General features: G+C 72.5%; 100 protein-coding genes (1 of these 100 only partly in view). 52 read left to right on the top strand and 48 right to left on the bottom strand.

Annotated features, from left to right (window positions below; genetic code table 11):
* The 4 genes in view from PX701_RS00775 to PX701_RS00790 are tightly spaced (at most 53 nt apart) and all read left to right on the top strand, a layout consistent with a single transcriptional unit that may run on beyond the window.
* Window positions 1–387, top strand: the end of a protein-coding gene (locus PX701_RS00775) for a TIGR03364 family FAD-dependent oxidoreductase (RefSeq protein ID WP_231429656.1). 912 nt of this gene lie to the left of the window's left edge; only the last 387 of its 1,299 coding nucleotides appear in the window; its start codon lies off the left edge, out of view; the stop codon is at window positions 385–387.
* Window positions 384–1,193, top strand: coding sequence for a phosphonatase-like hydrolase (locus PX701_RS00780; protein ID WP_231429657.1), 810 nt, complete (start codon window positions 384–386; stop codon window positions 1,191–1,193). The genes PX701_RS00775 and PX701_RS00780 overlap by 4 nt, the downstream gene beginning before the upstream one ends.
* Window positions 1,194–1,202: 9 nt before the next feature.
* A complete protein-coding gene (locus PX701_RS00785) occupies window positions 1,203–2,381 on the top strand; it encodes an alcohol dehydrogenase catalytic domain-containing protein (RefSeq protein WP_231429658.1) in 1,179 nt (392 codons plus the stop codon).
* A 53-nt stretch (window positions 2,382–2,434) separates the two neighbouring features.
* The gene (locus PX701_RS00790) at window positions 2,435–2,977 is read left to right on the top strand and encodes a hypothetical protein (RefSeq protein WP_231429659.1); all 543 of its coding nucleotides are present in this window, start codon (window positions 2,435–2,437) and stop codon (window positions 2,975–2,977) included.
* A 47-nt stretch (window positions 2,978–3,024) separates the two neighbouring features.
* Here PX701_RS00790 and PX701_RS00795 read toward each other — a convergent pair whose 3' ends face one another.
* A complete protein-coding gene (locus PX701_RS00795; RefSeq protein ID WP_231429660.1) occupies window positions 3,025–3,615 on the bottom strand; it encodes a dihydrofolate reductase family protein in 591 nt (196 codons plus the stop codon).
* Between the two features lie 298 nt (window positions 3,616–3,913).
* On the opposite strand from PX701_RS00795, the gene erm reads away from it, so the two are divergent.
* Complete coding sequence (gene erm / locus PX701_RS00800; protein WP_231429661.1) at window positions 3,914–4,696, top strand: 23S ribosomal RNA methyltransferase Erm; 783 nt, start codon at window positions 3,914–3,916, stop codon at window positions 4,694–4,696.
* 18 nt (window positions 4,697–4,714) lie between these two features.
* Here erm and PX701_RS00805 read toward each other — a convergent pair whose 3' ends face one another.
* The 4 genes from PX701_RS00805 to PX701_RS00820 form a co-directional block, all read right to left on the bottom strand.
* Window positions 4,715–5,083: a hypothetical protein gene (locus tag PX701_RS00805; protein WP_231429662.1), complete on the bottom strand. Its 369-nt coding sequence runs from the start codon at window positions 5,081–5,083 to the stop codon at window positions 4,715–4,717.
* Entirely contained in the window at window positions 5,070–5,588 is a 519-nt protein-coding gene (locus tag PX701_RS00810; protein ID WP_231429663.1) for an NUDIX hydrolase, read from the bottom strand. The genes PX701_RS00805 and PX701_RS00810 overlap by 14 nt, the downstream gene beginning before the upstream one ends.
* A gap of 35 nt (window positions 5,589–5,623) precedes the next feature.
* The gene (gene purL / locus PX701_RS00815) at window positions 5,624–7,957 is read right to left on the bottom strand and encodes a phosphoribosylformylglycinamidine synthase subunit PurL (RefSeq protein WP_275505200.1); all 2,334 of its coding nucleotides are present in this window, start codon (window positions 7,955–7,957) and stop codon (window positions 5,624–5,626) included.
* Between the two features lie 178 nt (window positions 7,958–8,135).
* Complete coding sequence (locus tag PX701_RS00820) at window positions 8,136–9,440, bottom strand: HNH endonuclease signature motif containing protein (RefSeq protein WP_231429665.1); 1,305 nt, start codon at window positions 9,438–9,440, stop codon at window positions 8,136–8,138.
* Here PX701_RS00820 and PX701_RS00825 point away from each other — a divergent pair.
* On the top strand, window positions 9,440–9,751 hold the full coding sequence (locus PX701_RS00825; RefSeq protein WP_275505201.1) for a hypothetical protein: 312 nt from the start codon (window positions 9,440–9,442) through the stop codon (window positions 9,749–9,751). The genes PX701_RS00820 and PX701_RS00825 overlap by 1 nt on opposite strands.
* A 61-nt stretch (window positions 9,752–9,812) precedes the next feature.
* On the opposite strand, the gene PX701_RS00830 is transcribed toward PX701_RS00825, so the two are convergent.
* Window positions 9,813–19,016, bottom strand: a complete 9,204-nt coding sequence (locus tag PX701_RS00830) for a SpvB/TcaC N-terminal domain-containing protein (protein WP_275505202.1) — start codon at window positions 19,014–19,016, stop codon at window positions 9,813–9,815.
* 182 nt (window positions 19,017–19,198) lie between these two features.
* Between PX701_RS00830 and PX701_RS00835 the strand changes: the two genes are divergently transcribed.
* On the top strand, window positions 19,199–22,246 hold the full coding sequence (locus tag PX701_RS00835; RefSeq protein ID WP_275505203.1) for an ATP-binding protein: 3,048 nt from the start codon (window positions 19,199–19,201) through the stop codon (window positions 22,244–22,246).
* A 235-nt stretch (window positions 22,247–22,481) separates the two neighbouring features.
* Window positions 22,482–23,684: an MFS transporter gene (locus PX701_RS00840; protein ID WP_231429669.1), complete on the top strand. Its 1,203-nt coding sequence runs from the start codon at window positions 22,482–22,484 to the stop codon at window positions 23,682–23,684.
* A gap of 54 nt (window positions 23,685–23,738) precedes the next feature.
* Here PX701_RS00840 and PX701_RS00845 read toward each other — a convergent pair whose 3' ends face one another.
* Together PX701_RS00845 and PX701_RS00850 are read right to left on the bottom strand one after the other, a co-directional pair.
* On the bottom strand, window positions 23,739–24,557 hold the full coding sequence (locus PX701_RS00845; protein ID WP_231429670.1) for a shikimate 5-dehydrogenase: 819 nt from the start codon (window positions 24,555–24,557) through the stop codon (window positions 23,739–23,741).
* Window positions 24,558–24,670: 113 nt separating this feature from the next.
* Complete coding sequence (locus PX701_RS00850; RefSeq protein WP_275505204.1) at window positions 24,671–25,183, bottom strand: DUF3817 domain-containing protein; 513 nt, start codon at window positions 25,181–25,183, stop codon at window positions 24,671–24,673.
* A gap of 118 nt (window positions 25,184–25,301) precedes the next feature.
* On the opposite strand from PX701_RS00850, the gene PX701_RS00855 reads away from it, so the two are divergent.
* A complete protein-coding gene (locus PX701_RS00855; protein ID WP_231429672.1) occupies window positions 25,302–25,835 on the top strand; it encodes an adenine phosphoribosyltransferase in 534 nt (177 codons plus the stop codon).
* Between the two features lie 6 nt (window positions 25,836–25,841).
* Here PX701_RS00855 and PX701_RS00860 read toward each other — a convergent pair whose 3' ends face one another.
* Window positions 25,842–27,443 carry an AMP-binding protein gene (locus PX701_RS00860; RefSeq protein ID WP_231429673.1) on the bottom strand — a complete coding sequence of 534 codons (1,602 nt, stop codon included), beginning with the start codon at window positions 27,441–27,443 and terminating at the stop codon, window positions 25,842–25,844.
* Window positions 27,444–27,573: 130 nt separating this feature from the next.
* Between PX701_RS00860 and PX701_RS00865 the strand changes: the two genes are divergently transcribed.
* The 3 genes from PX701_RS00865 to PX701_RS00875 all read left to right on the top strand — a co-directional run bounded on the left by PX701_RS00865 (window position 27,574) and on the right by PX701_RS00875 (window position 35,061).
* Window positions 27,574–28,002, top strand: coding sequence for a Fur family transcriptional regulator (locus PX701_RS00865; protein WP_231429674.1), 429 nt, complete (start codon window positions 27,574–27,576; stop codon window positions 28,000–28,002).
* Window positions 28,003–28,134: 132 nt separating this feature from the next.
* The gene (locus PX701_RS00870) at window positions 28,135–29,604 is read left to right on the top strand and encodes a catalase (protein WP_231429675.1); all 1,470 of its coding nucleotides are present in this window, start codon (window positions 28,135–28,137) and stop codon (window positions 29,602–29,604) included.
* Between the two features lie 267 nt (window positions 29,605–29,871).
* Complete coding sequence (locus PX701_RS00875) at window positions 29,872–35,061, top strand: family 78 glycoside hydrolase catalytic domain (RefSeq protein ID WP_275505205.1); 5,190 nt, start codon at window positions 29,872–29,874, stop codon at window positions 35,059–35,061.
* Between the two features lie 68 nt (window positions 35,062–35,129).
* Here the strand turns inward: PX701_RS00875 and PX701_RS00880 are convergent, their stop codons facing one another.
* Window positions 35,130–36,767, bottom strand: a complete 1,638-nt coding sequence (locus PX701_RS00880; RefSeq protein WP_275505206.1) for a glycerol-3-phosphate dehydrogenase/oxidase — start codon at window positions 36,765–36,767, stop codon at window positions 35,130–35,132.
* A complete protein-coding gene (locus PX701_RS00885) occupies window positions 36,734–37,330 on the bottom strand; it encodes a TetR/AcrR family transcriptional regulator (protein ID WP_275505207.1) in 597 nt (198 codons plus the stop codon). The genes PX701_RS00880 and PX701_RS00885 overlap by 34 nt, the downstream gene beginning before the upstream one ends.
* 20 nt (window positions 37,331–37,350) lie before the next feature.
* Here PX701_RS00885 and PX701_RS00890 point away from each other — a divergent pair, with 20 nt between their 5' ends.
* The 5 genes from PX701_RS00890 (at window position 37,351) to PX701_RS00910 (ending at window position 43,802) form a co-directional block, all read left to right on the top strand.
* Window positions 37,351–39,090: an FAD-binding oxidoreductase gene (locus PX701_RS00890; RefSeq protein WP_275505208.1), complete on the top strand. Its 1,740-nt coding sequence runs from the start codon at window positions 37,351–37,353 to the stop codon at window positions 39,088–39,090.
* A 1-nt stretch (window position 39,091) separates the two neighbouring features.
* Window positions 39,092–40,018, top strand: coding sequence for a diacylglycerol kinase (locus tag PX701_RS00895; protein WP_231429680.1), 927 nt, complete (start codon window positions 39,092–39,094; stop codon window positions 40,016–40,018).
* Window positions 40,015–41,658 carry a GMC oxidoreductase gene (locus tag PX701_RS00900; protein ID WP_275505209.1) on the top strand — a complete coding sequence of 548 codons (1,644 nt, stop codon included), beginning with the start codon at window positions 40,015–40,017 and terminating at the stop codon, window positions 41,656–41,658. The genes PX701_RS00895 and PX701_RS00900 overlap by 4 nt, the downstream gene beginning before the upstream one ends.
* A 91-nt stretch (window positions 41,659–41,749) precedes the next feature.
* Window positions 41,750–42,484 carry a flavodoxin family protein gene (locus PX701_RS00905; RefSeq protein ID WP_231429682.1) on the top strand — a complete coding sequence of 245 codons (735 nt, stop codon included), beginning with the start codon at window positions 41,750–41,752 and terminating at the stop codon, window positions 42,482–42,484.
* 169 nt (window positions 42,485–42,653) lie between these two features.
* Entirely contained in the window at window positions 42,654–43,802 is a 1,149-nt protein-coding gene (locus PX701_RS00910) for a M14 family zinc carboxypeptidase (RefSeq protein ID WP_275505210.1), read from the top strand.
* A gap of 107 nt (window positions 43,803–43,909) precedes the next feature.
* Here PX701_RS00910 and PX701_RS00915 read toward each other — a convergent pair whose 3' ends face one another.
* The 4 genes from PX701_RS00915 to purS all read right to left on the bottom strand — a co-directional run bounded on the left by PX701_RS00915 (window position 43,910) and on the right by purS (window position 46,870).
* Complete coding sequence (locus PX701_RS00915; RefSeq protein ID WP_275505211.1) at window positions 43,910–44,425, bottom strand: tetratricopeptide repeat protein; 516 nt, start codon at window positions 44,423–44,425, stop codon at window positions 43,910–43,912.
* A gap of 171 nt (window positions 44,426–44,596) precedes the next feature.
* Window positions 44,597–45,514: a hypothetical protein gene (locus PX701_RS00920; protein ID WP_275505212.1), complete on the bottom strand. Its 918-nt coding sequence runs from the start codon at window positions 45,512–45,514 to the stop codon at window positions 44,597–44,599.
* Between the two features lie 310 nt (window positions 45,515–45,824).
* Window positions 45,825–46,523: a phosphoribosylformylglycinamidine synthase subunit PurQ gene (purQ, locus tag PX701_RS00925; protein ID WP_231429686.1), complete on the bottom strand. Its 699-nt coding sequence runs from the start codon at window positions 46,521–46,523 to the stop codon at window positions 45,825–45,827.
* Between the two features lie 14 nt (window positions 46,524–46,537).
* Complete coding sequence (purS, locus tag PX701_RS00930; protein ID WP_231429687.1) at window positions 46,538–46,870, bottom strand: phosphoribosylformylglycinamidine synthase subunit PurS; 333 nt, start codon at window positions 46,868–46,870, stop codon at window positions 46,538–46,540.
* Between the two features lie 144 nt (window positions 46,871–47,014).
* On the opposite strand from purS, the gene PX701_RS00935 reads away from it, so the two are divergent.
* Window positions 47,015–47,428, top strand: a complete 414-nt coding sequence (locus tag PX701_RS00935; protein WP_231429688.1) for a DUF1304 family protein — start codon at window positions 47,015–47,017, stop codon at window positions 47,426–47,428.
* Between the two features lie 88 nt (window positions 47,429–47,516).
* Here the strand turns inward: PX701_RS00935 and PX701_RS00940 are convergent, their stop codons facing one another.
* Window positions 47,517–47,900 carry a hypothetical protein gene (locus tag PX701_RS00940; RefSeq protein ID WP_231429689.1) on the bottom strand — a complete coding sequence of 128 codons (384 nt, stop codon included), beginning with the start codon at window positions 47,898–47,900 and terminating at the stop codon, window positions 47,517–47,519.
* Window positions 47,901–48,100: 200 nt separating this feature from the next.
* Here PX701_RS00940 and PX701_RS00945 point away from each other — a divergent pair, with 200 nt between their 5' ends.
* Both PX701_RS00945 and PX701_RS00950 read left to right on the top strand, forming a co-directional pair.
* Window positions 48,101–48,709: a PadR family transcriptional regulator gene (locus PX701_RS00945; protein ID WP_275505213.1), complete on the top strand. Its 609-nt coding sequence runs from the start codon at window positions 48,101–48,103 to the stop codon at window positions 48,707–48,709.
* A gap of 38 nt (window positions 48,710–48,747) precedes the next feature.
* Complete coding sequence (locus tag PX701_RS00950; RefSeq protein ID WP_275505214.1) at window positions 48,748–50,289, top strand: DHA2 family efflux MFS transporter permease subunit; 1,542 nt, start codon at window positions 48,748–48,750, stop codon at window positions 50,287–50,289.
* Window positions 50,290–50,415: 126 nt separating this feature from the next.
* On the opposite strand, the gene PX701_RS00955 is transcribed toward PX701_RS00950, so the two are convergent.
* From PX701_RS00955 to kynA, 3 genes are read right to left on the bottom strand one after another with little or no spacing between them, the layout of a single operon-like run.
* The gene (locus PX701_RS00955) at window positions 50,416–51,639 is read right to left on the bottom strand and encodes a kynureninase (RefSeq protein WP_275505565.1); all 1,224 of its coding nucleotides are present in this window, start codon (window positions 51,637–51,639) and stop codon (window positions 50,416–50,418) included.
* Window positions 51,640–51,671: 32 nt separating this feature from the next.
* The gene (locus PX701_RS00960) at window positions 51,672–52,682 is read right to left on the bottom strand and encodes an amidohydrolase family protein (protein ID WP_275505215.1); all 1,011 of its coding nucleotides are present in this window, start codon (window positions 52,680–52,682) and stop codon (window positions 51,672–51,674) included.
* An 11-nt stretch (window positions 52,683–52,693) separates the two neighbouring features.
* A complete protein-coding gene (kynA, locus tag PX701_RS00965) occupies window positions 52,694–53,587 on the bottom strand; it encodes a tryptophan 2,3-dioxygenase (RefSeq protein WP_374201082.1) in 894 nt (297 codons plus the stop codon).
* Between the two features lie 251 nt (window positions 53,588–53,838).
* On the opposite strand from kynA, the gene PX701_RS00970 reads away from it, so the two are divergent.
* Window positions 53,839–54,495: a TetR/AcrR family transcriptional regulator gene (locus tag PX701_RS00970; RefSeq protein WP_231429694.1), complete on the top strand. Its 657-nt coding sequence runs from the start codon at window positions 53,839–53,841 to the stop codon at window positions 54,493–54,495.
* Between the two features lie 109 nt (window positions 54,496–54,604).
* Here the strand turns inward: PX701_RS00970 and PX701_RS00975 are convergent, their stop codons facing one another.
* On the bottom strand, window positions 54,605–55,300 hold the full coding sequence (locus tag PX701_RS00975; protein WP_231429695.1) for an MOSC domain-containing protein: 696 nt from the start codon (window positions 55,298–55,300) through the stop codon (window positions 54,605–54,607).
* A gap of 26 nt (window positions 55,301–55,326) precedes the next feature.
* Window positions 55,327–56,169: a VOC family protein gene (locus tag PX701_RS00980; RefSeq protein ID WP_275505567.1), complete on the bottom strand. Its 843-nt coding sequence runs from the start codon at window positions 56,167–56,169 to the stop codon at window positions 55,327–55,329.
* A gap of 155 nt (window positions 56,170–56,324) precedes the next feature.
* Between PX701_RS00980 and PX701_RS00985 the strand changes: the two genes are divergently transcribed.
* From PX701_RS00985 to PX701_RS01010, 6 genes are all read left to right on the top strand, one after another.
* On the top strand, window positions 56,325–56,528 hold the full coding sequence (locus tag PX701_RS00985) for a ribbon-helix-helix protein, CopG family (RefSeq protein ID WP_231429696.1): 204 nt from the start codon (window positions 56,325–56,327) through the stop codon (window positions 56,526–56,528).
* Window positions 56,525–56,896 (top strand): type II toxin-antitoxin system death-on-curing family toxin, encoded by a 372-nt coding sequence (locus PX701_RS00990; RefSeq protein WP_231429697.1) that lies wholly within the window; start codon window positions 56,525–56,527, stop codon window positions 56,894–56,896. Before PX701_RS00985 ends, PX701_RS00990 begins: the two co-directional genes overlap by 4 nt.
* A gap of 68 nt (window positions 56,897–56,964) precedes the next feature.
* Window positions 56,965–57,570 carry a helix-turn-helix domain-containing protein gene (locus tag PX701_RS00995; RefSeq protein WP_275505216.1) on the top strand — a complete coding sequence of 202 codons (606 nt, stop codon included), beginning with the start codon at window positions 56,965–56,967 and terminating at the stop codon, window positions 57,568–57,570.
* Window positions 57,571–57,602: 32 nt separating this feature from the next.
* Window positions 57,603–58,457: an EamA family transporter gene (locus PX701_RS01000; RefSeq protein ID WP_275505568.1), complete on the top strand. Its 855-nt coding sequence runs from the start codon at window positions 57,603–57,605 to the stop codon at window positions 58,455–58,457.
* Window positions 58,454–58,795, top strand: coding sequence for an antibiotic biosynthesis monooxygenase family protein (locus PX701_RS01005; RefSeq protein ID WP_275505217.1), 342 nt, complete (start codon window positions 58,454–58,456; stop codon window positions 58,793–58,795). The genes PX701_RS01000 and PX701_RS01005 overlap by 4 nt, the downstream gene beginning before the upstream one ends.
* Window positions 58,796–58,799: 4 nt before the next feature.
* Window positions 58,800–59,738 carry a dihydrodipicolinate synthase family protein gene (locus PX701_RS01010; protein ID WP_275505218.1) on the top strand — a complete coding sequence of 313 codons (939 nt, stop codon included), beginning with the start codon at window positions 58,800–58,802 and terminating at the stop codon, window positions 59,736–59,738.
* 122 nt (window positions 59,739–59,860) lie between these two features.
* On the opposite strand, the gene PX701_RS01015 is transcribed toward PX701_RS01010, so the two are convergent.
* From PX701_RS01015 to purD, 4 genes are all read right to left on the bottom strand, one after another.
* Window positions 59,861–60,277 carry a VOC family protein gene (locus PX701_RS01015; RefSeq protein ID WP_231429701.1) on the bottom strand — a complete coding sequence of 139 codons (417 nt, stop codon included), beginning with the start codon at window positions 60,275–60,277 and terminating at the stop codon, window positions 59,861–59,863.
* 10 nt (window positions 60,278–60,287) lie between these two features.
* Entirely contained in the window at window positions 60,288–60,707 is a 420-nt protein-coding gene (locus PX701_RS01020) for a helix-turn-helix transcriptional regulator (protein WP_231429702.1), read from the bottom strand.
* A gap of 84 nt (window positions 60,708–60,791) precedes the next feature.
* On the bottom strand, window positions 60,792–61,742 hold the full coding sequence (locus PX701_RS01025; RefSeq protein ID WP_231429703.1) for a phosphoribosylaminoimidazolesuccinocarboxamide synthase: 951 nt from the start codon (window positions 61,740–61,742) through the stop codon (window positions 60,792–60,794).
* Window positions 61,743–61,774: 32 nt separating this feature from the next.
* A complete protein-coding gene (gene purD / locus PX701_RS01030; RefSeq protein ID WP_275505219.1) occupies window positions 61,775–63,118 on the bottom strand; it encodes a phosphoribosylamine--glycine ligase in 1,344 nt (447 codons plus the stop codon).
* Window positions 63,119–63,200: 82 nt separating this feature from the next.
* Between purD and lspA the strand changes: the two genes are divergently transcribed.
* The 3 genes from lspA to PX701_RS01045 are packed head-to-tail and all read left to right on the top strand — an operon-like array spanning window position 63,201 to window position 64,605.
* Window positions 63,201–63,767: a signal peptidase II gene (gene lspA, locus PX701_RS01035; RefSeq protein ID WP_231429705.1), complete on the top strand. Its 567-nt coding sequence runs from the start codon at window positions 63,201–63,203 to the stop codon at window positions 63,765–63,767.
* A gap of 41 nt (window positions 63,768–63,808) precedes the next feature.
* The gene (locus tag PX701_RS01040) at window positions 63,809–64,201 is read left to right on the top strand and encodes a sterol carrier family protein (RefSeq protein ID WP_231429706.1); all 393 of its coding nucleotides are present in this window, start codon (window positions 63,809–63,811) and stop codon (window positions 64,199–64,201) included.
* A 44-nt stretch (window positions 64,202–64,245) separates the two neighbouring features.
* A complete protein-coding gene (locus PX701_RS01045) occupies window positions 64,246–64,605 on the top strand; it encodes a potassium transporter Trk (protein ID WP_275505220.1) in 360 nt (119 codons plus the stop codon).
* Between the two features lie 194 nt (window positions 64,606–64,799).
* Here PX701_RS01045 and purF read toward each other — a convergent pair whose 3' ends face one another.
* Together purF and PX701_RS01055 are read right to left on the bottom strand one after the other, a co-directional pair.
* Entirely contained in the window at window positions 64,800–66,257 is a 1,458-nt protein-coding gene (gene purF / locus PX701_RS01050; RefSeq protein ID WP_231429708.1) for an amidophosphoribosyltransferase, read from the bottom strand.
* A 100-nt stretch (window positions 66,258–66,357) separates the two neighbouring features.
* Entirely contained in the window at window positions 66,358–66,867 is a 510-nt protein-coding gene (locus PX701_RS01055) for a carboxymuconolactone decarboxylase family protein (protein ID WP_231429709.1), read from the bottom strand.
* A gap of 74 nt (window positions 66,868–66,941) precedes the next feature.
* Here PX701_RS01055 and pdxR point away from each other — a divergent pair, with 74 nt between their 5' ends.
* The gene (pdxR, locus tag PX701_RS01060) at window positions 66,942–68,333 is read left to right on the top strand and encodes a MocR-like pyridoxine biosynthesis transcription factor PdxR (RefSeq protein ID WP_275505221.1); all 1,392 of its coding nucleotides are present in this window, start codon (window positions 66,942–66,944) and stop codon (window positions 68,331–68,333) included.
* A gap of 55 nt (window positions 68,334–68,388) precedes the next feature.
* Here pdxR and PX701_RS01065 read toward each other — a convergent pair whose 3' ends face one another.
* Both PX701_RS01065 and PX701_RS01070 read right to left on the bottom strand, forming a co-directional pair.
* On the bottom strand, window positions 68,389–68,823 hold the full coding sequence (locus PX701_RS01065; RefSeq protein WP_231429711.1) for a PaaI family thioesterase: 435 nt from the start codon (window positions 68,821–68,823) through the stop codon (window positions 68,389–68,391).
* 23 nt (window positions 68,824–68,846) lie between these two features.
* Window positions 68,847–69,458: a zinc-binding alcohol dehydrogenase gene (locus tag PX701_RS01070; RefSeq protein WP_231429712.1), complete on the bottom strand. Its 612-nt coding sequence runs from the start codon at window positions 69,456–69,458 to the stop codon at window positions 68,847–68,849.
* Window positions 69,459–69,522: 64 nt separating this feature from the next.
* On the opposite strand from PX701_RS01070, the gene purM reads away from it, so the two are divergent.
* Together purM and PX701_RS01080 are read left to right on the top strand one after the other, a co-directional pair.
* Entirely contained in the window at window positions 69,523–70,638 is a 1,116-nt protein-coding gene (gene purM / locus PX701_RS01075; protein WP_275505222.1) for a phosphoribosylformylglycinamidine cyclo-ligase, read from the top strand.
* Window positions 70,639–70,658: 20 nt separating this feature from the next.
* A complete protein-coding gene (locus PX701_RS01080) occupies window positions 70,659–71,417 on the top strand; it encodes an LLM class flavin-dependent oxidoreductase (protein WP_231429714.1) in 759 nt (252 codons plus the stop codon).
* Between the two features lie 31 nt (window positions 71,418–71,448).
* Here PX701_RS01080 and PX701_RS01085 read toward each other — a convergent pair whose 3' ends face one another.
* The gene (locus PX701_RS01085; RefSeq protein WP_275505223.1) at window positions 71,449–72,387 is read right to left on the bottom strand and encodes a capsular polysaccharide synthesis protein; all 939 of its coding nucleotides are present in this window, start codon (window positions 72,385–72,387) and stop codon (window positions 71,449–71,451) included.
* Between the two features lie 126 nt (window positions 72,388–72,513).
* Window positions 72,514–72,741 (bottom strand): DUF3073 domain-containing protein, encoded by a 228-nt coding sequence (locus PX701_RS01090; protein ID WP_231429716.1) that lies wholly within the window; start codon window positions 72,739–72,741, stop codon window positions 72,514–72,516.
* Between the two features lie 180 nt (window positions 72,742–72,921).
* Between PX701_RS01090 and PX701_RS01095 the strand changes: the two genes are divergently transcribed.
* Window positions 72,922–74,097 carry an FAD-dependent oxidoreductase gene (locus tag PX701_RS01095; protein WP_231429717.1) on the top strand — a complete coding sequence of 392 codons (1,176 nt, stop codon included), beginning with the start codon at window positions 72,922–72,924 and terminating at the stop codon, window positions 74,095–74,097.
* Between the two features lie 21 nt (window positions 74,098–74,118).
* Here PX701_RS01095 and PX701_RS01100 read toward each other — a convergent pair whose 3' ends face one another.
* Window positions 74,119–74,526, bottom strand: coding sequence for a DUF1801 domain-containing protein (locus PX701_RS01100; protein ID WP_275505225.1), 408 nt, complete (start codon window positions 74,524–74,526; stop codon window positions 74,119–74,121).
* Window positions 74,527–74,535: 9 nt separating this feature from the next.
* Complete coding sequence (locus PX701_RS01105) at window positions 74,536–76,671, bottom strand: APC family permease (protein ID WP_231429719.1); 2,136 nt, start codon at window positions 76,669–76,671, stop codon at window positions 74,536–74,538.
* Window positions 76,672–76,762: 91 nt separating this feature from the next.
* Between PX701_RS01105 and PX701_RS01110 the strand changes: the two genes are divergently transcribed.
* From PX701_RS01110 to PX701_RS01125, 4 genes are all read left to right on the top strand, one after another.
* The gene (locus PX701_RS01110) at window positions 76,763–77,377 is read left to right on the top strand and encodes a hypothetical protein (RefSeq protein ID WP_231429720.1); all 615 of its coding nucleotides are present in this window, start codon (window positions 76,763–76,765) and stop codon (window positions 77,375–77,377) included.
* A gap of 108 nt (window positions 77,378–77,485) precedes the next feature.
* Complete coding sequence (locus PX701_RS01115; protein ID WP_275505226.1) at window positions 77,486–78,166, top strand: copper resistance CopC family protein; 681 nt, start codon at window positions 77,486–77,488, stop codon at window positions 78,164–78,166.
* A gap of 19 nt (window positions 78,167–78,185) precedes the next feature.
* Window positions 78,186–78,719 (top strand): copper chaperone PCu(A)C, encoded by a 534-nt coding sequence (locus PX701_RS01120; RefSeq protein WP_231429722.1) that lies wholly within the window; start codon window positions 78,186–78,188, stop codon window positions 78,717–78,719.
* The gene (locus tag PX701_RS01125; protein ID WP_231429723.1) at window positions 78,719–79,960 is read left to right on the top strand and encodes a Dyp-type peroxidase; all 1,242 of its coding nucleotides are present in this window, start codon (window positions 78,719–78,721) and stop codon (window positions 79,958–79,960) included. The genes PX701_RS01120 and PX701_RS01125 overlap by 1 nt, the downstream gene beginning before the upstream one ends.
* Window positions 79,961–80,009: 49 nt before the next feature.
* On the opposite strand, the gene crcB is transcribed toward PX701_RS01125, so the two are convergent.
* Genes crcB through PX701_RS01150 form a run of 5 tightly spaced genes read right to left on the bottom strand, consistent with a single transcriptional unit; the run spans window position 80,010 to window position 82,934 of the window.
* Window positions 80,010–80,390: a fluoride efflux transporter CrcB gene (gene crcB, locus PX701_RS01130; RefSeq protein WP_231429724.1), complete on the bottom strand. Its 381-nt coding sequence runs from the start codon at window positions 80,388–80,390 to the stop codon at window positions 80,010–80,012.
* The gene (locus PX701_RS01135) at window positions 80,387–80,806 is read right to left on the bottom strand and encodes a FluC/FEX family fluoride channel (protein WP_231429725.1); all 420 of its coding nucleotides are present in this window, start codon (window positions 80,804–80,806) and stop codon (window positions 80,387–80,389) included. The genes crcB and PX701_RS01135 overlap by 4 nt, the downstream gene beginning before the upstream one ends.
* 9 nt (window positions 80,807–80,815) lie before the next feature.
* Entirely contained in the window at window positions 80,816–81,328 is a 513-nt protein-coding gene (locus tag PX701_RS01140) for a GNAT family N-acetyltransferase (protein ID WP_231429726.1), read from the bottom strand.
* Window positions 81,329–81,378: 50 nt separating this feature from the next.
* Window positions 81,379–82,014 carry a PadR family transcriptional regulator gene (locus PX701_RS01145; RefSeq protein ID WP_275505227.1) on the bottom strand — a complete coding sequence of 212 codons (636 nt, stop codon included), beginning with the start codon at window positions 82,012–82,014 and terminating at the stop codon, window positions 81,379–81,381.
* Entirely contained in the window at window positions 82,011–82,934 is a 924-nt protein-coding gene (locus PX701_RS01150) for a DUF4097 family beta strand repeat-containing protein (RefSeq protein ID WP_231429728.1), read from the bottom strand. Before PX701_RS01150 ends, PX701_RS01145 begins: the two co-directional genes overlap by 4 nt.
* Window positions 82,935–83,153: 219 nt before the next feature.
* On the opposite strand from PX701_RS01150, the gene PX701_RS01155 reads away from it, so the two are divergent.
* Window positions 83,154–83,912, top strand: a complete 759-nt coding sequence (locus PX701_RS01155) for a MerR family transcriptional regulator (protein ID WP_275505228.1) — start codon at window positions 83,154–83,156, stop codon at window positions 83,910–83,912.
* A 130-nt stretch (window positions 83,913–84,042) separates the two neighbouring features.
* Here PX701_RS01155 and yczE read toward each other — a convergent pair whose 3' ends face one another.
* Entirely contained in the window at window positions 84,043–84,690 is a 648-nt protein-coding gene (yczE, locus tag PX701_RS01160) for a membrane protein YczE (RefSeq protein WP_275505569.1), read from the bottom strand.
* Window positions 84,691–84,752: 62 nt separating this feature from the next.
* On the opposite strand from yczE, the gene yczR reads away from it, so the two are divergent.
* Together yczR and PX701_RS01170 are read left to right on the top strand one after the other, a co-directional pair.
* Window positions 84,753–86,216, top strand: a complete 1,464-nt coding sequence (gene yczR, locus PX701_RS01165) for a MocR-like transcription factor YczR (protein WP_275505229.1) — start codon at window positions 84,753–84,755, stop codon at window positions 86,214–86,216.
* 121 nt (window positions 86,217–86,337) lie between these two features.
* Window positions 86,338–88,707 (top strand): esterase-like activity of phytase family protein, encoded by a 2,370-nt coding sequence (locus PX701_RS01170; protein WP_275505230.1) that lies wholly within the window; start codon window positions 86,338–86,340, stop codon window positions 88,705–88,707.
* Window positions 88,708–88,973: 266 nt separating this feature from the next.
* On the opposite strand, the gene PX701_RS01175 is transcribed toward PX701_RS01170, so the two are convergent.
* Together PX701_RS01175 and PX701_RS01180 are read right to left on the bottom strand one after the other, a co-directional pair.
* Window positions 88,974–90,530 (bottom strand): chaplin family protein, encoded by a 1,557-nt coding sequence (locus PX701_RS01175; RefSeq protein WP_275505232.1) that lies wholly within the window; start codon window positions 90,528–90,530, stop codon window positions 88,974–88,976.
* Between the two features lie 101 nt (window positions 90,531–90,631).
* Window positions 90,632–91,765 (bottom strand): hypothetical protein, encoded by a 1,134-nt coding sequence (locus tag PX701_RS01180; RefSeq protein WP_275505233.1) that lies wholly within the window; start codon window positions 91,763–91,765, stop codon window positions 90,632–90,634.
* A 143-nt stretch (window positions 91,766–91,908) separates the two neighbouring features.
* Between PX701_RS01180 and PX701_RS01185 the strand changes: the two genes are divergently transcribed.
* The gene (locus PX701_RS01185) at window positions 91,909–95,331 is read left to right on the top strand and encodes an efflux RND transporter permease subunit (RefSeq protein ID WP_275505234.1); all 3,423 of its coding nucleotides are present in this window, start codon (window positions 91,909–91,911) and stop codon (window positions 95,329–95,331) included.
* 49 nt (window positions 95,332–95,380) lie between these two features.
* Here PX701_RS01185 and PX701_RS01190 read toward each other — a convergent pair whose 3' ends face one another.
* Together PX701_RS01190 and PX701_RS01195 are read right to left on the bottom strand one after the other, a co-directional pair.
* Entirely contained in the window at window positions 95,381–96,757 is a 1,377-nt protein-coding gene (locus PX701_RS01190) for an RNA polymerase sigma factor (RefSeq protein WP_275505235.1), read from the bottom strand.
* Window positions 96,758–96,764: 7 nt separating this feature from the next.
* Window positions 96,765–97,199, bottom strand: coding sequence for a YciI family protein (locus PX701_RS01195; protein WP_231429737.1), 435 nt, complete (start codon window positions 97,197–97,199; stop codon window positions 96,765–96,767).
* 201 nt (window positions 97,200–97,400) lie between these two features.
* Between PX701_RS01195 and PX701_RS01200 the strand changes: the two genes are divergently transcribed.
* Window positions 97,401–97,769: a heavy-metal-associated domain-containing protein gene (locus PX701_RS01200; RefSeq protein WP_231429738.1), complete on the top strand. Its 369-nt coding sequence runs from the start codon at window positions 97,401–97,403 to the stop codon at window positions 97,767–97,769.
* A 13-nt stretch (window positions 97,770–97,782) separates the two neighbouring features.
* On the opposite strand, the gene PX701_RS01205 is transcribed toward PX701_RS01200, so the two are convergent.
* On the bottom strand, window positions 97,783–100,110 hold the full coding sequence (locus PX701_RS01205; protein WP_275505236.1) for an FdhF/YdeP family oxidoreductase: 2,328 nt from the start codon (window positions 100,108–100,110) through the stop codon (window positions 97,783–97,785).
* The gene (gene fdhD / locus PX701_RS01210) at window positions 100,107–101,072 is read right to left on the bottom strand and encodes a formate dehydrogenase accessory sulfurtransferase FdhD (RefSeq protein WP_275505237.1); all 966 of its coding nucleotides are present in this window, start codon (window positions 101,070–101,072) and stop codon (window positions 100,107–100,109) included. The genes PX701_RS01205 and fdhD overlap by 4 nt, the downstream gene beginning before the upstream one ends.
* 138 nt (window positions 101,073–101,210) lie before the next feature.
* Here fdhD and mobA point away from each other — a divergent pair, with 138 nt between their 5' ends.
* The 3 genes from mobA to PX701_RS01225 are packed head-to-tail and all read left to right on the top strand — an operon-like array spanning window position 101,211 to window position 103,338.
* The gene (gene mobA / locus PX701_RS01215) at window positions 101,211–101,894 is read left to right on the top strand and encodes a molybdenum cofactor guanylyltransferase (RefSeq protein WP_275505238.1); all 684 of its coding nucleotides are present in this window, start codon (window positions 101,211–101,213) and stop codon (window positions 101,892–101,894) included.
* Complete coding sequence (locus PX701_RS01220) at window positions 101,891–102,157, top strand: DUF6457 domain-containing protein (protein ID WP_275505239.1); 267 nt, start codon at window positions 101,891–101,893, stop codon at window positions 102,155–102,157. Before mobA ends, PX701_RS01220 begins: the two co-directional genes overlap by 4 nt.
* Window positions 102,154–103,338, top strand: a complete 1,185-nt coding sequence (locus PX701_RS01225) for a molybdopterin-binding protein (RefSeq protein WP_275505240.1) — start codon at window positions 102,154–102,156, stop codon at window positions 103,336–103,338. Before PX701_RS01220 ends, PX701_RS01225 begins: the two co-directional genes overlap by 4 nt.
* A 221-nt stretch (window positions 103,339–103,559) precedes the next feature.
* Here the strand turns inward: PX701_RS01225 and PX701_RS01230 are convergent, their stop codons facing one another.
* On the bottom strand, window positions 103,560–105,926 hold the full coding sequence (locus PX701_RS01230; RefSeq protein WP_420831035.1) for a copper-translocating P-type ATPase: 2,367 nt from the start codon (window positions 105,924–105,926) through the stop codon (window positions 103,560–103,562).
* A gap of 154 nt (window positions 105,927–106,080) precedes the next feature.
* On the opposite strand from PX701_RS01230, the gene PX701_RS01235 reads away from it, so the two are divergent.
* The 6 genes from PX701_RS01235 (at window position 106,081) to PX701_RS01260 (ending at window position 110,480) form a co-directional block, all read left to right on the top strand.
* Complete coding sequence (locus PX701_RS01235) at window positions 106,081–107,094, top strand: NAD-dependent epimerase/dehydratase family protein (RefSeq protein WP_275505241.1); 1,014 nt, start codon at window positions 106,081–106,083, stop codon at window positions 107,092–107,094.
* Between the two features lie 225 nt (window positions 107,095–107,319).
* The gene (locus PX701_RS01240) at window positions 107,320–108,252 is read left to right on the top strand and encodes an arginase family protein (protein ID WP_275505242.1); all 933 of its coding nucleotides are present in this window, start codon (window positions 107,320–107,322) and stop codon (window positions 108,250–108,252) included.
* Between the two features lie 110 nt (window positions 108,253–108,362).
* On the top strand, window positions 108,363–108,953 hold the full coding sequence (locus tag PX701_RS01245) for a sulfite oxidase-like oxidoreductase (RefSeq protein WP_231429747.1): 591 nt from the start codon (window positions 108,363–108,365) through the stop codon (window positions 108,951–108,953).
* Complete coding sequence (locus PX701_RS01250; protein ID WP_231429748.1) at window positions 108,950–109,717, top strand: ferredoxin reductase; 768 nt, start codon at window positions 108,950–108,952, stop codon at window positions 109,715–109,717. Before PX701_RS01245 ends, PX701_RS01250 begins: the two co-directional genes overlap by 4 nt.
* Entirely contained in the window at window positions 109,717–109,989 is a 273-nt protein-coding gene (locus PX701_RS01255; RefSeq protein WP_231429749.1) for a DUF6510 family protein, read from the top strand. The genes PX701_RS01250 and PX701_RS01255 overlap by 1 nt, the downstream gene beginning before the upstream one ends.
* Window positions 109,986–110,480 carry a SixA phosphatase family protein gene (locus tag PX701_RS01260; RefSeq protein WP_231429750.1) on the top strand — a complete coding sequence of 165 codons (495 nt, stop codon included), beginning with the start codon at window positions 109,986–109,988 and terminating at the stop codon, window positions 110,478–110,480. The genes PX701_RS01255 and PX701_RS01260 overlap by 4 nt, the downstream gene beginning before the upstream one ends.
* Before the next feature lie 80 nt (window positions 110,481–110,560).
* Here the strand turns inward: PX701_RS01260 and hutI are convergent, their stop codons facing one another.
* Both hutI and PX701_RS01270 read right to left on the bottom strand, forming a co-directional pair.
* Complete coding sequence (gene hutI, locus PX701_RS01265; protein ID WP_231429751.1) at window positions 110,561–111,784, bottom strand: imidazolonepropionase; 1,224 nt, start codon at window positions 111,782–111,784, stop codon at window positions 110,561–110,563.
* A 130-nt stretch (window positions 111,785–111,914) separates the two neighbouring features.
* Window positions 111,915–113,642, bottom strand: a complete 1,728-nt coding sequence (locus PX701_RS01270) for a urocanate hydratase (RefSeq protein WP_231429752.1) — start codon at window positions 113,640–113,642, stop codon at window positions 111,915–111,917.
* Window positions 113,643–113,672: the final 30 nt, after the last annotated feature.

Genomic DNA, 113,672 nt, shown 5'->3' on the forward strand with positions numbered 1-113,672 from the left:
TCGCTCATCGTCGGCGACACGCACTACCGCGGCGAGTCGATCGAGCCGTTCCAGGGCGAGGCGGCGTTCGAGGCGCTGCTCGAGGTGACGGCCGAGCTCTTCGGCACGGGTCGGCCGCGCGTCATCGAGCGCTGGCAGGGTGTCTACGCATCGGCACCGGACGAGTTCCTCGTCGAGCGCGTCGAGCCGGGCGTGCACCTCGTCGCCGCGACGACCGGCATCGGCATGACGTGCGGGCTCGGTCTCGCCGAGCACGTCGTCAGCCGTGCGCTCGACGGCGAGCCGGACGATGCCGGTGCACCGCTCGCCGCCGCGGCGACCCTGCCGAGCGCGCCGGCGCCGAGGCATCCCGCGACCCAGACCACCTCCCAGGAAGGCCGACCATGACCATCGAGACCCGTATCGAGACCGACGACGTCCGCGATCTCCGCGACGAGACCGACGACGGGCTCGCCGAGCTCGACGAGGCGGCGGAGCTCGCCGATCCCGACGACCTCGACGACGAGGACGGCGAGATCGAGCTCATCGTGCTCGACATGGCCGGCACGACCGTCGTCGACGACGGCATCGTCGAGCGGGCGTTCGTGCTCGCCGCCGAGCGCAGCGGCATCATCGCCGCGGGCGACGATCTCGACGAGGCGCTGCAGTACGTGCGCGACACGATGGGCCAGTCGAAGATCGAGGTCTTCCGCGTGCTCTCGGGCGGCGACGAGGACGCCGCCCAGCATGCGAACGCCGAGTTCGAGGGCGCCTACGCCGAACTCGTCGCGAGCGAGGGCGTCGCCGAGATCCCCGGCGCCGCGCGCGTGATCGAGCGGTTGCGGGACGCGGGCGCCTCCGTCGTGCTCACCACCGGGTTCTCGCCGGCGACCCGCGACGCCCTCCTCGACGCACTCGACTGGAACGGGCTCGCCGACCTCGCGCTCTCGCCCGTCGACGCGGGCCGCGGGCGCCCGCACCCCGACCTGCCGCTCACCGCGCTGCTGCGCACCGCGACGAGCGCGGTCGACGCGATGGTCGTCGTCGGTGACACCGTGAGCGACATCGAGTCGGGTGTCGCCGCAGGGGCCGGGCTCGTCGTCGGGGTGCTGAGCGGGGCGCACGACCGGAACTCGCTCGAAGCAGCCGGCGCCGACGCGGTCATCGCCAGCGTCGCCGAACTGCCGGCGCTGCTCGGCCTGCACGGCGAGTAGGGCGGACGGGTGCACACCGTCGTGCGGGCCGCGGGGCCCGACCTGCTGCTACGACCCGCTCCGGTCGCGATGGTCTGGTACGAACCGGGCCGACCGCACGAGGCGCTCGCGGCCCCCGGCGTACGGCTCTCGCAGGGCGAGGCGCTCGTCGAGGTCGAACTCGCGACCGTCTGCGGCTCCGACGTGCACACGGTGCGCGGCGACCGGCCCGCACCCGCGCCGCTCGTGCTCGGACACGAGCAGGTCGGCCGGGTCGTCGCGGTCGGCGACGGCGCCGTGCGCGCCGACGGCTCGGCGCTCGAGCTCGGCGACCGGGTCGTCTGGTCGGTCGCGGTGAGCTGCGGCGACTGCGACCGCTGCCGGCGCGGACTCGAGCAGAAGTGCCGATCGCTCGCCAAGTACGGGCATGAGAAGGTGCATCGCGGATGGGAGCTCTCGGGCGGCTTCGCGACCCACGTGCAGCTCAGGGCGGGCACCGCCGTCGTGCGGGTGGGCGAGCAGGTGCCGGCACTCGTCGCCGCACCGGCCTCGTGCGCGACCGCGACCGCGGTCGCGGCGCTCGACGCGGCCGCCGAGCGCGTGCCGCTCGCGGGAGCGGCCGTGCTCGTCACGGGCGGCGGCATGATCGGGCTCAGCGTCGCGGCGATCGCACGCGAGGCGGGCGCCGAGGTCGTCGTCTCCGAACCGGATGCCTCGCGGCGGGCGCTCGCGCGACGGCTCGGGGCGATCGCGGTCGACCCGGGAGCCGCCCGCGGCGCGGAGGAGCACCTCGATTCCGTGCTCGAGCGGCTCGCCGCCCGAGGCATCCCCGAGTTGCTCGTCGCGATCGAAGCCTCCGGGGCGCCGCCCGCCGTGCTGGGCGCCATCGGCGCCGTGGGCGTCGGCGGTGTCGTGGTGCTCGTCGGCAGCGTGTCGCCCGGTACCGAGCTGCGGCTCGACCCGGAGCGGCTGGTGCGCGGGCTCGTCACGATCACGGGGGTGCACAACTACACGGGCGCGCAGCTCGAGCGGGCCGTGGCCTTTCTCGAGCGGTCGTGGATGTCGCTGCCGCTCGACGAGCTCGTGGGCATCACCCACGGGCTCGAGGAGCTCGACGTGGCGCTCGCCGAGGCGTCGACGGGGGAGTACGTGCGGGTCGGCGTCGCACCCGGACGTCGCGTCGTGCCCCACCCCGCCGAGCGCGCCTGAGCGGCGGGCGCGGCCGACTACCGTTCGCGGCGCGGGCGCGGCAGCATTGAGCCATGACGGATGCCACGGAGCGGGAGCTCGCCGGCGCCGCGGTCGCACGACTGCGCCGCGACCTCGAGGCCGCGTCGGCCCGGCTCGCCGAGGCGGGGGCGCGGACCGAGGTGCTCGCGGAGCTCGTCGAGCCGCGGCGGGTGCTCGGGGTCGCGCGGGCACCGCGGATGGCGCAGCTCGGCCGCGTGTGGCGGCTCGGAGTGCTGCTCGTCGCGCCCGACGGATCGGCGTACGCCACTGGGCACGTCGTGCGGGCCGAGCTGCCCGCGCGGCGCAGCGTCCTCGCCGACAGTGTCGCCGAGCACCGTGGATGGCAGGCCGCGGCGGTCAAGGGCGGCATCACCCCGGGGGAGACCGTCGACTTCGATGCCGCAGCCGTCGACCTCGACGCGCTCGCGCGCGAGGGGGCGGCCGGGCCGCTGGTGCTGCGGGGCGACACCGCCTTCGTGCGCTGGAACCCGACGCAGCCCGACGCGCTCGCCGACGCCGCGAGCTACCTCGCCGATCGTGTGGAGCTGCTGGCGTCGCCGCCGACGGGTACCTGAGCGATCGGCGGAAGAAATCACGCCGGAGCGAGACCGAAGGGGTGCGCTCAGATCGAACGACGTCGCACCGGAAAGCGCAGGTGCAGCACCCGGTCGCCCTGGATCACCGCATCCGGATCCTCCAACAGCTGCTGCGCGTCGACCGACCCGAAGTACCGCTTGCCTGATCCGAACACGACGGGTGCGACGTCCATTCGCACCTCGTCGACCAGGCCTGCGGCGAGCGCCTGGCCGCCGACGTCGCCGGCGGCGACCTCGACGATGCGGTCACCCGCGAGCCGCTGGGCCTCGGCGACGGCGGCCTCGACGCCGTCGACGAAGTGGAACGGCGCCTCGGCGTCCCAGCCCTCGGGCGCCGGCCGGTGGGTCACGACGACCACGTGTTCGATTCCACTCGGGGGCTGCCCGCCCCAGCCGTCGGTCAGGTCGAAGACGCGGCGGCCGGCGACCGTCGTGCCGACCTGGTCCCAGTACGGCCGGGTGTAGTCGAAGGAGATCTGCGACACCTTCAGCACGCCGCTCTCGTCCAACGGGACGTCGCCGTTGGTCAACCAGTCGAACAGGGGACCCGGCTGGTCGTCGTCGTCCGCGATGAAGCCGTCGACCGAGACCGAGCCGTACATGACCACCTTGCCCATTGGGCGCTCCTCTGCGACGCACCGTGACGAGGTCGTCGGGTTCACGGTAGTCCGCGCCGCCCGCTCCCCGCCAGCCCCGCGTCGTCGGCGCGCTCGGGCATTGGCCGTGGGGCGCGAGCCGCTGCTAGGCTGCTCGACCGTGTCCTGCATGTTCTCCACGATGGTGATTCGGCCCCGCACCGCCTGAGGCGGAGCGTCGACCGATTTCCGAGACCCTTCGCCTCAGCCAGCCAAGTGACCCTGGCCGGCGCACCTTCGTCGTGCCCGGCCGCTCGGATCTCTCGCCAGCGGAGCTGCAGTGCACACCCCTCGATCGTCGTCTCATTCATCACGTCGTTCGTCGGGCGGGACACCGTCTCGTCCGTCGCGCCGTCCATCCGGCGACACCGCGCCGGTCGGCGGCCGGCACGAACTCGGCCAGAACTTCCTCGTCGACCGGCAGGTCGTCGGCCGGATCGTCGCGCTCGTCGCGGCGACTCACGGACCCATCGTCGAACTCGGCGCCGGCGGCGGTGCGCTCACGCACCGGCTCGCAGCGCTCGATCGCCCGCTGACGGCGATCGAGATCGATCCCGCGCGGGCCGAGGCGCTGCGGGTGCGCCTCGGCCGCCGCGCCCGCATCGTCACCGCCGACGCCCTCGACTGGCGCTACCCCGCCGAGCCGCACGTCGTCGTCGGCAACATCCCATTCCACGTCACGACGGCGATGCTGCGGATGCTGCTCGCCCGGCATCGCTGGACCGAGGCCGTGCTGCTGACGCAGTGGGAGGCAGCCCGTCGCCGGTGCGGCGTCGGCGGTACGAGCCAGCTGACCGTGCAGTGGGCGCCGTGGTACGAGTTCGACCTCGACGGGCGAGTGCCGCGCGCGGCGTTCCGGCCGGCGCCCTCGGTCGACGGCGGCCTGTTCACGATCCGCCGGCGCCGGCGGCCGCTCGTGCCGGTCGCCCGCCGGCGTGACTACCAGGCGTGGGTCGCCGACGTCTTCGGCGGCCGGACCCGCGCGCTCGGACGCCGACGGCCGAGGGATCTGGGGCCGGAAGAGTGGGTCGGCATGTGGGCGGGGCCACGTGGTGGACGATGAGCCGCCGAGGTCGGGGTGCTAGGCCCTGGGGGCGTCGGATGGACGATCGGGATCCCCGGCCGCGCCGGAGGCATCCTCATCGTTCGCCGTGGGGCTGCTGCCGGTGCCGGTGCCGGTGCCGGGGTCGCCCGAGTCGCCGCGCTCGCCGCCCTGCTGGCTCTGCTCCTGGATCGTGCGCATCATCGAGTCGCGCAGGCCCTCCTGGCCGGTGTGCAGCTCCTGGTACTTCTCGCCGGCGCCTGCGAACGGGCCGAAGGCCTCGCGCATCCGCTGCCCGCGCGGCGCCTTCACGGCGCGCATGATCACGCCGACGAGGATGATGACCGCGAAGAGCGCGATCGCGCCGCCTGCCACGATGCCCATGAAGGCGAGGTCACTGCCCTGCATTCGAGGCCTCCGTGAAGCCGAAGAGGCTGACCGGCGCGAGCCGTCCGTCGCGCAGCGCCTCGAGCACCTGGCGCTCGTGCGGCACGACGGGCTCGGGCAGCGCGTCGAGCGCGAACCACTCGAGGGCGGCGGCCTTCTGCGCCTCGATGATGCGGGCCTCGCCCGACCACTCGCGCACCTGGAAGAACACGTCGAAGCGCTGCTCGATCGGTCGCCCGGAGCCGTCGGTGCGGTGCATGAGCGTCAGCAGTTCGAGCGCGTCGGGCGCGACCTCGACGCCGAGCTCCTCGAGCGCCTCGCGGGCGGCGCCCGCGGGCAGCGACTCGCCCGCCTCGACGTGGCCGGCCGCGCCGAACGCCCAGTGCTCGTCGTAGTAGCCCGTGCCGCGGCGCAGCTGCAGCAGCACCTCGTCGCCGCGGCGGAGCAGCACGTACGCGGCGGGCACGACCGTGAACCTGCCGTGGGTCGACGCGTACGCGTCGGTGTAGTGCTCGGTCTCGGTCATGGGGTCTCGATTCGCATCGCCGCTCGACGACCGGCTCAGTAGCCGACGACCGGCCCGAACGCGTCGGCGAGCGGGGCGCGGTTGACGCCGCGCAGCTCGTCGATCGACACGGTGAACGCGTCCTGCACCTCGAGCGACTGCGATGCGGCGTCGGTCACGCCGATGCGGCGCACCGGATAGCCGCGACCCTCGCAGAGCCCGCGGAACTTCACGTCGTCCTCCCGGGGGACGGTCACGATGACACGGCCCGCCGACTCGCTGAACAGCGCGGTCGCGAGATCGATGCCGGCGTCGCCCGTGACCTCGCCGAGGAACACGCGGGCGCCGACGCCGAAGCGCGAGACCGCCTCGGCGAGGGCGATCACGAGGCCGCCGTCGGAGAGGTCGTGCGCCGAGTCGATGAGGCCCTCGATCGTGGCCGCCGAGAGCAGCTCGGCGAGCGCCTTCTCACCGGCGAGGTCGACCGCCGGCGGGCGGCCGCCGAGGTGGCCGTGCACGACGTCGGCCCAGGCCGAACCGTCGAGCTCGGCCGTCGTGTCGCCGAGGAGGTAGATGTTGTGGCCGTCGTCCTGCCAGCCCGACGGGATGCGCCGGGCGACGTCATCGATCACGCCGAGCACGGCGATCACGGGCGTCGGGTGGATCGGCACGTCGCCGGTCTGGTTGTAGAAGCTCACGTTGCCGCCGGTGACGGGGATGCCGAGCTCGAGGCAGGCGTCGCTCAGGCCCTCGACGGTCTCGGAGAACTGCCACATGACCTCGGGGTTCTCGGGCGAGCCGAAGTTCAGGCAGTCGCTCACGCCCATCGGCTTCGCGCCGGTCACGGCGACGTTGCGGTAGGCCTCGGCCAGGGCGAGCTTCGCGCCCTGGCGCGGGTCGAGCTGCGAGTAGCGGCCGTTCGCGTCGGTCGCGACCGAGACGCCGAGGCCCGACTCCTCGTCGACGCGCACCATGCCGGCGTCGTCGGGGTGGCTGAGCGCGGTGTTGCCGAGCACGTACTTGTCGTACTGGTTGGTCACCCACGCGGCATCCGCCTGGTTGGCCGAGCCGACGAGCTTCAGGAACTGCTCGCGGATCTCGTCGGGAGTGGCCGGGCGGTCGAGCTTCGCGGCGGTGTCGGCCTGCAGGGCGTCGATCCACGACGGGTAGGCGACGGGGCGCTCGTAGACGGGGCCGTCGACGGCGACGGTGCGCGGGTCGACGTTCACGATCTCCTGGCCGTGCCACATGATGCTGAGGCGCCCGGTGTCGGTGACCTCGCCGAGCACGCTCGTCTCGACGTCCCACTTCTCGACGACCTTCAGGAAGCCCTCGAGCTTCTCGGGCTTCACGATCGCCATCATGCGCTCCTGGCTCTCGCTCATGAGGATCTCTTCAGGCGTGAGCGTGGGGTCGCGCAGCAGCACGTCGTCGAGCACGATCGCCATGCCGCCGTCGCCGTTGGAGGCGAGCTCGCTCGTCGCGCACGAGATGCCGGCCGCGCCCAGGTCTTGAATACCCTCGACGAGGTCGTTCTGGAACAACTCGAGGCAGCACTCGATGAGCACCTTCTCGGCGAACGGGTCGCCGACCTGCACGGCCGGACGCTTGGTGGGGCCGCCCTCGGCGAAGGTGTCGGAGGCGAGGATCGACGCGCCGCCGATGCCGTCGCCGCCGGTGCGGGCGCCGAAGAGCACGACCTTGTTGCCCGCGCCCTTCGCGTTGGCGAGGTGCAGGTCTTCGTGGCGCAGCACGCCGACCGCGAGTGCGTTGACGAGCGGGTTCGCCTGGTAGGTCGAGTCGAACCAGGTCTCGCCGCCGATGTTCGGCAGGCCGAGGCAGTTGCCGTAGAAGCTGATGCCGCTCACCACGCCGTGCACCACGCGCGCGGTGTCGGGGTGCGAGATGTCGCCGAAGCGCAGCGCGTCCATGACGGCCACCGGGCGGGCGCCCATCGAGATGATGTCGCGCACGATGCCGCCGACGCCGGTCGCGGCGCCCTGGAACGGCTCGATGTAGCTCGGGTGGTTGTGCGACTCGATCTTGAAGGTGACGGCCCAGCCCTCGCCGATGTCGAGCACGCCGGCGTTCTCGCCCATGCCCACCATCAGGTGCTGCTTCATCTCGGGCGTGACCTTCTTGCCGAACTGGCGCAGGTAGATCTTCGACGACTTGTACGAGCAGTGCTCGCTCCACATGACCGAGTACATCGCGAGCTCGGCGCTCGTCGGGCGGCGGCCGAGGATGTTGCGGATGCGCTCGTACTCGTCGGGCTTCAGGCCCAGGGCGGCGTACGGCTGCTCCTTCTCGGGCGTCGCGGTCGCGACCTCGACGGTGTCGAGCACCGGCGTCGAGGGTGCAGCGATGGTGGTGGGGGTTTCGGTGGTCACGAGTGGCGAGCTCCAGAGAACGGCGGCGTGGCGGATGCCGCGGGGCGGATGCCTGACCCCAGCAGTCTACCGGCCGTGCTCAGGTGAGCAGGCCGCTCGCGGGCGGGGGTTCGGACCGTGCGACGTGGCGCGCCCGGGTGGCGCTACGCGCTGCGCCCGGCTGGACCGGGGGAGCGTTTCAGGCGGCGTCGGCGAGCGGTTCGGGCCCGATGCGACCCCGCCCCGGGTCGGGTGGCCGGTTCGCGGGATGCCCCGGGCCGACATCGCCGGGTCGCGGTCGCTGCTCGGGGTCGAGGTGCACGGGCGGCACGAACCAGGTGCGGTGATCGCGGATGACGACGAGCCATCCGTCGTCGTGCACGCGGTGGTGGTGGAACGCGCACAGCATGACGCCGTTGTCGAGGTCGGTCGGGCCGGCGTCGCGCTTCCACCAGGCGATGTGGTGGGCGTCGGCGTGCGATGGCGGGCGGGTGCAGCCGGGCCAGGCGCAGCCGCCGTCGCGCTCGACGAGGGCGATCTTCTGCGCGGCCGAGAACAGGCGGGCGGATCGGCCGAACTCGAGCACCTGGTGGCCGTCGCCGATGAGCATCGGGGCGATGCCGGCCGATGCGGCGAGTTCGTGCAGCGTCGCGATCGACACCGGCTGGTCGATGCCGTCGATCGTCGCGAACCCGTGGCCGGCGGCGAGGTCGGTCGCGTTCACCCGGGCGACGATCGTGACCGCTCGCAGCGCGGGCGGTGCCGACGTCGCGGTGAGCGAGAGCCGCGCGATGTCGGCGAGGGCGTCGGCGTTCAGCTGCTGGATCGTGCGCTCTTCGGCCGTGATCGGGTCGACGCCCTCGCCGCCGCCGCACTCGTCTGCGGCGGCGCCGAACGGACGCTTCGCGTCGCGCGCTCGCCGCAGTTCGGCCTTCACGAGGGTCTCGATCGCGAGCTTGATCGGGGCGCCGGTGGCGGGGTCGAACGCACCCTTGAGGTTGATCATGCCCGCGGCGTCCTCCCAGACGGAGAGGCCTCGACGGGCTCGCAACTCGTCTTCTCGGGGCTTCACGCCGTCGGGGTCGAGGTGCGCCTCGAGCTGCTTGACCAGCCGCGCGAGGCCGTCGACGCCGACCGCGGGGGCCCGATCGACGAGGAATCGCTCGGCGTCGTCGAGCTCGGCCCGGTCGGCGCGCGGACCGACCCCGTCGAGGAACCGGCGGATCACCTCGGCCGCGGCCACCGCGAGCACGCCGGCGTGGAGCGCGGCGGCCACGTGCGGGTGCCGAGGCGGCAGTGCCTCACCCGTGAACGACGCACGCTCACCGGTCGCCCGGCCGACCGCGACGAGGCGTGTGGCATCGGCGTATCGGCCGCCGGTCGCCTGGGCGATCAGCCGCGACCCACTCGATGAGACGGCCGGGTGCGGGGTGCTGCGCCGGGGTGGCAGGGTCGAGACCGACCTGCCAGAGTGAGGGCACGAAACGCGGCAGAGGAGGCGCAATGGGCGACGGCGACGATCGGATGCCTCGGGCGACGATGTGGTGGGGCATCGCCCTGCTGTTCGGCGGAGGAGCGCTCATCGTGCTCGCCCCCACGATCGTGAACGTGCTCGTGACGCCGAACACCGAGTCGTGGGCGGCGGTCTACGAGCTCATCGTCACGATCGTCTCGGTCCTCCAGGCGACGATCCCCCCGCTCGGCGCCTCGCTCATCGCGGCCGCACTCGTCATGCGCCACCTCGACCGACGGCTCGGCCGAGGCACGCGCGACGAGCGCCCGAAGCGCTGGTACTTCCCTCCCTCGGCGGAGTGACGATCCGCGCGGCGCCGGCCGGAGGCATCCCACCCGGCCGACGCCTCGCCGCGGCCCGTGCTCAGCTGCCCGTCGTCTTCGGCGGTGTCGGCAGCGGCTTCTTCGCCTGACCGCTCGACTTCGCCTTCGTCGGCGTCGCAGGCAGCGGCTTCGTCGTCGGCGCGACCGTCGCCTGGGCGCCGCCGCCGGCGCCGCCGGCGGTCGCCGTCGACGTCGACAGCTGGCTGCTGTTCACCGACGGCGTGCCGCCCGCCGTCGCGTTGCCGGCTCCGCCGCCCGGCGCGTTCGCCGTCGCCGCGGTCTTGTCGCCGCCGAACTTCGCCCGCTTGCCGTACGGGGCGCCGAGCTTCACGGTGCCCTCGTCGAGGTCGATGTCGATCAGCGGGTTCGGCTCGGCGATCTCGGCCGTGTCCTGCCACTTCTTCGCGGCATCCCGGTCCATGCCCACGCCGAGCCGCACGAACGCCTTCGGCAGATGGTTCGCCTTGCCGGCGTCCATCGCCTGACCGACCGCCCCGAGCGCTGCGAAGCCCGACATCTTGCCCGCGGCGTCGCTCTTGTCCCACGCCGCCCTGACGACGTCGTTGGCCTTCGCGATCGTGAAGAGCGCGCCGCTCGGGTCGTTGTACCTGATGGCGTTCGAGCCCGCGTACGCGTACGAGGCCTGCAGCTCAGGAGAGCCGATGAGGCTGAACGGGTCGCTGAGCGCCGGATCGACGGTCAGGAACAGCTCGCGCCGCGCGTCGTACCAGCGCTCGCCGAAGTCCATCAGGCTGCGCCGCTCGTCGGTGTACGCGCCCGCGTACTGGTACGGCGTGCGGTACACCGTCGAGTGCTCGTCGATCCACACCTCGCCGGTCGGGAAGTACTCCTGGTGCTGGAACGTCTGGCCCGTCGCGTCGGTGACGACGTTGGTGCTGCCCTGCAGGTCCTTGTGCAGGAAGTAGCGCTGACCCTCGGCGGCGTACGGATCGTCGCCCGGGTCGCGCTGCTGCGCGATCAGCTCGTCGTCGACCCAGACCTGCTTCGTGAGCTCGTTGCCGTTGCGCACCGTGACCCACGGGTTGATGAACGCCGTCTCGCCGTTCGGACCGCGCTCGATGACCCTGCGGCCCTCGTCGTCGTAGGCGTACTCGGTCGTCTCGCCGTACTCGTCGACGAGCACCATGTGGCCGGCCCAGTCCCAGCTGATCTCCCGTGCGATCTTCGCCTTCTTGCCGGTGCCGTTGACGATCTGCGTGAGCTCGCCGTCGGCGTCGTAGTGGAACGTGTCCTGCCCCTGCGTGCTCACCTGGTGCGGGCCGTCGGCCGCGAACGTGCGGTTGAACGAGTACGAGGTGCCGGACTGCACCTTGCTGCCGAGCTTGTCGACCTGCGCCTTCTTCACGACGTTGCCGGCGTCGTCGAAGTCGAGGTCGAACGTGTAGCTGCGGGTGTTCTTCCACACCTTCGCCGAACCCGAGGCGTCGACGAGCCGGTCGTACGGGTCGTAGCCGTACGTCATCGACACGGGGCTGCCGAACAGGTTCGTCACGGTCGACGGCACGTCGTTCGAGTACTTCGTCGGGTTGCCCACCTTGTCGTACTGGTACGTCTGGTCCTGCACCTCGGCGTAGTGCGCCGGGTTGCCCTTGAGCGGCCGGTCCGCCGAGACGGTGCGCACGTTGTCCATCCACCTCGTCAGCTCGTCGTAGCTCCAGGTCGTCGTCGCGCCGTTGCCGTAGTCGATCGCGGCGGGCACGAGGAACTCGTCGTAGCGCCGGTCGTTCACGTAGTCGTAGTGCCACGTGGTCGGCTCGTCGGTGTACGTCGGGTTGCCGTCGGCGTCGAGCACGGGGTTGCCGTCGGCGTCGAGCACGGGCACCTTCACGAGCCCGGGTTCGTCGCCCACGACCGACCTGGTGAGCCCGCCCGCGTCGTAGTCGTAGGTCAGCACCTCCCCGTCGGGATAGGTCATCGTCTCGACGCGGCTGAGCCCGTCGTACTCCCACTCGGTGGTCCACTGGAACCGCGGGTCGCCGGGCACCCAGTTGTGCAGCTTGATCTCGCTGAGCTGGCTCGTCGTGTTGCCGAGCGGGTCGTAGCCCAGCGTGACCACGCGAGCGGCGTCGTCGATCTGCACGATCCGGCCGGCGCCGTTGTCGGGCGCGCCCGCCTCGCCGTACGTGTACGTCACGTCGGGGGTGTCCTCGGGATAGTCGATCTTCACGAGGTTCTGCAGCTCGTAGTGGTAGGTCGTCTCGACGTCCTCCTCGCGGAGCGTTCCCGAGACCTCCTTGATGACCTTGCCCTCGGCGTCGTACCACGTCTCCACGAGGCCGCCGTCGGGGGTGTCGGTGCTGGTCTTGTTGCCGACCCCGTCGTAGGTGTGGGTGGTCTCGTTGCCGGCGACGTCGACGACCCGCAGCAGCTGGCCGAGGGGGTCGTACCCGTAGCGCGCGGTCTTCGGGGCCAGCAGGTCGGTCGGGTCGGGGGTCGCCGGGTTCAGCGGCTGGTCGTCCATCTGCAGCTCGTTGCCGCGGATGTCGGTGAACGTCGTCGTCACCCGGCCGCGCGGGTCGGTGCTGACGGCTCGCATCACGGATGCCTCGTGACCGGCGACCTCGGCGTCGCCGAAGCCGTACGTCGTCGTCGTGGTCCGCGCCCCCGGCTCGGTCTGCAGCGTCTCCTGATCGAGCAGGTTGACCTCGCGGACCGTCTTCGTCGCGACATCCGAGGTCGCCGTCTCGTAGGTCGTCTGCGCGACCGTGTCGAACGTCGGCCGGTAGGTCTCGACCTCGTGGCCGAAGACGTCGTAGACGACGGCGCCGCTGACGACGCGCCCGTCGGCCGGGACGCCCTGTGCGTCGACGACCCGCGCATCGCGCTTCTGCTGCGTGATGCGGCCGGTGCCGTCGGCGAACTGGACCGTCTCGATCGGGTCGTCGTTGAACCGGTCGGCGTGCCGCGCGATCGCGTAGCCGTATGCGGGTGCGTTCGGGTGGTACTCGAACGTCACGGCGTCGGCCTGCAGCGGGTTGCTGATCGAGGCGGGCCGACCGAGGCCGTCGTAGGTGTACGACGTCGTGTTGCCGTTCGCGTCGGTGCGACTCGCGACCGCCCCCGACGCCCAGTCGAAGGTCGCGGTCGAGGTCATGCCGGTGCGCAGCGGCACCGGATCGGTGTCGGCCTCGTAGTCGAGGAAGACGTCGACCTCGTCCTGGCTGTCGAAGTCGTACTCCGTCACCTCCGCGATGTTCGCGTGGCCCACGTTCGTGTCGTAGACGTACTCGACCGCGTAGCGCACGCCGCCCTCGCCCTCGGGATAGACGATGCGGTTGTAGCTGCCCCACGAGTCGTACTGCAGCTCGGTGACGGCGGTCTCGGTGTCGCTGATGCGCTCCTCGAGGTGGGTCACCGACTGGTTGTCGCAGACCGCGTCGCGCCCGTCGCGCTGCCGCATCACGTTGCCGTCCGAGTCGAAGACGGTGATGACCGCCGGCACGCTCACCCACGTGGGGCACACGTCGGGCGAGAAGATCGGCGAGGCCTGCTCGTCGCTCGGCATCGGGTAGTACGGGGTGTCGCCGAAGCAGCCGAGGCCGGCCGAGTAGTCGCCCCCGTCGTCGAGCTCGACCTCGGAGGACGAGATGCGGCAGTCGGCGTAGTCGGTGACGGTCAGCACGTCGTCGGCATCGGTCTCGAGCTCGCCCTCGTCGAACTGCTCGAGCACGTTGCCGAGGCCGTCGTAGGTGAAGCTCACGCTCGTCTCGTTGCCGACCGTCGTGCCGTCGGCGGCGAAGTAGCGCTCCTCGCTGTCGACGACGAGCGGCGCGTACGACCACGTGAGCGACTCGGTTCCGGTCAGGGTCGGGATGGCCGTGTCGATGTCGACGAGGTCGGCCTCGGCGAGCGGGTCGAAGCCGTCGGCGACGCCCTGCACGTCGCGGATGCCCCAGTCGAGCGTCGCGGCGCGCAGCTTCTTGCCGCTCTGCGCGTCGCTCACGACCATCGAGGTCTGCAGCCCGGCGACGAACACGTCGTCGTTGAGGTACTCCGTCTCGGTGGTGCGCTTGGCGACGCCCTGCTCGTCGAGCTCCTGCTCGGTGACCTTGCCGAATCCGAGCGGCTGGCGGAACAGCCGGTCGAAGCGCAGGTCGTCGTACGCGAACGTCGACACCGAGACATCCGCACCGTCGCCGGGCCGGCCGTCGTCGACCGCGACGCGGCTGAGCGCCCACGTCGAGCCGGGGTGCGCGACCGTGTTGCCGTACCGCTCGTAGTCGAGGCTGACCGTGCCGCCGAGCGGGTTCGTGTACGACGAGAGCAGGTTGGTGCGCCCGGTCGTGTTGCGCTGCACGGCCACCTGGTGGTCGTCGGTCGACGCGAGCGAGTCGACGAAGCCGTCGCCGTCGATGTCCTCGAGCGTGACCTCGGAGAAGCTCACCGAGTTCTGGTACGAGGCGCCGGGGTTGATGACGAGGTAGCACGCGACGAGGCACAGCGGGCCGGCGTACACGGTGAAGTCGACGCCGCCGCCCATGCCCTGCGAACGGTCGTACGACACCTGCGGCGACGCGCCGAGGTCGGCGACGCCGACACCGGCGGCGCGGGCGAAGTCGCCGAAGTCGACCGCGGGCGCGAGGCCCGACCCCGTGCCGAACTCGACCGTCGGCTGCTCACCGGCGGACGGCTTGTGCAGGCGGTCGGGGATGCCGTCGCCGTTCACGTCGAGCCACGCGAAGCGGGCCATGTCGTAGTTCCAGTTGAACGAGACGCCGCCCGAGAACTCGCCCCACGGCGTCGCGAAACCGGCGGACGCATGGGCGCCGATCGACTCCTGGGTGTTGAAGCCCCCGGTCGCGAGCGGCAGCACCGCGTCGGCGAACGAGTAGCCGAGGTTGTAGCGCACGAACACGCCGCTCGGGTTCGTGTAGACGACGTCGGGCAGGCCGTCGCCGTTGACGTCGGCGAGCTCCTGCGACATCTGCGCCGTGTCGCCGCCGCCGGTCGGGATGTCGGAGAGCGCATCGGGCGGGCCGTAGTCGGCCGAGAGCGGGCCGCCGGAGGGGCCCGACTCGTTCGGGTTCGTGAACGACACGTCGAACCCGCCGCCGACGCTCACGCCGAAGCCTGCGCCGAGGCCCGGATCGCTGTCGGAGGCCTTGCTGCCCTTCGACGCCGCATTGCCCTGCGTCGTGTTCGTCTTGCCCTTGTTGTTGGCCGAGATGTCGACGAGGCCCGCGTCGAGGCCGCCCGATGCGTTCACCGTGAAGTCCTGGTTGACGAGCCCCTTCCTCGGGGTGGGATCCGCGACGGTCTTCTGGAAGATGCCGCGCTGGCTCGTGTACTGCACGTTGCCGGGCGTGATGACGTCGGGGTAGCCGTCGCCGTTGAGGTCCTCGTAGTCGACGAGGCTCCAGCTCGGGCCGATGCCGACCGACCCGCCGAGCGGGCCGAAGCCGAAGCCGAGCGAGAGGCTCGGACCGGTGACCGAGATGCGCGTCACACCGCTCTTCGAGGCCCCGTCGTCGACGCCCAGCGAGACCGTGTCGCTCGACAGGCGCGAGGAGCGCATGCGCTCGGCCGACGCGGCGAGGTTGTCGCGGGTGCCGCGCCACTGCGGGGCGTCGAGCGGCGATGCCCCCTCACCGAGCGAGTCGGGATCGAGCAGCGGCAGGTACGCGTAGGCGGGGTCGATGTCGGGCTCCGCCTCGCACTCGGTCACCGGGCCCGTGCACAGGTCTTCGAAGCCGTCGGCGGGCTCCGCGGACTGCGCGGCGGCCTCGTCGATCACGAACGCGTCCTCGTCGACGGGTTGGGTGGCCTTGCCGGCGCTCGCCGTGTAGCCGGCGACGCCCCACCCGCGGTAGGCGAGGGGGAAGATGCCCTGCCGGCCGGTCCACGTCATCACGACGGGCGGCGTCACCTCCTCGGGGACGGCCTCGTCGGTGCGCAGCGTCACCGCGAACCCGTCGGCCGACAGCGCGTCGGCGAGCGCGGGCTCGCGCACGCTGAGCTCGAACCAGTACTCCTCGCCGTCGACGAGCCCGAACGACTGGTCGGGCGGCGTCGCCGTCGGGTCCGTGAGATCCACCGAGGTCTGGTCGACCGAGGCGCCGAGCGTGACCTGCTTCTTCCAGACGAGGCCGTCGCGGCTCTTGATGCTGAGCACGACGTCGCGGTTCGGCAGCTCGTCGGCGATCGGCGAGAGCACGGCGTGCTCGATCTTCAGCTCGCCGTAGTCCTCGGTGTCGTCGGCCGTCCACGGCGCGAGCACCTCGGCGGTCGACCGGTTCGGGTACTGCTCGATCTCGGGCGCGAGGTCGACGCGCTTCGTGTCGGTGAGCACGCCGTCGATCTCCTGCTGCACCTCGATCGGGTCGCCGTTCTCGTCGGTCGCCGCGGTGTAGTGGATCGACGGGTTCCACGAGATGGCGGTGAGGTCGATCGACGAGTCGACCCCGAGGTGCGCGTGCACCGTGTCGGTCTCGGGCTCGGAGGCGGCGTCGGCGGGGTCGGCGGCCACCGGACCCGACACCGGCGTGTCCGCCGTGAACGCGATCGTGCCCACGAAGTCGCCGGGGATCACGCCGTCGGTGATCGTGACGTCTGCCGAGCCGTCGTCGGGCGTGCCGACCGCGTCGGGGATGGCGACCGGCAGCACCGTCGTGGGATCGGCGTCCGTGCGGTCGACCACGAGCCGCACGTCGTCGCTCGTCGCCTTCGACTTCACGACGGTCGCCGTGAAGCGCACGGTGCCGTCGTACGGCATGACGACGCGCGTGTTCGGGCGCCCGGCGAGCGTGAAGTCGTCGGCGATCGAGTAGACGGTCTGCGACAGTCCGTTGACGTCGAGCGGCACCTCGACGGTGTCGTCGGGCACCGGGTCGACCGAGCCCTCGTCGACGACCGCGTCGCCGCCGATCGCCGTGTAGGTCACCGTCGGTGCCCACGCGACCTCGTCATGAGCGCCGTCGTCGATCGAGCCGACCCGGAAGTAGACGCGGTCGCCCGCCTGCACCTCGAGCGGGGTGGCCGCGTCGAACGCGACCGATTCGTCTCCGGGGGTGGCGGGATCGTCGGCGACGAGCGTCTCGACGACCTCGCTCGCCTCGTTCAGCTGGATCGCGACGCGAACGCCGTCGTCGCTCGCGGCCGCCTCGGGGGAGTCGAGGTCCGCTGCGCCGGTGATCGAGACGGTGCCGTCGAAGGGGGCGACCCAGCGCCGGACCGTGTCGATCGGCGGCGATGCGGACTGCAGTCGCTGCTGCAGCGCGTCGAGCTCGGTGCTGTCGACCTGCGGCGTCTGCCCGCCGGTCGCGAGCGGCACCGGCGTGCCCGTGCTGCCGGCCTCGAACGACGGGACCCCGTTCTTCAGCCGGTTGAAGTAGACCGATCCCTCGTGCACCAGGTCGGGCAGCCCGTCGGCGTTGACGTCGGTGAAGTACACGTCGCCCCAGGCGACCGCGCCACCGACGCCGAACGAGGCGGTGACGACGATGTGCGCCTCGACCGCGACCTGCAGCTGGAACTCGTGGTCGCGCGAGAGCCCCTTGCCGGTGAGCGTCGTGAGCGGCACCGGCGCGCTGAACTCGGGTTCGCCGTCGGGTCCGCCGAGGTTCAGCCGGTACCAGACCTCGTGCTTGTCGCCGTTCGCGTCCGTCTTGCCGGCGTTCTTGAACACCTTGTCGGGAAGTCCGTCGCCGTTGAGGTCGATGAACTCCTCGAGGCCGTCGGTCTGGCCGCCGCCGACCTGGATCGATGCCCCGAAGGAGCCGACCTTCTGCGGGATGGCGGGGTTGAACCCGATGTAGGCGTGGCCCTCGGCCGAGTTCGACTCGGAGCCACCGAGCGCGCCGGCCGTGACGTTCTCGTCGAGGAACAGCCGGTCGCCGAGGTCGTCGTTCGCGCCCGTCTCGCCCGTGTTCCACGTCGGATCGGTCGCGAACCCGGCGTAGCCGGCCTGCGAGTACCCGACGTCGTTGAAGTACTGGAAGGTGTGCGTGACGGCGGCGGGGGTGCCCGCGCCCTGCGTCACCGTCGACAGCAGGGTCTTGCCGAACGGCCCGGTCTTGTAGCCGAGGTCGTAGCGCGTGGCGAGCTGGTCGTAGTCCCGACCGCCGTCGACCTGGAGGTCGCCGTACCAGACCTCGACGCTCGCGAGCCGCTCGGCGAGCAGGTCGAGGTAGCGGCCGGTGCCGTCGAGCGTCGAGTCGGGGCGCAGCGGGTACTTCGCGTTCGTCTCCGACGCGGGGTCGACGAGTTCGGTCTGCCGGATGAAGCGGATCTCGTACGGCGGCTGCTCGTGGTAGCCCTCGACCGGATGGTTCTCGTCGGAGGCCTCGGCGGCCTCGGTGTAGAAGATGCTGCGCAGGAACGTGTGGCGAGCGCACAACGTGTCGGCGTCGTCGTCGCACGAGGCATCCGCGACCCAGCCGCCGTCGACCGAGGCGTCGTAGCGGTACCGCAGCGTGTCGTACGCGTACCGGAACATGTTGACGCCGACGTCGCGCTGCGCCGAGAGCAGCCACTTGACGATGTTGCCGTCGTCGTCCTTCACGATGGAGTCGGGGTCGAGCGCCCCCGTGTTCGGGCCGGGCTCGACGAACCCGCGGGTCACGCCGAGCGGTCCGCCCATCGGCCCGCCGGCGTCGGGCTTGGCGCCGTACCAGCGGATGCCGCCCATCTTGTCGCGGACCTCCCACCAGTAGTTCTTCGGGCTGTCGCCGTGGCGGATGATCTGCTCGTACTCGGTCTCGACCTGGCGCGTGAAGTCCTGCCGGTCGGCGATGCGGTCCTCCCACGCGTCGCCGAGGGCGTTCGGCACGAGCATCGCACCGTCGAGCGAGTACGACTCCGACTCCTTGTCGGCGTCGAAGTACGGCACGCCGTAGCTCGTGTCGACCTCGACCGTCCCGACGCCGAGGTCCCAGCCGATGCCGGCCCAGCTCGACTCCGTGGCGGAGGCGTAGTCGAGCGAGAGCTCGGGCGTCATGCCGCGTCCCTGCGGGACGATGAGCGGGTACGACAGCTGGGCGCTGCCGTCGCTGGATGCCTCGGGCGCATCGATGAGCGCGAGGCCCTCCGCCGGATCGGCGTACTGCAGGCCGTCGAACGACCCGTCGCCGAGGTCGTCGGGCGTGAGCAGCGACTCGCGTGCGAGGGTCTCGCCGGGGTCGGCGGCACCGCCGAACCCGCCCGTCGCCGCGAATGCCCCGGTCGCCAGCAATCCGAGTACTGCGACGACCGCCGCCGTCTTCACCGCCGTGCGCTTTGCAGACATCGTCGTCCTCCGTCGGCCGATCCCGTCCCGCGCGCGGAGTGCGCGGGTCGAAGCCCAGTCGACCCCAGAACTGGTGCCGTGTCATGAAGAAAGCCTTCAAGTAGCCTTCAACCGGGGGGACGGCGTCGTCGACGCGTGCGGCGACGCCGATGGGATTCCGAGTGGATGAACAAGGGTGTCGCATGACCGGGCGATCGGGTGGTTCGGCCGCCTTCGTCGCGCCCGACGCGTACTTCTTCGACGGTCATCGCTTCGAGCCCGCCACCGGGACGCTCGTGCTCGACGGCGGCAGGGCGCGCACCGCCCGTCTCGCGGGCGGGGAGCTGCACCTCCGTCCGAAGACGGCGGCGGTGCTCACCGCCCTGCTCGAGCGCGCCGGCGGACTCGTCACGAAGGCGGAGCTCATCGACGAGGTGTGGGACGGCGCCACGGGCGACGAGTCGATCGCCGTCTGCGTCGCCGAGCTCCGGAGACTGCTCGGGGAGCGCGCCGACGACCCGCACTACGTGGCGACCGTGCACCGGCGCGGGTACCGGTTCGGGGCGCCGGTGACGACCGCGCCGCGGCGCGAGGGGCGCGGCGGGCCGGGGCCGGTCGGACGGGAGCCGGAACTGGGCGAGCTCGCCGCGTGGCGGTCGGCCGCGACCGCGGGCGACCGGGTCGTCGGCTTCGTGGCGGGCGAGGCGGGTGCGGGCAAGACGACGCTCGTCCGCGAGTTCGTCGCGAGGCTCCTCCCGGAGCGACAGGTGCTCGGCGAGGGGCGCTGCGCGACGCCGTCGTCGGAGGCGTCCGGGCCGGCGCTGCCGTTCCAGCCGTTCCTCGACGCCATCTCGGCGATCTGCCGCGGACCGGGCGGCGCGAGCTTCCGCGAGATCCTGTGGCGGACCGCCCCGACCTGGCTGCTGCAGCTGCCGGAGCTCATCGAGCCGGCCGCCGTCGAACGCCTGCGCCGTCGCGCCGTGGACCGGTCGATCGGCCGCATGATGCGCGAGGCGGCGGCGGCGTTCGACGCGATGTCGGCCGTCGCCCCCGTCGTCATCGTCATCGAAGACCTGCACGCCGGCGACGACGCGACCGTCGAGCTCGTCGCCCACCTCGCCGACCGGGCGTCCCGCGCGCGACTGCTCCTGATCGCCACCTATCGGGGTGAGGAGGTGCCGGGAGGTGGCGAACTGGCCGACGTCATCGGCCGCCTCGTGGCACTCAGGCGTGCCGAGCACCTCGAGCTCGGACCGCTCGACGCCTCGGCCGTGGCGAGCCTGCTGGCCCGGTCGGAGCGCCGTCGTCCGCCCGGGCCCGAGGTCGTCGCGGCGGTGCTCGACCGCTCCGAGGGGAATGCGATGTTCGTGTCGGCACTCGTCGCCCGGCTCGTCGAGACCGACGGCGTCGATGCGAGCGGAGGCTCGCCGATGACGACGGCCCAGCTCGCCACGGCCGAGGTGCCGGTCGCGGTCGAACGCCTCATCGCCGATCGCCTCGATCGCCTGCCCGCCGGGGATCGCCGCGTGCTGCTGGCGGCCGCGGTCGTGGGCGTGGAGTGCTCGGTCACCGAGGCCGCGGCCGCGCTCGCCGTGCTCGCCGACGGCGACGGCGCGGATGACGACGGGGTCGACGCGGCCGGCGTGGCCGGCGAAACCGACGTCGGGCGCGCGCTGGCACGGACCGCCGCGAACACCGGGGTCATCGTCGAGACCGAGCCGATCGTCTGGCCCGACGGATCGGTCGACGCGTGCTACCGGTTCGCCCATCGCCTCGCCCGTGAAGTACTCGACGCCCGGCTGGGCGCGGCGGCGCGCATCGCGGTGCACCGGGCGATCGCGGAGCGGCTGACGGCGCGCGCGACGCCGGGATCGCTGGCCGGCACCGCGGCCGAGCACTACGAGCTCGGCCGCCAGCCCGACCGGGCCGCCGAGCAGTACGCGCGCGCCGCCGAAGCGGCGCATCGTGCACTCGACACGCGACGCGCCCGCGAGTACGCCGGCCGAGGCATCCGACTCGCCGCGGGTGCCGGTGCCGGCGTACCGGCCGCCGTCAGGCTCCGGCTGCACCTGCAGCTCATCGCCGCGCTGCTCGGCGAGCACGGGCCGTCGGCCGAGGACCTGGGGGATTCGCTCGCCGAGGTCGAGGTGCTCTGCGGGTCGGCCGACGATCCGATGCTCGTCGCCCGCGCCCGGCACGTGTTGTGGAGCCTCGCGTTCATGCGCGGCGACCTGGTGGCGGCCGGCGCCCTGTTCGTCGACTTCGAGGTCGCCGTCGCCGACGTCGACGACGCGGTGCTCGCGACTCAGCTCGCCGATGCGCGGGCACTCACGTTGCTCGCCGAAGGGTCGCCGGCGCTCGCGCTCGCCGTCGTCTCGCGGCCCGAAGCGGCGGGCGCAGGGTTCCCCGGTGGCTCCGACCGCCCGGAGGCGGTCGTCGTCGATCGGTCCACGGCCGCGCTCGCGAGCTGGCTGGTCGGCCGAGCCGACGACGCCAGGGCGCTGGCCCTCGACGGGTTGCGCGTCGCCCGGGAGTCGGGCGCACCAGGAATCGTATGCCGGAGCCTCTGGCCCGTCATCGCGGTGCACCAGTTGCGCGGCGAGCGAGCCCGGGTGCGCCAGTACGCGGCCCAGCTCGCCGCGGTGGCCGAGCTCGACGAGCATTCGCGATGGCGCTCGGTCGCCGCGCTCTTCGACGGGTGGGCGCGCCCTCCGGGCCCGGGCGCGCGGTCGGGCGCGCGCGAGACGGCGCATCCCGCCGAACACCTGATGGCCGGCGGCATGGGATTCGGGCGGCCGTACCATCTCGCGGTCGCGGCCGAGACCGCGGCGCTCGCGGGCGACCACGAGCGCGCCGACGCCACGATCGACGAGGCGCTCAGCGCGGTCGCCTCGACCGGGGATCGCTGGTACCACGCGGAACTGCTGCGCGCCCGCGCCGAGATCCTGGTCGCGTCCGCTCGGGGCCACCCGGAGCGGGGCGTCGTGGCCGAGATCGACGAACTGCTCGAGGAGGCGGTCGCGGTCGCTCGCGCCCAGGGCGCTTCGGCGATCGAGGTGCGAGCGCTCACGGGTCTCGTGCGGCGCGGCGATCGGACGACCGACGGCGCCGTCCATGCGGGGGAACGGCTCGCACAACTGCTCGACGAGCTCGGTGAGGGCATCGCCCGCGTCGACCGCGCCGCTGCCGTCTCGGCACTGCGCGCGTCGGGTGCGGCGCGCCACGTCGGTTCCCCGGCCCTCCGCAACTGACCCGCGCGACGAGCGCCGCCACGTCAGGCGGCGAGCGCCGCCACGCAAGGTGGTCCTGGTCGTCGGTTCCCGACGGCCGCTCGAACGCTGCCGCGCACCCGCCACGTAAGATGGTCCTGGTCGTCGGTTCCCGACGGCCCTGGGCGCGCCCATCAGCGCGCAGTCGACCCGCCGCCGGCATTCGCGGAGCCCCGCCCGCCGCCCTCGGGACGCCATCCGCTTCAGGACTCCTCCAATGACGTCGTCAACCCCCGTCAGCCGTACCCCCGCGCCGCCGTTCCCGTGGCTCGGGCTCATCGTGCTCGCCGCGGCCGTGTTCCTCTCGGTCACGATCGAGATGCTCCCGACCGGTCTCCTGCCCGACATGAGCAGCGGCCTGCAGGTCGGCGAGCCGCTCATCGGCGTACTGGTCACGGTGTTCGCCGCGACCGTCGTCGTGCTCACCGTGCCGCTCGCCGCGCTCACGAGGCGCGTGCCCCGCCGCACGCTCATCGTGCTCACGCTCGGCGTGCTGGCGCTCAGCTGCCTGCTCACCGCGGTCGCGCCGAACTACCCGACGGTCGTCGCGACCCGCGTGCTCGGCGGTGCCGCGCACGGCCTGTTCTGGTCGGTCGTCGGCGCCTACGCCGGCCATCTCGTGCCCAAGGAGCAGCTGGCCCGCGCGGTGTCGATCAGCGTCGCCGGCGGTTCGGCGGCGTTCGTGCTCGGCGTGCCGCTCGGCACCGCACTCGGCCAGGCCTTCGGCTGGCGGCTCGCGTTCGCGTGCGTCGGTGTGCTCACCCTCGTCGGCGCCCTGCTCGTGCAGCGGTTCCTGCCGCCGGTGCGGCATCATGCGGGCGAGGCGGATGCCGCGCCCGTGCGCATCCGCAAGGACCCGACGTTCGTGCCCGTCATCGTGGTGTGCCTCATCACGGCGGTCGCGATGGTCGGCATGTACACGTTCTACACGTACATCGCGCCCTACATGACCGACGTCATGGGGCTGCCGTCGAGCGCGATCAGCCCCATGCTCCTGGCGTACGGCATCGCGGGCGCGGTCGGCCTCGTGCTCGCGGGCGCGGTGCTCGGGCGTCGCCCGACGCTCGGTCTCGTGGTCGCCATGGTCGCGACGGGGCTCGGTGCGGCGGGGCTCGCGGCGTTCCCCGACGTGCCCGGGGTCGGCATCGCGAGCTTCCTGCTGTGGGGCACGGCGTTCGGCGCCCTGCCGACGATGCTGAACACGCGACTGCTGCACTCGGCGTCGGCCAAGATCCGCGACGCCGCGGCCTCGTTCTACACGACGGCGTTCAACACCGGCATCGGCGGCGGTGCGCTGCTCGGCGCCGCCCTGTTCGGCGTGATCGGCCTCGCGGCGCTGCCGTGGGTCTTCGTCGCCCTGCTCTCGTGCTCGACGATCGCGCTCATCTGGACGGCGCTCGTCAATCGCGTCCACCGCTGAGCAGCTTCCGGTCGTCGAGGAGCGGTGGCGGGGTGCCGGCCCCGAGGTCGGCGACTACTCCGCGCGCGAGAACGCCGCGGCGCGGGCGATCTGCTCGCGGGTGATCGGCACGCCCGTGTAGCGCTCGAACTGGCGCGCCGCCTGCAGTGCGTGCACCTCGGCGCCCGAGATGACGGTCCTGCCAGCCGCGCGGGCGGCGACGATGAGCGGCGTCTCGGCCGGGAACGCCACGACGTCGAACACGACGGATGCCGCGGCGATATGGGCCTCCGAGAACGCGAGCGTCGAGGCATCCGCCCCCTGCATGCCCAGTGGCGTGACGTTCACGATGACGTCGAACGCGCCCGGCCCCGGGTCGGTCGCGACCCACTCGTAGCCGTACTGCGCGGCGAGCACCGGGCCGAGCTCCGCGTTGCGGGCGAGTACCGTGAGCTGCTCGAACCCGGCCTCGCGGAACGCCGCGACGACCGCCTTGGCCATGCCGCCCGATCCGCGCACGAGCACGCGCAGCGAAGGGTCGAGCCCGTGGTCGGCGATCAGCTGGGCGATCGCCTCGAAGTCGGTGTTCGACCCCGTGAGCACCCCGCCGTCGTTGACGATCGTGTTCACCGACTCGATCGCCGCCGCCGACGGCTCGACGACGTCGATGAGCGGGATGACGGCCTCCTTGAACGGCATCGAGATGCTCGCGCCGCGGAGTCCGAGCGCCCGGATGCCCCGCACCGCGCCCTCGATGTCGTCGGTCGTGAACGCCTTGTAGATGAAGTTCAGGCCGAGCTCGTCGTAGAGGAAGTTGTGGAAGCGCGTGCCGAGGTTCGACGGGCGGCCGGCGAGCGAGATGCAGACCTGCATGTCCTTGTTGAGGATGGGCATGCGTCCATCATCCTCCGGTCGACACGACGCGAGTCGCCGAAAAGTGCTCCTCGTCGCTCGACGAAGCGCACTTCCTGGCGACTCGCGAGCCGACCGACCAGAGCGGTACGGAGTCAGCCGACCTTGGGCGGACCGATCATGAGCAGCGCGGCGAAGAGCGCGGCGATGCCGACGACCGCGACGACCGTGAGCAGCAGCGGCCGGGCGAGGAACCAGCGCAGCAGCCGGTTCACCCAGTTGCCGTCGGCGGGGTGATCGGTCGCCTCGAACCGCCAGTCGCCCTCGAGGTAGCCCTTGCGCACGAGCCACAGGTCGAACGGCACGGTCGCGTAGGGCACGATCGCGGTCAGCACGGCGAAGGCGATGCGACCGACGTTCCACCGCTGGTTGACGCCGACGAGCACCGACTGGAACGCGTAGGCGAGGAACACGAAGCCGTGGATCGACCCGCCGACGAGCACCGCCCACTCGAGGCCCGCCGCGTACTTCAGGATCATCGCGACGATCAGGATCGTCCAGGTGACGACCTCGGCGAAGGCGAGCAGGCGGTACAGGCGCTTCGGCGTGAGCCGGCTCGTCGGTGCGGTGACGGCGGCGGTCGCGCTCGTGGCGGGGGAGGTGGTCATGCGGTCGTGGCTCCAGAGGTCGGGATGCTTCCATGTTCGCAAGCGCGCGGGCCCCGCGGCATCCGTCGAAGGTTTGACGTCGGGCGGGCGCGCAGCCCGGCCGGAGTAGGCTGCCACGGTGAACGAGCCCGAAACCCGTGCCCTCGTCGAGTCGCGTCTCGCCGTGATCCCCGACTTCCCCGAGCCGGGCGTGCTGTTCCGCGACCTCACCCCCGTCTTCGCCGACGGCGAGGCGTTCCATGCGCTCGCCGAGGCGCTGACGGCGCCGTTCGCCGGCACGTTCGACGTGCTCGCCGGGGTCGAGGCGCGCGGGTTCCTGCTCGCGGCGGCCGCGTCGGTGGCCGCGGGCGTCGGCGTGCTGCCGGTGCGCAAGGCCGGCAAGCTGCCGCGCGCGGTGCTCACCGAGGAGTACGCGCTCGAGTACGGCACCGCCGCGCTCGAGGTGCACGTCGGCGAGCTGCCGCCCGGCACCCGGGTGCTCGTCGTCGACGACGTGCTCGCGACGGGCGGCACGGTGGGCGCGGCGGCGCGCCTCGTCGAACGGGCGGGATGGCGCGTGGCCGGCGTCTCCGTCGCGATCGAGCTCGCCGACCTGGGCGGCCGCGCGGCGCTTCCGTCCGGCCTCGAGGTGTTCAGCCTGCTGCAGTACTGAGCGCCGTCACCCTGCTGCCGCGGCCGCCTCGCGGGCCCGCAGGTCCTTGCGGAGGATCTTGCCCGACGCCGACTTCGGGACCTGCTCGATGAACTCGACGACGCGCACCTTCTCGTGCGGGGCGACGTGCGCGGCGACGTGCTCCATCACTCCCGAGGCGTCGAGCGAGGCGCCCTGCTGCAGCACGACGAACGCCTTCGGCACCTCCTGCCCGTCGTCGTCGAGCACGCCGATGACGGCGGCGTCGGCGATGGCCGGGTGCTCGAGCAGCACGGCCTCGAGCACGGCCGGGGCGACCTGGTAGCCCTTGTACTTGATGAGCTCCTTGAGCCGGTCGACGATGCGGTAGACGCCGTCGACGGTGACGGTCGCGATGTCGCCGGTGTGCAGCCAGCCGTCGGCGTCGAGCATCTCGGCGGTCGCGTCGGGCTTTCCGAGGTAGCCCGCCATCACCTGCGGACCCCTGATCCAGATCTCGCCCGGCTCGCTCGCCTCGTCGGGGGACGCCGGCACCGCGACATCCTCGCCGGTCTCGACGTCGACGATGCGGGCCTCGGTGTTCGCGAGCAGCACGCCGATCGTCGAGCGGTCGAGGTCGGGGCGGTCGACGGGGATGACGTGCGTCACGGGGCTCGTCTCGGTCATGCCGTAGCCCTGGCACACGATGCAGTCGAGGCGCTGGGCGACGAGCTCGGCGAGGGCGCCGTCGAGCGGCGCGGCTCCGGAGAACACGACCTTCACGCTCGAGAGGTCGTACTGGTCGACGAGGGGATGCTTCGCGAGGGCCACAGCGATCGGCGGGGCGATGAAGACCCAGGTGGTGCGGTGCTCGCTCACCACGCGCAGGAACTCGGCGAGGTCGAACTTCGGCATCGTGACGAGGCTCGCCCGCTGCCGGAGCGCGAAGTTGAGCAGCACGGTCATGCCGTAGATGTGGAAGAACGGCAGCACCGCGAGCACCCGGTCGCCGTCGGTGAGTGCGATCGTGGCGCTGCACTGCGCGACGTTCGCGACGAGGTTGCGATGCGTCAGCATGACGCCCTTCGGGCGACCGGTCGTGCCCGACGAGTACGGCAGCACGGCGAGGTGCGTGGCGGGGTCGAAGCTCACGTCGGGCGCGGGGCGCCCCTCGCCCAGGAGCTCGGCGAGCGAGGGATGCCCCGGTGCGCCCTCGAGCACGATGACCTGCTCGTCGGGGATGACGAGCCGCTCTGCGGCGGCGAGCACCCCCGGCAGCAGCGGGCCGACGGTCACGATCCAGCGGGCGCCGGCGTCGCGCAGCTGGTTCTCGATCTCGGCGGGCGTGTAGAGGGAGTTGATCGTGGTCGCCGTGGCGCCCGCCCGCAGGATGCCGTGGAACACGGTCGCGAACGCGGGCACGTTCGGGCAGAGCACGCCGACGGTGTCGCCGACCCCGATGCCGCGCTCCGCGAGGGCGCCGGCGAACAGCTCGATCTGGCGCACGAGCTGCCGGTAGCTCGTGGTCTGCCCGCTCGTGCCGTCGATGAGGGCCACCGCGTCGAGCCGCGCCTCGTCGAGATCGCCGAACAGGAAGTCGAACACGGAGACATCGGGGATGTCGACGTCGGGGTGGGCGCTCCGGGTCATGCGATCTCCTTCGATCCTGCGCGCCGGTCGCCGTCGACCGCGCGTGGCATTCATCCTGCTTCACTGCGCGTCCCGAGGGAAGTGCCGCGAGTTGTCTTGATTCATTCAAGACAACTGCTAGCCTGATGGCATGGACACGGCGGCGGCACCCGAGCGACTCCGCGCCGCGGGCCTCAAGGTGACGGCGCCGCGCACCGCGGTGCTCGAGACGCTCTCGAGCCCCGGGCACCTCGACGCCGAGTCCGTCTACGAGCGGGTGCGGCAGACGCTGCCGACGACCTCGCTGCAGGCCGTCTACGGCGTGCTCGCCGCGCTCGCCGGCGCCGGGCTCGTGCGCCGCATCGAGCCAGCCGGCTCGCCCGCGCTCTACGAGGGGCGCACGGGCGACAACCACCACCACCTCGTGTGCACGAAGTGCCACACCGTCGCCGACGTCGACTGCGTCGTCGGCGAACCGCCCTGCCTCGAGCCGGGCGACGCGCGCGGCTTCGCGATCCACACCGCCGAGGTCACCTTCTGGGGCCTCTGCGCCGACTGCCGATCGGAGCCGGCGGCCTAGCCCGCGGCATCCGACCCCTGCTTCCGCCGGCCCTGCCCGGCGGAGGACGAGCGCGCCCCCGCGGGGCGCTCGTCGCCGTGCCCCGGCGCGGCTCGTCACCGAACGAAACCGAACGAAGTGAAGGACGAACGCATGACGAACCACACCACCACCCAGACCGGCACCCCGGTCGCGAGCGACGCGCACTCGCTCACCGTCGGCGCCGACGGCGCGACGGTGCTGCACGACCGCTACCTCGTCGAGAAGCTCGCGCAGTTCAACCGCGAGCGCATCCCCGAGCGCATCGTGCACGCGAAGGGCGGCGGCGCGTTCGGCCGGTTCGAGGTGACGGCGGATGTCTCGCGGTACACCCGTGCGGCGCTGTTCCAGCCCGGGGCGAGCGTCGAGACGCTGCTGCGCTTCTCGTCGGTCGCGGGGGAGCAGGGCTCGCCCGACACCTGGCGCGACGTGCGCGGCTTCTCGGTGAAGTTCTACACGCCCGAGGGCAACTACGACATCGTGGGCAACAACACGCCCGTGTTCTTCATCCGCGACGCGATCAAGTTCCCCGACTTCATCCACTCGCAGAAGCGGCTGCCCGGCTCGGGGCTGCGCAACTCCGACATGCAGTGGGACTTCTGGACCCTCTCGCCCGAGTCGGCCCACCAGGTCACATACCTCATGGGCGACCGCGGGCTGCCGAAGTCGTGGCGCGAGATGCACGGCTTCGGATCGCACACGTACCAGTGGATCAACGCCGAGGGCGAGCGGTTCTGGGTGAAGTACCACTTCCGTTCGCGGCAGGGCGACCTGCACCTCGATGCCGCACAGGCCGAGGCCATCGCCGGTGCCGACGCCGACTACTACCGCCGCGACCTGCACGAGGCGATCGAGGCCGGCAACCACCCGAAGTGGGACCTGCACGTGCAGGTCATGCCCTACGAGGACGCGAAGACGTACCGGTTCAACCCGTTCGACCTCACGAAGGTCTGGCCGCACGCCGACTACCCGCTCATCGAGGTCGGCACGCTCACGCTCGATCGCAACCCGCAGAACTTCTTCGCCGAGATCGAGCAGGCGGCGTTCTCGCCGGCCAACACGGTGCCGGGCATCGGCATCAGCCCCGACAAGATGCTGATGGCGCGCGTGTTCAGCTACCCCGACGCGCAGCGCTACCGGGTCGGCACGAACTACAACCAGCTGCCGGTGAACGCGCCGCATGCCGCGCCCGTCGCGAACTACTCGCAGGACGGCGCGCAGCGTCACCACTACAACGCGCCGAACGTGCCGGTGTACGCGCCGAACTCGTTCGGCGGGCCGACCGCCGACGCGTCGGCCGCGGGCGAGGGTTCGTGGGAGGGCGACGGCGAGCTCGTGCGCACCGCGTACACGCTGCGCGCCGACGACGGCGACTTCGGCCAGGCCGGCACGCTCTACCGCGACGTGTACTCGGCCGAGGCGAAGGAGCGCCTGCACGTGACCCTGCTCGGCCAGGCGCAGGCGATCACGGTCGACGAGATCCGCGAGCGCTTCTTCCAGTACTGGACGAGCGTCGACGCGGGCCTCGGCCAGGTGCTGCGCGCGGCCTACGCGGTCGCGGCCGAGGAAGGCGCGGCGGCGTAGCGAGGTCGACGGGCCGGATGCCTCCGCGGAGGGGTCCGGCCCGTCGCCGCGCCCGCTCGCTTCCGGCCCCGGGGCGTCCGTGGCGTGCCGCGGCCCGGGCCGGTGTCGCGCCCCCCTTCGCGGCGGCGCTCGACGACCGAGGGGTTGACCGCTCGACGACCGAGGGCTGACCGCTCATCGGCCGAGGGGTTGACCGCTCGTCGGCGCGGTGGATAGGCTCCGACTGTCAGCAATCGATTGAAACGTTTCATCAATGAGGAGAAACGCGTGCGATCCAAACTCCGCAATGCAGCGACGGGCGTACTCGTCGCCGGCACCGTGTTCGCGTCAGTCATCTCGGCCGCACCGACGGCCGCCTTCGCGGCGGCGTCGCAGGCGCCGTCCGTGACCGTCGGCGGCCTCGAGACCAACTCGGCGAAATCCCCACTGGGCATCCCGCTCGCGGCCCCGAAGCTGAGCTGGCAGCTCGCCTCGGCCGGCCGCGGCGTCACCCAGTCGGCGTACCAGGTGCGCGTCGCCACCAGCAAGGCCGCGCTCGACTCGCCCGACGTGTGGGACAGCGGCCGCGTCGAATCGGGCGCCTCGGTCGAGGTGCCCTACGGCGGCCCCGACCTCGAGGGCACCACCCGCTACGCCTGGCAGGTCCGGGTGTGGGACGGCGCGGGACACGCCACCGACTGGAGCGAGCCCGCCCGCTTCGAGACCGCGCTCGCCTCGCTCGACGAGTGGCAGGGCGCCGACTGGATCGGGGCCGACACCTCGATCCCCGCCGGGTGGACCGACTCGACGATGACGTTCACCGCCTCGAAGGTCTCGGGCGCGCTCGGCGTCTACTTCCGCGGCCGCGACGGCTCGAACGCGTACATGTGGCAGCTCAGCGAGAGCTCGAAGTCGCTCCGCCCGCACGTGAAGTCGAACGGCGGCTACACGGTGCTCTCGGCGACGCCGTTCCCCGCGGGCTTCGACTTCGCGGCGAAGCACGACTACGCGATCACCGTCGACGGCACGACGATCACGACGAAGGTCGACGGCGCGGTGCTCGACACCCGCACCGTCCCGACCCACACCGCCGCCGGGCTCGTCGGCTTCCGCACGAGCGGCGCCGAGACCGGCACCGTCTCGGCCGTGAAGGTCACCTCGAAGACGGGCGACGTGCTGCTCGAGACCGACTTCCCGGCGAACGACCGCACCTTCACGGGCGGCACGCTCAAGGGCGGCGACCTCGTCGTCTCGGGCGACACCGACGCCTGGTACGCGTACGGGGCCGACGTTCCGCTGCTGCGCACCGAGTTCGACGTCGACAAGGAGGTCGCCTCGGCCCGCGTCTACGCCGCCGCCCGCGGCCTCTACGAGCTCCAGCTCAACGGCGAGCCCGTGGGCGACCAGGAGCTCGCGCCCGGCTGGACCGACTACAACACGCGCATCCAGTACCAGAGCTACGACGTCACCGATCTCGTGGCCGAGGGCGACAACGCCTTCGGGGCCGAGGTCGCGAACGGCTGGTACGCCGGCCGGGTCGCGATGTTCGGCGACTCGATCTACGGCAGCGACACGTCGCTCATCGCCCAGCTCCGCGTCCGCTACACCGACGGCTCGGAGGAGGTGATCGCGACCGGCGACGACTGGCGCACCACGAACGGCCCGACGACCTCGGCCGACCTCCTCGACGGCGAGGCCTACGACGCGCGTCGCGCGGCCGAGGTCGGCGACTGGGCCGAGGCGGGCTACGACGACGGCGACTGGTCCGACGCGGTCGTGCGCCCGTCGGCCACGGCGAAGCTCGAGCCCCAGACGGCGCCGCCGGTGCGGGTCGTCGACGAGCTCGACGCGAAGGCCCTGCCGAGCCCCGCCGACGGCGTGCACGTCTACGACCTCGAGCAGAACATGGTCGGCCACGTGCGGGCGAAGCTCACGGGCGAGGCCGGACAGACGGTGCGCATCCGCGTCGCCGAGGTGCTGAACCCCGACGGCTCGCTCTACACCGCGAACTTCCGCAGCGCGAAGGCGACCGACTACTACACCTTCGCCGAGGACGGCACGGCGACGTGGGAGCCGAAGTTCACCTTCCACGGCTTCCGCTACGTCGAGATCACCGGCGTCGACGAGGCGCCGCCCGCCGACGGCATCACCGGCGTGGTCGTCGGCAGCGACAACGCTCCGACCGCCTCGCTCGAGACGTCGTCGCCGCTCGTGAACCAGCTGCAGAGCAACATCCTGTGGGGCCAGCGCGGCAACTTCCTCTCGATCCCGACCGACACGCCCGCACGCGACGAGCGCATGGGCTGGACCGGTGACATCAACGTGTTCGCGAACACCGCGAACTACAACATGGACTCGCAGCTGTTCCTGACGAAGTGGCTGCAGGACCTGCGCGACACCCAGAACGCCGAGGGCTCCTTCCCCGGCGTCGCCCCGATCATCCCCGGCCGCTTCGACGGCGGGTACGGCCGGGCCGGCTGGGCCGACGCGGGCGTGCACGTGCCGTACTCGATCTGGAAGGCCTACGGCGACACCCAGGTGCTCGCCGACAGCTACGACTCGATGAAGCGCTACGTCGACTACCTCGACGCGAGCGCGGTCGGTCACATCCGCAACGTGGGCGGGTACAACGACTGGCTGAACCTCGACGACGACACCCCGGCCACGGTGATCGACACCGCCTTCCTCGCCAAGGGCACTCGCGAGTTCGCCGAGATGGCGCAGGCGCTCGGGCACGACGACGTCGCGCAGGCGTACTTCGACCGCTACGAGGCGATCAAGGCGGCCTACGGCACGGCGTTCGTGTCGGCCGACGGCACGGTGCGCGGCGACTCGCAGACCGCGTACATCCTGACGATCATGAACGACCTGATCCCCGACGGGCTCGACGAGGCCGTCGCGACCCAGTTCGAGGAGACGCTCGCGCGTCGCGGCAACCACCTCTCGACGGGCTTCCTCGGCGTCGACGGGCTGCTGCCGGCGCTCACGAAGATCGGCCGCACCGACATCGCCTACACCCTGCTGCAGAACACCGACTACCCGTCGTGGGGCTACGAGATCGGCAAGGGCGCGACCACCATCTGGGAGCGCTGGAACTCGATCATGCCCGACGGCTCGTTCGGCCCGGTGGAGATGAACTCGTTCAACCACTACGCCTACGGCGCGGTCGGCGAGTGGATGTACCGCACCATGGCCGGTGTCTCGGCACTCGAGCCCGGGTATCGCAAGGTGCTCGTCGCGCCGCAGCCGGGCGAGGGCATCGACCGGGTCGACTACTCGCTCGAGACGCCGTACGGCACGGTCGTCTCCGACTGGCGAACGGATGCCTCGGGCACGATGCGCCTCGACGTCACGGTGCCGGCGAACACGACGGCCGAGATCCGCATCCCGACGACGAGCCGCTGGGCGGTCACGGAGGGCGGCGTCCCCGCGGCGTCGGCGCGGGGCGTCGAGTTCTCGCGGTACGCCGACGGGGTCGCCGTGTTCACCGTCGGATCGGGCGAGTACGAGTTCGCGCAGGACGCGACGCTCGGCCGCCTCGGCGACACGCGCGACGCGGCGACGGCGTTCGGCGACCAGGTCTCTGCCCTCGACGAGGCCGGCTCGCTCTCGGCCGAGCAGGCCGAGGCGCTCGGCGAGTTCGCGGCGACCTTCGCCGAGCGCGCCGGCAAGGCGTGGGACTCGTACGTCGGCGACGAGCGGGGCCGCGACCGCGACCTCCGCACCGCGGCCGCGGCGCACAAGACGCTGAGCACGATCCAGACGATCTCGGCGTACCTCGACCGCGAGGTCGACCACGGGGCGCTGCCGGCGGAGACCGCCGACGCGCTTCGGGCCGTCCTCGATCCCGCCGCGGCGAAGCTGACGCAGGCGTGCGCCGCGCTCGCCGGCGCCGAGGTCTCGCTGACGGTGCCCGCCGACGGCGTGTTCCCCGGCGACGAGGCGACGGCGAGCATCGCCGTCGAGGTCGCGGGCGGCAAGAAGCTCGGCCGGGTCGCGGCAGAACTCGTCTCCGACGACGGCTTCACCGTCACCGCCGACGGCGGACGGACCCTCCCGCAGCTCTCGCCCGGTGCCGACGCCACGTTCGACTTCGTCGTGGCGGTGCCCGCCGACACCGCTCCCGGCCGCTACGGCCTCACGGGATCGCTGAACTACCGGTACGAGGGCACCGACGTCGAGATCCCCGTCGACGCCGAGCTCGTGGTCGCTGCGCCGGTCCTCGTGCAGGACGTCACGATCGAGCCCGCAACGGCGCACCCCGGTGACGTCGTCGCGGTGACGGTCGACCTCGCCAACCTGAGCGACGACGACCGCACGGGCACGGTCCGGATCGAAGGCCCCGACGGGTGGAGCGACGCGACCGCGGCGTTCGACCTGCCCGCCGAGGCATCCGCCGCGTCGAACGTCGAGGTGACCGTGCCGTACACGGTCACCGCGGGCGACGTCGCGCTCACCGCATCGGTCGGGCAGACCGCGGAGGAGCGTCGCGCGGCGACGCTCGCCGTCGGGCTCTCGAACGCCCCCGCGGTCGTCGTCGATCACGTCGACCTCGGCCTCGCCCAGTCGGAGCGCTCGCACGGCCTCACCGCCTCGGAGCACTCGGGCACCTCGAGCGAGGCGGGCCTCACCCGTCGCTACACGCACACCTCGTACCCGGGCGGATGGTTCGAGTTCGACGTCGCCGTGCCGGCCGGCGAGCCGTTCGTCGTGCGGGCGGTCGAGACGTTCGACGGCGCGCGCCAGAAGACGTACGACGTGTCCGCCGACGGGGCGACCGTCTTCGAGCAGCGCTACGCCCGCACCGCGGGCGGGGCCGGCACGATGACCTTCCAGTTCCTGGTCGAGCCCTCCGACGCGACCGCCGACGGCACGGTGCGGCTCCGCTTCCAGGACGTCGACGGCGGCTACGACCCGTCGATCGCCGACGTCTGGGTGCTGCCCGCGACGCCCGGCCTCGACGCCGCCGAGAACGTGCTCGCGGGCGCCGCCGCGACGGCGCGCACGAGCCTGCAGTCGGCACCCGCGTGGAGCACGGCGAACCTCGTCGACGGCAAGCGCGAGAGCCTCGCGGGCGGCGCGAAGGGCTACACCTCGAACGGCCCCGACCGGTCGCCGACGGGCGTCGACCAGTGGGTCGCGTTCGACCTCGGCGAGGCGACGGCCCTGAACACCGTGGTCGTCTACCCGCGCACCGCCACGGCCGACGACCCCGCGGCCGACGGCACCGACGGGGCGCACTTCCCGAAGGCGTTCGCGCTGCAGGTGAGCGACGACGGCCAGGCCTGGACCACGGTGAAGGAGGTCACCGGCCAGGCCGACCCCGGCCCGCGGCCCCAGACCTACCGGTTCGACACCGTGCAGGCGCGCCACGTGCGGATCGCCGTGACCGAGCTCGGCCGGCCGACGACCGACGAGGGACGCCTCGGGTACTACCGGCTGCAGCTCGCGGAAGTGCAGGCGTTCGACCTCGGTTGACGCGAGGGGCGCCGAACAGGGCGACGGGCCGGATGCCTCGTGGTGGGGCATCCGGGCCCGTCTGCGTCTCAGGCGAGCCGTGCAGCGGCCTCGGCGACGAGCTCCGCGACCGCGTCGTGCGCGCGGTCGCGGTCGGCGGCGACGAGGCCGATGCGGGTGCGGCGGTCGAGCACGTCGTCGACGTCGAGAGCGCCCTCGGCGCGCACGGCGAACTCGATCTCCGCGCGGGTGACATCGAGGCCCGGTGCGATGCGGTCGGCGGGTCGGTCGCAACGGGCCATGGCGAGCACGGTGAAGGCCTCGGCGCCGAAGCGGGCCGTGAGCGATGCCGGGAGTTCGTGACCGCTCGCCGATGAGCCCCCGCCGTCGGCCGGGCTCGCGAACGGCGCCGCCGATCCGCGCGCACCGACGAGCGCGAGCCCCGCGGTGCGGCAACCGGGGTCGACGAGGCCGGCGTGCCGGCAGGCGAGGTCGACCGCGTCGCGCGCCATCGCCCGGTAGGTCGTGAGCTTGCCGCCGAGCACGTTCACGAGTCCCGTGCCCGACACGGCCACGTGGTGACGGCGCGAGATGTCGGCGGTGCCGCCGTCGGCTCCGGTGTCGATGAGCGGGCGCAGCCCCGCGAAGGCGCCGAGCACGTCGTCCCGGCCGAGCGGGCGCTCGAGCGCGGACGAGAGCGTGCGCAGCAGGAAGTCGATCTCGTCGTCATGCGGCTGCGGCACGTCGGGGATCGGTCCCGGCGCCTCCTCATCGGTGAGGCCGACGACGACCCGACCCAACTGCTGCGGCAGCGCGAACACGAATCGGCTGACCGACCCGGGGTGCGGCACGGTGAGCGCCGCCGTGGGGTCGCCGAGCGCGGCCGCATCGAGCACGAGGTGCGTGCCGCGGCTCGGCCGCATGCGGATGCCGGGGTCGAGCTCTCCCGCCCAGACGCCCGCGGCGTTGACGACGGCCCGGGCACGCACCCGCACCGACTCGCCCGTCACCGCGTCGACGAGCGTCGCCCCGTCGGCCGCGGCATCCGAGACCCGCACCCGCGTCAGCACCGTCGCGCCGTACGCGGCCGAGGTGCGCGCGAGTGCGACGACGAGCCGGGCGTCGTCGACGAGCTGTCCGTCGTGCGAGAGCATGCCGCCCCGCAGACCCTCGCGTCGCAACGCCGGCGCGAGTCGCAGCGCCTCGTCGCGATCGATGCGACGCGGGTGCGCCAGCACGCTCGCGGGCGTGTGCGCGAGCATGCGCAGGCCGTCGCCGAGGCCGAGCCCGACGCGTCCCGTCATCCGCTGCCTCGACGAGACCGAAGGGGTGAACGGCAGCAGCTGGGGGAGGCTCCGCACGAGGTGCGGGGCGACGCGCGTCATGAGCAGGTGGCGTTCGACGGCGCTCTCACGAGCGACGGCGACGTCGCCCGTCGCGAGGTAGCGCAGTCCGCCGTGGACGAGCTTCGAGCTCCACCGGCTCGTGCCGAACGCGAGGTCGTGCGCCTCTGCGAGCACGACGGAGAGGCCGCGGCTGGCGGCGTCGAGTGCGACGCCCGCACCGGTGACCCCGCCGCCGATGACGAGCACGTCGACCGGTGCGGCGCGGTCGGCGAGCGCCGAGAGGTCGCGGGCGCGTCGTGCGGCATCGAGTGCTGAGGAGTGCGTCGGCGCCGCGTCGGGGGAGGAGGTCAGGGACGCAGATGTCCGTCGAGTGCGTGCCAAAGTTCGTTGCTCCAATGCGGCTCGTCGATGAGGGCGGAGACGGTGTCGTGCGAGAGGATCGCCGACTGGGCGATGAGCAGCAGCATGACCGCGATGTCGCCGGGGGCTCCCGGGCGCACGGTGCCGGCCTGCTGGGCGAGGGCGATCGACTCGGCGATCCACCGCAGGATCACGCGCTGGCTCTGGCCGAGGCGCTGCAGCGTGTACCGGGTGAACACCTCGGGCTCGCGCTCGAGGAGGCGGCCGTACAGCGGGTCGGCGCGGAACAGCTCGGCGAAGCGGAGCACGTCGCGCACGATCTCGTCACGGGACGTCGCGGGCACGGGGAACCGCTCGATGAGCGTCACGGTCGCGCGGAGCAGGGTCGCGCGGACGATCTCGTCGGCGCTCGCCCAGCGCCGGTAGACCGTCGGCCGGCTGACGCCGGCGTTGCGCGCGACCTCGGCGACGGTGACCCCGCCGACGCCGCGTGCGGAGATCAGCTCGGCGGCGGCGTCGAGCATGCGCGACTCGGCCTCGTCCCACACGGGACGGTCGAGCTCGAGTGCTTGACGATCTTCCATGATGTGTCACACTGTAACGCATGGTCGATGACGACGACAGCACCCTCGCCGCAGCCCTCGACGCGGCATCCGCCCCGATGCGGTGGAACGGCCAAGGGGCCGACGCTGTGGGATCCGACGCGGCATCCGCCCCGATGCGGTGGAACGGGTGGGGCGATCCTGCCAAGGCGAAGGAGCTGCCGCTCGCGGTGCGGGCCCTCCTGCCGATGGTGCTCGGGCGGGTGCGGAAGCCCGAACCGGCGACGGCGCTGGCCGACGTCGAGATCGCCCCGACGCGGCTCGGCGACGACGACCGGGCCGTGCTCGCGGCCGTGGTCGGCGACCGGCACGTCTCGATCGACGACGAGGCGCGCATCCGGCACTCGGGCGGACGCTCGACGCCAGACCTGCTGCGCCGCCGCGCACGACACCAGGACACGCCCGACGCGGTCGTCGCCCCCGCCGATCACGCGCAGGTCGCCGCCGTGCTGAACGTCGCGGGCGAGCGCGGCATCGCCGTCGTGCCCTTCGGCGGCGGCACGAGCGTCGTCGGGGGCCTCGACCCAGAACGCGGCGCGCACCGTGCGGTCGTCGCCCTCGACCTGCGGCGCCTGACCGGGCTCGTCTCCCTCGACGAGACGAGCGGCGAAGCGGTGCTCCTCGCCGGCACGACCGGTCCCGAGGCCGAGGCGTTGCTGGGCGCGAGGGGCTTCGAGCTGGGCCACTTCCCGCAGAGCTTCAGGTACGCGACGCTCGGCGGCTTCGCCGCCGCCCGATCGTCGGGCCAGAACTCCGCCGGCAACGGCCGCTTCGACACGATGGTGACGGGGCTCCGCGTCGCGACCCCGACCGGCGAGCTCGAGCTCGGCCGCGCGCCCGGATCGGCCGCCGGACCCGACCTGCTGCGACTCTTCCTGGGCTCCGAGGGCGCGTTCGGCGTCATCACCGAGGTGCGGCTGCGCGTGCACCCGGTGCCCGCGGTGCGACTCGCCGAGGCGTGGACCTTCCCCGACTTCGCGACCGGCGTCGACGCCCTGCGCCGAGTCGCGCAGCTCGGCACCGGCCCCACCGTCATCCGGCTCTCCGACGAGGCCGAGACGGGGATCGCGCTCGCCCAGGTGGGACGCATCGGCAAGGCGCTCGCGAAGGGCGCGAGCGCGGTCACCGTCTTCGAGGGCGATGCCGAGCTCGCCGCCGACCGACGGGCGCGCACGGCGACGGTGCTGCGCGAGGCCGGCGGTACGTCGACCGGCCCGGATGCGGCGGAGGAATGGGTGCACGGGCGCTTCAACGCCCCGTACCTGCGCGACGCGCTGCTCGACCACGGCGTCTTCTGCGAGACACTCGAGACGGCGACGACCTGGTCGAACCTCGCGCGGCTGAAGCGCGAGGTCACCGCCGCCATCACCGACGGCTTCACCGCCGCCGGCGCGAAGTCGCTCGTGCTCTGCCACGTCTCGCACGTCTACCCGACGGGCGCCGCGCTCTACTTCACGATCATCGCGGGCCTGAAGGGCGACCAGCTCGCGGCCTGGCAGCCCGTGAAGGCCGCGGTCAACGATGCGATCATGGCCGGCGGCGGCACGATCAGCCATCATCACGGCGTGGGTCGCGATCACGCGCCGTGGCTCGAACGCGAGGTCGGCGCAGTCGGAATGCGCATCCTGCGGGCGGTGAAGGCGGAGCTCGACCCCGCCGGCATCATGAACCCCGGGGCGCTCGTCGAGCGTGCGTCGACGGATGCCGCATCCGCCGCCCGCCCGTCGACCGGGATCGCCTGACGTGGCCGACCACATCTCGGTGCTCGTGAACCCGACCTCCGGCCGGGGCCGAGGGGCCGATGCCGCCGCTCGGGCCGTCGAGCGCCTCGAACAGCTCGCCACGGAGGTCCGAGTGCACCGAGGCCGCTCGGTCGACGACACCCGCCGGCTCGCGCACGAGGCGGTGGCGAGCCGCCCCCGGGCGCTCGTCATCGTCGGCGGCGACGGCACGCTCTCGTCGGTGCTCGACGCGGTCGTGGGCTCGGGCGTGCCGATCGCGCTCGTGCCGGCCGGCACCGGCAACGATCTCGCCCGCGCGCTCGGGCTGCCCTTCGAGGCATCCGACGCGGCGGCCGACGCCGCCGAACTCGCAGTGCACGGCCGTCCGCGCACGATCGACGTCGGCGAGATCGAGTCGACGGCGGGCATCCGCCGGTTCCTCACGGTCGCGGCGATCGGCTTCGACGCGCACGTCGCCGAACGCACCAATCGGTTGCGCTGGCCGCGCGGTCGCGCGAGGTACTACCTCGCCCTGCTCATCGAGCTCGCCCGCCTGCGGCCGACCGCCTTCGAGCTCGGCCTCGACGGCGCCGCGCCACGACCGGCGCCCGGCACGCTCATCGCCGTCGGCAGCACGCGCAGCTACGGCGGGGGCATGCCCGTGTGCCCCGACGCCGACCCGGCCGACGGCCTGCTCGACGTCACCCACGTCGGACCGCTCGGCCGGGCGAAGCTCGTGCGCCTGTTCCCGCTGCTGCTGCGCGGCGTGCACGTCGACCGGCCCGAGGTGACGACCTCGCGCGTCGCGACCGTCGACGTCGACGCCCCCGGGCTCGTCGTCTACGCCGACGGCGAGCGGGTCGGAACCGGCCGCGCGCGCATCCGGGTGGTGCCCGGCGCGCTCACGGTGCTCGTACCGTCGGACGACGCGCCCGAGGCCTCCGCATGACCGCCTTCGACCACGACGTCGTCGTCATCGGATCGGGCTTCGGCGGCTCGGTCGCGGCGCTGCGCCTCTCGGCGAAGGGCTATCGCGTGCACGTCTACGAAGCAGGCCGCCGCTTCGCCGACACCGACTTCGCGAAGACCTCGTGGAACGTTCGCCGCTACCTCTGGGCGCCCGCGATCGGATGCTTCGGGGTGCAGCGCATCCACCGGCTGCCCCACGTCATGATCCTCGCCGGTGCGGGCGTCGGCGGCGGATCGCTCAACTACGCGAACACGCTCTACGAGCCCGGCCCGGCGTTCTTCGCCGATCCGCAGTGGGCGGCCCTCGGCGACTGGCACGACGAGCTCGCCCCCCACTACGCCACCGCGAAGCGCATGCTCGGCGTCGTCGAGCAGTACCCGCACTCGGGCCCCGTCGAGCGGATCATGGAGGGTGCGGCGAACGACCTCGGCGTCGGCGACACCTTCCGCCGGGCACCCGTCGGGGTGTTCTTCGGCGCGCCCGGCGAGACGGTGCCCGATCCGTTCTTCGGCGGCGACGGCCCCGACCGCACGGGCTGCACGCTGTGCGGCAACTGCATGGTCGGCTGCCGGGTCGGCGCGAAGAACACCCTCGCGAAGAACTACCTCGCGCTCGCCGAGCGGCTCGGGGCGACGATCGAGCCGCTCCGCACGGTCGTCGAGGTGCGGCCGCGCGCGGGCGGCGGCTACGAGGTGACGACCGTGCGCAGCGGAGCGTGGCTCGCCCGCGACCGTCGCACGGTCAGCGCCGAGCAGGTCGTGTTCGCGGCCGGCACCTGGGGCACGCAGCAGCTGCTGCACCGGATGAAGGACTCGGGCGCCCTGCCCGCACTCCCCGATGCGCTGGGCCGGCTCACGCGCACGAACTCCGAGGCGCTCGACGGCGCCGTCGCGGTCGCGGTGCCGGAGGAGCTCGAGCTCGCCCGCGGCGTCGCCATCACGACGTCGTTCCACGTCGACGAGCGCACCCATGTCGAGAACGTGCGCTACGGACCCGGCTCGAATCTCATGGGCATGCTCGCGACCGGGCTCGTTCCGGGTGACCGATCGCTCCTCGCCCGACTCGGCTCGCTCGTCGGCGGGATGCTCCGGCATCCCGTCACCGCGCTGCGGCTCGGCTCGCTGCGCCGGTGGAGCGAACGCGGCATCATCGCCCTCGTCATGCAGACCGCCGACAACTCGCTCACCCTGTCGCTGCGGCGACGCTTCGGGCGACGGGTGCTCACGAGCGCCCAGGGCGAGGGCGACCCCAACCCGAGCCACCTGCCCGGCGCGCATCTCGCCGCACAGGCCATCGCGGCGCGGGTCGCGTCGGCGAGCGGTGTGCACGCCGAGGCGCGCGGCTCCTGGCCCGAGGTGTTCGGCATCCCGCTGACGGCGCACTTCCTGGGCGGAGCCGTCGTGTCGGGCTCGCCAGACCAGGGGGTCGTCGACCGGTACCACCGGGTCTGGGGCTACCCGGGGCTGCACGTCGTCGACGGCGCCGCGGTGCCCGCGAACCCGGGCGTGAACCCCTCCCTCACGATCACCGCCATGGCCGAGCGGGCCGTCTCGCTCTGGCCGCGGCGCAGCGGCGCCGACGAGCGGCCGACGCAGGAGGAGCTGCTCGCGCGGCACTGAACCGTTCGGGCGGCGCCGTCGAGGCGGGCGGCGTCGCCACGAGGCATCCGCCCCCTGTCGGCACCCGCCGCGCCCGAGTACCATCTCGCGCATGGCCGAGCTGCCGGATTTCAGCGACCTGCGAGCCCTCTTCGTGAACTGCACGCTCAAGCGAAGTCCCGAGGTGAGCAACACCCAGGGGCTCATGGACGCGAGCATCGCGCTCATGCGCGAGCACGGCGTGCGCGTCGACGCCCTGCGATTCGTCGACCTGGATGTCGCGACCGGGGTCTACCCCGACATGCGCGAGCACGGCTGGGCGACCGACGCGTGGCCCGACGAGGTCTGGCCGCTCGTCGACGCCGCCGACATCCTCGTGGTGGGCGGGCCGATCTGGCTCGGCGACAACTCGTCGATCACGAAGAAGTTCATCGAGCGCATCTACTCGATGAGCGGGCTCTTCAACGATCGCGGCCAGTACGTGTACTACGGCAAGGTCGGCGGGGCGGTCATCACCGGCAACGAAGACGGCATCAAGCACTGCGCGATGGACATCCTCTACAGCCTGCAGCACGTGGGCTACGCGATCCCGCCGGGCGCCGACGCGGGCTGGATCGGCGAGGCCGGGCCCGGCCCGAGCTACCTCGACCCCGGGTCGGGCGGCCCCGAGAACGACTTCACGAACCGCAACACCACGTTCATGACCTACAACCTGCTGCACCTCGCGCGGCTGCTGAAGGACGCCGGCGGGTTCCCGGTCGGCGGCAACCTGCGCTCGGAGTGGGACGGGGGCGACCACTACGGGTTCGAGGTCGACCCGTACGACGAGAACCCCGAGTACCGCTGAGCGCGGGGGACGAACGGGCCGGAATCGTTGAACAATCTGGACGCCCGGCTCTTGAGCCGTGCCACGTCCCCTCCGTAGGCTGCCCATACGTCTGGGGGGACGGTCGTGACGGATCCATCCTCGGATCCGTGTCGCATTCGCGCCATGCCATCTCGACGAGGAGAAGCACATGACCAACGACCCGAAGACTCAGCACCGTCGCCCGAGGGGGGTCGCGCTCGCCGCAGCAGCCGCCCTCGCACTCGCCGCCCCGCTCACGGCCGGCGCACCCGCCCTCGCCGACGCGAACTTCCCGTCGCCCGAGGGCAACACCAACATCTCGAGCATCGTCGACTACGCCGACCTCGTCGCCGAGCTCGAGAAGCTCGAGGCCACCTCGCGCTTCGGGCTCGACGCCTTCACCCTGGCCGAGGCCGGCACCGCGGTGAACACCTCCGAGACGGGGCGCGCCCTCTACGTCGCGACCGTCGGCGACGGCCCCGAGAACGTGTGGCTGCAGGGCCGCATCCACGGCAACGAGCCCTACGGCACCGAGTCGCTGCTCGCGGTGCTCAAGGAGCTCGGCACCAACGGCTCGCCCCAGTGGGAACTGCTGCGCGACGCGTACACGTTCCACGTCATCCCGATGTACAACCCCGACGGATCGGAGCTGAACATCCGCCACACGGTGCTGCAGGACGGCACGAACAAGCGGATCGACCTCAACCGCGACTGGGGCGTCGGCAAGTTCGAGGCCGCCGAGTCGGAGGCCTATTACGAGTACTGGACGATGGTCGACCCGGCCTTCGCCGTCGACGTCCACCACCAGGGACTCAAGACCGAGCGCGGCGACGGCGACGAGGTCACCCTGTCGCTCGGCGTCTCGCTCGCACCCGGCGGGCCCACGCTGCCCGGCATCCAGGGCGGCGCCTACGACGTGCTCACCCGTCAGATGCAGGTGCACGTCTTCGACGAGCTCTCGAAGTACGGGTACATCAACATCGACCGCTACGACGTCGGACGCGGTGTCGAGATCGACATCAAGGGCGGCGTGGTCTCGGCGATGATGCTCGGGCTGAACCACGACGGGCTGAACCCCGAGGGGCACAGCAACCCGGCGATCTTCTTCGAGACGAGCGGCAACACCTCCGACGGCAGCCTCGGCCAGAAGGCGCGCGGCAAGTCGATCCAGCAGAACGTGCTCGCGCTGCGGGAGCTGCTGACGGGCATGGCGACCGGCGAGGTGCAGCAGGAGGACCCGGCCCGATGGGACGAGATCCCGCACGCGCCGGTGACCGCGTACCAGACCGACACCGGAGTCATCCCCGCGTCGTTCTGAGGTACTGCGTGCTCGACGTGCGATCCGGCGGCGGCCGGTCCCGAACCCGGGGCCGGCCGCCGCCGCCGTCGTCAGCCGTCCCGGCGTCGGGCGGCCCGTCGGCCCGCTCAGTGCTGCTCGTCGCGCTCGGCGAGGTAGGCCGCGTTGCCGCGGAGGGAGGCCTCGTAGCGCAGGAGCTCATCGGTGCGCACGCGGTCGGCGACGAGCTCGAGCATGATCGCGAAGGCGGCGTCGTGCCGGCCGGCCGCGTGCAGGCTCGTCGCGTGCCACACCTTCAGCGAGTCGGACTCGGGGAACGCGTCGCGTGCCCGCTCGAGCACTGCGAGTGACTCGTCGAGCCGGCCGAGGTTTCGCAGCGTGCTGCCGTACTGCAGCAGGCAGCGGCGCAGCGCGTCGCCGTCGAGCCCGGCGGCCATCGCCTGCTCGTAGTAGCCGGCCGCGGTCTGCTCTTCGCCGGCCGTGTCGTAGGCGCCGCCCACCTCGTAGAGCACCTCGGGTTCATCGGGATGCTCCACGAGGACGGCGAGGAACGCGTCGATCGTGGGCTGCATGTGGGCCCGGTCGCGCGCCGCGAAGATCTCGGCGAGGCGGGCATGGAGTTCGGGCGGCGTCGGCTGCGGCATCCGCCCAGTGTGCCGCACCCTTCGCTCGCGCGCGCTCAGGCGACTCGAGCGCGGGTGGGTGCGCCCGGCCCGCTTTGGGGAGGCGAGTCGCCGGAAAATGCTGCTTGCAGCGCGTTCGGCCGCACTTCCTGGCGACTCGCGTGTCTGGGCGTGGCGTCGGATCGGTCGAGTTCAGCGCGAGCGTGCGGCGAGTGCACGCGCGACCCGCGCGACCGTATCGGCCGGGTCGCGGAACAGCCCGTGCGATCGGACGCGCACCACGAGCGCCTCGTGCAGTCGGTCGAACCGAGCGATGTCGTGCTCGTACTGCTGGGTGCTGGTGCGATGCTGGTCGCCGTCGTACTCGATGGCGATACGCAGGTCGGGGTACGCGAGGTCCACACGGGCGATGAAGCGGCCGTCGACGGCCGTGACGACATGGTTCACGACCGGTTCGGGCAGTCCGGAACGTGCGAGCAGGAGTCGCACCAGTGTCTCGGGCCGCGACTCGGCGCCGACTCTCACGAGCGGTGCGGCTTCGGTCGCGAGGCGGCTCCCGCGCCCGCGGAACTCTCGCGCGGCTTCGACCAGTTCGTCGAGCGACAGGAACGGGCGCAGATCGAGTGGATCGAGGACGGCCGGGTCGAGCACGAGGTGATCGCCGGCGGCGACGAGGTCGTCGAGTGCGAGGACCCCGGCGAGCTGCAGCCAGGTCGAGGCCGCGTCGGTCACGGGAAGGCCACCGCGGACGACGATCGTCGCGCGGTCGGGCCCGAGCTCGTGGCCGATCACGCCGCGCGTACGCGGGGGTCGCCGCGGAGCGAACGTGGAGACGTGCAGCGGCGCGGTCGGGTCGAACCGCGTCGGCAGCGGGACGCCCCAGAGCCGAGCGGCCGTGTCGTGGCTGAAGAACTGACCTGGCCTCAGCCGGGGCAGGTAGGTGCGGCAGCGAGCCACCGTATCGGATGCCTCGGCGACCGTCCGGACTCCGTGGAAGGGTCGCAGCAGGTCGGGCCCGCGAAGGCGTCCGGTGCCGAGCCCCGAGCGAACGCCTTCCGCCGTCGTGAACGCGCGACGACCCAGCTCGTCGGGGAGCGGCACGCGAGGCATTCCGACACTCTGACGCACCTGGACCACGGACGTCGCCCGTCATCCACAGGGCGAGTCACCGCCTCCGGTCTCAGGGGTCGAGTCGCCGAGGAGTGCCCTTCGCGAATCGCTCAGCCGCACCTTCCGGCGACTCGTCGCACCGGGCGAGCGGGAACCCGGAGCGGCGCGCGCTCGTGCGCCCTGAGGCCGGACGACTCGCCGAAAAGTGCGGTTCGATGCACGCTGAGCAGCACTTTTTGGCGACTCGGCGAGGGGGGAGACGTGGCACGCTGCGCGGACGGGAGGCGAGGCGAGGCGAGGCGGCGCGGGCCTACGCCTCGACGAGCGCCCGCTTGACGACGCTCGTGAAGAAGCCGAGCCCGTCGACGCCCGAGCGCATCGCCGCAGCGGTGTCGGGGCCGAAGCCCGGCTCGACGGCGTGCTCGGGGTGCGGCATCAGGCCGACGACGTTGCCGCGCGCGTTCGTGATGCCCGCGATGTCGCGCAGCGACCCGTTCGGGTTCACGTCGACGTAGCGGAAGACCACGCGGCCCTCGCCCTCGAGCCGGTCGAGCGTCTCGTCGGACGCGATGAAGCCGCCTTCGCCGTTCTTCAGCGGGATGGTGATCTGCTGGCCGGCGTCGAACTCGGCGGTCCACGCGGTCGACGCGTTCTCGACGGTGAGCACCTGGTCGCGGCAGATGAACGAGCCGTGGTCGTTGCGGATGAGCCCGCCCTCGAGCAGGCCCGCCTCGGTCAGCATCTGGAAGCCGTTGCAGATGCCGAGCACGGGCATGCCCGCGTTCGCCGCGGCGACGACCTCGGTCATGATCGGCGAGAGCGAGGCGATCGCGCCGCAGCGCAGGTAGTCGCCGTAGCTGAATCCGCCGGGCAGGATGAGCGCGTCGACGCCCTCGAGGTCGTGCGAGCCGTGCCAGAGCGCGACGGGCTCGCCGCCCGCGAGTCGCACCGCGCGCTGCGCGTCGCGGTCGTCGAGCGAGCCGGGGAAGGTGATGACGCCGATACGCATGCGAACCCCGCCGCTCAGTGGGTCTCGCCTGCGGGGGCGCCGAAGCCGTCGCCCGCGACCGCACCGGCCTCGGCCGCCTCTTCGGCGAGCTCGGCGTTGGTGACCTCGTAGTGGATGCCCACGACGTCCTCGATGACCTGGTTGGAGAGGATCTCCTCCGCGATCTGCTGCACGTTCGCGCGCAGCGCGTCGTCGACCGGACCGTCGACGGTGAGTTCGAAGCGCTTGCCGATGCGCACGCCGCTGAACCCGGTGTGACCGGTGCGGGCGAGGGCGCCGGCGACGGCCTTCCCCTGAGGATCGAGCAGTTCGGCCTTGGGCATCACGTCGACGACGATGGTGGGCACCGCGGTTCTCCGTCCGGTGTCGAGGGTGTGGATGCCTCGATTCTAACCTGCGGTCGACCGCCTCCCGTGGTCGGGCTGTCCGCACCCCGCAGGGCGGGGCAGGCCCCGATGCGGCGGCTGCGGCGGGCGACGAGAATCCATCGCATGAATCCCGTCGCGCAGGTGCTCGCCGCCCTCGAGGCGCTGACGCTCGTCACCGTCGGCGTGCTCGAGTCGTTCTTCTTTCGCAGCCCAGAGCTGTACCCGATCTTCCTCATCGACCCCGACGAGTACGACGCCGTGGCGCTGTGGACCCGCAACGTGGGCGTCTACAACATGCTCATGGGCGCGGCGATCGTCGCGGCGCTCGTGCTCGTGCACCGGGCGAACGAGGTGGCGGGCCGCGCGATCATCCTGACGATCTGCGCGATGCACGTCGTGCTCGGCGTCTCGCTCGTGATCTCGGCCCCCGAGCTGTGGCTCTCGGCCGTGTTCGAGTTCGGGCTCGCGCTCGCGGTCGTCCTCGCGATCGTGATCGGCGACCGACGCCGAGCGCCCGCGCCCGCCGCCGCGATGTGACGGCGGGGCGCGCCTCGCGCTCCCCGACCGAGTCGATCGGGGATGCCTCGGCCGGAGGCAGCCGGACGAGGCATCCGTCGTTCGGTGCTCAGCGCCGCGTGAGCGCCTTGACGACCAGGCAGACGCCGACGACCACGGCCGCTCCGACCGCGATGACCGCTGCGGGGTGCTCGCGGTACCGTGCCTTGACGTACGCGACGCCGTCGTCGAGCACCTCCCGCGCCTCCCCGGCGACGACGCTCGCCTGGGTGCCGATCGTCTCGACGGCTTCGGTCGCGCTGCGGCGCACGTCGCTCATCACGTCGCCGACGGCGTCGGCGACGTTCTCGACGCGGTCGCCCAGGTCGTCGAGCCGGTCGCCCGCTTCGTCGACCAGGTCTTCGGTCACGTCGCCTGCGCGGTCGGCGGCGCGTTCGGCCGCGTGACGGGCGGCGGCGACGGTCTCGTCGAGGTCTCTCTCGGTGCCGGACATGGGGGGCTCCCTTCACGAGATGATCGGCAATCGTACGCTCGCGAACCCCGAGCGGCCCGATTCGGGCGAGGGGGTTGCCGTGGTGGCCGCACCTTGGTAACGCGGAGGCGGGAGGGCCGCCGGTCGGTTGCGCATCGATTGTTCCGGACGTATTATTCCGTGCGGAATAGTTGTGAGCGGATGCCTCGGAGGGGACCGGAATGACCACGCTCTCGCCGCTCGGCGTCACGGTGCTGGCGCTGCTCGCCGAACGCGACATGCACGCCTACGAGATGTACCAGCTCATGCTCGAACGATCCGAGGACAAGGTCGTCAAGGTCTCGCCCGGATCGCTCTACCGGGCCGTCGAGCGCTTCGCCGCCGACGGCCTGATCGCCGAGGTTGCGGTCGAGCGCCAGGGCAACCGCCCCGAGCGCACGGTCTACGCGATCACCGACGAGGGGCGCGAGCGGCTGCGTGCCACGATCGCCGAGATGCTCGGCCGCCACGTCAACGAGTACCCCGAGTTCCCCGTCGCGATCGGCGAGGCGCACCACCTGCCCGCGGCCGAGGTCGCCGAGCTGCTCGGCGTCAGGCTCGCGTCGATCCGCGAGCTGCTCGGCTTCATCGACGCCTCGCTCGCGAGGATCGAAGCCCGCGGGCTGCCGACCGCGTACATCCTCAACGTGCACTACACCCGAACGCTCCTCGTCGCCGAGGCGACGTGGCTCGAACAGACCATCGGCGATCTCGAGTCGGGCGAGCTCGCCTGGCCCGAGGCCGCCGGATCGAGTGGCGCGAAGCGCGTCTCGAGATCATCCGCCCATTGACCGGGGGCGACCGCCCCACCGACCGGAAGGTTCCACGCATGGAACGCACCCTCAAGCCCTGGCCAGCGCTGTGGGCGCTCGTCATCGGGTTCTTCATGATCCTCGTCGACTCGACGATCGTGTCGATCGCGAACCCGGCGATCCTCGAGGACCTCGACACCGACCTCACTGCCGTCATCTGGGTGACGAGCGCCTACCTGCTCGCGTACGCGGTGCCGCTGCTCATCACCGGGCGCCTCGGCGACCGCTTCGGGCCGAAGCGCGTCTACATGATCGGCCTCGTCGTGTTCACGTTCGCCTCGCTGTGGTGCGGACTGTCGGGCGACATCACGACGCTGATCGTCGCCCGCGCGGTGCAGGGCCTCGGCGCGGCACTCATGACCCCGCAGACGATGGCCGTGATCACCCGCATCTTCCCGCCCGACCAGCGCGGCAAGGCCATGGGCCTCTGGGGTGCCGTCGCGGGCGTCGCGACGCTCGTCGGGCCGATCCTCGGCGGCGTGCTCGTCGACTCCCTCGGCTGGGAGTGGATCTTCTTCGTCAACGTGCCCGTCGGCATCGTCGCGTTCATCGCGGCCTGGCGGCTCGTGCCGAACCTCGAGACGCATTCGCACCGCTTCGACTGGCTCGGCGTCGTGCTGAGCGCCGTCGGCATGTTCCTCGTCGTCTTCGGCATCCAGGAGGGCGAGACGTACGACTGGGGCACGATCACCGGGCCGATCACGGTGTGGGGCGTCATCATCACGGGCGTCGTGGTGCTCGCCGGGTTCGTCGTCTGGCAGGCGTTCAACCGGGCCGAGCCGCTGCTGCCGCTCGGGCTCTTCCGCGACCGCAACTTCTCGCTCTCGAACGTCGCGATCACCTTCGTGGGCCTCGCGATCGTGTCGATGCCGCTGCCCCTCGCGTTCTACTACCAGGTGGCGCGCGGGCTGACCCCGACGCAGGCGGCGCTCATGCTCATCCCGATGGCGGTCGTCACGGGTGCGATGGCGCCGGTCGTCGGCAGGCTCGTCGACCGTGTCGACCCCAAGTGGATCGCCGTCGCCGGCTTCGCGATCACCGCGGCCGCGCTCGCGTGGACGGCGACGCTGCTCGAGCCCGACACCGAGCTCTGGGTGCTGCTCATCCCCTCGGGGCTGCTCGGCCTCGGGCTCTCGGGCGTCTGGGCACCGCTCGCCTCGTCGGCGACGCGCAACCTGCCGCAGTCGCAGGCCGGCGCCGGATCGGGCGTCTACAACATGACCCGTCAGGTCGGCTCGGTGCTCGGCTCGGCCGCGATCGCGGCCCTCATGAACGCGCGACTGACGGCCGAGCTGCCCGGGTTCGACACGAACGCGGCCGAGCAGGCCGGCGGTGGGGCGGGCGGCATGCCGCCGCAGGTCCTCGACGGCTTCACCGCGGCGATGTCGCAGTCGATGCTCCTGCCGATCCTCGGCTTCGCAGCCGGCGCGATCGTCGTGCTCTTCTTCGCGAAGCCGAAGGTCACGGTCGCGTGGGGGGCGAGCGGCAGCGCCCCGGCCGGGGCGACCGCCGGGCCCGTCGACGCGGATGCCTCGCCGGAGGCCGCTCGCACCGAGTGAGCCCAGCGCGGCCTTGAAGGGCGGGCGAACGCGACTCCGACGCTGCGTCGCCATGCGACTCAGTGTCGGAGCACACGCGGGAGAACGGTCACCGGCTGTCGGCGCTCGACATCGGCGAGCCGGCCGCTACGCCAGCCCCGCTCGCTCGGTGAGCACCTCGCGGAGCACCTCGCGCGTGAGGTCGAGCCCGCGGTGCACCTCCTCGAAGCTCGTCGACAGCGGCGAGAGGCCGATGCGCAGGCCGCCCGGGTCGCGGTAGTCGGGAATGACGTCGCGCTGCCACAGCCGCGCCGTGACCTCGCGCATCGCATCGTGGTGCAGCGTGACGTGGCCGCCGCGCTCCTCGGCGTCGGCGGGGGAGGCGAGCGTCACGCCGAGCGGCGCGAGCCACTCGTCGGCGAGGGCGATCGCGAACTCGGTGAGCGCGATCGACTTCGCGCGCAGCGCAGGCATCCCCGCCTCTTCGATCATCGCGAGGGTCTCCTCCATGGCGAGCATTCCCACGATCGGGGCGGTGCCGCTCGTGAAGCGTCGGATGTCGGGCACGGGCTCGTACGACGGCCCCATCATGAACATGTCGGTGTTGCCCCACCAACCCTGGATCGGCTGCTCGAGCACGCCCTGCAGGTCGTCGCGCACGTAGGCGAACGCGGGCGAGCCGGGCCCCCCGTTGAGGTACTTGTACGTGCACCCGACGGCGAGGTCGAAGCCCCACGCATCGGCCTTCACGGGCACCGATCCGGCCGAGTGGCAGAGGTCCCAGAGGATGAGCGCACCCGCGTCGTGCGCGATGCGGGTGAGTTCGGGGGCGTCGGCGAGATAGGCCGAGCGGTACGCGACGTGCGACACGACGACGAGCGCCGTCTCAGGCCCGACGGCCTCGGCGAGCTGCTCGGGGGTGACGCCCGACGACGTGTCGACGTCGATCCAGCGCAGTCGCATGCCACGCTCGCGGGCGATGCCGTCGACGATGTAGCGGTCGGTCGGGAAGTTGTCGGTGTCGATCACGATCTCGCGCCGGTGGGGGTCGCGAGCGAGCTGCGCGTCGACGGCGGCGCGCGCGAGCTTGTAGAGCAGCACCGTCGTCGAGTCGCCGATGACGGTCTGGCCGGCCTTCGCTTCGATGACGGCGCGGCCGATGCGGTCGCCGATCTCGGTCGGCAGCTGCAGCCACGCCTCGTCCCATCCGCGGATGAGGCGTCCGCCCCAGTCCTCGCGGAGGAACCGCTCGACCCGCTCGACCGCCGACACGGGCGGACGGCCGAGCGAGTTGCCGTCGAAGTAGACGAGGTCCGTGTCGGCTCCGACGAATCGCTTGCGGTAGTGGGCGAGCCCGTCGGCGCGGTCCATGCGGCGGGCGAAGGCGAGGTTCGGGTCGAGGGTCACAACAACTCCAGGTCGTCGGCGGGCACGACGCGCGCGGTCGCGAGCCGGTCGGGCAGGGGGGTGGGGGAGGTGCCGGGCACGGCCGGATCGGCGCCCGCGACGAACGTCGCGATGCCGCCGAGGCCCCAGTCGCCGCGTTCGGCGCGCGGCCAGGGGTCGGCGAGCGCCTGCACGAGATCGGATGCCTCGAGCCCGGCCCGCTCGAGCAGTGCGAGCTCGACGGCGTTCACCCCCACGGGCAGCTCGCCGTTGCCGAGATCGGTGCCGTAGAGCACTCGGCCTCCGGCCGCATGGAAGCGGGCCAGGTTGTCGATCGCGCAGGCGAGTTCGGGGGAGTCGCCGAAGTCGCGCGCGTGGATGGCGAGCGTCGAGATCCACGCCTGCCGGGCGGCGGCGCGCGCGATGAGCTCGTCGTCGAGCCGCTCGGTCCACGGCGTGTGCACGAGGGCGTCGACGCCCGCCTCGATCGCGAGGCTCGCAGTTCCGGCGCCCTCGGCGTGCACGGCGACCGGCAGGCTCCGCGCGTGCGCGGCGGTCACGACCGCTTCGAGCGTGGCTCGGTCGAACACCGGGCCCGCATCGGCGTTGAGCACGACCTTGACCACGGATGCCCCGAACGCGTGCTGCTCGTCGACGGCGGCCTCGATCGAGTCGGGCAGTGCCGTGTGGTCGCGGCGGTCGCCGTCGCCGCCCGCGACCGCGGCGAGCTCTCGCACGCTGCCCTCGGGCCGCCACGGCCGATCGGAGGGGTACCCGCCGACGGCGGTCAGGAAGGCGCCGGCGAACGCCACGGCCGGCAGCCCGTCGCGCGCGGCGCGCGCTGCGACGACCGAGGGACTCGCGCCGAGGTCCACGACAGCCGCGATGCCGAGGGCGACGATCGGGTCGGGGTCGACGAGCTCGACGTGCACGTGGTGGTCGATGAACGGCGGCAGCACGACGCCGACCTCTCCCGCGTGCGCCCCGTTGAGCGAGCGCCGGGCGGCCCGCCCGAGCGGTTCGTGCACGTCGCCCATGATCAACCCGGGATCTCGGTTCGCACCGCGTAGAGCTCGGGGAAGAACGTGAGCTCGAGCGCGCGCTTGAGGAACGGGGCGCCGCTCGAACCGCCCGTGCCGGTCTTCGAGCCGATGATGCGCTCGACGGTCTTGAGGTGACGGAACCGCCAGAGCTGGAAGTTGTCCTCAAGGTCGACGAGCTCCTCGCAGGTCTCGTAGGCCGACCAGTGCTCGTCGGTGTCGCCGTAGATCTGCGCGAACACGGGGACGAGCTCGGGGGTGAAGGTCCAGGCGAGGGTCACGTCGCGCTCGAGCACCTCGGTCGGGATCGGGTAGCCGGCCCGGGCGAGCAGGCGGAGGAACTCGTCGTACAGGCTCGGCGACTCGAGCGCATGGCGCAGCAGGGCGGTGGCCGAGGCATCCGACTCGAAGATCTGCAGCATCTTCGCGTTCTTGTTGCCGAGCACGAACTCGACCGCGCGGTACTGGTACGACTGGAACCCGCTCGCGTTGCCGAGCACGCCGCGGAACTGCGCGTACTCGGTCGGGGTGAGCGTCGCGAGCACCGACCACTGCTCGGTGAGGGTCTTCTGGATGTGCTTGACGCGGGCGATGCACTTGAGCGCCCGGCCGAGCTCGTCGGCGCGCAGCAGGTCGCGCGCGGTCTCGAGCTCGTGCAGCACGAGCTTCAGCCACAGCTCGGTGGTCTGGTGCTGGATGATGAACAGCAGCTCGTCGTGGTGCTCGGGACGCGAGATCGGGCGCTGCGCGCTGAGCAGCGTCGGCAGGTCGAGGTAGCCGCCGTAGCTCATGCGGTCGCTGAAGTCGGTGACGACCGTCGCCTCGATGGTTCGGGTGTTCGCCGCGACGCCGTCGCTCACGCCTTCGCCCGCGCTGGCTGACTCAGTACTCACCCGTCAAGCCTAAGCGCGACGGTCGGTCGAGTAGCGCTGAGCCGCCACCAGGTCGGTCGAGGAGCGACGAAGGAGCGTATCGAGACCACCGCTCCGACCCCGAACCGACGCGACGGGCGCTCGCCGTAATCTCCCGGCTCGCCCGCCGCGCGGTCGTCCTCCACTCCCCCGTGAAGGTCGGTCGTCTCGTTCTTCGGGTAAACGGAGACGGCTCTCCGAATCATACGTGAAGAACCGCGTACAGTGAAGCGATGACCTCCTCGGCTTCGTCGCGCCGGGACGCACGGCGCAATCACGAACGTCTGCTCGCCGAAGCACGGCGGCTCTTCGCCGAGCGGGGCATCGACGCGCCGCTCGACGAGCTCGCGACGCGCGCGGGAGTCGGGGCGGGCACCGTCTACCGACACTTCCCCAATCGCGACGCACTCGTCCGCGAGCTCTACGACAACGCCGTCGCGGAGCTGCACGACCTCGCCCCCGAGATCCTCGGTGCCGAGACCGGCTGGCGATCGGTCGAGCTCTATGTCGAGCGCCTCGGCGCCTGGGTCGCGGACTCGCCGTTCCTGCCCGCCGTCATGCGACGGGTCGCCGAGCTCGACCCGTCGCATCGCCCGGGCATCGAGTTCGAGCCGCTCGTCAACGGCATGATCGAGCGCGCCCAGGCCGAGGGCGCCCTGCGCGCCGATGTCACGGCCGTCGACCTCAGCATCCTCGTCGACATGCTCGGCTCGCTCGGCCAGTACGGCGGCGAGTACCTGCCGTTCTGGCGGCGTCAGCTCACGATCATCCTCGACGGGCTGCGGGCGCGACCGGGCACGACCCCGATGCCCGTGCCGGGCCAGGCGTTCGACGCCTTCCACGACATGTCCCACGCGAAGGGCCCGAAGCCGCGTCCGTCGGTCGAGTAGCGCCCGGCCGGCCCACCGTCGGTCGAGGAGCGCCCGAAGGAGGGCGCGTATCGAGACCACGCCCCGAGCGGCCTGAACCCGACCCCGAGCGACCTCGGCCTCGTCGGCCTCAGCCCGCGAGCCCGACCCCGTCACCCACGCGGATCACCGCGGGCGCCACCACGTCGGCGTACACCGCGAGCGACATCTCGCGCTCCTTCGTGAGCGGCTTCAGCAGTCGCCCCTCCGCCGTCGTGCCGTCCTGCGCGACATCCACGGTTCGGCACCGCTCGATGCGCTCGACGACCCGCAGCCGGGCGTCGCCGACGGTGATCTCCCGCCCGAGCCAGCCCTCCTCGACGAACGGCTCGTCGGTCTCCACGACGAGGTTGACGCGCAGCCGTCGCGGGTCGGAGTCGATGCCGAAGCGCTCGGCGCACCACGCGAGCGAGGCGGTGCCGACGATCGAGATCTGCCCGCCGTCCTGCATGGGGATGTCGCGCTCGGGCAGCGCTCGGACGCTCGCGCCCATGCGCTCGGACAGGTCGGCGTCGAGCTCCTCCTCGCCGACGAGCCACAGGCCGTGGTCGCCCCGCTGCACCTGCACCGAGCCGTCCGCCGTCGTCGAAGCCGCGTACTCGAAGACCGCGTCGCGCCGGCGGAAGCGTCGCGTGTTCTTGCCCGACGCGAACTTGCCGTCGACGTCGACGACGGCGAAACCGCGATCGCCGACGAGTCCGCGCGCGTCGAGCGCCACCTGGGTGAGGGCCTCGCCGCCCATCGCCTTGACGGGGTATCGGCGGATCGATCGGAGCGGGTAGGTCATCGGGTCAGCCTATCCGCGGGACCCGATCATCCCGCCGCGCGCACCTCGACGAGGTTGGCCCACGGGTCGTCGAACGCGAGCGTCCGGCCGTCGTCGCGCGTGCCGACCCGGTAGTGGGCCATGCGCTCGCCGAGTTCGCCGAGGTCGTCGGAGGTGGGCACGACGATCTCGACCTTGCCGAGGCCGAGGGCGAGCCCGCGGCGGCCGGCGCCGCGACTGTTCCACGTGTTCATCGCCATGTGGTGGTGGTACCCGCCGGCCGACACGAAGAGCGCCTGGTCGCCCATCTCGGCGGTCGTCTCGAAGCCCAGCCGGTCGACGTAGAACTCGCGTGCGCTCGCGACGTCGCCGACCGAGAGGTGCACGTGGCCGACGACGGCGTCGCCCAGCCGGTCGCCCGAGGCGACGGCGGCCGTGCCGGTCTCGCCGAGGTGGTCGCGCAGGTAGCCGTTCGGGTCGAGGTAGATGGTCGCCATCTCGACGGTGCCGTGCACCCAGCTCCAGGTCGAGCGGTCGCGGTCGAAGTACAGCTCGACGCCGTTGCCCTCGGGGTCGGTGAAGTAGAAGGCCTCGCTCACGAGGTGGTCGGCGCTGCCGGTGAAGGTGCCGGGGTAGCGGGTCGCGACCGAGGCGATCGCCGTCGCGAGCGCTTCACGCGCGTCGAAGAGGATCGCGGTGTGGAAGAGCCCGGCGTCGCGCGGCGACGCGTGCTTCAGCTCGGGCGCGTGCTGCAGCATCACGATCGGCGTCGCGCCGCGGCCGAGCACGGCGACGGGGCCGTCGTGGCTGAGCAGCTCGAGGGTGACGCCGTCGCGGTAGTAGCGGATCATGCCGTCGAGGTCGGCGACGCGCAGCGTCACCGCACCCATGCCGGTGTCGGCCGCGAGGAGTCCGGCGCCTTCGGGCGCCCCATTGGTTGTAAGCACAACTAATACTAACGGATGTCGCGGCGAATCCATTCCGGATCGGCAGAATCGCGGCATCCCCCGACTGGTATCATCGTGGTATCACCGGAGGTGATCTCATGGCCCTCACGCTGCGCCTCTCCGAAGAGGACGACCGACTGCTCACCGAGCTCGCCGCACGCGAGCACCGCTCGAAGAACGACGTCGTGCTCGCCGCGATCCGCGATCGCGCCGAGCGCGCGGCGAAGGCCGAGCGCACCCGCGCCGCATTCGCCCGCATCGAGGCACGCGACGCCGACGCGCTCGACCTGCTGTCGCAGTGACCGAGTACGTCGAGCCGGCCGACGTCGAGGAGTGGCTCGCATCGCGCGGCTTCCACGTGCGCGATCGCGGGTTGCTGCTGTCGGCGCTCGCCGCACCGATGCCGGTCTTCGGCGAAGAGGTGCATCCCGGCCTGCATGAGAAGGCCGCGGTGCTGCTCATCGGGCTGAGTCGCAACCATCCGCTGTTCGACGGCAACAAGCGTCTCTCGTGGCTCGTGACTGCCGTCTTCTACGAACTCAACGGGTTCGACCTCGTCGAGCCGGAGCCCCGGGCGATCGACCGTTTCGTGCGCGCGGTGGCGGCCGGCGCGGTCGGGCGCGACGAGGCGATCGCCTGGCTCGAGGCGCGCGCGGCGCCGTTCGACTGAACTGCGCCGGCGTTCGGGTCGTCGGTCGCGGGGGCGCCACGCCGCCATCAGTGCACTATCATGCACTCATGGATGCGGAGACGGAGACGCTCGCGCTCGCGATCGGGCGCCGGGTGCGCGACGAGCGACAGGCGCGCGAGTGGACCCTCGACCGACTCGCAGCCGAGGCCGGCGTCAGCCGGCGCATGATCGTCAACGTCGAGCAGGGTGCCGTGAACCCGAGCGTCGGCACGCTGCTGCGACTCAGCGACGCCCTGGGCATCGGACTGCCCGCCCTCGTCGAGCCGCGGGCCGCGGCCTCCGACCTCGTCAAGGTGACCCGCCACGGCGCGGGCGCCGCGCTCTGGAGCGGTGAACGCGGCGGCCGCGGCGTGCTCGTCGCGGGCACCGAGACCCCCGACGTCGTCGAGCTCTGGGACTGGACGCTCGAACCCGGCGAACGGCACGCGAGCGAAGCGCACTCGACCGGCACGCGCGAACTCCTGCAGGTGCTCGACGGCGAACTCGTCATCGAGGTGGGCGACGCGACCCACGCGCTCGCCGTCGGCGACGCGCTGACCTTCCCCGGCGACGTCGACCACGCCTACGCCAACCCCGCCGACCGGCCCGCGCGATTCTCGCTCGCGGTGTTCGAACCCGGCGTCGGCACGACCCATCGCGAGGCGGGATCGTGAGCCGCGCGAGCGAGCGGGTGCCGCCGTGGACGATGGCGGTCGCCGCGATGCTCATGATCCAGGCGACGAACGCGCTCTCGGTGCCGCTCATCGAGCAGCTCGGCGCAGCCGGCACCGCGTGGCTGCGGCTCGCGTTCGGCGCGCTCTTCTTCATCGTCATCGCGCGGCCGCCGCTGCGCCGCGTCCGCCGCGTCGACGTGCTGCCCCTCGTCGGCCTCGGCGTCGCGACCGGCGTCATGATGGTCGCGTTCCTGTCGGCGGTCGACCGCATTCCGCTCGGCACGGCCGTGGCCATCGAGTTCCTCGGGCCGCTCACCGTCGCGGCGATCCGCAGCCACAGCCGCCGCATGCTCGTCTGGCCCGTGCTCGCGCTCGCCGGCGTCATCCTGCTCACCGAGCCCTGGCACGGGCAGGTCGACCTCGTCGGGGTCGGTTTCGCCGCCCTCGCAGGCACCGGCTGGGGCGTCTACATCCTGCTCACGCAGAAGGTCGGCGACCGCTTCTCGGGCGTGAGCGGCCTCTCGATCACGATCCCGATCGCCGCGGTGGTGACGGCCTTCGTCGGCGTACCGCAGGTGGCCGGCCACTTCGAGTGGTGGGTGCTGCTCGTCGCCGCCGGCCTCGCGCTGCTCTCGCCCGTCATCCCGTTCGGGCTCGAGATGCTGGCCCTGCGCCGCATGACGCACACCGCGTTCGGCACGCTCATGGCGCTCGAGCCCGCCTTCGGCGTCGTGCTCGGACTCGTCGTGCTGCACCAGATCCCGTCGTTGGCGCAGGTCGCGGGCATCGTGCTCGTCGTGCTCGCCGGGGCGGGAGCGCAGCGCGGAGGCATCCGCAACCGACCGACCGACGACCCCGATCCCGCACCCCTGGAGGAACGAGTATGAGCACGACACCCGCCTGCAGTTCGACGTTCATCTTCGAGATCGGCGAACTGGATGACGCGTTCCATCGCCTCAACGACGAGATCGCCGAGCGGGCCCGGCGCATTCCGGGCTTCCTCGGCGAGGAGGAGTGGCACAACGAGGCGACCGGGCTGCACGCCGAGGTGTACTACTGGTCGAGCATGGAGGCGCTGCGCGAGCTCGTCGGCATGGACGCCCACCGCATCGCCAAGGGGCGCAACGGCGAATGGCTCGGCGAGTACCGCGTCGTGATCTCCGAGGTGCAGACGGTCTACGGCAACCCGGCGCTCGGCCTCGCGCACGTGCCGGCGGAGGGGTAGTCGCATGTCCGGCGCAGGCATCTTCACCGGACTCAGCGCGTTTCCGCTCACGCCGTTCTCCGACGACGCCGTCGACGAGCGCGCGTTCGCCGGGCTCGTCGGGCGGCTCGCTTCCGCGGGTGTCGACACGATCACCGCGCTCGGCTCGACCGGGTCGTACGCCTACCTGTCGACCGACGAACGGGCCAGCGTCGCGCGGCTCGCGGTCGAGCACGCAGGCGAGACGCCGGTCGTCGTCGGCGTGGGCGCGTTGCGCACCCGCGACGTGCTCGCGAACGTGCGCAATGCCGAGGCGGCGGGGGCCAGGGGAGTGCTGCTCGCCCCGATGACGTACCAGCCGCTCACGCACGACGACGTCGTCGAGCTGTTCCGTGAGGTCGTGTCGAGCACCGAGCTGCCGGTCATCGTCTACGACAACCCCGCCACGACGCACTTCGCCTTCACGAGCGAGCTCTACGCGCGGCTCGCCGAGCTGCCGGGCGTCGCGTCGATCAAGATCCCGGGCATGCCGCTCGATGAGGCGGCGATGCGCGAGCGGGTCGCCGCGATCCGCGCGGTCGTACCGCCGCATGTCAGCATCGGCATCTCGGGCGATGCGTTCGCGGCGACCGGGCTGAACGCCGGTTGCGACGTCTGGTACTCGGTCATCGGCGGCACGCTGCCCGAGCCGGCGCTGCGCATCACGCGCGCGGCGCAGGCCGGGCGGGTCTCCGACGCGTACGCGGAATCGGCCCGGCTCGATCCGCTGTGGAAGCTGTTCGCCGAGCTCGGCGGAAGCCTGCGCGTCGTCGCCGCGATCGCCGAACAGCTCGGGCTCGCGCCCGCCCGGTGCCTGCCGCGGCCGATCCTCGGCCTCGACGAGGGGCAGCGGGCGCGGGTCGCCGAGGTCGTCGCGGAGCTGGGGCTCGCCGCCCCGGTCGCCGGCGACCGCGCAGAACTGTAGGAACTTCTGAGACCACGTCCGCGTGTTGAGTCGCGACACGCCGTCGGCGGGTCAGAAGTTCCCACCGTCGAGTCAGCGGCCCGCGCTGGGGGCTCGAGTCGGCCGCTGCGCGGCGGCGCTCGTCATCCAGCGCTCGGCTGGCTGAAGCGCAGCATGTTGCCCGCAGGGTCGCGGAAGGCGCAGTCGCGCACGCCGTAGAACTGGTCCATCGGCTCCTGCAGCACCTCGGCGCCCGCGGCGCGGATCGACTCGAACGTCGCGTCGACGTCGGGCGTCGTGAAGTTCACGCCGCGCAGCAGGCCCTTGGCGAGCAGTTGCGCCGCGGCATCCTTGTCGGACTGGGTCGCGTTCGGGTCGGCGATCGGCGGTTCGAGCACGATGTTGACGTCGGGCTGCGACGGCGAGCCGACCGTGACCCATCGCATGCCCTCGTAGGCGATGTCGTTGCGCACCTCGAGGCCGAGCACGTCGCGGTAGAAGGGGATCGCGGTGTCGTGGTCGTCGACCGCGATGAAGCACTGGGAGAGTGAGATGTCCATGACCTCGACGCTACCGAGGCGAGGTCTTGCCCGCTTCTCCATTCCTGACGGGGCGGGTCTGGATCTTCACGATGCACGCCGGAATCGGCGCCGCGACGTCGTGCGACCGGGCCCGGTAGGCGCTCGGGCTCTCGCCGACGAGCTCGGTGAACCGCGAGCTGAACGAACCGAGCGAGGTACAGCCGACCGCGAAGCACACCTCGGTCACGCTGAGGTCGCCGCGGCGCAGCAGCGCCTTGGCCCGCTCGATGCGCCGCGTCATGAGGTAGCTGTACGGAGTCTCGCCGTACGCCTCGCGGAAGCTGCGCGAGAAGTGCCCCGCCGACATGAGGGCGACCCTCGCGAGCGCCTCCACGTCGAGCGGCTGCTCGTAGTCGCGGTCCATCGTGTCGCGGGCGCGGCGCAGGCGGCGCAGGTCGTCGAGGTTCATCGGGCGGGGGTCACCTCCTCGTGTCCATCGCGCGGGTCTCGATTCGCTTCGCTCCTCGACCACCGGGTTCCGAGCGCCCGCTCGTCAACCCTCGATCGGCAGCCGCAGCCGGTCGAGCAGCTCGCGATATCGCGCGGCGGTCTGTGCGACGACCTCGTCGGGCAGCACCGGCGGGCGGCCCTGCTGGTCCCAGTTCGCGGCGAGCCAGTCGCGCACGATCTGCTTGTCGAAGCTCGCCATGCGCTCGGCCGGGGTCGTGCCGGCGGCGTAGGCCGCGGCATCCCAGTACCGGCTCGAATCGCTCGTGAGCACCTCGTCGGCGAGCGTCACGATGCCCGTCGCGCGGTCGGCGCCGAACTCGAACTTCGTGTCGGCGAGGATGAGCCCGCGCTCTTCGGCGATGGTCGAGGCGCGTGCGAACACCTCGAGCGAGAGCTCGCGCAGCTGCGCGGCGACGACCTCGCCGACGAGCTCGATCGTGCGCTCGTACGAGATGTTCTCGTCGTGCGCGCCGAGCGGCGCCTTCCATGCGGGCGTGTAGATCGGCTCGGGCAGGCGGTCGCCGTCGGCGAGGCCCTCGGGCAGCTCGATGCCGCCGATCGCACCGGTCGCGACGTACTCCTTGTAGCCGCTGCCCGTGAGGTACCCGCGCACGACGCACTCGATCGGGAACATGTCGAGCGTGCGGCACAGCGTCGCCCGGTCGGCGACCTCGGCCGGCACCTCGGGGAGCTCGAGCACCTCGAGCCGGTCGTCGAGCGGGTGCGCGAGGTGGTTCGGCACCTGTGGAAGCTCGTCGAACCACCAGTGCGTGAGCGCCGTGAGCATGGCGCCCTTGCCCGGGATCGCCGGCTCGAGCAGGTGGTCGAACGCGCTCACGCGGTCGCTCGCGACGACGAGCACGACGGGCGAGGTCGCGAGCGGGTCGCCCGTCCAGCTGTCGTCGTCGGTCATCAGCTTCGTCGGCACGTACAGGTCGCGCACCTTGCCCGAGTAGACGTGGGTCCAGCCGGGCAGTTCACCGGTGTCGGTCATGCTGATCTCCTCGCTTCGGGCCGCTTCGCCGCTCACTCCGCGACGCGCGCCGCGATGTCGGTGCGGTACTGGCCGCCGTCGAGCCGCACCTGGCCGAGGGCCTCGTAGGCGCGTCGGCGGGCGTCGGCGAAGCCGTCGCCGAGGGCGACCACGTTGAGCACGCGGCCGCCGGTCGCGATGAGCGGCGCGTCGTCGCCCGGCTGCGCGTCGTCGGGCAGGGCGCCCACCGCGGTCGCGGCGTGGGCGAGGTGCACGCCGGGCACGGATGCCGCGGCGTCGAGCCCCTCGATGACCCGGCCCGTCTCGGGTGACTCGGGGTAGCCCTCGCTCGCGAGCACGACCGTGACGGCGGCCCGGTCGCTGAACACCGGCCGGTCGAGCCCGCCCAGCCCACCCGTGGCGGCCGCGAGCAGCAGGCCCGACAGCGGGGTCTCGAGGCGGGGCAGCACGACCTGGGTCTCGGGGTCGCCGAAGCGGGCGTTGAACTCGATCACGCGGATCCCGCGGGAGGTGAGGATGAGTCCCGCGTAGAGCAGGCCGATGAACGGCGTCTCCTCCGACGCGAGCCGGCGCACCGTCGGCAGCGCGATGGTCTCGATGACCTCGTCGACGAATGCCTGCTCGCTGCCGAACCGACCGCCTCGACCGTCGACCGCGTCGGCGAGCCAGGGCAGCGGGGAGTAGGCGCCCATGCCGCCCGTGTTCGGGCCCTGGTCGCCGTCGCGCAGGCGCTTGTAGTCCTGGGCGGGTGAGAGCGGCAGCACGTGCTCGCCGTCGGAGAGGAGGAAGAGCGAGACCTCCTGGCCGTCGAGGAACTCCTCGACGAGCACGGGGCCCTGCTGCAGGTAGTGGGCGGCGTGCGCGAGCGCGGCGTCGCGGTCTTCGGTGACGAGCACGCCCTTGCCGGCGGCGAGGCCGTCGGCCTTCACGACGTGCGGCGCACCGAACTCGTCGAGCGTCGCGGCGACCTCGTCGATGGTGGTGGCGAGCGTCGCGCGGCCGGTCGGGACGCCAGCGGCCTCCATGATGCGCTTCGCGAAGGTCTTCGAGCCCTCGAGTGCTGCCGCCTGCCTGCCCGGCCCGAACACCGGGATGCCGCGGGCGCGGAGCGCGTCGGCGACGCCGGCGACGAGGGGGGCCTCGGGGCCGACGACGACGAGGTCGATGCCGTTGTCGGCGGCGTACCCGGTGACGAGATCGGCGTCGGTCGCGTCGATGCCGACGGTCGTCACGCTGCCGCGGGCCGACGAGGTCGGCGATGCCGCGATGCCGGCGTTGCCGGGAGCGGCGATGATCTCGTGGCCGGCCTCCTCATCGAGGAGCGCGAGGATGATGGCGTGCTCGCGCGCGCCCGAGCCGAGGACGAGGATTCTCACCGGATCAGGCTACCGCTTCGGGCCGTCGCCCTCCGCTTCGACGGCGGCGGCCGCGAACGCGCGCCGGTGCGAGAATGTCCGGATGAGCTCAGACCCGGCCGCTCCCGGCGACGCACCGACCGACGCCGGCCCCGCGGCCGCGCGCGAGCCCGCAGCATCCGGCCGGCGCCTGTTCTGGTGGGTGATCGCCATCGCCGTCGTCGTCGTGGTCGTCGATCAGGCCAGCAAGTGGTGGGCCGTCGCCGAACTCGGCGACGGCACCGCCGTTCCCGTGATCGGCGATCTCATCCGCTTCGTGCTCGTGTACAACCCGGGCGCCGCGTTCTCGATCGGCACCGAGCACACGTGGATCTTCGCGATCCTCGCGGGCGTCGGCGCCGTCGCCGTCGCGTGGTACGCGTGGCGGGTGCGCTCGGTCGGCTGGACGATCGCGCTCGGGCTGCTGCTCGGCGGCGCCGTGACGCACCTCGGCGATCGACTGTTCCGGGAGCCCGGATTCGGCCGGGGTCACGTCGTCGACTTCATCGGGTACGGCGACTGGTTCATCGGCAACGTCGCCGACATCGCGATCTTCGCCGGCGCGGTGATGATCCTCGTCCTCACGCTCATGGGCGTCTCGCCCAAGGGCGGGCGCACGCGCGACGCCTGACGCGCGCAGGCACGTCGCCCGTCGGTGGCAGAATCGCCCACATGGCACGAGCGAGGATCGGCGACGAGATCGGGCGGGCGGCGGTCGCGACGATCGTCGCGATCGCGGCACGGCACGAGGGGGATGTCGCGGCCGCGACGTCCTCGGTCGACCGTGCGACGCTCGCCCTCGCGGTGCGGTACTCGCTGCAGCTGCTCGCCGAGCAGGCGCCGGGCGGCACGCTCGAGGTGCGGGTGCCGCCGTTCGCGGCCGTGCAGTGCGTCGAGGGGCCGAAGCACACCCGCGGCACGCCGCCCAACGTGATCGAGACCGACGCCGCGACCTGGCTCGCCCTCGCGACGGGCGCGCGGTCGTGGGCCGACGCCCGAACGTCGGGCACGGTGCACGCCTCCGGGCAGCGCGCCGACCTCGAGGGGCTGCTGCCGGTCGTCTGAGCGCGAGCGGCGTTCCCCGGCCGCCGGTGCGCGACAATGGAAGGGTGAGCGACACCCACGAACGGCCCGAACCACAGTACGAGACCGAGGCGACCCGCGACGAGGTCGTGGTCCGGCGGTCTCCGCGCTACGGGGTGTGGATGCTCGCAGGCGCGGTCGTCGGTGTGATCGTCGCGTTCGTGCTCTCGTTCGCCTTCGCGCCGACGGAGGCGCAGATCGCCGAGCGCGTGCAAGAGGACTTCACGTACGACCAGGGCCAGGTGTTCGGCTTCCTGCTGCTCGGCGGCGTCGCCGTCGGCGTCGCCCTCGGCGCCCTCGTCGCCCTCGTCGTCGATCGCGCCATGTCGCGCCGCGTCACGCACGCCGTCGCCGAGCACGACGAGACGCACCGCGTCGACGGCTGAGACGCCTCCCGACACCCGTCGATCGGGTTCCCCGTCGGCTCGGGTCCCTGCGGCATGGCATCGACGTCGCCGCGCGGCATCCAGTCGTCGTTCGGCCGACCCGCCGGCGCACGCGCGTGGCGACTCCGACACCGAGTCGGCTCGCGATTCAGTGTCGGAGGAGTCGGAGCGGAGGCGTCGGCTCGTCGCGCCGCTCAGCTGAGCTGCGTGCGCTCCACCCAGCCGAGGTACTCCTCGGTGACCGTGCCGGTGACGTACTCGCCCGTGAAGCACGAGAGGTCGAGCCGGTCGATCGAGGTGCCCTCGGTGATCGCCGCCTGCAGGTCGGCGACCTCCTGGTAGATCATGTGGTCGGCGCCGAGCTCGGCCGCGATCTCGGGGATCTTGCGCCCGTGGGCGATGAGCTCCTGCCGGCTCGGCATGTTGATGCCGTACACGTGCGGGTAGCGCACGGGCGGGGCGGCCGAGGCGAACGTCACCTTGTTGGCGCCGGCGTCGCGGGCCATCTGCACGATCTGCTGCGACGTGGTGCCCCGCACGATCGAGTCGTCGACGATGAGGATGTTCTTGCCGCGGAACTCGGTACCCATGGCGTTGAGCTTCTGGCGCACCGATCGCTTGCGCTCGGACTGGCCGGGCATGATGAAGGTGCGGCCGACGTAGCGGTTCTTGTAGAAGCCCTCGCGGTACTCGATGCCGAGCTTCTGGGCGACCTGCATCGCCGACGGGCGCGACGAGTCGGGGATGGGCATGACGACGTCGACGTCGCCGAGCGGCATGTGCGTCGCCACGGTGTCGGCGAGGCGGTCGCCCATGCGCAGGCGCGACTCGTAGACCGAGATGCCGTTCATGACCGAGTCGGGTCGGGCGAGGTAGACGTACTCGAACGAGCACGGCACGAGCACCGGGTTCTTCGCGCACTGGCGCGAGATCATCTCGCCGTCGAGGGTGATGAAGATCGCCTCGCCGGGCTCGACGTCGCGCACGATCTCGTAGTCGCCGTTCTCGAGCACGAGCGACTCGCTCGCCACGATCCACTCGTCGCGGCCGGACTCGGTGACGCGCTTGCCGAGGATGAGCGGGCGGATGCCGAACGGGTCGCGGAACGCGAGCAGGCCGTAACCGGCGATCATCGAGATCACCGCGTACGACCCCTCGACGCGCTCGTGCACCTGCGAGACCGCCTCGAACACCTGGTCGGGGTCGAGCTCGAGGCCCTTGATCTGGCCCTGCAGCTCGGTCGCGAGCACGTTGAGCAGCATCTCGGTGTCGCTCGTCGAGTTCACGTGGCGGCGGTCGATCGAGAACAGGTCGCTCGAGAGCTCGCGCGTGTTCGTGAGGTTGCCGTTGTGCACGAGGATGATGCCGTACGGCGCGTTCACGTAGAACGGCTGCGCCTCCTCTTCGCGCTCGGCGGCGCCCTTCGTCGTGTACCGCACGTGCCCGAGCCCCATGTTGCCGATGAGCGAGCGCATGTCGCGGGTGCGGAACGCCTCGCGCACCTGCCCGCGCGCCTTCGCCATGTGGAAGACGGGGCCGTCGGCGGTCGCGATGCCCGTCGAATCCTGGCCGCGGTGCTGCAGGAGCAGCAGGCTGTCGTAGATCTGCTGGTTGACGGGCTCGGTGGAGACGATGCCGACGATGCCGCACATGCGAGCGATGGCTCCTCGTGGGGGTGTGGTGAACGACCGGAACCGGCCTCGTCGATTCTCCCACACCGCGCGGGTGAGCCCGCCGAGTGCGGGGGGTTGCTCAGATGCGCAGCTTGGGGCGCCATCCGCGCGTCGAGACGGCGAGTTCGTTCCACGCGTTCACCGAGACGACGAGGGCGAGCAGCGCCGCGAGCTCGTCGTCGGTGAACGCGGTGGATGCCTCGTGCCAGACGTCGTCGGGCACGTGGGTCTCCGAGAGCCGGGTGACGGCGTCGACGAGCTCGAACGCCGCGCGCTCGCGCGCCGTGAAGAAGTTCGACTCGCGCCAGACGGCGACCGCGTAGAGGCGCTGCACGTGCTCGCCGGCCGTGGCCGCGTCGCGCGAGTGCAGGTCGACGCAGTACGAGCAGCCGTTGAGCTGCGAGGCGCGGAGGCGCACGAGTTCGCGCAGCCCCTTCTCGATGCCGGCGCGGTCGGCCTCGGCCTCGGCGGCGTCGTCGAGCGCGCTCACCGCCCGGACGAACGCGGGCGCGACCCCGTCGAGGTCGAGTCGCCGGGTCGGGGCGACGGGAGCGGTGGGCGGGGCGGTGTCGATGGTCGTCGTGGTCATGGGAGTCACGCTACGGATCGACCGCCGCGCTGGTAACGTCCAATGCCGTGGCACAGGATTGGGCCAATTCCGGATTGGATCTGCATCTCGAGGTCGACCCGCGGCGCAAGGCCGCGTCGCTCGAGGAGGCGTTGCGCGCTGCCATGGTCGACGGCCGGCTCGCGCCGGGCATCCGGCTGCCGCCCAGCCGTGCCCTCGCGGCCGACCTCGGCCTCGCGCGCAACAGCGTGGCCGAGGTCTACGCCCGGCTCGTCGGCGAGGGGCGGCTCGAGGCGCGGGTCGGCTCGGGCACCTGGGTGCGCGGGGTGCCCGAGCCCGCACCGGGAGCGCGCGTCGACCGATCCACCCGGTTCGACCTCGACCTTCGCGGCGGGCTGCCGGACGCCTCGGGCTTCGGCCGGTCGGCGTGGGGTCGCGCCGTCGCGCGGGCGCTGGCCGACGCGCCCGCAGCCGCCTTCGCCTACGGCGCGCCAGAAGGCGCGGCCGGGCTGCGCACGGCGCTCGCCGGGTACCTGGCGCGCACCCGCGGCGTCGTCGCCGGCGCCGACGGCCTCGTCGTCACCCACGGCTTCGGCGAACTGCTCTCGCTCGTGGCCCGGGCGATCACCGCCCGCGGCGGACGGCGCATCGCGGTCGAGGCGTACGGGCACTCCTCGCACCGGGACGTGCTCGCCGCGGCGGGCCTCGAGCCCGTGCCGGTCCCGCTCGACGCCGACGGCATGGTCGTCGACCGGCTGGCCGCCACGGGCGTCGACGCCGTGCTCGTCACGCCCGCGCACCAGTTCCCCACCGGGGTTCCGCTCTCCGCGGCACGACGCACGACGCTCGCCGACTGGGCGCGCGACGCCGGCGCGATCGTGATCGAGGACGACTACGACGGCGAGTTCCGCTTCGACGGGCGGGCGATCGGCGCGTTCCAGGCGCTCGCCCCCGCGCAGACCGTCTACGGCGGAACCGCGAGCAAGGCGCTCGCGCCCGCGCTCGGCATCGGCTGGGGCGTCGTGCCGCCGACGCTGCGCGACGCGGTGCTCGAGCAACGACGGCTGAGCGGCGCTGCGACCGATGCGCTGTCGCAGCTCGCGCTCGCCGCACTCATCTCGGCGGGCGACTACGACCGGGCCGTGCGCGGTGCGCGCCTGCGCTACCGGGCCCGCCGCGAGCGGCTCGAGCGGCTCATCGCCGACGGACTGCCCGGTGCCCGGGTGACGGGGCTCGAGGCCGGCCTGCACTGCCTGCTCGAACTGCCGGGCGGTATCGCCGAGGCGGAGGTGGAGCGCGCGGCCTCGGCGATCGGCCTGCGCTACGGCGGGCTCGCCTCGTACGCCGCGGATGCCGCGACCGTCGCGTCGCGTCCGCCGACGATGGTGGTCGGGTACGGCGCCCCGCCCGAGCACCGGTTCGAGCGGGCGATCGCCGCGGTCATCGCGTCGGTCGAGCGGGCGCGACCGATGGCACCGACCGGCTGATCCGGGCGGTGCGCCGGCGCCGAGGCATCCGCGCGTGCTCGACCGATGACCGGGCTCAGTACTCCGAGGGCTTCGGAAGCACCGCCATCGTGCACCGCGAGATGCACACGAGCTTGCCGTCCTCCTGCGTGATGCGGATGTCCCACACCTGCGTCGTGCGGCCGCGAGTGATCGGGCGCGCCTCGCCGTAGACCCATCCCTCGGCGATCGGGCGCAGGTGGTTCGCGTTGATCTCCATGCCGACGCAGTAGAACTGCGCCGGGTCGACCGTGAAGGTCGCGCCCCAGCTCGCGAGCGTCTCGGCGAGGGCGACGGAGGCGCCGCCGTGCAGCACGCCCCCGGGCTGGCGCGTGCGGCCGTCGACGGGCATGCGGCCCTTCAGGGACTCGTCGGTGACCTCGGTCATCTCGATGCCGAGTGCGTGGATCGCGGTGCCGTCGCGGCGGGAGTTCGCCCACTCGAGGGAGGGCTCGCCGAACCAGATGCTCATGCGAGAGAGTCTGTCACGCCCGCCTACGCGAGTTCGGCGATGATCGGGTGGATCGCGTCGTCGAAGGCCGAGGCGTCCGACCGCAGCGAATCGGTGACGCCGACGGTCATCGCGCCGATCCACCAGACGCCGGTGCCCGACAGCGGCAGCACCTCGACGTTGAGCTCGAACGAGTGGGCGCGGCGCCCGACCTCGCGCTCGTGCTCGGCGATGGTGCCGGCGTACGCGCGGTACGAGTCGCCGCGGCGGGCCGCGGAGGCGTTGCGATACGCGTCGTGCGCCCACTCCGTCCATGCGCGGGCGGCCTCGGCGTGCGGGACGATCTCTCGCGCGAGGATCTCGGCGCCCTTCACCGGCAGGGCGACGTCGGTGTCGAACGCCTCGACGAGTTCGAGCGGCACGGGCGACGGATGCGCCTCGGGCTCGACGGTCATCGCCCACCACGCGCGCCACTGGCGCTCGAGCAGGTCGTGCTCGTCGATCTCGAGCCGTTCGCCGACGGGGCCGACGTCGCGCAGTCGCGGCAGTTCGACGGGGGAGGAGATCGCGAGCACCTCGCGCAGATAGAGCGCGAGCAGAACCGGGCGACTCGCATTCTCACGGATCACCCACGACGGTGCCGCCCCTGGCTGCATACCCCGAATTCTACGCTCGCCCACCCCAGTCGGCGGCAGCGACGCGGCCCGGTACCCTTGACGGGTGAGCGCGAACTCGTCCTACGCCGCTGCCGGAGTCGACACCGCAGCCGGCGACCTCGCCGTCGAACTCATGAAGGAGGCGGTCGCCAAGACCCACGGGCCCAACGTGCTCGGCGGGGTGGGCGGCTTCGCCGGCCTCTACGACCTCTCCTTCGCGAAGGACTTCGAGCGGCCGCTCCTCGCGACCTCGACCGACGGCGTCGGCACGAAGATCGCGATCGCGCAGGCGCTCGACAAGCACGACACGATCGGCCAGGACCTCGTGGGCATGGTCGTCGACGACATCGTCGTGGTCGGTGCGAAGCCGCTCTTCATGACCGACTACATCGCGTGCGGCAAGGTCGTGCCCGAGCGCATCGCCTCGATCGTGACGGGCATCGCCCGTGCCTGCGCCGAGACCGGCACCGCCCTCGTCGGCGGCGAGACCGCCGAGCACCCGGGCCTCATGGGCGCCGACGACTACGACGTCGCGGGCGCGGCGGTCGGCGTCGTCGAGGCCGACAAGGCGCTCGGCGCCGAGAAGGTGCAGTCGGGCGACGCGGTCATCGCGATCGCGTCGAGCGGCCTGCACTCCAACGGCTTCTCGCTCGTGCGCCACATCCTCGCCGGCCAGGGCATCGCCTACGGGCACGCCTCGGCCGAGCTCGGCATGACGTGGGGCGAGGCGCTCCTCGAGCCGACCCGCCTCTACTCGGGCCAGCTCGTCGAGCTGCTCGCAGGCCCGCACGGCGACGCCGTGCACTCGCTCTCGCACGTCACAGGCGGCGGCATCGCCGCGAACCTCGCGCGCGTGCTGCCCCGCGGCTCGTTCGCCGAGGTCGACCGCTCGACCTGGTCGCCGGCGCCCGTGTTCCGCGTGCTCAACGAGCTCGCCGGCACGAGCCTCGAATCGACCGAGGGCACCTGGAACCTCGGCATCGGCTTCTTCGCCGTCGTCGAGCCCGGCGCCGCGGCATCCGTGAGCGCCGAACTCGACCGCCTCGGCCTGCCGGCCTGGCAGGTCGGCACCGTGGGCCTCGGCGAGCCGCCGCAGGTCGCGGGCGCCGACCGCTGGGAGCAGGGCGCGAAGGGCGTCGACGGCGGCGCGGTGCGCCTCGTCGGCAGCTACGCGAGCTGAGCGACGGCGACCGCGGCGACATGCGCACGCCCGTCTCGATCGGCATCACGAGCCTCACCCCGCTCGAGACGGTGCGCGCGCTCGCGCCGCGCGTCGAGCGGCTCGGCTTCCACGCGCTGTGGATCAACGACCTGCCGGGCGGTGACTCGCTCGACGGTCTCCGGGCGGCGGCGTCGGTCACCGAGCGCATCGGCCTCGCGACCGGCGTGATCCCGCTCGACCGCCGGCCGGCCGGCACGCTCGTGCTCGGCGGCATCCCCGCAGACCGGCTCGTGCTCGGCGTCGGGTCCGGGCGCGCCGAGCGACCCCTCGCGCTCGTCGAGCAGGGGATCGCGGCGCTGCGCGACGCGACCGAGGCGGCGATCGTCGTCGGGGCGCTCGGCCCGCGCATGCGGCGGCTGGCCGCCGAGCGCGGAGACGGGGCGCTCTTCAACTGGCTCACCCCCGACGCCGCGGCCACGACGACCGCCGAGCTGCACGACGCCGGCGGAGCCCGCTCGGTGCGCGGCATCCTCTACACGCGCACGACGGTCGACGATGCCGCACGCCCCGCGCTCGAGCGCGAGGCCGCCGCGTACGAGGGCTTCCCGGCCTATGCGGCGAACTTCGCCCGGCTCGGCTTCCGCGCGATCGACGCGACGATCGGCGACCCCGACGCGCTCGCCGCGTACGAGGGCGCGCCCGACGAGCTCGTGCTGCGCGCGATCACGCCGTCGAACGCGCTCGACGAGCTCGAGCGCTTCGTCGAGACGACCGCCGCGTGGGTGCGCTCGGCGTGAGCCGCGCCGAGCGATCGCCCGTGCGGGCGGCTCAGTCGGCGAGGCCGTGCTCGAGCAGCCGCTCGAGCACGGAGCCGGGCGGCACCGCGTCGTACTTGTAGCTCAGTTTCTGCAGCGGAGACACGTCGAGGATCTGGCGCACGACTCCGGGTCGCCAGGGCTGCATCATCTCGAGCTGCAGCAGGTGCGCTGCCGTCGACGAGAGCGTGGGCACGGCGTCCCACTGCCCACGAGCCTCGGGCACGAGTACCTGCAGCACCTCGAAGACGCGGTGGTAGAGGAAGTAGTCGGGCAGGTCGTCGTTCGCCGCCCACCACGCGTCGAGGGCGAGGCGCTGCAGTGCGATGATCGGGGTCGCCGGATGCGAGGCGATGAACCAGTTGCCGATCTGCCGCCGCGTCCACCGCGGGAACACCGTGCCGGCGCGCAGGCACCGCCGCAGCTCGTCGTCGAGCGGACGATCGACCCAGGCCGTCGCGTCGACCCAGACCCCGCCGTGCTCGGCGAGCACGGCGGTGCGCACGTAGTCCGAGAAATGGGCGGGCCGGTCGTGCTCGAGGAGTGCGGCGACGCGGTCGGGAATCTCGACGAGGTCACGAGCGGAGTCGCCGTCGAGCACGCGCAGTGAGGGATGCACCCGCCGCAGCTGGGCGATGCACGCCCGCACGAGCGGCGGGGCGGTCTCGACCGGTGCATTCCAGTAGGTGTACACCCGGTCGGTCGGCATGGCGATCCCCCCGTACGTGCGGGCGGCGCGACGCGCACGCCAGCGCGCCCACCTCGGCGGCGTCGACGGCAGGCCGGCGGCACGGCGGAGGTCGGCGAGCTGCGGCGCGAGCAGGCGCACGACCCGTGCGTACGCCGCGTAGGCGGCGGCGAGGTCGAGTGTGTCCTCGAACCGCTTCGAACGCTCGAGCTGCGCGCGCAGGCCCGCGACCACGCGATCGGTGCTGCGGTGGGCGGCGGCCATGCGTCGAGGGTATCGGTGCGCAAGCGCCGTCGTCGGTTCCTGCTGCAGGCGCACCGACGAACGGGAGCGCGCGCTCAGCAGGAGCGGCGGAGGTTCGCGGGGAGCGTGTCTTCGACGGAGCGACGATCAGGCGCGCTGTTCGCGCTGCTCGTCGTCGGCGTAGGTGTCGTCGTCAGCGTACGTGTCGTCGTCATCGTCGGCATACTCTGCCCACTTCGACGCCTCATCGCTGTACTCGTCATGCTGCGAGCCGGTGAGCTCGCGCTCAAGCGCGTTGTAGTCGGTGTTGGGGCTGAAGTACTTCAGCTCCCGAGCGACCTTGGTGTGCTTGGCTTTCTGACGGCCGCGCCCCATGCGTGACCCCCTTACGACATCTGGCCGGGTGGGATGGTCTTCACCCGGCGCTCCCTTGAGAAATTCGTCCAGCCGCCAGTTTAGCACCGCCGAAGACGCCGATCGCCGGTCTCCACAGCCTGCCGATCGCGCTCGGGCGACGTGCTGCGAGCACACAGCAAGACATGCTGAGATTGTCAGGTGACGACGAGCCCCGAACGCGTGAAGGTGGTCGTGATCGGTGCCGGCCAGGCCGGGCTCTCGGTCGCGTACTACCTGCGTCGATTCGAGCTCGTCGCCGGGCAGGACTTCGTGATGCTCGACCGCGCGCCCGGCCCCGGCGGCGCATGGCAGCACCGCTGGTCGTCGCTCAGGCTCGGCACCGCGCATCGCGTGAACGACCTGCCGGGCATGGCCGAACTCGGCCTCAGCTTCGACACGGCCGACCGGGCACTGCCCGCGAAGGACGTGGTCGCCGACTACTACGGCCGGTTCGAGCAGCACTTCGACCTGCAGGTGCGACGCCCGATGAACGTGCGCTCGGTGTCGAACGAGGGCGCCGACCTGCTCGTGCGCTACGAGGACCTCAGCCCCCAGCCCGTCGAGGAGCTCACGACGCGCGGCCTCTTCGGCCGACGCCGCAAGACGTTCTCGGCGCCCGCCACGCCCACCATGCCGCAGCACGCGCTCGCGACGCAGTTCCTCGTGAACGCGACCGGCACGTGGGGCTCGCCGTTCGTGCCGTTCTACCCGGGCATGGGCGAGTTCGAGGGACGCCACGTGCACACCTCCGACTTCACCGACGCCGAGGACTTCCGCGACCAGCACGTCGTCGTCGTCGGCGGCGGCACGAGCGCGATCGGCTTCATGCTCGAGCTCGAGGATGTCGCGGCCGGGCTCACCTGGGTCTCCCGGCGCCCGATCGACTGGATCGACCGGCAGGAGCTCGACCTCGAGGGCGCATCGGCCGCCGTCGCCATGCAGGACGAGGCTGCCCGCTCCGGGCGGGCGCTGCCCTCGATCGTGAGCGGAACGGGCGTGCCGAAGAGCCGCCGCATCGCCGCGGGGATCGAGCGCGGACTCCTCGTCGCGCGCCCGATGTTCGACCGCATCGAGGGCGACCGCGTCGTCTGGGACGGCGAGCAGCAGGGGTCGGCGCGCGCCGACGCGATCATCTGGGCCACGGGGTTCCGGCCCGAGCTGCGGCACCTCGCGCCGCTCAAGCTGCGCGAGAAGGCCGGCGGAGTGACGGTGGGGCAGGGTGCGGCGTGGAGCGACCCGCGCGTGTTCCTCGCCGGCTACGGACCGCAGGCCTCGACGATCGGTGCCAGCCGGGCCGGGCGCATGATCGCCCGCCAGATCATGGCGATGCTGTAGCGAGGAGCGAGCCCTCGCTGCTCAACCGGCGGAGCGGACGGCGAAGTCGTACGATTCGCGCACCAGGTCGGTCAGCACGTCGAGATCGACGACCGCGAGATCCTTGAGGTAGAGGCATCCCACCCCGGTGGTGTGCGGCCCGAGGCGCTCGAGCAGTTCGGAGTCCTCCGCGAACCCCGGCAGCAGGTACACCGTCGACGCAGCCTTGCGCGGTGAGAACGCGGCCGCGGGCGTGACGCCCTCGCGACCGCTGTCGTACCGGTAGTGGTACTCGCCGAAGCCCACGATCGACGGGCCCCACATGTACGCCTCTTCGCCGGTCACGCGCTGCATGAGGGCGAGCAGGGTGTCGGCGTCGCGCCGGCGCACGCGATGCGTCACCGAGTCGAGGAACACCTCCACCGGGACATCCGTGCGACCGGTCGCCATGCCGTGAGCCTACCGCCCGCGCTTGCCCGTCGTCTCGGCGATCGGCCGGCGCGGCACCGCCCGCACCGGCTCGCCGCGGCGGTCCTGGCCGGGCAGGGGGCGCGAACGGCGGCCGTAGATGAGGTCGGACGAGTCCAGTAGCCACGGCACGAGGGCGATCGTGACGCCGTGCACGAGCATGAGCTTCTGCCGGATGCGCCGGGCCTTGTGGTTGTGGAGGATGTTCTCCCACCAGTGGCCGACGATGTACTGCGGCATGTACACGGTCACGACCTCGGAGCCGTGCTCCTCGCGATGCTGCTTGATGTGCTGGATCAGCGGGTGGCTGAGATCGCGGTAGGGCGACGACAGGATGCGCAGCTTGACGTGGATGTTCATCTTCACCCAGTCCTTCTTCAGCTGCTTCGTCTGCGCGTCGTCGAGCGAGACGTGCACCGCCTCGATCGAGTCGTGCCGGGCGGCGATGGCGTAGTCGAGCGCCTTGAGGGTCGGCTTCTGCATGCGGCCGACGAGCACGATCGCGTGGTCGCCCGAGGCGCCGAACGTCGTGGTCGGGTCGACCTCGACCTCCTTCTCGACGTCGCGGTAGTACCGGTGCACGCCCATCATGAGGATGAACAGGATCGGCATCATGAGGAACACCATCCACGCGCCGTGCGTGAACTTCGTGATCGTGACGACGACGAGGACGACCGCGGTGAGCGTGGCGCCGAACGTGTTGATGCACAGCGAGCGGATGATCGCGCCGCGGGTCATCGGGCGGTGGTCGTCGTCGGCGGGGCCGGGGCGACCCGGCTTGGCCGCCTTCTGCTTCGCGGCGCCGGCCGCGCTCGCGCCGGTCCGTGCGCGGCCCGCGCGCAGGAGGCCGATCCAGTGCCGCACCATGCCGCTCTGGCCGAGCGTGAACGACACGAACACGCCGATGATGTAGAGCTGGATGAGCAGTGTCAGGTTGGCCTGGAACGCGACGAGGATGACCATCGCGGCGAGGCCGAGGATGATGACGCCGTTCGAGTAGATGAGGCGGTCGCCGCGCGTCGAGAGCGACTTCGGCGCGTAGCCGTCGCGGGCGAGCACGGAGCCGAGCAGCGGGAATCCGTTGAACGCGGTGTTCGCCGCGAGCAGCAGCACGAGGGCGGCGGCGGCCTGCACGACGAAGAAGAGGATCGAGTCGTTGCCGAACACCGCGGCGGCGATCTGCGCGATGAGGCTCGGCTGCGGCGCGGTCAGGCAGTCGTTCCAGCCGATGAGGTCGCACGGGTCCTCGGCGTAGTGCACGCCGGAGACGAGCGCGAGGGCCGTGAGGCCGACGAACATCACGATCGCGAGCCCGACCATGAGCGAGAGCGTCTTCTGCGCGTTGCGCACCTTGGGTGCGCGGAACGCGGGCACGCCGTTGGCGACGGCCTCGACGCCGGTCAGCGCGGAACAGCCGCTCGCGAACGAGCGGAGCAGCAGCAGGATGATCGCGGCCTGCGTGAGGTCCTCGCCCTCGACCGAGTACTGCGACGACTCGGCCACGGGCGGGTTGCCCATCGCGATCTGCACGAGCCCGGTGCCGACGAGCAGCAGCACGCTCGCCGCGAAGAAGTAGGTGGGCACCGCGAAGGCCTTGCCCGACTCGCTCACGCCGCGGAGGTTCATCGCGGCGAGGATGATGACGAACACGACCGCGAGCTCGACCCGCCACGGGTTGAGCGCCGGGAAGGCGGAGATGATGTTGTCGACGCCAGATGCGACCGACACGACGACGGTCATGACGTAGTCGACGAGCAGGGCCGAGGCCACAACGAGCCCGGCCTTCTCGCCGAGGTTCTTGTGCGCGACCTCGTAGTCGCCGCCGCCCGAGGGGTACGCGCGGATCAGCTGGCGGTAGCTCAGTGCGACCGTGGCCATGAGCAGCACGACCACCGCGGCGACCCACGGCGCGAAGGCCAGGAACGCGAGGCCGCCGACCGTGAGCACCATGAGGAGCTCCTGCGGCGCGTACGCGACCGACGACAGGGCGTCGCTCGCGAACACCGGCAGGGCGATGCGCTTGGGGAGGAGCTGCCCCTCGAGCTTCTCGGTGGGCAGGGGGTCGCCGATGATCCAGTGCTTCGGCGACTTCAGTTCGGCAGGCGGCTCGCCCGCGTCGTTCGTCACGGCGGATGACACTACACCTGCGCGCGTGCATGTCAAGTCGGCTTGCTAGACTCGAGGCGCATTTCTTCCATCGAGCCCGGGGAGCCCCGACGTGAATCGTGCGACGCAGCTCGCGCGCGGTGCTGCGACCGCCTCGGTGGCCCTCTTCCTCGCGGCCTTCTCGCACGGGGTCGCCGGCGGTGAGGCGCCCGGCTCGGTCGGGCTCGCGCTCGCGGCGATCGTCGCGCTCGGCGCCTCGGTCGCCTTCGTCGGCCGGCGAACGACGCCCGTGCGCACGGCGCTCGCCGTGATCGCGAGCCAGGCGGCCTTCCACCTCCTCTTCGGCGTCGGCTCGGGCCCCGCATCGGGCGAATTCGTCACCACGGGCGGCGGCCACCACGCCACGATGGCCTTCGTCGAGTCGGCCGGCGCCGCCTCGACCGCGGCGCACGACGGGCACGGCGCCGCCATGCTCATCGGGCACGCGCTCGCCGCGGTCGCCACGATCGTCTACCTGCTCGTGCTCGAGCGCACGGCCTGGTCGGCGCTCGCGACGGCGACCCGCCGCTTCGCGCTCGTGTTCGCCGGTCGTGCCGGCGAGCCGGTCGCGATCATCGCCCCGCCGACGCCGCGCCTCGCGACCCTCGTTCCGCCCGCACTGCGCTCGCGCCTGCGCTTCGCGGCACTCCGCTATCGCGGCCCGCCGCTCCTCCCCGCCTTCGCGTGAACCCTCCGCCCTCGGGGCGGAACCATCGAAGACTCCGGATGCCTCGCGCCGACGATCGGCGCACGCATCGATGCATGCCGTCCGGAGCATGAGGAGAAGGACTCCCGAATGCACACCACTTCCATCGCGCTCCGTCGCACCACGAACCCCCTGCGCACCGTCGTCGTCGCGGCGACCGCGCTCACCTTCGCGGGCGCGCTCGCGCTCTCGGGCGGCACCGCCGCCCTCGCCCACGACGAGCTCGTCGGCTCGACCCCCGAGAACGGACAGGTGCTCGAGACGCCGCCCGCCGAGGTCTCGCTGCAGTTCTCGGACGACATCATCGAGGTCGGCACCGCCGTCGAGGTCGTCGACCACCACGGCGAGGAGGTCGAGGTCGGCGAGCCCGTGATCGACGGGCCGAACGTCACCGCGACGCTGCCGGCCGACCTCGAGGGCGAGTACCAGGTGCGCTGGCGCGCAGTGTCGAGCGACGGCCACCCGATCGAGGGCACGATCGACTTCGGCGTGGGCGCCGACGCGACGGGCACCTGGACCGAGGAGGCGCCGCACGACGCTCCCGCGGCCGACGAGGACGACCACGGCGACCACGGCGACGAGGGCGACCACGCCGACGACGCCGACGACGCCGCGGCGAACGGTCCCGACGGATGGGCCGTCGCGGGCTTCATCGTCGGCGGGCTCGGCATCATCGCGCTCATCGTCGCGATCATCGTGAGCGCGCGCCGCAAGAGCGCAGGCCCGGGTGCCGGCGACGGCCCGGCCTCCGGCACCGGCACCGACGCCTGACCGGGCGGGAGCGATCGAGATGCGTTCCACCGCGATCACCCCTGCCCTCGGAGCGGCGTTGGCCGCGCTGCTCCTCCTGTCCGGCTGCAGCACGGTCACCGGCGGCTCCGCCGATCCCGACGCCCGGGTCGCGGCGGCCGCTCCCGGCGCGTCGTCGGTGGTCGTCGAGGAGGCCTGGATCAAGGCCGCCGACGACGGCATGACCGCACTCTTCGGCGACGTCGTCAACGGCGGCGACGGCGACCTGGTGCTCGTCGGCGCCGTGACCGACGCCGCCGAGTCGGCCGAACTGCACGAGACGGTCGGATCCGACGGCGCCATGCTGATGCGCGAGAAGGACGGCGGCTTCCCGATCCCCGCCGGCGAGACCCTGACGCTCGAGCCGGGCGCCGACCACGTGATGCTCATGGGCCTCGGCGGACCGCTGCTCGCGGGCGACGAGGTCACGGTGACCCTCGAGTTCGATGACGGTTCGACGCTCGAGGTCACGGCGCCCGTCAAGGACTACGCGGGCGCGAACGAGCAGTACGACGACGGACACGGGTCGGACTGATGGCCGGCGAACCCGGCGGTTCCGGGTTCTCGCGGCGGCACCTCCTCTTCGGGGGCGCCGCCGCGGCCGGAGCCGGCGCCGCTGCGGTGCTCGGCGCCCAGGCGTTGGCCGGCGCGCTCGCCCCCACGGAGGACGGCACGGCGGCGTCGGCGCGAGGGGTGGGTGCGACGGCGGTCGGCGACGCCCTCGTCCCCTTCCACGGTGCGCACCAGGCCGGCGTCGAGACCCCGCCGCAAACGCATGCCCGCTTCATCGCGCTCGATCTCCGCTCCGACGTCGACGCTGCGGCCCTGCGGCGGATGCTGCGCGTGCTCAGCGACGACGCAGCACGGGTCACGCAGGGCCGAGCGCCGCTGGCCGACTCCGAACCGGAACTCGCGCTCGCACCGGCGCGGCTGACGGTGACGTTCGGGTTCGGCCCAGGGCTCGTGGCCCGCGCCGGCGGCATCGCACCCGACTGGCTCCGCCCCCTGCCGCCCTTCGGCGTCGACCGTCTGCGCCCGGAGTGGAGCGACGGCGACCTGCTGATCCACCTCGGTGCCGACGATCCGGTCACCGTGGCCCACGCCGCCCGGATGCTGCTGAAGGATGCGCGCTCGTTCGCGAACGTGCGCTGGTCGCAGCAGGGCTTCCGCAGGGCGGCCGGGGCCGAGGCCTCCGGATCGACGATGCGCAACCTGTTCGGACAGCTCGACGGCACCGTCAATCCGGTGCCCGGGAGCGCCGACTTCGACGAGCTCGTCTGGTCGAATGGCGGTCCCGGCTGGATGGCGGGCGGCACGTCCCTCGTGCTGCGGCGCATCGCGATGGACCTGGACGGCTGGGATCGGGTCGACCGCCCGGGCCGGGAGGCCGCGGTCGGTCGACGCCTCCGCGACGGGGCGCCGCTCACCGGTGCACGCGAGCACGACGAGCCCGATTTCGCAGCGTTGACCCCGGTCGGCTTCCCCGTCATCGCGGACTACTCGCACCTGCGGCGCTCGCGCAGCGACGTCCCGGGGGAGCGGATCTTCCGTCGTGGGTACAACTACGACGAGGCACCCGCCGGCGGCGCCGTCTCGGACGCGGGGCTGCTGTTCGCCTCGTACCAGGCCGACGTCGATCGCCAGTTCGTGCCGATCCAGCGCCGCCTCGACGAGCTCGACCTGCTCAACGAGTGGACGACGCCCGTGGGCTCGGCGGTGTTCGCGATCCCGCCGGGCTGCGGCCCCGACGGGTACGTGGGGGACTCGCTCGTCTGACGACGAGCACGATGGATGTCGCGGCCCGGGTCGCGGCATCCGCCGCCCGTCACCGGAACGCGAGGTACATGCCGGCCGCGGCCGCGAGGCCGACGGCGAGGGTGACGACGACGTTGAGCACGGCCGCCCGCCACCGGCCGCCCGAGACCAGTTCGATCGTCTCGACGCTCCAGGTGCTGAACGTCGTGAGGCCGCCGCAGAATCCCGTCACGAGGATGAGCCGCAGGTCGCCGTCGAGCGCGGCGCGCTCCGCGAGGCCGATGAGCGCGCCGGCGACGCCCGAGCCGACGACGTTGACGATCAGGATGCCGCCGGGGAGGTGCCCGGGCCGCACCGGCAGCGCGCGCGAGAGCGCGTAGCGCGCGACGGCCCCGACCGCGCCCGCCACGAGCACGGCCGTGACGACGATCGGGCTGAGCGAGCCGGTCACAGCGTCGCCCCGTCGTCGCTGACCTCGTGCGGCATCGGACGGTGCGCGAGGTGCGAGCCCAGCTCGAGCCCGAGTGCGGCGAGGCCGATCCCGCCGACGACCGAGGCCAGGAGGTAGCCCGCGCCGACCCAGAACGCGCCGTCGCTCGTCAGCACGACGACGGCCGCCATCACGGCCGACAGCGTGGTGAACGAGCCGAGCACCCCCGATCCGAGGCCCGCCTTGAGCCACATGGGCGTCGCCGGCCTCGTCCAGAGGCCCCCGACGAGCCAGCCGAGCGCGAACGTGCCGGCGAGGTTGATGACGAGCGTCTCGAGGGGGAATGCACCCGCGGGCGGTGCGAACGCGAGGTCGAAGGCGAGGCGGAGGCCGGTTCCGATGAGGCCGCCGACGGCGACCGCGAGATACGCGCGCACCCCTGAAGGCTACGCCGCGCCGGGCGGGACGAGCGTCGCGACCCAGTCGTTGGTGCGGAGCACGCCGCCGCCCGTCTCGAAGTCCGCTTCACCGAGCAGGGTGAACCCCGCCTTGCGGCACACGGCGTTCGACGCGGGGTTGTCGACGCTCGGGTAGGCGTGCACGGGCAGCGTCTCGCCGGCGGCGCGGGCGAACTCGAGCATGGCGATGACGGCGGCCGGGGCGATGCCGCGCCCGCGGTACCGGGCCTCGACCGACCAGCCGCTCTCGAGCGCCGGCTCGCCGTGCCACTCGTGCTGCCAGTAGCCGACCATGCCGACGCCCTCGGGGTGCCCGGGGATCGTGATGCGGAACTGCTGCCCCGTGCCGTCGCGCGCGAGCGCGAGATAGCGGGCGTGCCGCGAGACGACCTGCTCGTCGGTCTCGACGCCGCCGACCCAGTCCATCAGCTCGGGGGTGTTCGCCCGACGGAGCAGCCCGAGGTCGCCCTCGGACCACGGATGCACCTCGACGTCGTCCATGCGACCATCGAACCACCGGCCGCCGACAGCGACGACGGCCGGCACCGGGCTCAGCGGTCGAGTGCCGCGAGCACGTCGGCGCGCACCTGCGCGAGCCGCGCCTTCAGCAGGGTGACCGCCTCATGGGGCACGTGGTCGGCCTGCGTGCGGGTGCGAAGGTCGGTGCGCACCTGACGACGGAACTCGTTGAGCACGAGCTCGGCCTCCTGCAGCGCGCGCCGCGACTCCACCTGGGCGTCGACCGTCGCCGTCCGGGCACTCTCGGCGGTCGCCTTCGCCGCGTCCTTCGCCGAGCGCTTCGCGTCGCGGGCGGCGCTCGCGAGCTCGGCGCGCAGCGAGCGCATCGCGTCGTTGACCTCGGCGCGCACGCCGTCGGCGAGGCGACGGATCGAGTCGGTCACCTCGTCCTCGATCGCGTCGAGTTCGGGGCGGCGGGCCTCGAGCTCGGTGCGCCCGGCGTCGGTGATCTCGTAGACCGACTTGCGGCCGTCGCTCGTCTTCGTGACGAGCCCCTCCTCCTCGAGCTTCGACAGGCGCGGGTAGATCGTGCCGGCGCTCGGCGAGTAGGTGCCGCCGAATCGGTCGGAGAGGGCCTGGATCAGCTCGTAGCCGTGCCGCGGCTGCTCGTCGAGGAGCGCCAGCAGGTAGAGCCGCAGGCTGCCATGGGCGAACACGGGCGGGGTCACGCGGCGCCCCCGACCTCGGTGCGGGACGACTCGTCGTCGGCGCCCGCACCGGAACCGGAGCCGGAGCCGGAGCCGGTCGCTGCGTCGCCGGCCGCGCCGGAGGCATCCCCGGGGACGGGCTCGCGTCGCATGACCGAGATCGACCCCGAGACGCTGTTCGCGCCGAAGTCGAGCCAGCGCCCGGCGAGCTCGCCGGTCACCCGCTCGAAGCCCTTGCCGAGCACGCCCTTCATCGTCACGTCGTCGATGAGCACGGTGCCGCCGACGGTGTTGACGCGATACCGGGCCCCGGCCCCGGCGTCGAAGCGCACGGTGAGGTCGCCCGAGACGGTGTTCGTGTCGATGCGGCTCGGGGTGCCGTGCGCGTCGACGATCATGTTGCCCGCGACGGTGTCGGCATTGAAGACCGTGATCGCGCCGGTGGCGATGATGTCGCCCGACACGGAGTGCGCCGTGACCCGGCCGGTGTGGTTGCCGACCGAGAGCTCGCCCGACACGGTCGAGAGCTCGAGGTCGCCGTCGTGGTCGTCGACCACGAGCTCGCCCGAGACGGTGCTGAGCTTGGCGTCGCCGTCGAAGCCGGAGACGAGCGCGTCGCCCGACACGACGCCGAGCTTCACCAGCGCCGTGCGCGGCGCGAGGATCGACACGTCGGCCTTGGCGTTGTTCGCCCAGCCCTTGAAGGCATCGATGAAGTTGTCCCAGCGCAGCTGCGGGTGGTCGATCTCGAGGGCGTCGCCGTCGATCGTCACGAGCAGGTCCTTGCCGGTCACGCTCGAGACCTCGATGCGGGCGCCTGGCTCGTCGTGGGCGATGAGGTCGACCTTGCCGCCGATGAGGCTGACCTTGAGCTTGCGGACGAGTTCGAGGTCGATGACCCGCGATTCGCCCGGGGTGATGACCCACTTCTCGATCGTCATGTCGTGCTCCTTCTGTGCGGGCGGAGTGCCGCGAGGCATCCGGCCCTGAAATCCGGGGTTTCGCGATATATCGCGTCTTGATGTGCAACACGATATATCGCGTTCCTGAGAATCTCAACCTGTTTCGTTTGACCTTGACGCTACGTCAAGTTCTACGGTGGAACCCGTACCGGCAACGGTGCAGCACGACACGAACCGAACGCGAGAGGAGGCGGCGCCGTGGACTGGTCGATCCAGGAGATCGCGAAGCTCGCCGGCACGACGAGCCGCACCCTGCGGCACTACGACGACATCGGCCTGCTCGAACCGAGCCGCGTGGCCGGCAACGGCTACCGCCATTACGACGAGCGCGCACTCGTGCGCCTGCAGCGCATCCTGCTGCTGCGCGAGCTCGGGCTCGGACTGCCGGCCATCGGCGAGGTGCTCGAGGGCGACGCCGACGAGGCGCATGCGCTCGGCGCGCACCTCGACTGGCTCCGGCAGGAGCAGGGCCGGCTGGCGCGTCAGATCGCGTCGGTCGAGAAGACCATCGAGGCATTGGAAGGAGGTGAACGACTCATGGCAGACGAGATGTTCGACGGCTTCGACCACACCCGGTACAAGGAGGAGGTCGAAGAGCGCTGGGGCAAGGAGGCGTACGCGAGCGGTGACCGCTGGTGGCGCGGCCTCGGCGAGGCCGGCCGGCGCGAGTGGAAGGCTCGCGCCGAGGCGCTCGGTCGCGACTGGATCGCGGCGGCGGAGTCGGGCGTGCAGCCCGGCGGCCCCGAGGGGCAGGCGCTCGCGAAGCGCCACGTCGAGTGGCTGACCGGCATTCCCGGCACGCCCGCGGCGGCGCCCGGCGGCGACGTCAAGGCGTACGTGATCGGCCTCGGCGAGATGTACGTGGCCGACCCGCGCTTCGGCGTGAACTACGGCGGTCCGCACGGCGCCGAGTTCGTGCGCGACGCGCTGCGGGCGTACGCCGAGCGCGAGCTCTAGGGGCTGGGCGGTCGAGGAGGCGCGCGGCGCCGCATCGACACCACCCGCGTGGTCTCGATGCGCTTCGCCCCTCGACCGACGATGGTCGCTGCGGCCTCCGAGGTGTCCCGGCCTCGGAGGCCGCAGCCGTCTAGTCCGCCGCGGCGGTCACGGGGGTCGCGGCGGTCCCGGTGCCGACGGCATCGGTTCGGGGCGTCCGCGCCTTCTCGGGCACCCGGAAGAGCGGCAGCGTGACGCCGCAGAGCGGCCCGATGAGCAGCGCGAACGCCACCGTTCCGAAGCCGACGTCGCCGCCGAGCAGCCAGCCGACGAGCAGCACGGTCACCTCGACGAGGGTGCGGCCGACCCAGATCGGCCAGCCCGTGCGGGCGTGGATGCCGGTCATGAGGCCGTCGCGCGGTCCCGGGCCGAAGCGGCTGCCGATGTAGAGGCCGCTCGCGACGGCGAGCAGCAGCAGGCCGCCCGCGAAGAGCAGGATGCGCTGCCACAGCTCGGGCGGCGTCTGGATGAACCACAGGCCGAGCTCGATGCTCGGGCCGATGAGCAGGATGTTGAGCACGGTCCCGGCGCCGGGGCGCTGGCGCAGCGGGATCCAGAGCAGCAGCACGAGCGCGCCGATGATGTTCGTGAGCCAGCCGATGCCGATGCCCGTGAGGTGCGAGAGCCCCTGGGCGAACACCGTCCACGGGTCGACCCCGAGCGCCGCGCGGATCATCATCGCGTCGGCGATGCCGTAGAGCACGAGTCCGATGAGCAGTTGGGGAATCCGGCGGGCCATAACATCCATCCAATTCGATGATTGGCCTTGACATCTATAGCCAATTCGTCTGAAGTGGCATTATGTCGGATGCTTCGCTGAGTGCCCGTGCCCTGCAGAACCTCCTCGGAGACTGGCGGGGCGGCCTTCCCGGCGCCGCGTACCTCGCGCTCGCCGACCGGGTTCGGCTGCTCGTGCTCGACGGGAGGGTGAGCGTCGACACCCGGCTGCCGGCCGAGCGAGAGCTCGCCGACCGGCTCGGCGTCAGCCGCACGACCGTCACCGCCGCGTACCGGCACCTGCGCGAGCAGGGCTACCTGCGGAGCCTGCGCGGGTCGGGGAGCGTCGCCCGCATCCCTGGAGCGCCCGCGGTGCTGCCGGTCCCACCTGCCGCCACGCACCTCGACCTGTCGAAGGCGGCGCCGCCCGCGCTGCCGTGGCTCGCCGAGGTGGCCCGCGACGCGGCCGACGAACTGCCTGCGCATCTCGGCGACTCGGGGTTCGACCCGATCGGCATGCCCGCCCTCCGCCAGGCGATCGCCGACCGCTACGGCGTGCGCGGACTGCCGACCCGGTCGGAGCAGATCATGGTGACGATCGGGGCGCAGCACGCCATCGGGCTGCTCGCGCGGGTGCTCGTCGGCCGGGGCGATCGCGCCGTGATCGAGGCGCCGACCTACCCGCACGCGTACGAGGCGCTGCAGCTCGCGGGCGCACGGCTCGTGCCCGTACCGGTCGCGCCCCACGACCCGCGGTTCGACGGCGGCGTCCCGCCGCACGGCGACGAGGTCGAGGCGCTCGAGCGCGCGCTCGCCCGTACCAACCCGTCGACGGCGTACCTCATGCCCGACTTCCAGAACCCCACCGGCCGCAGCCTCGACGCCGATGCGCGACGCCGGCTGCTCGACGTCGCCGCACGCCAGGGCACGGTCGTCATCGCCGACGAGACCACCGCCGAGCTCGACATCGACCGCGACCGCGCGCCGCTGCCGCTCGCGGCCTACGGGCCGCCCGGCACCGCGGTGCTCATCGGCTCCCTCGGCAAGACGGTGTGGGGCGGGGTGCGCATCGGCTGGATCCGTGCGGAGCCGCCGCTCATCCGCCGACTGCTCGCGGCCCGACTGCCGGGCGACCTCGGCACGCCGATCCTCGAGCAGCTCATCGCGACCCGGCTCATCGGGCGGATGGACGAGATCCTCGAGCTGCGCCGGTCCGAGCTCCGTGCGGGTCGCGATCGGGTCGAGACGCTCATCGCCGAGCTGTTCCCCGACTGGCGCGTGCCGCACGTCGACGGGGGCATCGCCGTCTGGATCGGCCTCGGTGCACCGATCAGCTCGCAGCTCGCGCTCGCGGCCCGGGCGCAGGGGCTGCTCATCGCCGCGGGTCCGCGATTCGGCATCGACGGGGCGTTCGAACGGTTCCTGCGTCTGCCGATCTGCCAGCCGGTGGCCGAGACCGAGGCCGCCGTGCACGCACTGCGCCGTGCCTGGGAGTCGATGCCCGGAGTCGCCGCGGCCGACGCCGGGCTGCTGCCCGCCGTCGTCTAGCTCGGGGCGCGCACCGGCCGTTCACGTACCGGTCACGATCGCGTCACCGGCGCGGAACCCCGGCGACAGCCGTCGGCGGGACTCTGGGCCCGACTCGCCCGTCGACCCCAGGAGCCCCCTCATGCCCGCACGCCCGCTGTCCCTCGCCGCATTCGCGGTGGCATCCGTCGTCGCCGGGTGCGCGCTCGCCGCCCCAGCCGTCGCCGCGCCCCGCTCGAACGACACCGCGACCGCCGCGACCGCCGCCGACCGCGAGGAGACCGCGGGCCCCGGCTTCTCGCGGACCGCGACCTACCCCGTCTTCCAGAACGCGCCCGCGGGCGTCGATCCGGCCGAAGCCGCCGTCGCCGAGATCTCGGCCGTCTCGGACGACGGCCGCACGGTCGTCTACACCGACGCCCTCGGCAAGCGCATCGGCTTCGTCGACCTCGGCGACCCCGAGCACCCGGTCGGCACCGGCACCGTCGAGCTCGCCGAGCTCGGCCACGCCGACGACCAGCCCACCTCGGTCGCGATCGTCGGCGACCGCGTGCTCGTCGTGATCGACGAGACGGGCGGCGACTTCCCGAACCCGCGCGGCCGTCTCGACGTGCTCGACCTCACGACCCGCGAGCGGCTCGCCTCGATCGACCTCGGCGGCCAGCCCGACTCCATCGCCGTCTCTCCCGACCGCAGGACCGCCGCGATCGCGATCGAGAACCAGCGCGACGAGGAGCTCGAGGTCGACGGCGTCGAGGGCGGCCTGCCGCAGGCGCCCGGCGGCTTCGTGCAGACCGTGAAGCTCACCCCGGCGAAGCCGTCGAGCTGGAAGGCCCGGCCGGTCGCGTTCGACGATCGCTGGGCGAAGGCGGCCTTCGCCGCGGCCGGCGTGTACGCCCCGGGCGACCCCGAGCCCGAGTACGTCGCGTTCTCGCCGTCGGGACAGCTCGCCGTCACCCTCCAGGAGAACAACGCCGTCGCGATCGTCGACGTGCAGAGCCGCCGGGTCACGGGCGCCTTCTCGGCCGGCACCGTGACCGGATCGGGCTTCGACGTCAAGAAGGACAAGAAGGTCGACGCGACCGGGTCGATCACCGACGTGCCGCGCGAGCCCGATGCGATCGCCTGGGTCGACGACCGGCACGTCGCGACCGCCAACGAGGGCGACCTGCGCGGCGGCACCCGCGGCTGGTCGGTGTTCGACGTGCGCACGGGCGACGTGGTCTGGGACGCGGGCTACTCGTTCGAGCAGCTCGCGATCTCGCGCGGGCTCTACAACGACGACCGGGCCGGCAAGAAGGGCCCGGAGCCCGAGGGCCTCGCGGTCGCGACGATCCGAGGCATCCGCTACGGGTTCGTCGCGAGCGAGCGCTCGAACTTCGTCGCCGTCTACGACCTCACCGAGCCCGCAGCGCCGCGCTTCGTGCAGACGCTCTTCTCGACGAACGGCCCAGAGGGCATCCTTCCGGTGCCCTCGCGCGACCTCCTCGTCGTCTCGAGCGAGACCGACGCCGCCTCGGTCTCGGTGCGTGCGAGCGTCAACGTGTACCGGTTCGGCGACGAGGCGGCGCGGCCGTCCGTCGTGAGCGGCGACGACGCGAACGGCCGGGCGATCGGCTGGCTCGCGCTGGGCGCGCTGTCGGCCAAGCCCGGTGACGCGTCGGCGATCTACGCCGCGAGCGACAACGCGCTCAGCCCGTCGACGATCTTCACGGTGGATGTCGCGGCCGAGCCCGCACGCGTCACCGACCGGCTCGTCGTCACGAAGGGCGGCGCCCCGCAGGCGCTCGACGTCGAGGGCGTGTACGCCCGCCCCCAGGGCGGGTTCTGGCTCGCGAACGAGGGCGCGACGGGAGCCGCGAACTCGCTCGTGCGCACCGACGGCGCAGGCGCCGTCGTCGAGACCGTCGCGCTGCCCGCCGATATCGCGGCGCACGTCGGCAAGTGGGGCTTCGAGGGCGTCACCGCCACGACCGATGCCGCGGGCGCCGAGGTCGTCTTCGTCGCCCTGCAACGTCCGTTGTGGGCCGACCCGGCGGCGGCGGCGGGCCCGATCGACGGCGAGGGCGTGACCCGCATCGGGCGCTACGACACCGCATCGAAGACGTGGACCTGGTTCGGCTACCGGCTCGAGCAGACCTCGGTCGCCGGGGACTGGCTCGGCCTCTCGGAGATCGTGGCGGTCGACGCCGACACGCTCGCCGTCATCGAGCGCGACAAGCTCAACGGTCCGGCGGCGGCGGTCAAGCGCGTCTCCACCGTCGAGGTCGGCGGCGTCGCCGGGGTGGCCGGCGTCGGAGCGCCCGGCGAACTGCCGGTGCTCGAGAAGTCGCTCGCGGTCGACGTGCTGCCGGCGCTCCGGGCCGGCAACGGCTGGACGCAGGAGAAGCTCGAGGGGCTCACGATCGGGGCCGACGGCGACGTCTACGCCGTGACCGACAACGACGGGCTCAAGGATGCCACGGGCGAGACGGTCTTCCTCCGCCTCGGCGCAGCCGGCGACCTGTTCTGAGCCCGTCTTCGGGCAGGTGACGGCGGCCCGGGCCTCGCGGCTCGGGCCGCCGTCGTTCGTGTTGCTTCCCCCTGATTTCCCCTTCGCATCCATGAGGGTGCGGGGCGACGTGCGACTGCGAAACGCACGCCGCCCCGACCCGGCCACGCCATGGACGAGCGCGGCCGGCCGTGCCGCACGGGTCTGAGGCACGGAGTCGTTCGACCGGCACGACCCGCTGAGCCGGTCGGGGCCCGGCGCCGGCAGGGCGGCGCCGGGATGACCCGCTATCGGCGCAGCGTGGACCGCCGCACCGTGAACCGACGCAGTCCGACGAGCACGAGGCCGGCCGTCAGCGCGAGCGCTGCGAGGCCGAGCGCCGAGACGTCGGCGCCCGTCGAGGCGAGCGCGCCGTCGCCGGCCGCGATCACCATGTCACCGTCGGAGGCGACCGAAGAGCCGTCAGAACCGTCGTCGGAGCCGCCGTTCGAACCGTCACCGGGGTCGGTGGGGTTCGTCGGGTCCGTGGGGTCCGTGGGGTCGGTCGGGTCGGTCGGGTCGGTCGGGTCGGTCGGGTCCGTCGGGTCCGTCGGGTCGGTCGGGTCCGTCGGGTCCGTCGGGTCGGTCGGGTCCGTCGGGTCGACGATGGTCGTCGAGCCGTCCGTCTCGCTGTCGCCGATCACCGAGATCGCGTTGCCGCCGATCGTGATGGGCAGGGACAGGTCAGGCAGCAGCTGTGTTCCCCCGAGCAGCCCGCCGTCACCGTCCGTCGTCGCCGAACCGCCCCCGGTTCCCGGCAGAACGACCGTCTCTGCATTCGTCGACGTGGAGTCGCCGATGCCCGAGATCGCATTGCCGCCGATCGTGATCGGCAGATCGAGCGCCGGCAGCACCTGCGTGCCGCCGAGGATCGAGTCCTCGCCGGACGTCGTCGCCTCGCCCGAGCCGCCCCCGGTGAGCACCGCGGTGGTCGCATCCGACGAGGTCGAGTCGCCGATCACCGAGATCGCGTTGCCGCCGACGGTGATCGGTGCATCGAGCGAGGGCAGCACCTGCGTGCCGCCGAGCAGGCTGTCCTCACCCGACGTCACCGCCTCGCCCGTGCCGGAGCCCGACCCGCCCGTGCCCACTTCGGTCACGGCGTCGCTCGACGACGAGTCGCCGATGCCCGAGATCGCGTTGCCGCCGACCGTGATCGGCAGATCCAGGTCGCCGAGGATCTGGGTGCCGCCGAGCAGGCTGTCCTCGCCCGACGTCACCGCCTCGCCGGCGCCCTCGTCCGAGCCGCCGGCCTCGGTCGCCACCGCGGTCGTCGCGTCGCTCGACGACGAGTCGCCGACGACCGAGATCGCGTTGCCGCTCACGGTGACCGGCACGTCGACGTCGACGAGCCCCTGGGTGCCGCCCAGCAGCGAGTCGTCGCCACTGGTCTCGGCGCTGCCCGCTTCGCTCGCACCGTCGTCGGTCGCGACCTCGGTGGTCGCATCCGACGACGACGAGTCGCCGATCACCGAGATCGCGTTGCCGCCCACGGTCACCGGGATGTCAACGTCGATGAGCGCCTGGCTGCCCGACCCGATGCCGTCGTCGCCGGAGGTGACGGCGACCGGTTCGGCGTCAGCGGTCGAGACCTCCGTCGCGGCATCCGACGACGACGAGTCGCCGATGAGCGAGATCGCGTTGCCGCCGATCGTCACGGGAAGGTCGATCGAGATCCCCGCCTGGGTTCCCGATGCGATGCCGTCGTCGCCACCCGTGTCCGCGTGGGCGACGCCGGCCCCGAGGAGCGTGAGCCCCCCGGCGAAGAGGGTCGCGTACAGCGCCCTCAATGCCATTCTCTTCATGATCCAGTCCTCCTGACTGATGGGTGATTTCGCTCCCGGGCAGGGAGCGATGACCGTGTCCGCGGGGGCACGCAGGCGCGTGCGAGCGGACCGGTCCCCGGTCAGTCAGGGGTGGAATCGGTGTCGTACACCGGCGACGACGGCAGCTCGTCGTCGACGGAGTGGAGCACGATCGACGTGAGTGCGTCGAGTTCGAGAGCGGCGTAGGCCGTGTCGGCGGCGCTCGACGCGCCGCCCGAGCCCGCGCCGGAAGCGCCCGAGCCGGAACCGGCTCCGCCGGAGCCGCCGGCAGGCGGTGTCGCCACGGGTGAATGGTCGCCGGGCGGGGCTCCGCCGCCACCCGGCAGTGCGGCGCCGGAACCGAGGCCGCCCACCGTCTCGGCGACCCGTCCGGACCCCTCGGGTCCGAGTGCGATGCCCGACGAGGGCACCGCAGCCGATGCGCCGGGAACCACGGGCGCCAGCGGCGCGTTCGGCGCCTGAACGCCCGGTGTGCCGGGCTGCTCGCCGGGAACACCCGGGTCGACCCCCGGGATGCCCGGGCCAGCCGAACCGCCGTCGCCCGGAAGCACGGGGATCGAGGGGATCTCGGGGATGACGCCGGTGCCGTCGGTCGGCAGCTCGCCGGGCGTGCCGACGACCGTGCCGAGGGTGTCGTCGACCGCGCCGACGACGGGGTCGAGGACGCCTCCGACGGTGTCGTCGCCGAGCAGGCCGCCGACGATCGGGAGCGATCCGACGAGTCCGTCGACAGCACCGGTGACAGGGGTCGTGATCGAGCCGACGGTGTCGCCGCCGGCGATGTCGGAGACCGTGCCCGTGACCTCGTTGACGACCGTTCCGACGGTGCCGTTTCCGGTGCTGACCACGTCATTCGTGGTGTCGGTGACGGTGTCGACGACGTTCGGAACGACCGCTTCGACGACGTCGCCGACAGGTGCCGGGGCGACGTCGACGACGGGCTCGACGAGCTGGTTCACCGGCTCGGTGACCGCGTCGACGACCCCGCCGAGCGTGTCGCCGACCGCACCGGTCGCATCGGTCACGCCGCCCACGAGCGAGGTCACGCCGCCGAGCAGTCCGCCCGGCTTCGACTCCTCGGCCGATGCGCTCGATGCGCTCGAGAAGAGCGAGAACGCGAGCCAGATCGCCGAGCACACGAGGGCCAGGAGGCCATATCGAAAAAGCGCAGCGCGGAGCCACGGCACCTGCCGCTCGGCAACCGCTGTGGCCATGGCCCACCACCTCACGTCGAGCGCCACCTTACCGAGGGTGCTCGACGCGTGACGACCCCCGTTCGGGGGTCAATCGGATCTTCTTCACCTCGAATTCGACACTCGGTGACATCCGTCGTCGACCCTGCTGCGAGAATCGAGCAATGCACCTGCTCGCTGCGCTCAGCATGAAGAACCGCGCCCTCATCGCGCTCGTCACGATCGTGGTCGCGATCTTCGGCGGCATCTCGCTCACGAGCCTCAAGCAGGAGCTCGCGCCCTCGATCGAGTTCCCGCAGTTGTCGATCGTCTCCAGCTATCCGGGCGCTTCACCCGATGTCGTCAACAACGACGTGTCGACGCCCATCGAGACCGCGATCCAGGGCATCACGGGCCTCGAGTCGACCTCGACGACGAGCTCGACCGGACTCAGCCGGGTCACGGCGAGCTTCACGTACGGCACCGACCTCGCGTTCGCCGAGCAGAAGCTGCTCTCGGCGGTCAACCGCATCCAGAACCAGTTGCCCGACGACGTCGACCCGCAGGTCATCGCGCTCTCGCTCGACGACTTCCCCGTGCTGCAGATCGCGGTCACCGGCGCCGACGACGTCAGCGCCCTCTCCGACGAGATCGAGCGCACGACGCTCGGCGAGATCACCGACGTCGACGGCGTCCGCGACGCGACCCTCGTGGGCGAGATCGGCCAGCGCGTCACGATCACGCCCGACCCCGAGAAGCTCGCCGCCCACGGCCTGACGCAGCAGGCGATCCGCGACGCGCTCGCCCAGAACGGCCTGCTCGTGCCGGCCGGCACGATCACCGAGGGCGACTCGACCTTCGCGGTGCAGACGGGCACCCGCATCGGCAGCGTCGACGAGATCGCGGCGCTGCCGGTGCTCGGCGCGACCGAGGTGCAGGTGCCGGACGACTCGGAGTTCGGGCCCGACGACGTCACGACGCCGCCGACCGACGGTGGAGACGGTCTCGCCGACGGCACCGACGTCGTGCGCGTGCCCGTCGCGGCGACCATCGCGGATGTCTCGACCGTCGCCCTGACCGACAACCCCGTGACGAGCATCTCGCGCGTGAACGGCGAGCCGGCCCTCACCATCTCGGTCACGAAGCTCCCGGCCGCGAACACGGTCGAGGTGTCGAACGCGGTGACGGCGCTGCTGCCCGACCTCGAGGCGTCGCTCGACACGACCAACCCGGGGGCGACGTTCACCGTCGTCTTCGACCAGGCGCCCTACATCGAGCAGTCGATCGAGTCGCTCGCGACCGAGGGACTGCTCGGCCTCGCCTTCGCGGTCCTCGTCATCCTGATCTTCCTGATGTCGGTGCGGGCGACCCTCGTCACCGCGATCTCGATCCCCACGTCGGTGCTCATCACCTTCATCGGCCTGCAGGTCGCCGACTACACGCTCAACATCCTCACGCTCGGCGCGCTCACGATCGCGATCGGGCGCGTGGTCGACGACTCGATCGTCGTCATCGAGAACATCAAGCGGCACCTCGTCGAGGGCGTCGACAAGGCTTCGACCATCGTGCGCGCCGTGCGCGAGGTCGCCGGCGCGATCACCGCGTCGACGATCACGACCGTCGCCGTCTTCCTGCCGATCGCGCTCGTCGAGGGCGTGACGGGCGAGCTGTTCCGGCCGTTCTCGCTCACGGTCACGATCGCCCTGCTCGCGTCGCTGCTCGTCTCGCTCACGATCGTGCCCGTGCTCGCGTACTGGTTCCTGAAGCCCGCGAAGCTGCGCAAGGTCGAGGGCCCCGAAGACACCGCCGACGAGGCGGAGCTCGAGGCCGAGGAGGCCGCCGCCGCATTCGTCGACGACGTGTGGCTCGCACCCGAGCTGCGAGACGAGAGCGGCGCGACCGGGCTGCCCGTCTCGCGCCCGTCGGGCGTCGCGACGGCCGAGCGGGCCGCCGCCGAGGCATCCCCCTCGGTCGCCCACCCGGTGGTCGACGAGCTCGAGCACCCGTCGCGGCTGCAGCGCGGTTACCTGCCGATCATCGCCTGGACGCTCAAGCACGGCGTCGTCACGATCATCATCGCGGTGCTCGTGCTCGCGGGCACGGTCGCGATGACGCCGCTCATGAAGACCAACTTCCTCGGGTCGAGCGGGCAGAACACGTTCCGCGTGTCGCAGGAGCTGCCCGTCGGCACGAGCCTCGATGCGCTCGACGCGGCGTCGAAGCCGGTCGAGCAGGTGCTGCGCGACACCGATGGCGTCGAGACCGTGCAGACCTCGATCGGCACCGGTTCCAACCCGCTCGCCGCGGCGTTCGGCGGCGGCGGCGCGAACGTGACCTACTCCGTCACGACCGACGACGACGCCGACCAGGACGCCCTGCAGGCCGAGGTGCGCGACGAGCTCGACGGGCTCGACGCCGACGAGGTGGGCGAGGTCTCGCTCGCCGCATCGAGCGGCTTCGGCGCCTCGAACGACATCGAGGTCGACATCACCGCCTCGAACGCGGAGGACCTGCAGGACGCGACCGACGCGGTCGTCGACGAGCTCGACGGCGTCGACTCGGTGTCGCAGGTCACGTCGAACCTCTCCGAGTCGCGCCCGTACGTGGCGGTCGAGGTGAACCGGGCGGATGCCGCGGCGGCCGGCTACTCCGAGGTCGCGCTCGGCGGGCTCGTGTCGGCGGCGATGCAGCCGCAGAGCGCCGGATCGGTCGTGATCGACGAGAAGACGCTGACGATCTACCTCGCGAGCGAGAACCCGCCGGTCACCGTCGAGGAGCTCTCGGCGCTCGAGGTGCCGACCCCGGCCGGCGTCGTGCGCCTCGACACCCTCGCGACGGTCGAGCAGGTCGAGGGTCCCGCCTCGGTCACGACCGTGCAGGGGCTGCGCAGCTCGACCGTGTCGGCCACTCCCGCCGGCGACGACCTCGGCACGGCGTCGGGTCAGGTGCAGGCGGCCGTGAACACGGTCGACCTGCCCGAGGGAACGACGGCGTCGATCGGCGGCGTCACCGCCGACCAGCAGGAGTCGTTCTCGCAGCTCGGCCTCGCGCTGCTCGCGGCGATCCTCATCGTCTACATCGTCATGGTCGCGACGTTCCGCTCGCTGCTGCAGCCGCTGCTGCTGCTCGTCTCGGTGCCGTTCGCGGCCACGGGCGCGATCGCACTGCAGGTCGTCACGGGCATCCCGCTCGGCGTCGCCTCGCTCGTCGGCGTGCTCATGCTCGTCGGCATCGTCGTCACGAACGCGATCGTGCTGGTCGACCTCGTGAACCAGTACCGCGACCGCGGCATGAACGTGCGCGACGCGCTCATGCACGGTGCGTCGCGTCGTCTGCGCCCGATCCTGATGACGGCGCTCGCGACGATCTTCGCGCTGCTGCCCATGGCGCTCGGCATCACCGGTCACGGCGGGTTCATCTCGCAGCCGCTCGCGATCGTCGTGATCGGCGGCCTCCTGTCGTCGACGCTGCTCACGCTCGTCGTGCTGCCCGTGCTCTACGACCTCGTCGAGGGCGGTCGCGAGCGCCGGCGGGCGAGGAAGGCGGCCAAGGCGGCGGGTGCGGGAGCGACGCCGGCGGCTCCCGAGGTCGCCGCGCCGGCCGAGTAGGCGCGGAGCCCCCGCTGCGGGGATCGATGCACGTCCTGCTCCGTCGGCGCTACTCGACCGCCGGGGGCCCGCCGAGCTCTGCGATCCGCGCGAGCAGCGCCTCGCGCTCTCGTGCGTTGCCCGTGAGCCGGGCGGCCGTCTCGAGCTCGCCGCGCGCCTCGCCGGTGCGCCCGAGGCGAGCGAGCAGCTCGCCGCGCACGGCCGGCAGCGGGGGATACCCGGCGAGTCTCCCGCCGGCGACGAGCTCGTCGACGACCAGGAGCGCCGACGCCGGCCCCGTCGCCATCGCGATCGCCGCGGCGCGGTTGAGCTCCACGACGGGCGATGGGGCGATGCGACCGAGCGCCTCGTAGAGCACGACGATCTGGGCCCAGTCGGTCTCGTCGGCCGAGGGGGCGACCGCATGGCAGCCGGCGATCGCGGCCTGCAGGCCGTACGCGGCGCGCCCGCGCCCGATGCGGTCGGCCCGGTCGAGCGCCGCCCGCCCGCGGGCGATCTGCGCGCGGTCCCAGCGCGAGCGGTCCTGCTTGTCGAGGGGGATCGCACTGCCGTCGCGCGCCGTGCGCGCCGGGAAGCGGGCGGCGGTGAACTCCATGAGCGCGACGAGCGACTGCGCCTCGGGCTCGCGGGGCATGAGGCCCGCCACGATCCGGGCGAGCCGCAGGGCCTCGGCCGAGACGTCCGGCCGCAGCCATTCCTCGCCCGACGCGGGCAGGTAGCCCTCGTTGAAGATCAGGTAGAGCACGTGCAGCACCGAGGCGAGGCGCTCGGGGTACTCGTTCGGCTCGGGCACGGCGAAGGGCACGTTCGCGGCGGCGAGGGTCTTCTTCGCGCGCACGATCCGCTGCTGGATCGTCGCGGTCGGCACGAGGAACGCGCGGGCGATCTCCTCGCTCGAGAGGCCGCCGACGATGCGCAGCGTCAGCGCGATCTGGGCCTCGCGCGACAGCACGGGGTGGCATGAGACGAAGACGAGCCGCAGCACGTCGTCGTCGATCGTGTCGGGGTCCCAGAAGGTGTCGGATGCCTCGCCGCCCTGCTGCTCGAGATCGCGCGCCATCGCGGCGTACCGCTCGTCGAGCCGTTCGCGCCGGCGCCAGCCGTCGATGGCCCGGCGCTTCGCGACCGCCGTCAGCCAGGCGCCGGGGTTGCGCGGCACGCCCTCGTCGGGCCACTGCCCGAGGGCCTCGACGAGCGCCTCCTGCGCGAGGTCCTCGGCCTGGCCGACGTCGCCGGTGAAGCGGGCGAGCGTCGCGACGATGCGAGCCGACTCGATGCGCCAGACCGCGGCGATCTCGCGCCGGGCGCGGTCGGCGTCGGCCGGGCCGGAGGTGCCGCGGCCGGAGGTGCCGCCGCCGGAATGCCGGGCCCGGTCGGCGTCGGCGTGCGCCGAACCGGCCGAGCCCGAGGCATCCGTCTCGCTCATGGTGCGGTCACGCCCCCGCCGTGCCCAGGCGACCCTCGGCCTCCTCGCGCCAGCCGGCTTCCTTCTGGATCCACTCGTTGTCCTGCGGGAAGTCCTCGAGCTCGGTGACGCGACGCACCTCGAGCTTCGAGCCGGGGCCGAGCGGGCAGCGCTTGGCCCACTCCGCGGCCTCCTCGGGGCTCTGCGCCTGGATGATCCAGAAGCCGTTGAAGAGCTCCTTCGTCTCGCCGTAGGGGCCGTCCGTCACCACGGGCGGGGTCTGGTCGAAGTCGACGACGAAACCCTCCTTCGCGTCGGTCAGTCCCTCGCCCGCGAGCAGCACGCCGGCCTTGATGAGCGACTCGTTGTAGGCGCCCATCGCGGCGATGACCTCGTTGAAATCGAGCTGCTCGTAGGCCTCGACGGCGGCGTCGTTCGATCGCATGATCAGCATGTACTTCACGGTGTTCTCCTTGTTCGGATCGATGTCGATGCGGGGCCGAAGTGCCCGCCTCACTCATGCGTCGAACGGGGCGGGGGCCGGATCGACATCCGGGCGGAAAAAGTTCGGAACTGTTTCGGCCATGTTCTCAGACGCCGATCGGCTTGGTGATTGATACCCCACCGGGGTATAGTTCTAAATATCGAGGGAAGGATGACCGACATGACCCACAGCCACGCCGCCACCACCGTGCCCGAGGGCGCCACCGAACTCCAGCTGGTCGACCAGGCCGCCGCTGCGGATGCCTCGTGCGCGTGCTGCGCGATCCCCGACGCCGCGGCGACGTCGACCGCGCCCGCGGAACTCGACGGACTCGTGAGCGCCCACTACGCCGTCGCCGGCATGACCTGCGGCAACTGCGTGCGCCACGTCAGCGCCGAGCTCGCCGCCATCGAGGGCGTGGAGGCGGTCGAGGTCGAGCTCGTCGCCGGCGGCGTCTCGACCGTCACGGTGCGCAGCAGCTCGCCGCTCGCCGACGCCGCGGTCGCCGCCGCCGTCGAGGAGGCCGGCTACGAGGTCGTCCCGCGCTGAGCGCGGGAGGGCGTCAGCCTGCGACCGGCTCGAGGCGCACGATGACGGCCTTCGAGACGGGGGTGTTGCTGCCGTCGGCGGCGCTCTCGAGGGGCACGAGCACGTTCGCCTCGGGATAGTAGGCGGCGGCGCAGCCGCGCGCGGTCGGGTACGCGACGAGGCGCTGGGCGGGCAGCACCCGGTCGGCCTGGCCGGGCCACTCGCTCACGACGTCGACGCGCTGCCCGTCGGCGAGTCCGAGCTCGGCGAGATCGTCGGGGTGCACGAACACGACGTCGCGGCCCTTCTTGATGCCGCGGTAGCGGTCGTTCAGGCTGTAGATCGTCGTGTTGAACTGGTCGTGCGAGCGAAGCGTCTGCAGGATGAGCCGGCCGGCCGGCCGTTCGAGGTGCTCGAGCTCGTTGACCGTGATCTGCGCCCTGCCCGTCGGGGTGTCGAACCGGCGCACCCGCGGTGAGATGGGCAGTTCGAAGCCGTTCTTCCTGCGGACGTCGTCGTTGTAGCGCTCGAATCCCGGCACGACGCGCGAGATCCGGTCGCGGATGAGGTCGTAGTCGCGCTCGAATTCGGACCAGGGGATGTCGGGCGCCTCGAGACGCTCCGCTCCAGCGGAGGCACCGGTGCCGCCGAGCGTCGCCTGCGCCATGCGGCACACGACCGCGACCTCCGAGAGCAGGCCCGGCGCCACCGGCGGGATCGCGCCGTGGCTGCCGTGCACCGAGCACACCGTGTCCTCGACCGAGACGAACTGCGGAACGCCGCCCTGCAGGTCGACCTCGGTGCGGCCGAGCACGGGCAGGATGAGCGCCTCCTCGCCCGTGACGACGTGCGAGCGGTTGAGCTTGGTCGACACCTGCACGGTGAGCTTCGCCCGCCGCATGGCCTGCTCCGCGACCTCCGTGTCGGAGATGGCGGCGACGAAGTTGCCGGCCATCGCGACGAACACGTCGATCTCGCCGTCGCGCAGCCCCTGCACGGTCTTCACCGCGTCGCGGCCGTGCTCGCGCGGCACGGGGAATCCGAACTCGGCCTCGAGGGCGGCGAGGAAGCGCTCGGGCATCTGCTCCCAGATGCCCATCGTGCGGTCGCCCTGCACGTTGCTGTGCCCGCGGATCGGGGCCGCGCCGGCGCCCGGCTTGCCCATGTTGCCGCGCAGGAGCAGGAGGTTGACGATCTCCTTGATGGTGTCGACCGACTTCTTCTGCTGGGTGAGGCCCATCGCCCACGTGACGATCACCCGGTCGGCCGCGAGGTACGCGTCGGCGAGCTCGTCGATCTCGGCCGAGCTGATACCGGTCGCCGCGAGCACCTCGGCCTCGTCGAGGCCGGCCAGGTGCGTGCGGAAGTCGGCGAGCCCATCGGTGCAGGCGGCGAGGAACTCGTGGTCGAGCACGGTGCCGGGCGAGGCGTCCTCGGCGTCGAGCACCCGCTTCGAGACCGCCTGCAGCAGCGCCATGTCGCCGCCGGAGCGGATCTGGATGAACTGGTCGGCGAGCTTCGTGCCGCGTCCGATGACGCCGCGCGGGCGCTGCGGGTTCTTGTAGCGCATGAGCCCGGCCTCGGGCAGCACGTTGACCGCGACGATGCGCCCGCCGCGCCGCTTCTGGTCCTCGAGCGCCGAGAGCATGCGCGGATGGTTCGTGCCCGGGTTCTGCCCCATCACGATGATGAGGTCGGCCTGCTCGAAGTCGTCGTAGACGACGGTCGCCTTGCCGACGCCGATCGACTCGGTGAGCGCGGTGCCGGATGACTCGTGGCACATGTTCGAGCAGTCGGGCAGGTTGTTCGTGCCGAAGGCGCGCACGAACAGCTGGTAGAGGAACGCGGCCTCGTTCGACACCCGGCCGCTCGTGTAGAACGCGGCCCGGTCTGGGCTCTCGAGTGCACCCAGGCGCTCGCCGATGAGCGCGAACGCGGCCTCCCACGAGATCGGCTCGTAGTGGTCGGAGCCGGCCGGCTTGTGGACGGGCTCGACGAGCCGGCCCTGCTGGCCGAGCCAGTACTCGCTCCTGTCGAGCAGCGAGGTCAACGAGTGCTCGGTCCAGAACGAGGTCGGCACGGTGACGGGCGTCGCCTCCCACGTGACGGCCTTCATGCCGTTCTCGCAGAACTCGAGCGTGTGCCGGTGCTCGGGCGGGTCGGCCCAGGCGCAGCTCATGCAGTCGAAGCCGCCGTCCTGGTTGATCGTGAGCGACAGCTTCGCCGTTCGGCCGAGGCCCATGTCGTCGAGCGCGGGAACCATCGCGTGCACGATGGCGGGCACGCCGACCGCGGCGTCCTCCAGGTGCCCGACGTGGAGGTCGGGGTAGGGGTCGGTCGCGCGCTGTTCGTTCACGGTCACCTCGGCTGTGTGGGTGCGGGCACGCGGGCGGGCTCGCCCGGGCGGTCGGGTGCGGTCGCGCGGCCGTGCCTGCCGCCGCGGTCGGGTCGGGCGCTGCGGGATGCCGCGGCCGAGGCATCCGGGCGAGCCGTCGCGGCCGGCTCGACCAGCCGGTCGGGTCGCGAGTACGCCACCAGCGACGGGTCGCGCACGAAGCCGAGGAGGGTCAGGCCGACCTCGTTCGCGAAGTCGACGGCGAGCGACGACGGCGCCGACACGGCCGAGAGCACCGGGATGCCGGCCATGCCCGCCTTCTGCACGAGCTCGAAGCTCGCGCGCCCCGAGACCTGCAGCACCATGCCGCGCAGGGGCAGCAGGCCTTCGCGGGCGGCCCACCCGACGACCTTGTCGACGGCGTTGTGGCGGCCCACGTCTTCGCGCACCACGAGCAGCTCGCCCGTTCGGCCGTCGAAGAGGGCCGCGGCGTGCAGGCCGCCGGTCTGGTCGAACACGTCCTGGGCGGCGCGCAGCCGGCCGGGCAGCGCGATGACGAGCTCGGGGTCGATGCGCACGGGGTCGTCGTCGACGGCGAAGGCCGAGCGCGTGCGCACCGCGTCGATGCTGGCCTTGCCGCAGACACCGCAAGCGCTCGTCGTGAGCCGGTCGCGGTGCAGCGAGGCGTGCGGTGGGGCGACCCCGGGGGCGAGCGTCACGTCGAGCACGTTGTAGGTGTTGGCGCCGTCGGCGCCCGCGCAGTGGATCGCACCCGCGACGTCGGTGCCGCGCACCACGACGCCCTCGGAGACGAGATAGCCGATCGCCAGGTCGACGTCGTGGCCAGGCGTGCGCATCGTGACCGCGAGTTGCGACCCGCCGACCCGCATCTCGAGGGGCTCCTCGACGGCGAGCAGGTCGTCGCGCCGACTCACCGACCCGCCGACCGTGACGCGTGTGATCCGCTTCCTCGCGGTGATCCTGCCCATCCCTCCTTGGTATCAGCATCGGTGGCCCGCGCAAAGCGCCGGACGTCCACCGATTCAGATGCCCGGCATCACCGATCGAGATGCCCGTTTCGCCGGGATGCCGCAGCGCGCCCCCGCCCGACTGCCTAGCATGAACGCATGATCGAGCTCGGTGCCGTGGTGCTCATGGGCGGCCGTGCCTCACGGCTCGGCGGCATCGTCAAGGGCGACCTCGGCATCGACGGACGGACCCTGCTCGAACGCGCCGTCGACGCGGCGGCGCCCGCGGGGGAGATCGTCGTGGTCGGCGAGGCCGGACGATCGCGGTTGCCCGCCGCGGTCCTGGTCGTGCGAGAGGACCCGCCGTTCGGCGGCCCCGCCGCGGCCGTCGCCGCGGGGGTGCGCGCGCTGGGATCGGATGCCTCGGCCGTGCTGCTGCTCGCCGGCGACCTGCCGTTCGCGGCCGACGCGGTGCCGGGGCTGCTCGCGGAGTTCGGCGTGGTCGCGGGCCGCATGCGCGGGGCGGGCGACGCACGTGGCGAGGGCCCCGGAATCGAGGGGGCCGAGCGCGGAGCGCGCGACGCGGCCGACGGGGTGCGGGCGGTCGATGCCGAGGGCCGGGCGCAGCACCTGCTGTGCGTCGTGCGGCGGCACCCGCTCGAACGGGCGATCGCCGAGCTCGAGGCGCGCGGGCCGCTCGAGGGCAGTTCGATGCGGTCCCTCCTCGCGCCGCTGCGATTCGTCGATCTCGGGGTGCCGGGGACTGCCACCATGGATGTGGACACCTGGGCCGACGCGGAATCCGTCGGCGCGACCGGTGCGACCCGAGGGGAGACCCCATGACCGCGAACGACGACCTCGACCGCACCCTGCAGGAGTGGGCCGACCGGGTGCGCGCCGAGCTCGACCTGCCCGACGTGCCGCTCGACGTGAACGCCGTGCTCGGCGTCGCCGGTGTCGCGGCGCACGCGGTCGTGCGGCCGGCCGCGCCGATCACCACGTACCTCGCCGGCTACGCCGCCGGCGTCGCCGCCGCGCGCGGCGCGGACCCCGAGGCGGCCGCTCGCGACGCGCTCGACCGGGTGCGACGGCTCGCGTCGTCGTGACGGTGCACCGGGCCGGGCTCGACCTCGTGACCGCGCGGGCGCGAGCCGCTGCCGCGGCGCCCGACCTCGTCGTCGAGGAGGTGCCGCTGGATGCCGCGATCGGCCGGGTGCTCGCGGGCGACCTCGTCACGCCGATCCCGCTGCCGCACTACACCTCGTCGGCGATGGACGGCTGGGCGGTGCGGGGTCCCGGCCCGTGGCGGGTCGTCGAGGCCGACACCGCGGCTGCCGCGCCGTCCTCCGAGACGGAGCTCGCTCCCGGCGGCGCCGTCGTCATCGTGACGGGTGGGCTCGTGCCCGCAGGCGCCGAGGCGGTACTGCGGCGCGAGGCCGGTCGCGTCGTCGACGGGCGACTCGAAGCGGTCGGCGACCTCGGCCGGCGCGATGTCGCGGGCCGACGCCACCTCAGGGCGGCCGGCGCCGAGGCGAGGGCGGGGGAGGTCGTGCTGCCCGACGGAGTGCCGCTGACCCCGCCGCGCATCGCACTCGCGGCCGCGACCGGTGTCGACCGCCTGGTCGTACGACGACGGCCGAGGGTCGCACTCGTGCTGACCGGGGACGAGGTCATCGAGTCGGGGGTGCCGGCGCCCGGGCGCGTACGAGACAGCTTCCGAACGATGCTGCCCGCGATGCTCGACGCCCTCGGTGCCGAGGTCGTGGCGGTGCACCGCGCGGGCGACGACCTCGCCGCGACCGAGACCGCCGTCACCGCCGACGCCGCCGACCTCGTCATGACGACGGGTGGCACCGGCGGGTCGGGCGTCGATGTCGTGCGCGCCGCCGTAGACGGGCTCGGCGCCGAGTGGCTCGTGCCGTCCGTCGCGATCCGCCCCGGCGGGCCGACCTTCCTCGCACGAGCCGGGGGCCGGCTCGTGCTCGGGCTCCCGGGCAACCCCCTCGCGGCCGTGCTCGGACTCGTCGCGGTCGGCGGCCCATTGCTCGCCCGCTGGACCGGAGTGGGGGAGGCGCTCACCGAGGTCGTCGTCTCGGAGGCCCTCGACGGCGCCCCCGGCGCGACGCGTCTCGTCCCGGTCATCGTCCGCGACGGCCGGGCAGCGCCCGCTGCGCACCTCGGCACGGGAATGCTGCGCGGCCTCGCCGACGCCGACGCGATCGCCGTCGTGCCGGCCGAGGGGGTCGCCGCCGAGGCATCCGCCCTCGCCCTTCGCCTGCCGTGGTGACGGCGCGCCCCGTCGGCGGGGCGACCGCCCGGGCGCACGCGGTTCGGGAAGAACCGCCCGGCACGCCGCGGCGAGCGGGCGACACGCGGGGCCAGGCGCGGAAGTTCCGACCGAGCCGTTCTCCTGGAGGGACGCCCGGCGCCTGCGAGGGCCGGCCGAACGCGACCGTCCGGCCCGTCGACCGCTGATGCGGACGGCGGGCCGGACGGGTGACGGGAGGGTCAGCGCGTGCGCTCGAGGACCGCTCGCGTCGAGGCCTCGGGGCGCAGGTCGAGGCGGCGCAGCAGCTGCGCGTTCGCCGAGACGATGACGGTCGAGAGGCTCATCAGGATCGCGCCGACCGACATCGGCATCACGAACCCGATCGGGGCGAGCACGCCCGCCGCGAGCGGCACCGACACGAGGTTGTAGCCGGCGGCCCACCAGAGGTTCTGGCTCATCTTGCGGTAGCTCGCCCGCGACAGCTCGATCACCGAGAGCACCGAGCGCGGGTCGCTCGACGCGAGGATGACCCCGGCGGAGGCGATCGCGACGTCGGTGCCGGCGCCGATCGCGATGCCGACGTCGGCCTGGGCGAGCGCGGGCGCGTCGTTCACGCCGTCGCCGACCATCGCGACCGAGAGGCCCTCGCGCTGCAGCTCCTGCACCTTGGCGGACTTGTCTTCGGGACGGACCCCCGCGTAGACCCGGTCGATGCCGAGCTCGGCGGCGACCGTGCGGGCCACCGGCTCGGCGTCGCCCGTGATCATGACGACCTGCACGCCGAGCGCGTGCAGCGCGTCGACCGCCTCGCGCGACTCGGGACGGATCTCGTCGGCGAGGGCGATCGCGCCCGCGACGGCGCCGTCGATGACGACGTGCAGCACGGTCGCGCCGGCCTCGGCCCAGGAGGTGGATGCCTCGAGCACGTCGAGGCCCTCGCGCCGGAGCAGCCCGGGGCCGCCCACCTGCACGACGCGGTCGCCGACCTTCGCGCGCACTCCGATGGCGGCCGATGCCTCGAACTCGGTCGCGCCGTACACGGCCAGGCCGCGGTGGAACGCGTCGGCGACGATCGCCTTCGCGAGCGGGTGCTCGGAGTCCATCTCGGCGGAGGCGGCATCGGCGAGCACGGCGTCGAGGTCGAAGCCGGGGGCCGCCGCGGCATCCGTGACGGCCGGCTCGCCCTTCGTGAGGGTGCCCGTCTTGTCGAAGAGCACCGCGCCGACCGTGCGCATCGTCTCGAGGGCGAGGCGGTCGGTCACGAGCACGCCGCCGCGGGCCGCGCGCTCGGTCGCGATCTGCACGACGAGCGGGATGGCGAGGCCGAGGGCGTGGGGGCATGCGATCACGAGCACCGTGATGGTGCGGACGACGGCGTCGTCGGGGTCGCCGAGCAGCGTCCAGGCGATCGCCGTGATGACGGCGGCGCCCAGCGCGAACCAGAACAGCCAGCCCGCGGCGCGGTCGGCGAGGCGCTGCGCGTGCGAGCTCGAGGCCTGCGCCTGCGCGACGAGGCGCTGGATCCCAGCGAGCGCGGTGTCGTCGCCGACCGCGCCGACCCGCACGCGGATCGCGGTGTCGGTCGCGACGGTGCCTGCGACGACGTGGTCGCCGGGGCCGCGGCTGACCGTGGCCGACTCGCCCGTGATCATCGACTCGTCGATCGCCGCGGTGCCGTCGACCACCTCGCCGTCGGCCGGCACGCGCCCGCCGGGGCGCACGATCACGAGGTCGCCGACGCCCAGCTCGCTCGGGGCGACCGTCTCGGTCTCCGTGCCCGCCGAGCCCGTCGAAGGCTCGACCACCCGCTCGGCCTCATCGGGCAGGAGTGCGGCGAGGGCGTCGAGTGCGCTCGAGGCCTGCATGATCGAGCGCATCTCGATCCAGTGGCCGAGCAGCATGATCACGATGAGGAGCGCGAGCTCCCACCAGAAGTCGAGGTGATGACTGACGAGCATGAGGCTCGCCGCGAGGCTCGCGAAGTAGGCGACCGTGATCGCGAGGCCGATGAGCAGCATCATGCCGGGCTTGCGGGCCTTGAGCTCCGACCAGGCGCCGGTGAGGAACGGCTTGCCGCCCCAGAAGTACATGACGGTGCCGAGCACCGGGGAGATCCACGGGACGATCGCGTTGTCGGGCAGCGAGTAGCCGAGGATCGAGGCGAACATCGGGCTGAACGCGATCGTGGGGATCGCGATGACGAGCATGATCCAGAACAGGCGGCGGAACTGGCCGACGTGATCGCCGTGGCCGCCGTGGCCGGACATGTCGTGCCCGGCGTGGCCGGCGTGCATGTCGTGGCCCGCGTGGGCGTCGCCGTGACCGGCGTGCGCGGCGTGGGGGGCCCCGGTCGCGGTGCTCGTGCCGTGGCCGGCGTGCATGTCGTGGCCTGAGTGCGGGTCGTGCCCTGCGTGGCCCTCGTGCCCGGCGTGGCCCGAGTGGCCTGAGTGCGGGTCGTGCCCGGCGTGGCCCTCGTGCCCGGCGTGCGGGTCGTGGGTCACGGCCGCGGCGCCCTCGGCGTGGCCCGCGTGCTGCGCGTGGTGATGGCCGGCGTGGCCCTCGTGCGCGTCGTGCTCGGTGTGCGTCTCGTTCTGGCCGGCGCCCATCGCGTCCTCCTGTGGTCGTTCCCTCAGATTAATACCCCTAGGGGGTATCTGCAAGGGGGAACCGCAACCCGATTCCCACTATTCCGCATCGGAGTGCATCAGCGCTCGGCGAACACGATGGCGCCGTTCCGGGAAGGTCTGCTGTGATGGCGAGATGCAGATCCTGATCCTCGGTGGAACCCAATGGCTCGGTCGTGAGCTCGCCCGCGATGCGCTCCGGCGCGGACACGAGGTGACCTGCCTCGCGCGCGGCGAGGCGGGCGAGGTCGCACCCGGAGCACGGCTCGTCGTCGGCGACCGGTCGCGGGCCGACGCCTACGACGCGCTCGGCGACGCCGAGTGGGACGCCGTGATCGACGTCACGCGACAGCCGGGATTCGCGCGTCGCGCCGCCGCGGCGCTCGCCCAGCGGGCACGGCACTGGACGTTCATCTCATCGGGCAACGTGTACGCGCACCACGACGAACCGGGTGCCGACGAGACGGCTGAGCTCATGCCGCCCCTCGAACCCGACGAGTCGACGCCCGAGACCTACGGCGAGGCGAAGTCGGCGATCGAATCGGCCTACCATGAGGCGCTCGGCGACCGGCTGCTCGTCATCCGGCCCGGCCTCATCGGCGGCCCGGGCGACGCCTCGGGCCGCACCGGTTACTGGGTCGCGCGCTCGGCGCGCGACGACGAGCCGATGCTCGTGCCCGACATCATGGATGCCTCGGCGCAGTTCATCGACGTGCGCGACCTCGTCGGCTGGACGATCGACTCCGTCGAGCGCGGGCTGACCGGTGCGTTCAACGCGGTCGGCGATCGCTCGACGTTCGGTGCGTTCCTCGACGCGTCGCGGTCGGTCGGCGGTCACCGCGGCGAGGTGCTGCCCGCACCCAGCGCGTGGCTCGAGCGGCAGGGCGTCGCCGAGTGGTCGGGCGAGGAGTCGCTGCCGCTCTGGATCATCGCTCCGACGTGGGCGTCGTTCCAGGATCGTTCGAACGCCGCGGCCCGTGCCGAGGGCCTCGAGCTGCGCCCGGTCGAGGAGACGCTCGCCGACCTGCTCGCATGGGAGCGCGAACAGGGACTGGATCGGTCGCGCGGTGCCGGACTCAGCGCCGCACGCGAGCGCGAGCTCGTCGCGGTGCTGCGTGCCGAGCGAGCGAATCGGCTCGTCGAGGAGTGAACCGGCGGGGCGCACTCGAGTACGGGCGCCGCGCCGCTCATCCCGTCTCGAGGCTGGGAGCGACGGGCGCTCGACGACGGGGCTCGAGGGGCGCATCGCCCCGCCGGCGTGCGCGTCTTCCCGACGGATCGGGCCTCCCGCCCTGCGGCCGGGCCGTCTGGGATGACAGACGGCGTGACGGCGCGAGGGCTGGGCGCGGACGCGGCCGACTCGTAGCGTGGGGGCATGGCCGACGTCGCACTCTCGAACGATCCCCTCTGGCCCCGCGCGGGAGACTGGCCCGCGCCCGAGTCGCTCGCACCCGAGGCATCCGCTCGCCTCGCCCTGCTCGGCGTGCCGGCGTGGCGCACCTCGCTCTCGCCGACCGACGCGCACACGACCCCCGCCGCCGTTCGCCAGGCGCTGCGCCGATACAGCCCGGCGCTCGTGCCGAGCCGGCAGGAGGGCCGCGACGCCGTCGACCTCGGTGAGCAGGCCGTCGTCGACGCCGGCGACATCGTCGAGCCCGACGGCCCCGAGGGGGAGACGCGCACGCGCGCCCGGGTCGCCGAACTGCTCGAGCGCGCCGAGACCGTCATGGCGCTCGGCGGCGACAACTCGGTGACGGTCGCGACCGCGCTCGGCGCCTACGGCGACCGGCTCGACACCGCCGGCCTCATCACGATCGATGCGCACTACGACCTGCGCGACGGCGTCTCGAACGGGTCGCCCGTGCGCCGCCTCGTCGAGGCGGGCCTCGATCCGCGACGCATCGTGCAGATCGGCATCGCCGACTTCGCGAACTCCGCCGTGTACGCACGCCGCGCCGCCGAGCTCGGCATCACCGTCGTCCGCCGCGACGAACTGCACGGCCGCCGGCCCGCCGATGTCATGGCCGAGGCGCTCGAGATCGCCGGCGCCGCGGGCGGCCCGGTGCACCTCGACATCGACGTCGACGCCTGCGACCGCTCGGTCGTGCCCGGATGCCCCGCGTCGATGCCCGGCGGACTCGCCGCGTGGGAGCTGCGCGCCCTCGTGCGCGCCGCGGGCGGCGATGCCCGCGTCGTCAGCGCCGACCTCGCCGAGGTCGACGCGAGCGCCGACGCACCCGACGGCCGCACGGTGCGGCTCACGGCGCTCTGCGTGCTCGAGTTCCTCGCCGGCGTGGCCTCGCGCTGAGCGGGCCGGCGTCGCCCGACATCCGGCCGTAGCGCGTCGCGCCGAGGAGTGACAGGCTGAGCCTGTACTCGACCGCCGCGCGGGCGGCGGTTCCCTCGAAGGGAGTCGCGATGTCGTTCATCACCCGGGGCTTCACCGGCCGCAGCCGAGAGCGCGACGATCGGCTGCCGCCGGGGCAGACGCTCGTGCACGACTTCCCGGTGCTGTCGGCCGGGCCGACCCCCGAGGTCGACACCGCCGACTGGGAGTTCACGATCCGCACCGAACACGGCGGCCGGCGGTGGAGCTGGGACGAGTTCATGCAGCTCGAGATCGAGGATGTCACGACCGACATCCATTGCGTCACGCACTGGTCGAAGCTCGGCACGAACTGGCGCGGTGTCTCGCTCGACACCCTGTTCGCCGAGGTCGAGACCGAGTACGACTACGTGATGGCGCACAGCTACGGCGGCTACACGACGAACGTGCCCCTCGAGGAGCTGCTCGGCGGCAGGGCCTGGGTGGCCTTCGAGTTCGACGGCGAGCCGTTGGACCCCGAGCACGGCGGCCCGGCCCGGCTGCTCGTGCCGCACCTGTACTTCTGGAAGAGCGCGAAATGGGTGCGCGGGCTCGAGCTCATGCCCACCGACGACCCCGGATTCTGGGAGCAGAACGGCTACCACCTCCACGGCGACCCGTGGAAGGAGGAGCGCTACTGGTGAGCGAGGTGCAGCAGCTCCAGGCGGCGCCCCGCACCGCGTGGCACGTCGCCGAGGTCACCGAGACGCGGCGCGAGACGCCCACGGCCGCGCGCATCTCGCTCGACGTCGTGGGCTGGCCGGGCAACCTCGCCGGCCAGCACCTCGACGTGCGCCTCACCGCCCCCGACGGGTACACCGCGACCCGCTCGTACTCGATCGCCTCGTCGGGCGACGGCGAGCGGGTGGTGCTCGCGGTGGATCGGCTGCCCGACGGCGAGGTCTCTCCGTTCCTCGTCGACGAACTGCGCGCCGGCGACCGGCTCGAGGTGCACGGCCCGCTCGGTGCGTTCTTCGTCTGGCGGCCCCCGGCCTCCGGCGCGGTCGGGCGACCCGTGCAGCTCATCGCGGGCGGTTCGGGCGTCGTCCCGCTCGTCGCCATCGCCCGCGCGCATGCCGACGCGGGCGATGCCACGCCGTTCCGCCTGCTCTACTCGGTGCGCACGCCCGACGACGTCTTCTTCGCCGCCGAGCTCGAGGCGGCGCGGCGCGGGCCGGCGCCGCTCGAGGTCGAGTTCGTCTACACGCGGAGCGCCCCCGACGGCTCGGGCGGCCCCGTCGGCCGGATCACGCGCGAGCGCCTGGCGGCCGCGGTGATCGGGGCCGATGCCGCGCCGATCGTCTACGTGTGCGGGTCGACCGGGTTCGTCGAGCGCGTCGCCGCGTGGTTGATCGAGCTCGGCCACGACCAGGCGGCCATCCGCACCGAGCGTTACGGAGGAACCTGATGCAGCACTTCGACGGCAATCTGCTCGCGGGCCCGCTCGCCGAGGTGTTCGCGTTCGACCCGACGACGGCGCGGGCGCGCTGCAACGGCTGCGGGGCCGTCGCCGAGCTCGCGACCGCCCTCGTCTACCGCAGCGGCGCGGGCAGCGTCGCCCGCTGCCGAGGCTGCGGCGCCGTGCTGCTCAGCCTCGTCGAGGGCGACGGCCGCCGCTTCGTCAACTTCACCGGCACCGGCGCGATCGAGATCACCACGGCAGGAAGGGACGACGCATGAAGACGCTCTACCTCGTGCGACATGCCAAGTCGGACTGGGGAGACCCGTTGCTCGAGGACCACGACCGTCCGCTCAACGAACGCGGCCTGCGCGACGCCCCGGCGATGGGGCACCGCCTCGCCGAGCGGGGCGTGAACCCCGACCGCATCGTGACGAGCACCGCCGTGCGCGCTCGCAGCACCGCTCGGCTCCTCGCACGGACCCTCGGCATCGGCGACGACCACGTCGTCGAGGACGACCGGCTCTACGGGGCGACGGCGTCCCGCATCCTGAACATCGCCTCGGGGCTCGACGACGCCATCGGCACGGCGATGCTCGTCGGACACAATCCGGGCATGAGCGACGCCGTCGGCGAGCTCACCGGCGAGTGGGTCGAGCTGCCGACGTGCGCGGTCGTCGAGTGCCTGGTCGACGTCGACTCATGGGCCGAGCTCATCGAGGGCACGGGCGACCTGGCAGCGGTCGACACGCCCAAGGGCCAGCTCCGCTGACATCGGGGTGCCCGCGCGATCCGGCGAGCGGTCGACGGCCGGGATGACTCGCGCCGACGCGCCGGGCCCGCCGGCGCGGCTCAGGCGATCGGTGCGCCGGCGGCCCAGACACGGCGCACGATGGGCACGCCGGGGCGGTATGCGAGGTGCAGGTAGCTGGGGGCGTCGAGCTCGACGAGGTCGGCGCGCATGCCTGGGCGGAGCGCGCCGACGTCGGAACGGCGCAACGCCTTCGCACCGGCGGCCGTCGAGGCCCAGAGCGCCTCGGCAGGGGTCATGTTCATGTCACGCACTGCGACCGCGATGCAGAACGGCATCGAGCTCGTGAAGCACGACCCCGGGTTGCAGTCGCTCGCGAGCGCCACCGTCACCCCGGCCTCGATGAGCCTGCGCGCATCGGGGTACGGCTGCCGGGTCGAGAACTCGACGCCCGGCAGGAGCGTCGCGACGGTGTCGGACGAGGCGAGCGCCGCGACATCCTCGTCGCTCAGGAAGGTGCAGTGGTCGACCGAGGCGGCGCCGAGCTCGACCGCGAGGCGGACGCCGCCGCCCTCGCCGAGCTGGTTGCCGTGCACGCGGATGCCGAGCCCGGCGTCGCGTCCGGCCTCGAGCACCCGGCGCGACTGTTCGGGCGAGAACGCGCCCCGCTCGCAGAAGGCGTCGATCCAGCGCGAGTGCGGCGCGCACGCGTCGAGCATCTCGCCGATGACGACGTCGACGTAGGCATCGCCCGCCGCGACGGGGTCGCCGTCGAAGCGCGGGTCCTCGCGGAACTCGAACGGCACGACGTGCGCACCGAGGAAGGTGACCTCTGAGGTGACCTCGCGGGCGAGGCGTACGAGGCGCTCCTCGTCGGCGACGCTGAGCCCGTAGCCCGACTTCACCTCGAACGTCGTCGTGCCCTGCGCGTGCAGCTCGGCGACGAAGCCCGTGAGCCGGGCGCGCAGCTCGTCGTCGGTCGCGGCGCGGGTGGCGGCGACGGTCGACCTGATGCCGCCCGCCTCGTAACGGCGCCCGGCCATGCGGGCGGCGAACTCCTCGGCGCGGTCGCCGCCGAACACGAGGTGCGTGTGGCTGTCGACGAAGCCTGGGATGACGGCGCGCCCGCCCGCGTCGACGAGCTCGACGCCCGACTCGGGCGTGTGGGCGGATGCATCGGCGGCGGCGCCGACCCAGGTCACTTCGCCGTGCTCGACGAGCACTGCGGCGTCGCGCACGATGCCGAGGGGGCCGCCCTCGCGGCCGGGCTGCTCGTCATTGGTGACGAGCTCGCCGATGTTCGTGATGAGCGTGGCCCGAGGCATCCTGGTCGCCTTTCGATCGTCGTGCTGAGTTCGAGTCTCTCAATCGAGCGGGCGATCTCGGCGGCGCGATCGCGGTGCGATGCGCTGGGATCGCCCACTCGACGGAGGAGGGGAGCGGAGGAGGAGCCGCTCAGCCCTCGAGCATCGGCACGTCGACGCCGCGCTCGCGCGCGACCTCGATCGCCCGCTCGTAGCCGGCGTCGACGTGACGGATCACGCCCATGCCGGGGTCGTTCGTGAGCAGCGCCGTGAGCTTCGCCGCGGCGAGCTCGGTGCCGTCGGCGACGGAGACCTGGCCCGCGTGGATCGAGCGGCCGATGCCGACGCCGCCGCCGTGGTGGATCGACACCCAGGTCGCGCCCGACGACGCGGCGGTGAGGGCGTTGAGGAGGGGCCAGTCGGCGATCGCGTCGGAGCCGTCCTTCATGGCCTCGGTCTCGCGGTACGGCGAGGCGACCGAGCCCGAGTCGAGGTGGTCGCGGCCGATCACGATCGGCGCCTTCACCTTGCCTTCGGCGACGAGCCGGTTGAAGAGCAGGCCGGCCTTGTGGCGCTCGCCGTAGCCGAGCCAGCAGATGCGGGCGGGCAGGCCCTCGAACTCCACGCGCTCGGCGGCGGCGTCGAGCCACTTGTGCAGGTGCGCGTTCTCGGGGAACAGCTCCTTGATCGCCTCGTCGGTGACGCGGATGTCCTCGGGGTCGCCCGAGAGCGCGACCCAGCGGAACGGCCCGAGGCCCTCGCAGAACAGGGGACGGATGTACGCCGGCACGAAGCCCGGGAACTCGAACGCGCGGTCGTAGCCGCCCTTGCGCGCCTCGTCGCGGATCGAGTTGCCGTAGTCGAAGACCTCGGCGCCGGCGTCCTGGAACTCGACCATGGCCTGCACGTGGTGCGCCATCGACGTCTGCGCCTTGCGGGTGAAGCCCTCGGGGTCGTCCTGCGCGGCCTGCTTCCAGTCGGCGACCGAGATGCCCTCGGGCAGGTAGGCGAGCGGGTCGTGCGCGCTCGTCTGGTCGGTGACGACGTCGACGGTCAGCTCGCCCGCGCGGTGGCGGCGCAGGATCTCGGGGAAGACCTCGGCGGCGTTGCCGACGTAGCCGACCGACCAGCCGCGGCGCTCCTCCTTGGCCTTCAGCACCTTGGCGATCGCGGTGTCGAGGTCGGTCTCGACCTCGTCGAGGTAGCGCTTGCCGGCGCGGCGGCGCAGGCGCGTCTCGTCGACGTCGACGATGAGGCAGGCGCCGTCGTTGAGGGTGACGGCGAGGGGCTGGGCACCGCCCATGCCGCCGCAGCCGCCGGTGAGGGTCAGCGTGCCGGCGAGGGGACCCTCGCCGTCGCGAGCCGCCGCACCGCCGAGCGCGCTGCCGCGCCCCTCGCGCTTGAGCTTCTCGCCCACGGCCGCGAAGGTCTCGTAGGTGCCCTGCAGGATGCCCTGCGAGCCGATGTAGATCCACGAGCCGGCGGTCATCTGGCCGTACATCGTGAGGCCCTCGGCCTCGAGGCGGCGGAACTCGGGCCACGTCGCCCAGTCGCCGACGAGGTTCGAGTTCGCGATGAGCACGCGGGGGGCCCACACGTTGGTGCGGAAGACGCCGACGGGCTTGCCCGACTGCACGAGCAGGGTCTCGTCGGCCTCGAGGCGCTCGAGCGTCTTCGTGATGGCGTCGAACGCCTCCCAGTTGCGGGCGGCCTTGCCCGTGCCGCCGTAGACGACGAGGTCCTCGGGGTGTTCGGCGACCTCGGGGTCGAGGTTGTTCATGAGCATGCGCAGCGGCGCCTCGGTCTGCCAGCTCTTCGCGGAGAGCTCGGTGCCGCGAGGCGCGCGGACGGTGCGCGTGGTGGTCGTTGCGTCGGTCATGATTCGATGGTCGCGCACGTGCGGCACTGC

Origin of the sequence: Agromyces chromiiresistens (assembly GCF_029167465.1) — a bacterium.
Lineage (GTDB): Bacteria > Actinomycetota > Actinomycetes > Actinomycetales > Microbacteriaceae > Agromyces > Agromyces chromiiresistens.

Coding starts and splice junctions, on each gene's coding strand:
- PX701_RS00780 (WP_231429657.1), top strand. CDS start 384: ATGACCATCGAGACCCGTATCGAGACCGACGACGTCCGCGATCTCCGC.
- PX701_RS00790 (WP_231429659.1), top strand. CDS start 2,435: ATGACGGATGCCACGGAGCGGGAGCTCGCCGGCGCCGCGGTCGCACGA.
- PX701_RS00795 (WP_231429660.1), bottom strand. CDS start 3,615: ATGGGCAAGGTGGTCATGTACGGCTCGGTCTCGGTCGACGGCTTCATC.
- PX701_RS00805 (WP_231429662.1), bottom strand. CDS start 5,083: ATGCAGGGCAGTGACCTCGCCTTCATGGGCATCGTGGCAGGCGGCGCG.
- PX701_RS00810 (WP_231429663.1), bottom strand. CDS start 5,588: ATGACCGAGACCGAGCACTACACCGACGCGTACGCGTCGACCCACGGC.
- PX701_RS00825 (WP_275505201.1), top strand. CDS start 9,440: ATGGGCGACGGCGACGATCGGATGCCTCGGGCGACGATGTGGTGGGGC.
- PX701_RS00830 (WP_275505202.1), bottom strand. CDS start 19,016: ATGTCTGCAAAGCGCACGGCGGTGAAGACGGCGGCGGTCGTCGCAGTA.
- PX701_RS00835 (WP_275505203.1), top strand. CDS start 19,199: ATGACCGGGCGATCGGGTGGTTCGGCCGCCTTCGTCGCGCCCGACGCG.
- PX701_RS00840 (WP_231429669.1), top strand. CDS start 22,482: ATGACGTCGTCAACCCCCGTCAGCCGTACCCCCGCGCCGCCGTTCCCG.
- PX701_RS00845 (WP_231429670.1), bottom strand. CDS start 24,557: ATGCCCATCCTCAACAAGGACATGCAGGTCTGCATCTCGCTCGCCGGC.
- PX701_RS00850 (WP_275505204.1), bottom strand. CDS start 25,183: ATGACCACCTCCCCCGCCACGAGCGCGACCGCCGCCGTCACCGCACCG.
- PX701_RS00860 (WP_231429673.1), bottom strand. CDS start 27,443: ATGACCCGGAGCGCCCACCCCGACGTCGACATCCCCGATGTCTCCGTG.
- PX701_RS00865 (WP_231429674.1), top strand. CDS start 27,574: ATGGACACGGCGGCGGCACCCGAGCGACTCCGCGCCGCGGGCCTCAAG.
- PX701_RS00870 (WP_231429675.1), top strand. CDS start 28,135: ATGACGAACCACACCACCACCCAGACCGGCACCCCGGTCGCGAGCGAC.
- PX701_RS00885 (WP_275505207.1), bottom strand. CDS start 37,330: ATGGAAGATCGTCAAGCACTCGAGCTCGACCGTCCCGTGTGGGACGAG.
- PX701_RS00890 (WP_275505208.1), top strand. CDS start 37,351: ATGGTCGATGACGACGACAGCACCCTCGCCGCAGCCCTCGACGCGGCA.
- PX701_RS00900 (WP_275505209.1), top strand. CDS start 40,015: ATGACCGCCTTCGACCACGACGTCGTCGTCATCGGATCGGGCTTCGGC.
- PX701_RS00905 (WP_231429682.1), top strand. CDS start 41,750: ATGGCCGAGCTGCCGGATTTCAGCGACCTGCGAGCCCTCTTCGTGAAC.
- PX701_RS00910 (WP_275505210.1), top strand. CDS start 42,654: ATGACCAACGACCCGAAGACTCAGCACCGTCGCCCGAGGGGGGTCGCG.
- PX701_RS00915 (WP_275505211.1), bottom strand. CDS start 44,425: ATGCCGCAGCCGACGCCGCCCGAACTCCATGCCCGCCTCGCCGAGATC.
- PX701_RS00920 (WP_275505212.1), bottom strand. CDS start 45,514: ATGCCTCGCGTGCCGCTCCCCGACGAGCTGGGTCGTCGCGCGTTCACG.
- purQ (WP_231429686.1), bottom strand. CDS start 46,523: ATGCGTATCGGCGTCATCACCTTCCCCGGCTCGCTCGACGACCGCGAC.
- PX701_RS00935 (WP_231429688.1), top strand. CDS start 47,015: ATGAATCCCGTCGCGCAGGTGCTCGCCGCCCTCGAGGCGCTGACGCTC.
- PX701_RS00940 (WP_231429689.1), bottom strand. CDS start 47,900: ATGTCCGGCACCGAGAGAGACCTCGACGAGACCGTCGCCGCCGCCCGT.
- PX701_RS00945 (WP_275505213.1), top strand. CDS start 48,101: ATGACCACGCTCTCGCCGCTCGGCGTCACGGTGCTGGCGCTGCTCGCC.
- PX701_RS00950 (WP_275505214.1), top strand. CDS start 48,748: ATGGAACGCACCCTCAAGCCCTGGCCAGCGCTGTGGGCGCTCGTCATC.
- PX701_RS00955 (WP_275505565.1), bottom strand. CDS start 51,639: ATGGACCGCGCCGACGGGCTCGCCCACTACCGCAAGCGATTCGTCGGA.
- PX701_RS00970 (WP_231429694.1), top strand. CDS start 53,839: ATGACCTCCTCGGCTTCGTCGCGCCGGGACGCACGGCGCAATCACGAA.
- PX701_RS00975 (WP_231429695.1), bottom strand. CDS start 55,300: ATGACCTACCCGCTCCGATCGATCCGCCGATACCCCGTCAAGGCGATG.
- PX701_RS00980 (WP_275505567.1), bottom strand. CDS start 56,169: ATGGGTGCGGTGACGCTGCGCGTCGCCGACCTCGACGGCATGATCCGC.
- PX701_RS00985 (WP_231429696.1), top strand. CDS start 56,325: ATGGCCCTCACGCTGCGCCTCTCCGAAGAGGACGACCGACTGCTCACC.
- PX701_RS00995 (WP_275505216.1), top strand. CDS start 56,965: ATGGATGCGGAGACGGAGACGCTCGCGCTCGCGATCGGGCGCCGGGTG.
- PX701_RS01000 (WP_275505568.1), top strand. CDS start 57,603: ATGGCGGTCGCCGCGATGCTCATGATCCAGGCGACGAACGCGCTCTCG.
- PX701_RS01005 (WP_275505217.1), top strand. CDS start 58,454: ATGAGCACGACACCCGCCTGCAGTTCGACGTTCATCTTCGAGATCGGC.
- PX701_RS01010 (WP_275505218.1), top strand. CDS start 58,800: ATGTCCGGCGCAGGCATCTTCACCGGACTCAGCGCGTTTCCGCTCACG.
- PX701_RS01015 (WP_231429701.1), bottom strand. CDS start 60,277: ATGGACATCTCACTCTCCCAGTGCTTCATCGCGGTCGACGACCACGAC.
- PX701_RS01020 (WP_231429702.1), bottom strand. CDS start 60,707: ATGAACCTCGACGACCTGCGCCGCCTGCGCCGCGCCCGCGACACGATG.
- PX701_RS01025 (WP_231429703.1), bottom strand. CDS start 61,742: ATGACCGACACCGGTGAACTGCCCGGCTGGACCCACGTCTACTCGGGC.
- lspA (WP_231429705.1), top strand. CDS start 63,201: ATGAGCTCAGACCCGGCCGCTCCCGGCGACGCACCGACCGACGCCGGC.
- PX701_RS01040 (WP_231429706.1), top strand. CDS start 63,809: ATGGCACGAGCGAGGATCGGCGACGAGATCGGGCGGGCGGCGGTCGCG.
- purF (WP_231429708.1), bottom strand. CDS start 66,257: ATGTGCGGCATCGTCGGCATCGTCTCCACCGAGCCCGTCAACCAGCAG.
- PX701_RS01055 (WP_231429709.1), bottom strand. CDS start 66,867: ATGACCACGACGACCATCGACACCGCCCCGCCCACCGCTCCCGTCGCC.
- PX701_RS01065 (WP_231429711.1), bottom strand. CDS start 68,823: ATGAGCATCTGGTTCGGCGAGCCCTCCCTCGAGTGGGCGAACTCCCGC.
- PX701_RS01070 (WP_231429712.1), bottom strand. CDS start 69,458: ATGCAGCCAGGGGCGGCACCGTCGTGGGTGATCCGTGAGAATGCGAGT.
- PX701_RS01080 (WP_231429714.1), top strand. CDS start 70,659: ATGCGCACGCCCGTCTCGATCGGCATCACGAGCCTCACCCCGCTCGAG.
- PX701_RS01085 (WP_275505223.1), bottom strand. CDS start 72,387: ATGGCCGCCGCCCACCGCAGCACCGATCGCGTGGTCGCGGGCCTGCGC.
- PX701_RS01090 (WP_231429716.1), bottom strand. CDS start 72,741: ATGGGGCGCGGCCGTCAGAAAGCCAAGCACACCAAGGTCGCTCGGGAG.
- PX701_RS01100 (WP_275505225.1), bottom strand. CDS start 74,526: ATGGCGACCGGTCGCACGGATGTCCCGGTGGAGGTGTTCCTCGACTCG.
- PX701_RS01115 (WP_275505226.1), top strand. CDS start 77,486: ATGCACACCACTTCCATCGCGCTCCGTCGCACCACGAACCCCCTGCGC.
- PX701_RS01120 (WP_231429722.1), top strand. CDS start 78,186: ATGCGTTCCACCGCGATCACCCCTGCCCTCGGAGCGGCGTTGGCCGCG.
- PX701_RS01125 (WP_231429723.1), top strand. CDS start 78,719: ATGGCCGGCGAACCCGGCGGTTCCGGGTTCTCGCGGCGGCACCTCCTC.
- PX701_RS01140 (WP_231429726.1), bottom strand. CDS start 81,328: ATGGACGACGTCGAGGTGCATCCGTGGTCCGAGGGCGACCTCGGGCTG.
- PX701_RS01150 (WP_231429728.1), bottom strand. CDS start 82,934: ATGACGATCGAGAAGTGGGTCATCACCCCGGGCGAATCGCGGGTCATC.
- yczE (WP_275505569.1), bottom strand. CDS start 84,690: ATGGCCCGCCGGATTCCCCAACTGCTCATCGGACTCGTGCTCTACGGC.
- yczR (WP_275505229.1), top strand. CDS start 84,753: ATGTCGGATGCTTCGCTGAGTGCCCGTGCCCTGCAGAACCTCCTCGGA.
- PX701_RS01170 (WP_275505230.1), top strand. CDS start 86,338: ATGCCCGCACGCCCGCTGTCCCTCGCCGCATTCGCGGTGGCATCCGTC.
- PX701_RS01175 (WP_275505232.1), bottom strand. CDS start 90,530: ATGAAGAGAATGGCATTGAGGGCGCTGTACGCGACCCTCTTCGCCGGG.
- PX701_RS01180 (WP_275505233.1), bottom strand. CDS start 91,765: ATGGCCACAGCGGTTGCCGAGCGGCAGGTGCCGTGGCTCCGCGCTGCG.
- PX701_RS01185 (WP_275505234.1), top strand. CDS start 91,909: ATGCACCTGCTCGCTGCGCTCAGCATGAAGAACCGCGCCCTCATCGCG.
- PX701_RS01190 (WP_275505235.1), bottom strand. CDS start 96,757: ATGAGCGAGACGGATGCCTCGGGCTCGGCCGGTTCGGCGCACGCCGAC.
- PX701_RS01200 (WP_231429738.1), top strand. CDS start 97,401: ATGACCCACAGCCACGCCGCCACCACCGTGCCCGAGGGCGCCACCGAA.
- fdhD (WP_275505237.1), bottom strand. CDS start 101,072: ATGGGCAGGATCACCGCGAGGAAGCGGATCACACGCGTCACGGTCGGC.
- mobA (WP_275505238.1), top strand. CDS start 101,211: ATGATCGAGCTCGGTGCCGTGGTGCTCATGGGCGGCCGTGCCTCACGG.
- PX701_RS01220 (WP_275505239.1), top strand. CDS start 101,891: ATGACCGCGAACGACGACCTCGACCGCACCCTGCAGGAGTGGGCCGAC.
- PX701_RS01230 (WP_420831035.1), bottom strand. CDS start 105,926: ATGGGCGCCGGCCAGAACGAGACGCACACCGAGCACGACGCGCACGAG.
- PX701_RS01235 (WP_275505241.1), top strand. CDS start 106,081: ATGCAGATCCTGATCCTCGGTGGAACCCAATGGCTCGGTCGTGAGCTC.
- PX701_RS01240 (WP_275505242.1), top strand. CDS start 107,320: ATGGCCGACGTCGCACTCTCGAACGATCCCCTCTGGCCCCGCGCGGGA.
- PX701_RS01245 (WP_231429747.1), top strand. CDS start 108,363: ATGTCGTTCATCACCCGGGGCTTCACCGGCCGCAGCCGAGAGCGCGAC.
- PX701_RS01255 (WP_231429749.1), top strand. CDS start 109,717: ATGCAGCACTTCGACGGCAATCTGCTCGCGGGCCCGCTCGCCGAGGTG.
- PX701_RS01260 (WP_231429750.1), top strand. CDS start 109,986: ATGAAGACGCTCTACCTCGTGCGACATGCCAAGTCGGACTGGGGAGAC.
- hutI (WP_231429751.1), bottom strand. CDS start 111,784: ATGCCTCGGGCCACGCTCATCACGAACATCGGCGAGCTCGTCACCAAT.
- PX701_RS01270 (WP_231429752.1), bottom strand. CDS start 113,642: ATGACCGACGCAACGACCACCACGCGCACCGTCCGCGCGCCTCGCGGC.